The sequence below is a fragment of the Paenibacillus sp. FSL M7-0802 genome (genome assembly GCF_038004945.1).
GTDB classification, from domain to species: Bacteria; Bacillota; Bacilli; order Paenibacillales; family Paenibacillaceae; genus Paenibacillus; species Paenibacillus polymyxa_B.
The window spans coordinates 5,618,946-5,734,288 of the sequence record NZ_JBBOSD010000001.1 but is presented as its reverse complement, the minus strand read 5'-3'; the positions used below and the strand labels follow the sequence as shown (position 1 = coordinate 5,734,288).

The following is a 115,343-nucleotide window of genomic DNA, read 5'->3' as shown; positions in this document are numbered from 1 at the left end:
GCCGCGAATACTCCCGCATGTTCGGTGCTCCTCCGAGAGCGGACATCAAGCGATTGAAGGAAAAATATGACCAGGTCATGAATGACTAAGTATCTAGACTGATCGGCGAAGAAGCAAAAAGGACGACCTTAGGCCGTCTCTTTTTCGGTATGATACGTTTAACTTCCAGCGTCATTTCCTATAAAACGAGAACACCACCGACTTCCCCAACATCATTTAGGCGGTCTTCGGTCTTCAAGCCCAGTTCGGCAGTAGCGTCTCGCCCCGGTCTGTAGCAGGCGCGGGAGTCACCGAAAGTCTGGAAATCTCATCGCGCCACTCTGGAGTCATCTCTACATCGACAGCGCCCAGTGAGTCTTCCAGCTGCGCGAGGTTTCTTGCGCCAATAATTGGCGCCGTGATCATAGGATTGGACATCGCCCAAGCTACCGCAAGCGTCGAGGGCTTCACACCTCGTTCTGCTGCATGTGCAGTAAAGCGGTCGGCGACGGCAAAATTCATTTCATCCGCATAGCGGTCCGTATACCGCTGCTCTTCGACCAGCCGTCCTTGCTCCGGTCGTTTGTTCGTTCCGTATTTGCCCGTAAGAATCCCGGCTCCCAGAGGGCTGTACGAAATGACCCCAATCTGCTCGGAAGCGGCAAGAGGCAGGATTTCTACCTCAGCCTGACGTTTGACCAGGTTGTACATCGGCTGGATCAATTCAAAGCGCGCCAGCTCCTCCCTGGCAGAGATGCCGACCGCTTTGGCAATCTGCCAGGCCGACCAGTTGCTCACCGCTGGGTAAAGGATTTTGCCCTGCGCTTGAAGATCGTCGAGTGCACGAAGCGTCTCCTCCATTGGTGTATTTTCGTCGAACATATGCACGAAGTAGAAGTCGATGCGGTCCGTCTTCAGGCGTCGCAGACTGTTTTCCACTTCAAGCATGATATGACGACGGGAAAGCCCCCTAGCATTCACGTCCTGTCCCATCGGATAGAAAACTTTAGTGCTCAGTACAATCTCATTCCGACAGTCCTCGATGCACTCGCCTAGAATTTCTTCGGAGCGACCCTGGCTGTACACGTTTGCTGTATCGAAAAAGTTAATGCCAGCTTCGCGGGAGCGGTTGAACATTTTTTTGGATGTTTCTTCATCGGCATTTCCGCCGAAGGACATCGTGCCAAAACATAAATTTGAAACCTTGATTCCTGTTTTTCCTACTGTACGATAATTCATCGTCATTCCTCCTGCTGTTGACTTACGCCTGTTGTGTGGTTGGGCGAATAATCATTTCATTGATCGCAACGTCTCCTGGCTCTTCAATCGCAAAAGCAATCGCACGTGCGATACTTTCCGCTTTAATCGCTCCTTGATATAACTCATCGTAGGCTTGTTTTAACTCTGCATCCGTGATTCCCTCCGTCAATTCAGTGCTGACAGCTCCTGGAGAGATATTCGTTGTACGAATCTGGGTACCACTGATCGCCTCTTCTTGACGTAAACCTTCCGTAATCGCCCTTACGGCATGTTTGGTCGCGCAATATACAGTGCCGCCGGGATAGACATTATGTCCGGCAATAGAAGACAGATTAATGATATGGCCAGATTTCTGTTCCCGCATCGCAGGCAGAACAGCAGCAATCCCGTACAAAAGGCCCTTGATATTAATATCAATCATCATATCCCATTCATTAATTTTCTTCTTAAAGAGAAACGATTGCGGCATGACTCCGGCATTATTGATAAGTACGTCGATTTTCCCAAACTCTTGAAGTGCATACGAAGCCAACTCCTCCACTTGTTCATGCGATGTCACATCGGTTACTTTGTAGATGGCTGTACCCCCGCTTTGTTCAACTTCTTCTTGCAGCTTTTGTAAACGGTCTTCACGGCGAGCCGCCAGCACAAGCTTCGCACCTTTAGATGCCAGTTCTTTGGCCGCTGCCTCTCCGATTCCGCTGGAAGCACCTGTAATAATAACGACTTTATCTTGAATATTGGACATAGAGAATGAACATCCTTTCGAGACTTAGTTTTCTTTTGCGAATAGTTCTTTGGCCACTGTAATAGCGGACATCGCCTTCGGCCAGCCCGCATAAAAGGCAAGATGGGTAATGACTTCGATCAGTTCCTCTTCCGTCAGGCCGTTGTCTTTGGCTTTACCCAAATGAAAGCCCAGTTGTTCGGAATTCCCTCCGGTGATCAAGCTTGCTACGGTAATGAGGCTGCGGTCGCGTGGGGCCAGCTCTTTGCGTTCCCAAACGTCCCCAAAAAGCACCTTGTCGGTCAGCTCGACAATCTTTGGTGAGAAGTCCCCAATCGTTCGCTGTGCAGCCGTAAGTTTTTGAGTATCTGACATGTGATATCTCCTCTTTCTTTGCATTGATCCTTCATATAAATGCATCTATAATTGAAAAAGATACATTATTGAACTTGTGTCTATTATTATAAGCTGATACAGAATGCTTGCAATTGTTAAATACGCTTGATTTGTTCATTAATAGACATATAAGTTAAAACAGTCAATTATCATTTAGAAGTTTAGGGGTTGAACACAGTGAAAGTGGACAGGAGAATACTCAAAACACAGGAAGCCTTGAAAAAAGCATTAACGGAGTTGATGGCCGAAAAGAGTTTCGACCATATTACGATTCAGGATCTATCCGACAAAGCGAATGTAAGCCGGGGAACCATCTATCTTCATTACGTGGACAAATATGATTTGCTGGATAAGCTGATCGCCGCACACATCAATGAACTTCGAAGATTATGTATTGAATCGGCTCATTTGAGCTTTACAGAGGCCGAAATTGTTTGGTTTGAATATTTAGAGGCTAACTATTTATTTTTCTCCACGATGCTGGTGAGCAAAGGCGCCCCTTACTTCCGCACTCAGTTTCTTGAATTTATGATCGATGAACTTCGGGAAGAGGTCGACATGAATGAAGCAAGAAATCGGGGACTAAACGAAGAAGTGGTTGTCCGTTATGCAGCGTCCGCTGTGGTAGGGATTATGGAGTGGTGGTTTTTGAATGATAAACCTCTCTCTCCTGTCGAGATGGCAGAGCAAATAGGCATGCTGTTGGACCGGAAATTGTGAATCTGATAAAAAAGAGTAGCAGACATATGTCTGCTACTCTCAAAATGGTTTATCAGGGCCAAATACAAGATTGGCGGACTGCTTGGCTTTCTCAATGACATTCATGACCTTCTCGCTATGTTCAAGCATATTCGAGACTTTTCCAAAATCTTTTTCTTCGATGATACGATCAAACTCAACGAATTCGTCATACATTCGATGCGAATGATCTTTTAGATCCACACGAATTGGCGTTTCCTTATTCGCAGTGTAATCAAAGCAGTCGCATATATTAGCTGAACTTGCCATGTGTAAATAGCCCTTATTGCCTTGAATGTTCACGGCATTGGGGGCCGTACTATCTTTTGAACCTATGCAGACACACTTGAAATCACCGTAATCAAGCAGCAGCATACCTGAAGTATCAATTCCACGCTCCATGTTCGCCCAATACTCCACTTTCTTTGGGCTACCGAAGAATCCAACAACAAAATGAATATTATATAAATTAATATCCATCAAGGCTCCACCAGACATTTCCGGATTAAACGCAGGCTGGATTATTCCCGCTTTGAAAGCTTCATATCGAGATGAGTATTGAGAATAGTTGCATTCAACTATTTTGATCTCACCAAGTTTAGGTAGATACTCCTTCATTGACAAATAATTTTTCAAATATTGATTCGTTATGGCTTCCACCAATACCAGTTTTCTTTGCTGAGCAATTTCTTTTAGCTCTAGAAATTCTTGCAAATTGGAAGTAAACGGCTTCTCACAAATGACATGTTTACCACTCAATAATGCTTCTTTGGCATATGAATAATGAAGATGATTAGGCAACCCGATATAAACTGTATCCACATCACGGTTCATCAGCATCTCGCTGTAATCCGAATAAATCTGAGCTATTCCATATTTATTTTTCAAATCCAGTAATTTCTCCTGGTGGCTAGGTCTAGAACAAATGCCCTTTAATAAAATGGTCGGGATTTCCTGAATAAAGCTCAATAGATCCCCTACGATCATCCCTGCTCCGACAATTCCCAACTTCATTTTAGTTGCACTCCTCTATACCTTTTTCAAGTATTTCCATACAAATTATCGTTTCTTCGTCTTTAATCACTTTTTCTTTACCAAATACGATCGACTGATAAATATCGTCATACACTCGGGCATAGTCTCCCTTTTCAGAAACGACTTTTTCTTCATGATACTCGCCTTTATCATCCAAATATGTTAAGATGCCGTAATGCTCGGGCAGGTCGATGCCGAAATCGGCGTGTCCCTTAGGCAGATAGTATAATTTCAGATGCTCCTCCTGACGATCCTTCGTTTGCTTTATAAAAACGCCTTTTTTGCCGTATACAACAAAACTCGGCCGCTCTTTTAAGCGAAAAAAGCTGGATTTGATGGATACCTTGAGCGAGGGATAATAAAAATCCAGATCAAAGTAATCATTCATTCTCCCAGAACCCAGCAATTGACGAACATCGTAACGAATTGTGTCCGGCTTCCCAAAATAGGAAAGAACCTGGTCAATGGTATGAACGCCATGTCCGTATAGGTAACTGTTATACTTGGAAAAATGAGAAGTGGAGTTCGGGATCTCAGGGCGATAATAATCGTAATGCATCTCCACTTCCAGCAAATCTCCAAGTTTTCCTGATTCAATAATCTTCTGGGTAGTGAGGAAATCCGAGTCGTAACGTCTATTCTGATAGCATTGTACAACCAGATTTTTCTCTTTAGCATATTGGAAGATCGACATGGCTTCTTCTTTGGTTAACGTAAAAGGTTTCTCAACAAGTACATTTTTCCCGTGGTCAAGCGCCATTTTCGCATAGTCGTAGTGGGATTCTACAGGTGTACAGATAACAATCAACTGAATCTCCTTATCGTTCATTAGAGATTCAATATTATCTGTATACTGCACGTCAGGGACTTTTTTCCACTCCCCTTTATCTGGATTACGTGCGTATATCGTCTTCACTTTCAAATCAGCTCTGTTCAATGAAAAAGGAAGATGATAACGGTTCGTGCTTTTCCCATTTCCAATATAACCGATGGTAAGCATATTATTTCCCCCTTAGGCTCTTTTTCATTTATTATAGAAGAAGAATGTTGATCGTAAAGGATTTGCCGCCAAAATGGTACATTCAACCGATTATTTGTCAACATGGCGGGTTGTTTTTAAACAAAATGTTTATTTTATATCCTTTATCAAACGTTATTTCAATTGAACCGGAGTGAACCTGTTGAAAATATTGATGCAATTATCCGAAATGCAAAACTTTACACCAAACGAAAAAAGCATTGCATCCTATATTTTGCTTCATAAGGAAAGTATCCTGCACTTAAATATTCAGGAGCTTGCAAAGGCAACATATACTTCGCATTCCGCGATTAATCGATTAACACATAAACTTGGGCTATCTGGTTTCAAGGAGTTCATAATCAAACTTGCTCGGGAATTTCAGCAGAATACCCAGAACATTTCCAATGTAGACCCCAACTATCCTTTCGGTTTTGATGAATCCCCACTTCAAGTAGCGAAAGAAATTGCAGAATTAATGAAAGAAACGATTGAAAAAAACTTTACATTCATGGATGATGATTTATTGTCGCAAACAGCCCTACTGCTGGATCAAGCGAAAAGAATCTTTATATATGCGTTAGGTGATTCACAAATCCGTGCGAAAAGTTTCCAAAATAAATTGGTAAAAATAAACAAGTATGTGTTTATAGCCACGGAGCTGTCTGAGTGGGCTTACCATACGGCTAATCTTACGACACAGGATTGCGCTGTTTTTTTAACTTACCACGGAAAGTCGCCGATTTTTTTAAAAGCAGCACGGCATTTCGCACATGAAAATATCCCTTTTATCACAATTACAGCAACCAATCAAAGCGAATTGGCCAAACTCAGTAATATCTGTATCCAGGTGCCTAATGACGAAGTAAAACATGCCAAGATTGGTACATTTTCATCGCAGATTGCCTTTGACTATGTATTAAATGTGATCTATTCCTGTATCTATAAAATCGACTACTTGAAAAACATGCAAACCACAACACAATCGTTAAAAAATTCGCATCTCAATGACATGATGAATGACGTATAGAATGAATATAGCACTAAAACAAAAAGTCGCCAGTATGGCGACTTCATAAGCATATATATTGTTGTCTCCGGTCAAGGATCAACTTTCATCTATTGCTTTTCGAATATCATAATCATTGATATCGATATCTAAATTCATTCCAAGTGCCAACTTTGCCAGCTGATTTCCAATAAAGGGGCCCATGGTCAACCCGGATGCTCCAAGCCCATTTGCCGCTATAAGACCATCCCAGCCTGGAACAGCTCCGATCACTGGTAGAAACCCGGGTGTAAAAGGACGGAAACCAACTCTTACCTCCTGAAAAGTGCTGTTTGCTAAATCAGGGGCCAATTCTAAACCTTTATCCAGAATTTCCTGCATCCCACCTGCTGTTACTCTCGTATCGTAACCTTCGATTTCATTTTCGTGAGTCGCCCCTATTACGATCTTCTGTTTATCAAAAGCCAGCAGATATTGATCAGAAGGCGGTATGACTACAGGCCAAGTGCCTGTGTCTTGCCTATTAGAAACCTGCAAATGCATAATTTGTGCTTTTTGATAACTAACCTTAAAATGAATGCCCAAAGGCAACAGTAGTTGATTTGCCCATGCACCTGCACAAACAATGACCTTGTCAGACGAGAAGCTTTGTGCACCGACCACTACTCCCGTTACATGGTCGGACTCATATTGAAGCGTAGCATTTCCTTGTATAAGGACCGCCCCGTTTTTTTGTGCTGATCGGACCAACGCATCCCGCAGCGCACGCCCATCTATTCGGGCGGCACCGCTAATATGAACAGAATGATAACCTTCTACTAACAAAGGAAACCGTTCATGGGTTTCTTTTTCATTTAGCCGGGTAATTTCACCGATTTCCGGTGCATCCGCTTGTCGTAAGTGTGCCCGCTCCTCCATTTTTTTGATTTTCTCCAAATCATCATGAATACTGAGAGCCCCCACTTGAGCATAGCCAGTTTCTGTTTCTCCCTCGCTTTTGAGTTCTTCAATCAACCCAGGGTAAAAACGCGCTCCCGCTTTGGCTAGTTGGTACCAAGCCTGATTGCGTCGCTGTGATAGCCAGGGACAGATAATGCCAGCAGCGGCATCAGTAGCCTGTCCTTTATCTTTACGATCTACAATAATGACATTAGCACCCATTTTTGCTAGATGGTATGCTGTCGATGCCCCCAGAATTCCTGATCCGATTACGATGACCTTCTTCATGATTACATCCCTTTCCTAAATCACTGTATCCATTATAGCGAATAGTGCATGAATGCATAAAGTTTGAAATTAATATTTTAAATCCTTATAAAGTTCTTAGAATTGATCTTTAAAGTAGTTGTCAGAACAAATGAAAAGGATGAACTGATATGGATAACATTATTTTACAGACTAAAAATCTCTGCAAAACCTTCGGACGACAACAGGCGGTGAACAACGTCACACTGTCTATTCAGGAGAATTCCGTCTATGGACTACTTGGCCCAAATGGGGCTGGAAAATCAACCACCTTGAAAATGTTAACCGGTATGCTACGCCCGACATCCGGTGAGATTTTATTTCAAGGAAAACCCTGGTCCCGAAAAGATCTTGCTCAGATCGGCGCACTGATCGAATCCCCTCCACTCTATGAAAATTTGACAGCTAGAGAGAACCTCAAAGTTCGTACAACGTTGCTGGGATTGCCTGATTCGCAGATTGATGAAGTGCTGAACATTGTTGATTTGACCCATACCGGGAAAAAGCGCTCGGGCCAGTTCTCGATGGGTATGAAACAGCGGCTGGGCATTGCCATTGCTCTCCTCAATCATCCCAAGCTATTGATCTTAGATGAGCCAACCAACGGACTAGACCCCATTGGTATTCAGGAGCAACGCGAGTTGATTCGCTCCTTCCCAAAGCAAGGAATTACCGTAATTCTTTCCAGCCATATTTTATCCGAAGTCGAACAAATCGTTGACCATGTCGGTATCATTGCCGGCGGCGTATTAGCTTATCAAGAGGCGGTCACTCCAGGACAAAGCCTGGAATCGTTGTTCATGCAGATTGCACAGGAATACCGAAAAGGGGATGAGTAGGATGCAGCAATATATAGCCGCCGAACATCTAAAATTAAAGCGTACCTTCACAAAAAAGTTGGTCTGGCTTGCCCCCATCGCTACTCTTCTTCTGTGTACCGTACTCATGGGGGGACGTATGCTCCAAAGCGCCAGCTACAATTGGTGGTATTTCATGCTGCTGCCAGGTGCCCTCACCTTAATGTGCTCAGGAGTGATCCAAAAGGATTGCAAGAAGCTGAAATACCGTGCTGTCCTCGGCATGGCTGTAGATTTGGCTCAGGTATGGTACGGTAAAATCGGGGTTTGCGTAAGACTCTTAATGGTTTCCTTTATTGTCCTATTTATAGGGATAACTCTTGGCGGATTCGTATTCTCAACTTCTGTGACACTAGCAGGAAGCGTTGCTGCAACTCTAATCCTCTTCATCACCTTTTTGTGGCAAGTTCCACTTTGCCTGTTCCTGACGGACCGAATAGGCATGTTTGCCACTCTAATTATTAATATGCTGGGCAACGTATCCTGCACCATTTTGTTCGCTACGTCCTCTGTGTGGTGGGCGGTCCCTTATGCTATTCCAGCCCGATTAATGTGCGCCGTCATTAAAGTGCTACCTAATGGGCTTGCCGTTCCTTCAGGAGATCCGCTTTTGGATAAAGGCGTGATTGTGCCCGGCCTAGTGATCACAATCTGCCTGTTTATAATTCTGTCGATACTGACGGCGATGTCCTTCCGCAAGCGGGAGGCTAAATAAGATGATTTCTTTTTTCCGCTATCTGAAATCCGATGTGCTTAAACTTAGAAGGCAGCCCTTACTGCTTGTGCAGCTGTTTGTGCCGCTTTTAGGCATAGCAATCTTTCTAGCCTATTATTCCTTTACTCCGTATTCACCGATTTCAAAGGTGGACGGCTATTTGCAGGTCTTGGCCGTGGTTCTTCCTACCATGATTGGTATTGTCTGCTCCATTGCTGTTGAGCAGGAGGCAGTCGCTGGCAATTTCCAGCAGCTATTGATCTCGCCAGTGAAGCTACTACCTTTCCTGAGCAAGCTCAGCCTGCTCCTGATCTTGGGATTTGGCAGTGTGCTGCTTGCCTCCGGTGGCTTTGGGGCTGGCTATATATATCTTATGAGAGAGTCACCGTATGGCTTGAAGTTTTATGTGTTGGCTGCCTGCATTCTGTTTATGTCCAGTGTATTCCTCTATTTTCTGCATTTTTTCATTAGTTTGCGGTTCGGCAAGGGAGCTTCCATCGGTCTAGGCATTATGGAGAGTCTATTGTCCGCTTTGCTTCTTACAGGGCTGGGTGATCATAATTGGATATTCATCCCCTCTGCTTGGACTGCCCGGTTCATCACGATCTGGGTGCAATACGGTATAAACTCAGCAGTATCTATTCCTGAAGCTATACGGCTTGATTCGGGAGTCAGATATTGCGTAGTAGGGACCGTAGTCATCATGGTATTATTAGGATTATGGATTTGTCGTTGGGAAGGACACAATTCGTCGGAATAAAGACTAGAGTAAAGAAAGCAAGGGAAGTGAATTAAGCATGGCAAACTTGTTGGCCGTTGATGATGAACCCGCCGTTTTGGCACTCCTTCAAAATATTTTGCAGAAAGATGGCCATGTTGTCACGGTGGTCTCCGACTCCCCACAGGTTCTCACTATGCAGCTTGGAGCCTTTGACCTCATCCTGCTTGACGTGATGATGCCTACCATGGACGGGTTCACACTCTGTCGGGAAATTCGCAGCAAAATAGACTGCCCGATCCTGTTCCTCACCGCAAAATCCATGGAGAACGATGTGATGTTAGGGCTTGGGGAAGGGGCGGACGATTATATTGTCAAGCCGTTTGGTGCTGGAGAGTTGCGCGCAAGAATCAACGCCCATCTCAGACGGGAGAATCGTGAACGGCGTAATGTATTCTGCATCGGGGAAGTTCATTTCAATCTGTCCGGCAAGGAAATCACCGTTCAGAATGTTGTAGTCCCGTTTACCAAAAGCGAATATGAGATATGTAAGTTTCTAGCCCTGAACTGGGGACAGGTGTTCCCTAAAGAGCAGATTTACGAAGCTGTCTTCGGCTTGGATGGGGACAGCGATTCCGCCACCATCGTGGAGCATATTAAAAATATCCGAGCCAAGCTTGGCAAAGTAGAGGTTTCGCCAGTGGAGACGGTTTGGGGAATCGGGTACCGATGGAAGTAACCAAAGTACAGCAAGCATGCAAGACAACCAAACTACGAACCATTTTTCTGGGTTATTTAGTTATGTTCTGTATCGGGACGATTGCGCTCGCTCTGTTCCTGGTTCTCATCTTCTATGTCCTGATGTCTTGTGGGACCATTCTCCCCGCGAACTATGCTGAGAATCAGGTGCGGGCGGACAAGACAATCATTGAAGCTGGCAAGACCCTACAGCCGGATTCTCGGCAGAAACTGTACAAATACGCATCATTCACTTCGGAAGGCCGCCTCAATGAGGGAAACCTTTCTGAAAAGCAGGCTCAAACTGCTTGGAGTGTTACGCAGCAGAACGATACTGCTTATCAATTTCCCTATAACTATGTAAAAGTCTCACATCATGATAAAGTTACTGTGATGCGCTATTCTGTCTCGGCTCAGTTTGAACTTCCTATCCTGCGTCAATACCTGCCGAACGCGGAATTGTCCTTTTTTGCCGTGTTCTGTATCGCCTTTCTGGGGGGAGGTGCCTTGCTGGCTTCCTCCTTCGGACGAAAGCTGGCACGTAAGATGAGTGGGTTGCAGCAGGCCACCAAACAAATTCAAGCACAGGATCTGGACTTCTCAATCGAATTCAGTGGCGTGATGGAGATCGATCAGGTGCTGCATTCCATGGATAAAATGAAAGAAACTTTAAAGACTTCGCTTCACAAACAGTGGAATCTGGAAAGATCACGTCGCGAGCAAATATCCGCCCTGGCACACGATGTCAAAACACCACTCACTATCGTTCGTGGAAACGTAGAGCTGCTGTCCGAGACCGATCAGTCCGAAGAGCAAAAGAACTATACGGATTATATATCGGAAAGCACCAGGCAGATGGAGCAGTATATTAAGACTCTTATTGAAATTTCAAAAGCGGAAACGCTTGTCACCCTGCGGGCGGAAACGATGGATTCTGACTTCTATTTAACGAAAGTGAAAGATCAAATAATAGCCTTGGCTGCTGTCAAAAAAATATCTGTAGCATTCGCTGCATATAACCTCCCTAAGACGCTGTATGCAGACCCAGTTCTACTTGAGCGCGCCATTATGAATGTTGCTTCTAATGCGGTAGATCAGGCACCTGAGTATAGCGAGATCCAGGTGATCGTAGAATCTGTGGAAGACGGCATTCAGTTCAGCATCTTAGACGAAGGCTCGGGCTTCTCTACAGAAGGTCTCAAACAGGCCGCCGAGCAGTTTTATATGGGTGACTCGTCCAGAAGATTAAGCGGGCATTACGGGATGGGCCTGTATATAACAAAATCCATTGTCAACCTACATGGCGGAAAGCTGATTATTGCCAACTCCACCCAGACAGGCGGCGGACAGGTAAGTATTAAAATTCCACTCAGGTCATTACCGATATGATCGTCAAATTTTTAAAAAAAGATCATCTACTATCTAGGTTAGTTCGATTTCATCAGGCATACGCCTCTTCCTTGTTCTATGCTTAAACGATATAAAACGCTACTGACATTTATATATCAGTAGCGTTTTATCATTTTGCATCGGAATGAAGACACTCCTGACACAACCAATGTCGCTGCAGGAGTTAAGACCTATGATCCAGCTTCAATTAGATGAGAGCAACATATCAAATATTGAATGGTACGATAGGCTTTACGATTACCAAAAAAAGATAGATCAGCAGCTGCAAGAACTTCAAGAAATTAAGGATATGATTGAATTGAAATTGCAAACCGGACAAAAATTTGGCCATAACTTTTTGCCACTTGAGACCCAAACTTAATCTGTTTTCGATTCCTGATCGCTCTGCTTGACCTAGTGTTTACACCAGGTTGTAAGATGTGCATTAGAGTCCTTCCTAGGATTCCACATCATACAAAAGAGGAGCTTATAAACATGAACAATACAATAGCAATAGGAAAAACAGGATTAAAAGCATTTAAACTTGGTTTTGGGGCAGGTGTGGTAGGTAATTCAATGATGTATCCAAAAGTCGATGATACTCTAAGCCGACAATTAATTAGGACTGCCCTTGAAAAAGGGATCAATTTCATTGATACCGCATTTCTGTATGGAATGGGCCACTCTGAGGAGTTAATCGGTGAAGCCATCCGGGATTATGGTGGCCGTGAACATCTTGTAATCTCTACTAAAGCTTCTTCTAACCCCCAATTTAATCAAGGCCATCTGGAAGTCGACAATAGTCCTGTTGCATTACGTAAGGCTGTAGATAACAGCCTGATGAGATTACAGACAGACTATGTTGACATTTTCTTTCTTCATTTTCCCGATAGCCGGACCCCGCTGGCTGAAGCTGCTGACACACTTGCAGAGCTGAAGAAGTCAGGGAAAATCAAAGCCATTGGCGCTTCAAATTTAAGCTTTGAGCAGCTTCAGGCTTTTAATGCTAATAAGCACTTGGATGTTCTTCAAGCTGAATACTCACTACTGGTTCGTCATGCAGAAGCCGACGTTATTCCTTATTGTCTAGAGCACGAAATTTCACTGATTCCTTTTTTCCCGCTCGCATCAGGTCTGTTGGCCGGTAAATATAAGAAGGATGATGTTTTTAATGACACTTCACGAATGAATAATCCTTTATTTCAAAAAGAAGCATTTCTAGCAAACTTGGAACGCGTGGATCGCTTCAAAGCATTCGCGAAAGACAAGGGTGCAGATCCTGCACAGATTGCGCTAGCTTGGCTATTAACGCGTCCAGCCGTTGATCTAATTATTCCAGGTGCAACCAAGCCTGATCAAATCGAGTCCAATCTTCAAACTCTGGGTGTTCGACTAACAAGTGACGAGCTTAAGCAACTCGATATTCTTTTCAATCAAGATAACTTGTTTACAGAGTAACAGTTTGTCATTGTTCTACATACACTTCCTAATACACAAAAAGGGTTCTAAAGTGAATACTCTAGAACCCTTTTTTGCAGAAGCATTTATTTTGTAATCGTAATTTGTTTGGATGCAGTATTATAGTTCACCTGATACCCCGAAAGCTCGCTAATCACTCGTAGTGGAACCAGCGTGTAGCCGTTAACAATAACCGGAGCTGTGATGTTCGTCGAATAACTCCGGGAGTTGTTTAACTCATACACGGCAAGGGTCGAATTCTTGACTTGAAGCACTACTTGTTTGCCATCTGTAGGTCGAGTCAGAATGATCTTTTTGGTCGCCTTTTCATAATTTACCTCGTAACCTATCCGTTCACTGATAAAGCGCAGCGGGACCATCGTCGCCCCATTTATGATTCGCGGAGCCTGAGCCATCGTCGTAGCACGACCATCGACATAAGCTGATTTAGCTCCTGGTGTCAGGGTGAACGAAGTTGAATATGAGGAAACCGCATTGTTAGGGTATGAGGACGTTGTACCAGAAGTTGTTGTTGTAGAACTCGTCCCGGATGATGAACTACTGGTACCAATCGCTCTATTGCGAATAGCTTCTAACCGATCCAGCAAATCGCTTTTACGGGTTCCGCTCGGCAGATCACTGATTGCATCTCTGGCAGAACGCCAGTCCGAGGCATTCAGACTGTTTTCTGCAATTCGCATCAAATCTCTCGCTTTCTCATAATTCGATGAACTAGATGACGAAGAAGAATAGTAACCATCCGAATCCGTGCGTTCTGATATCTTTACACCGCTAGATTCTCTTCCATTACTATTGACAGTCACGACCTTAATCTCATACCAGCGTCCTTCTCGCAAATCCGTGATTTTATAGGACTCAGAGCTTGTAGTTCCCTCATAATCTCCATCAACATATATCTTCACCTTGTCGGCTTTACTCGGCATATCGTAGGTGATTTTGATCCAGGTGTCACTTTTGCTATCTACTTCAAGATTGGACACTTCTGACGAATTGGAGGACGTACTGTCCGTTGTGGCAGTCAGTCTCACACCGGAGGACAATGCACCTGTGCTTCGCTTGGACCTAATCGTGAACGAATAGGCCTGCCCTGAAGAAAGATTGTTGAATGTATAGGATGTTCCTGATGAATCGGTTACCAGTTGCCCGTCCTTATACAGACTGACTGTACTAATTCCGCTGGGTCTCGTCCAGGAAACAGTGACGCTATAGTTATTAACTGATGTCACTGAAGCTCCTGTCACTTCGGGCACGGTATCAACGCTGAGCGCTGAGGTCGTAACCGGAATACTGATTCCTCCAGAGATGTTGCCGGATTTGTCAATAGTCTTGACCAGAACTGTATAATTTGTGGAGGCAATCAATCCACTGAACGTATAGGACGTCCCTGTAGTTCGCTGCACTTCCTTACCATTTAAATAGATGATCGCTTGGCTCAGGTCAGCATCCTTAGGCAATATGTAATTTACGGTAAAAGCGTTATATCCGACATTTGTCGCTGTCAGCCCGCTTACCTCTCCTGGAGGTGTCTTATCTACAGGGACATCAATGGAAGCCGTTTTGGCCTGTACTGTCGTACCTTGTGATTCATCTCCGCTCTTATTCACCGTCTTCACTCGAAAGGTATAAGTCGTATTCGGCTGTAAACCGCTCAACATATAAGAGTTACTTCTAATATTATCTACATACACATCGTTAGTGACACCAACCACTTTTACATGGTCGAAATTAAGGTCCGACGGATTGGTCCAGGACAAATTTACTTTTGTTGTTTCTGTAGGAACCGCTGTCAGATTGCTTACCTCTGCCGGCGCGATATTCGCAGTAACCATTTGGCTCGACATTACTTTTAGCATTTGGTTAAGATAGGTGATCTGACCATAACCTTTTGTTAACGTAGTCACTTTCGTGCCTGAAGTAACCGGCACATGACGACCTTGAGCGGTTGCTAATTTGGTATGTAACTGTGCTGTATTCAGTCCTGTCAGATTTGAGTTATGCCTCTCAGTCGGCAACGCGCTAGCCACTGCATCGGGGGCCAAAATGCCATATCCCGTATTCAAAATCAGTGTAGCCGTTGCGAACGGAGCCATCCATTGACGCAAACGTTTTTTATTCATGATCTATGCTCTCCTTGATACCAGTATGGAAATTTTATTTGTCAAAAATAATAAGTTAAGCTTACAAACCCTTCTGCTGCCATCCAGCTTTTAAAATTCACACTATAATGTACACACGTTCATTTAACTGTTATCGGAATTTGCATACAAAATGTTTAGGCTTCACACTAGCATTTTTACTGATAGGGTCGCGCAAACAACTTGTGCTAAGCCTTCGAACTTGATCAGCTTAGTGTTTTTTCTTACTTCAAGCCATCTTTCTAAGCCCTATTGTTTGTTTCAACAATTTAAACGAAATTACGATCATCGTTTCCGGGCACGCTAAGCTGTGGTACGTTGGAATCAGCGAAATGAAGCATTGATGTGAGATACTTCAGTCATGTGAAAGCTCTGACATAACCTTGGGGTTCAGCTGTAAATATTCGATATATCGTAACTTTCTACCGTTTAATAACATTGCATTATAGGATATATTAAATTTTAAGCAATAGGAGAAGGAGGTGTATTATGTTCAAAAATGCCTTTAAGATGTTTGGTGTCATTGGTAATATTGAAGCGATTTCATATCTACTGCTTGTGTGTATCGCTATGCCGCTTAAATACGCAGCTGGAATGCCGCAAATGGTAAGCTGGGTGGGTATGATCCATGGGGTACTGTTCGTGGCTTATGTCATAGCTACTGTGGTCATGCTGATTCTGCGGAAAATAACGCTACTGCAAAGTCTTGCAGCCTTGATTGCATCGCTGTTGCCGTTTGGCCCCTTCATTTTTGATCGTAAGGTGCTTAAGAAAGCCGAAGCACGTGCCAGTCATACCAGCCCGATAAAAGCTACATAAGCATGTACAAGGGAAAGTGCCAACACAATAACGCGGCTTTCTCTTCCCACTCATGCAGCAGTATACAAAAACAACCGATGGCTCTAAACCACTCGGTTGTTTTTGTATACGCGAATTGTAAATTGTTACTTTCCCACAGCAGTAAGGGAGACCCTAACTTTGTCATTCTTTTCGTCCCTTTCTGCTATATTTATGTAATCACAACAACTAATCTCTCGGGTAATTTACACTCATAATATCCATAAAAGGAACTTTTTCTGTTTCTCCATTACTCTCCACATGAACCTTTCCCGTTCTCGGGTCCATTTTAACGATCTGTCCGCGGGTTGTTTCTTGGCGTCCCCATACGGTCAATACGATTTCGGATTGCTCACGTTGTGCTTCTACAAGCTGATTCCCGATTTCCTCCAGTACAAATTCATCCCGAGTAGGCCGTTTGGCTACCTTCGCTTTTGCCATTTGCTATCACCCTTCCTTTCGTGCAAAATCAAAATCAAATTCATTCCATTTTACCATACTTTTCATCATTTGGTGCTGGTAATGTGAGTAAAATTACGTCTCAGAACCACTAAAAAGCCAAGTTCTCAAAAACGAGAACATCGGCTTTTTAAAGTTGCTTGTTGGAGCTCATTAGGAGCGATTGAAAATCGAAGAGACAGGATTATTTGACCAACTGTGGAATGTAATCCACGATATTATAAATAGGAGCACTGCTCTGTTGCGTAACAGCCAAAATCAATGCACCTTCGAGCATCGAAATGATAAGTACCGCCAGACTGTGTGCCTTTTCCTCTGTCCAGCCCGATTTCTGAAGACATTCCATATAAATGCGCTGCCAATCTGCAAATGTATTCACACAAGCATGACGTAGCGATTCGCTAATACAGGAAGTTTCCGCAGCAGCCCAGAAGCCAATCGGCATGAAGTCGTTAAAGCCGGTACGGTCTGCCTCCTCAGCTGTATTACGAATAAAATTCTGAATGGCTAGTACAGGATTATCGTTTTCGTCCAGTGTCTGTTTTAATTTTTGCTTAATAAATTCATTCCCTCTTCTTATGCACTCCAAAGCTAATTCTTCTTTACCACGCGGAAAATAATAATAAAGTGAGCCCTTCGGTGATCCACTCTCCGCAAGAATCTGATTCAGTCCAGTTGCGTGATACCCCTGATGAAAAAAGAGCTTCGATGCGGTTTGTACGATATTCTCGTATGATTCAGGTTTAGCAGCCATATACAGCATCCTTCATTATATATTATTTATAATTTACTTTGACAAAAAAATAACAACATGTTTATTATATATAGACCGATCGTTATAATTCAATACCCATTAATTTATTGGAGGAACAAAAACAACATGAGTACAAAGAGTCAAACGAGTTCACCCTCTGAACCCAAAACGTTCAAGGTGCTACCTATTATGATTGCCCTGCTCCTTAGTGGCTTTATTGGAATGTTCAGTGAAACGGCACTTAACATTGCACTGAATGATTTGATGCAGATTTTGCATATTACAACTGCAACAGCCCAATGGCTGACGACCGCTTACCTGCTGACACTCGGTATTTTAGTACCTGTATCGGGATTGCTGATTCAAACCTTTACGACAAGACAGCTGTTTGTTACATCGTTGCTGTTCTCAATAGCTGGTTGCCTCGTTGCTGCACTTTCACCTACTTTTTCAGTGCTATTGATCGCTCGTATTCTTCAGGCCATTGGTACAGCGCTGTTATTGCCGTTGATGTTTAACACCATCTTGATCATTTTCCCGGCTGAAAAGAGAGGCGCGGCTATGGGGATCATCGGATTGGTAATTATGTTTGCACCTGCGGTGGGACCTACCATTGCAGGACTGGTACTGCAAAATCTGTCTTGGCACTGGATCTTCTGGATTTCTCTTCCGTTTTTGGTTCTCTCGCTGATTTGCGGTATTTTATTTATGCAAAACGTTTCAAAAACGACCAAGCCCAAAATTGATCTTTTATCTATCCTCCTGTCTTCCATTGGCTTCGGCGGTGTCGTGTTTGGTTTCAGTAAATCTGGAGAAGGTGGCGAAGGTTGGGCTAGCCCGATGGTTCTACTTCCTGTGATCGTCGGTCTGGTATCGTTGATACTGTTCTCTGTACGTCAATTGAAAATGAAGCAGCCAATGTTGAATTTGCGTGTGTTTAAATATCCAATGTTCGTTATCGGCGTTATTATGGTGTTCCTATGTATGATGACGATCCTTTCTACGATGCTGATTCTTCCACTCTTTTTGCAAAAAGGGCTGGCTCTGTCTGCTCTAGCAGCAGGTTTGGTACTTCTGCCTGGTGGGATTATCAACGGTCTCTTGTCTCCCATTATGGGCTCCCTATTCGATAAATTTGGTCCCAAATGGCTTGTTATTCCAGGCCTTGTGATTGTGGCCGCTGTTTTGTTTTTCCTGTCCGGCATTACAACAACTTCAACTCTCGTACTCATTATTGTGCTTCATAGTTGCTTGATGATCGGCATTTCCATGATTATGATGCCAGCTCAGACAAACGGCCTAAACCAGCTCCCTATGGATCTATACCCAGACGGAACGGCCATTATGAGCACGCTCCAACAAGTTGCTGGTGCTATCGGTACAGCCGTAGCGGTAAGCATTCTCTCGAAAGGCATGGACAGCTATTTGAGCCAATCCAGTATGCCTGAATCCGTAAATGAAATGGCTAATGCCATGGCAATCGGATCACAAAATTCATTTTTCTTTGCGATGATCATCAGTGTGATCGGGTTGATCCTTGCGTTTTTCATCCGTAGAGTTCATGTTGAACATGGCACTGCCAAAGCACCCATGCATTAATTCATAAATTTTTAGCCATTCCAAATTAAACATTTCTAAATACACTTAAAGGCTGCTAACCATCTCACTATTGGTTATGCAGCCTTTTTTAATATGAATTTAAATACACATTCATCAATTACATATTTACAAAGCTCCTTCATTTGGTTACGATATGATTTATGTATTAAAGCGTAAAAATTACGATTACTATTAAGGAGGACTCCCTGTTGTTTAAGCGTTCGTATTTTAAACTATTTATACCTGCGGTAATTGCGGTGATGATGGCAGCCTGCGCTTCATCTCCGTCAGCTTCACCCTCTCCATCTGCTGCACCACAAGATAAAAGTGTCACCTTATTGTTCAATGTGCAAAGCCCTTCTATAGATCCTCATGCAGATGTAAATTACACAGCTGTTCGTGCTGGAGTAAGTGAAACACTGATCAAAGTGAACAAGGATCTTAAGCTGGAAGCTTGGCTTGCAGACAAATGGGACAGCAAGGACGGACAGCACTGGACCTTCAACATCCGACCAGGTGTGAACTTCCACAGCGGTAAAGTCGTCAATGCCCCTGCTGTCAAAGCCTCCTTGGAAAGAGCGCTAAAGCTCAATCCATCGGTCAAAAATGCGCTACATATCCGTGATATTCATGCGGATGGACAGATTTTGACCATTACGACAGACAAGCCTTTCCCGGAATTTGTGTCCGAGCTGGTTCATCCGAATACGGCTATTATAGACACAACAGCTACAGGTGAACTCCCATCAGGAACGGGACCGTTCAAGGTTGCCAGTTTCCGTGCTGGAAGTGAACTGAATTTAGATCGCAATGAACAATATTGGAACGGTGAAGTAAAGTTGAAACATGCTAAATTCATGTTTAACGAAGACGCCAATGCACGTCAGCTTGCTTTTCAAGCCAAAACTGCTGATATTGTGTATCGCCCGCCAATTGAAAGCCTGGAGCTATTGAAAGCTGATTCTACCGTTAAGGTTGACTCACTTCCTAGTTTGCGAACGCATCAGCTTATTTACAATATGAACAATAACGATCTGAAAAAGACGGCTGTACGTAAAGCATTTGATAACCTGATTAACCGGGATGAGATCGCCCGTGGTATCATGTCTGGTCAGGGAACCCCTGCTCAAGGCCCGTTCTTGTCCGACTTTCCTTTTTCACCGGAATATATTACGAAACAGTTTGATTTGAATGCTGCCCGAGAAGGCTTCAAGCAAGCTGGATATACAGTACAGAACGGTAAAGTTGCGAACCCCGACGGCAAGCCGCTTCATCTTACATTGCTAACTTACCAGTCGAGAGCGGAGCTTCCACTCATCTCTCAGCTTATTCAGGCTAACGCTAAAGAACTTGGCATTACGATTGATATCCGTCAGGTTGATAATATTGACGAATATCTTGCCGCTCATCAGGATTGGGATTTAGCGACTTATAGTAGCATTACAGCCCCGCGCGGCGATGCAAGCTATTTTCTGAATGCGGCTTACATGCCTGAAGGAGCACTGAATTATGGGCGTGTGCATGTACCGGAACTCACTGGTATGATTTCACAGCTGAACACCACCGTGAATGAGGAAGAACGCAACAAGCTGGCGCTGAAGGCTGTCACGCTGATTGACCAAGAAAATCTGCAATCCTTTCTGGTCCATCCAAACAACGTAGTGGCCTATCGCGATTACGTACATAACTGGGTAACTAGCCAAAGTGAATACTACTTGCTGACCCAGGACCTGGATGTGAACTAGCATGTTTAAATCCATCGCCAAAAAGTTTCTTGAACTGGTCTTGTTCTTTCTTATTCTTTCCTTTGTGAGCTTCTGTCTGCTTAAGCTTGTTCCGGGCGATCCCGTCCGGAGCATTCTCCGAGTCGACGATGTAGCTGTGTCCAATCAGCAAATTATGGATATGCGCAGCCAACTGGGGCTGGATCAACCATTACCTGTGCAATATGGTAAGTGGTTGGTCCAGTTGCTTCAGTTTGATTTTGGACAATCTTATTTAACCCATCGTCCAGTATTCACAGAGTTTATGGAAAAACTGCCTTATACACTGCTACTTACCGGAGGGTCTCTGTTCATTATGCTGCTGATAGCTCTCCCGTTGGGAACGATGGCGGCGCTCTACCGTAACCGCTGGATTGACAGAGCCAGTCGTGTGTTTGCCTTAATCGGCTCCTCGATTCCCAGCTTTTGGCTGGGGCTTTTGTTTATCGAATGGTTTGCAGTTAAATTACGTATTTTGCCGTCTATGGGTGAAGGAACCGCTTTTCATTTGGTACTCCCTTCTCTTACCTTGGGATTGGCAATGGCGGCCGTTTATGTACGAATGATCCGCGCAAGTCTGATTGAAAGCTCGGGGCAAGACTTTATCAAAGCGGCGCAAGCGCGTGGAATCAGCCCCATCCGCATTTTTTTCAGACATATGCTCCGTCACAGTCTTGTTCCACTCATTACGGTATTCAGTGAGAGTATAGGCAGCCTACTGGGAGGCACAGTCGTGATTGAAGTGCTATTCGCCTATCCAGGGCTGGGCAAATGGATTGTGGATGCCATTGCTGCAAGGGATTACCCCATTATTCAGGGCTATACCGTATTTATGGCTGCATTCATTGTATGTATCAATATTTTGGTAGAGCTGTCCTACCGTTGGGTCAATCCTGAAATCGCTTTGAAGGAGAAACGTTTATCATGATAAAATCCGTACATGCGGAAAACAGGCAGCTCACCAGAACGCGATTGTCCAATACATGGATCGTGTCGCTCTCCATTCTGCTCATTCTTGCAGCAATTACAGTCGTTCCGTTTCTTGCTCCGCAAGATCCGTATCGTATCCAGATGGGGAATCGACTACAATCGATCAGCGCTACACACTGGCTGGGAACAGATCATTTGGGCAGAGATGTACTATCGAGAGTGATAGCTGGACTTCGGACGACTGTCGGAACCAGTTTATTGATTTTGGCCGTTTCGCTGGTTGTCGGGGTCCCTCTTGGTCTGCTTTCAGGGTTTATTGGAGGCTGGATGGATCGTGTATTCAAACGGGTGGTCGATGCCTTCATGACATTACCTGATTATATTTTTGCCATTGTACTGAGCGGTTTGCTCGGACCAGGCTTAGTAAATCTTATTTTCGCGGTGACTGCGGTAAAATGGGTTGGTTATGCGCGCCTGGTGCGTAGTACCGTTCTGGCTGAAAAGCAAAAGGATTACATTTCGTTATCCATACTGGCGGGTACCTCCTCCCTGCGGATTGTCATGCGGCATATTCTCCCCCATTCAATTGGGAATGTTCTTGTGCTGGCTACGCTGGATATCGGCAAAATCATTTTAATGATTGCCTCCCTATCTTTTTTGGGCTTAGGTCCACAGCCGCCAATTCCCGAATGGGGTACGATGTTGAATGAAGGACGAGCGTATTTTCAAATGGCTCCCCACCTGATGCTGGTTCCAGGGATAGCTGTCGTGCTAACAGTGCTACTGGCGAACGTATTGGGAGACAAACTGCGCGACCGTTATGATGTTAAAACCCGGACAGAGGAGTGAGCTGTACATGCTGACTATTGAAGGCTTAACGATTCGGACAAATGTAAAAACGATTGTAGAGCAACTGAAGCTTGCCGTTCGTCCGGGGGAATGGTGTGCTCTAGCCGGCGAAAGCGGTAGTGGCAAAAGCATGACGGCATTTGCTATCGGCGGCCTTCTCCCCTCTTCTGTTACAGCGGAAGGAATTATTGCGTGGAAGGACAATAATTTGCTGGATTTATCCGCTAAACAACGACGTTCTTTGCTTGGTAGTGAAATATCTTACATTTTTCAAGACTACCACGGGGCTTTCACCCCCTTTCTGCGTGTGGGCAGCCAACTGGACGAGCTGATGCGCGCCCATGGCAAACAAGATCGCAAGGCACGTAAGCAACGCTGTATCGAGGTGCTGGAGCGCGTACAGCTTCCCGCCGAGCGTGTGTACCGCAGCTATCCGTTTCAGCTCAGCGGCGGTCAATTGCAACGGGCAGCTATTGCGGCTGCACTACTACTGGAGCCGAAGCTGCTTATTGCCGACGAGCCTACAACTGCGCTGGATACGCTCACAGCTCATCGGGTGCTTCAGCTCATTGACCAAATCCGGACGGAGACGGGTATTTCCGTCTTGTGGATCACTCATGACCTGCGTCATGTACGCAAGTATGCAGATCGAATCGCAGTGATGCACGAAGGTTCACTGGTTGAAACTGGTGAAACGCAAGCGGTGCTGAACCATCCGGCCCACCCGTATACTCGTCGTCTACTGGCGGCTATTCCGCCGCTGTCTCCGGGCGCTCCAGTACGTTTGCCTTACAACAGCACTGAAGAACAGAACGCATTGGAAAGGAGCGCTTTACATGAATAATCAAGCCGCCTACGCTCAGCAGCAAGACACGTCTAATGCTGTCGTGACCGTCTCCGGTTTGACGAAGGCTTACGCTGGAGGTAAAACGGTGCTGCAAGATGTTGCTCTGTCGATCTCCCCCCGAGAATGTCTGGGTATCGTCGGGGAAAGCGGCAGTGGGAAAAGCACACTCGCTCGCTGTATTTTGACATTGGACCCGTTTGATCAAGGTGAGCTTAGACTGGATGGACAGTCTATCCGTGGGCTAAAGCGGAGCGAATTAAAACGGATTCGTAGCAGGCTGGGTGCAGTATTTCAACATCCATCCGCGGCTTTGAATCCCAGACTAACCATCCTGCAATCCCTGCTGGAGCCACTGGACCAGCTTAAGTACTATGTTCCTTCCTTTATGGCGGGTAAGTCCTCAGAACGTCGGGATACAGCAGAACATTTGCTTGAGATGGTAAAGCTTCCAGCCAGCTATCTGGACAAGTTTCCACATCAGCTCAGCGGTGGGGAAAAGCAGCGTGTAACCATCGCACGTGCCATCAGCACAGAGCCGGATTTTATCGTATTGGACGAGCCAACAGCAAGTCTGGATGTGACCACACAAGCCACCATTTTGAATCTGCTCAAAGATTTGCAGGATGAGCTAGGACTGGCTTATCTGTTTATCTCACATGATCTGGCGGCTGTGCACTTTATGAGTGATCGAATCATGGTCATGAAAGAAGGCAGTGTGCTTGAGCATTTTCCCAAAGAGGCATTATTTCATTCGGATCGCCATCCCTATACACAATCATTACTGGAGGTTTTTTCAACATGTTGCCTTCCCACCGAGCCTATCTTGCTTTAGCTATCCCTTTAATTATTTCGACGATTACAACCCCGCTGCTCGGTGCGGTGGATACAGCTGTAATCGGTCATTTAAGCCATTCCGCGTATTTAGGCGGTGTAGCGGTGGGCACTCTTATTTTTAATACTTTATATTGGTTGTTTGGCTTTCTGCGAGTCAGCACATCAGCTTTCACGGCACAAGCCGCAGGGGCACAAAATAACGACCAGGGCATAGCTGCTCTCATGCGCCCACTGGCCATTGCTTTACTCATTGGTGCGGTATTCATTGTGTTGCAAAAGCCAATTCTGCTGGCTTCTCTTCAGCTAATCCATCCGGCGCAGGATGTGGCGGCGCAGGCAGCGATTTATTTTAACATTCGTATTTGGGGAGCCCCTCTAACATTGGTGAACTATGTGCTGCTCGGCTGGCTGATGGGATTGTCCCGTGTGAAGGCTACATTGTTTTTGCAAATTTCAATGAACGTAATCAATATGGTATTAGCTATTGTATTTACACAGATGATGCATTGGAATGTCACGGGTGTGGCAAGCGCTACTCTGATTGCGGAAATTCTTGCATGTGTATTGGGTCTGGCGCTGGTGTTCCGCTCATCGATTTGGAGGGAATGGAAGCAAAGCGGACAGATGAATTGGCGAGGTTGGTTTGGAGCTTCAGAGTTGAAAAATGTCATGGCGACAAACCTTGATCTCATGATTCGCACAGCCTGTCTGCTGACAATGTTTAATCTGTTTACGGCACGCAGTGCGAGCTTTGGAACCGATCAGTTGGCGGCGAACGCTATTTTGTTGCAGATCCATTATATTATGGCTTACTTTTTTGATGGGTTCGCCAACGCCAGTAGCATTATGACGGGTCAGGCTAGGGGTGCCGGGGATCGTAAAATGCTGCAAAGGGTTATTCACTTGTCCTGGTTCTGGACACTGGTGACCAGCGTAGTGACGGGAGGATTGTATTTCGCACTGAAAGAGCCGCTTATCTCGCTATTTACGGATAATGCTACAGTGATTAACCTTACAGGCCCTTATAATGGATGGCTTGTGGTCTTTCCGCTGGCAGCCGGACTGGGACTGGTATTCTACGGTGTGTTTACGGGGATGACGGTAACGTATCCGATCCGTAATTCGATGCTGATCTCATTGCTCTGCTTTTTGATCGCTCTCTTCTGGTGCGTTCCCCATTATGGGAATCACGGACTTTGGCTGTCCTTTATTGTATTTGCCCTAGGACGGTCGCTGTTTCTTGTAATCTATTTACCTCGCTTGCAGAGGATATAGCAGCACCTGATTTACATCGCTCTCAAAACAAAGGATGTCCCATCCACCATGTACGTGGTGTTGGGACATCCTTTTATTATATATTCATACGGCTTTCAGGTTAGAGTTTGCAGATACCTCTACTCGCCTTGAGGAACGGTCAAGCCCAAACCTTCGGCTACACGACGTCCATATTCAGGATCAGCTTTATAAAAATGACCGATCTGACGCAGTTTGATTTCATCACTTTCTACGGGCTTCATCGCATTTACGATGTTTCGGACCAGACGTGCACGCTCTTCTTCACTGAGCAAGCGGTACAGGTCGCCTGGCTGTGTGTAGTGATCATGATGATCGTAGGCTACACTTTGAGCTTCGCCAGACACTTCAAAAGGAGCAATTTTGTGCGCAGGTGATTCTTTGGGTCCACCGAGACTATTAGGCTCGTAATAAACAGATCCTCCGCCATTGCTGTCACTGCGTAATGCACCATCGCGTTGGTAGTTGTGTACTTCTGCATGCGGACGGTTGATCGGCAACGAATTATGATTTGCACCTACACGGTAGCGATGTGCGTCGCCGTAGGCAAACAGGCGTCCTTGCAGCATTTTATCCGGGGATGCTTCAATTCCAGGAACAAATGAACCCGGAGAGAATGTCGCCTGCTCTACCTCAGCAAAGTAGTTCTCAGGATTGCGATTCAGCACCATGCGCCCAACCTCAATCAGCGGATAATCCTTTTGAGACCATACTTTTGTCACATCAAATGGATCAAAGCGGTACGTATCTGCATCTTCTACCGGCATAATCTGCACATGAAGTTTCCATGCAGGAAAATCACCTTTTTTGATGGCATTAAACAAGTCTTCTGTATGATAATCCGGATTTTCACCGGCAATTTTCGCAGCCAAATCCACATCAAGATTTTGCACACCTTGCTCCGTTTTAAAATGATATTTCACCCATACTGCCTGTCCTTCGGCGTTGACCCACTTGAACGTGTGACTACCGAAACCATGCATATGTCTAAGTGTAGCTGGAATACCGCGGTCAGACATAAGGATACTTACCTGATGCAGCGATTCAGGAGATAAGGACCAGAAATCCCAGACCGCATTCGGGTTTTTCAGATGAGTTTGGGGATGACGTTTTTGCGTATGAATAAAGTCAGGAAATTTAATGGCATCCCGAATAAAAAACACAGGTGTATTATTGCCCACGAGATCATAGTTGCCTTCTTCTGTATAAAACTTCACCGCAAAACCACGCGGGTCGCGTACAGTATCGGACGAGCCCAGCTCACCCGCCACAGTCGAAAAGCGAATAAACATCGGTGTACGCTTGCCCACCTCAGACAAGAAGCTTGCTTTTGTAAATGCAGACAAATCATTAGTGACTTCAAAATATCCGTGCGCCCCTGCACCTTTTGCATGAACGACACGTTCCGGCACACGCTCCCGGTTAAAATGCGCCAATTTCTCCAGCAGATGCACATCCTGAATTAGTGCGGGACCCCGTGAGCCTGCTGTGATCGAATTTTGATTATCTCCAACAGGAGCGCCCCAGCCTGTAGTCAGGTTCGTTGGTTGGTTACTCATGATTGACATCACCTCTTGAATGAATTGGTTGACTATGTGCCTTTCACTATAAATTGTGCACAAACAAAAATCAATACTTTTTTATAATTATTACAATTTAGGATTTAGAATTAGTTTAAAATCATAAACAAAAAAGCAAGCCCTATAAGGCTTGCCGTATATGCAGTATTGTATTTATTTACTAATAGGTATGCTTCAATTTTCACGTTCTGTAATGATTACTTTGATCACTTCTCGAAGTCTTGGCATGGAGGCTTTCAGACAATATTCATGTAGAATTCATCATAAAATCATAAAAGAAGCAGGCTTCCTATCGAGAAAATCCAAGATATCCTGAACCGACTGGATTACCTCCCGACCTTCAGTCGATACGATTAGATCCGGTTCCAGCGGTGCTTCATAGGGAGCATCAATCCCCGTAAAATGATGAATTTCTCCGGCACGTGCTTTCTTGTACATTCCTTTTGGATCGCGTCGCTCACATTCCTCCAAGCTGCACTGTATATAAATCTCATAGCAACCTTCCTGCTGTAAAATGTCCTTTACCATTTCACGATCTTCACGATAAGGGGAAATGGTGGCGCAAATCGTTAGAACACCCGCATGTGCCATTAGCTTTGCAACTTCAGCAATACGGCGGATATTTTCTTTACGGTCAGCGGGCAGGAAACCTAGATTCCGATTTAAACCGTGCCGAACATTATCCCCATCTAAAATAAACGTGTGTATGCCTCGTGCGTATAACGCTTTTTCAAGTGTGGAGGATACCGTTGATTTTCCCGAACCAGACAGGCCAGTAAACCAAAGCACCGGACTTTTATGTCCATTCAAAAGCTGACGCGCTTGCTTATCAACATCGGACACATGCCAGGTTATATTCGAAGATGGATTCATTCAGCACCTTCCTTTTTCATGAGATATTATAGTAAACAGTTTTTATGCACAGCTCAAGCTTCAGGATAGAGCATTTTTAAAGCTGTTTAAAGTACGCTGCTCTGCTTTATGATCCAACACTGCAAAAACAATCCGGTCAAACAACAAGCCATATCCTTCATCTACAAGTACTTGCTTGAACCAGAGGGCAACCTCTTCCGGCTTATTGCGGAATACTCCGCAACCATAGGCTCCCAGCACAAGATGTTCTACGCCGTTTTGCTTAGCCATTCCAAGAATGTAACGAATCCGCTCCAGCATCACTTCACCAATCCGATTCACCTGCTCTGGTTCCCGTTCTCGCACAACTCCAGCATTTACAGCAGGTGCGGTCAGGAAATCGACTTGATACGGCTTCTCCAACAATGTCCCCTGATCATCCCGAAATACCGGAACTTCAGGCGAATAAATCATATAATCTGAATAAAAACAGCTCCGCAGCTTCCGATTATGTCCATACATCTCTTCCATTTGTGAAATGCAAGGATACAATGCTGACGAACGAGCCAAGCTTTCTTCTTGAGCCTGGCTGCCTCCGAGAAATCCACCTCCCGGATTTTTGGCTGATGCAAAATTCAAACACGCCACGTGGGCCAGCTTCTCCTCTACCTGGAGTCTGTATGCCGCCTGTAACGTGCTTTCTCCCGTAATTTCCAATTTTGCAATGATCGTCTGTTCGTCTATACGGGAAAAAGGCCCCAATATACTTTTTATTCTTTGCTCTGCCTCTTGTTTTACAGCTACCAGCTGAGAAGGTGTATATAACTTCGAGTCTGTGACCGCATTTCCTATCTCTTTTGTCATATTTACTTGAACCAGTTTGATATTCGTATAATACCCAAGTTCCAAAATGGATAGTGTTTCCTGCGCCATATGCGATCGAGCATCCCGGTTGCTCCGGGAATTCATTGTATTTTTCATGATGACTATTCCTCCTTTTGCAATACATCCTCACGTAAATTTGTCAATATTTCTCCTAGCCAGTTCGTGCCACGCCATAGCTTGCGGTTCCGTATACGAGCATCGCTCTCAGCTAAGCCTACACCCCAAATGGTGTCGGTCGGACTAGCCTCAACCAGAGTGGTTCCTTTCGTTTTAAGCAGGTGCTTGAGCAAATTCGGATTTTGTGTAAACTTGGCGTAATTACCGTCATATACAAATTGCCGGCAATTGGCCTCCCACAAGGATTGGTCAAATCCGCGCACACTGCGGCCCCGGGCTTTTTGCTCCCTTGGGGTAGGGGCTTGCATAATTTTCAAGGCCGCCTCTTCATCCCCAAAAAGCTGTGCTTTTTTCAACATCATATATTGCTCGGCACAGTTAAACTCCAATCCATCCACGACAAAATCAGAAGGATACCATTGCGAAAATGGCGAATGACTGCGATAAAAAAATGTAAACTTTTCCATGAAGATTCCTCATTTCATATTCCTTATGCTACATAAAACGCGACCGAGGCTTAAATCGGTATAACTTGGACGGACGATGTCCAGCCGCCTTTCTATACTCATTGGTTTCTTCCACGAGATCAGCTATTTTGCGACGAAAAGCTGCGGCCAACAGCTCCTTACCTAGAATAATTTCATACACCTGCTGAAGCTCACTCAGTGTAAATAGAGCTGGCATCAGGTGAAACGCGATATCTGTGTATTCTATTTTGCTGCGCAGACGCTCTATACCGTACGCAATAATTTTGGCATGATCAAAAGCAATTCCTTGTGACTCCAGCACCTCTCGCTTGATTTCAATGGTTCTTCCCTTAAGAATTTCAGTTATTTTTACTTTGGCTGATAGATGGATGTCCCCATGCTTCAATGTGATATCAATGTCTTGTTCCCACGTGTAACCTTCCGGCTGCTTCGTCCGCGTCTCCTGAGCTACGCTGTAATCCAGCTCAAACCATTGGGCATCAGCGGCATCATCCCCCGCCTGTACCTCCAAGGAATCGTGGTCCACCAATGCCATGTAAGCGCAGCTAATTACCCGCATACGAGGATCACGTGCCACATCTCCCCAAGTATATAGCTGCTCCATATAAATCTGATCCACATTCGTTTCCGTTTTAAGCTCGCGTCGTGCAGCCTCTTCCAGACTTTCATCTATACCTACAAAACCACCCGGCAACGCCCATTGCCCTATATAGGGATGCTCCCCTCTTTGGATCAAAAGAAGCTGAAGGGTCTTCTCCGGCAGCTTCCGGTAATTTTGTTGGAGCTGATCCATTACCGTAAATAGCAGCATATCTACCGTTACGGATGGGCGCTCATATTCATTCGCATCATACAGGGCCAAGAACTCCTCTTCCGTCAAGCCACTGTGATTATGTTTCGATCCATCTGTCACTTGCGTCACCTACCTGTTCATATATGAGTCATTTGTCGCTTTTGATTCAAAAGTGACGAATGCTTTATGTAATTTTTAATTTGAATCAATTGATAAAAACAAAATGTTAATATCAATACAATAATATATAAAAAGTGCTTCGTCAATAGGGTGTATAGACCTATTTTCAATCGTTTGATAGTACTATTAGACTGTTTACTGAATTTTACTTGTTGCTTATTGTCATATCATGTATGATGTTTTGGTCAATATAGGAAATACAACATACTAAACACGTAGGGAGAAGATCTAATTGACTAACCAGTTTAACCCGCAAAACAATCAGCAAGGAGCACCATCCAGGCCAGCCCCTGTTTACCCGCCTCCTGTATCATTCAAGGAGTGGATGATCAGTTTACTTTTGATGGCTATACCGGTAGTTGGACTTATTATGCTGTTTGTGTGGGCATTTAGCGGCTCGACTAATCCGAGCAAAGCTAACTATGCTAAAGCAGGCCTTCTTTGGGCCGCTATTGTAATCGTGATCTATATCATTATGGCTGTTGCTCTGTTGCCTGCTATCATAAGTTCATTGAATTCAAGCAGCTACTATTGATTCCAAGTACATAGCAAAATAACCCTCTGATGAATCAACCTGATACATCAGAAGGTCTTTAAACTAAACTGCCGATCCCATCGGCAGTTTTTATTTGATCACTTTTTGCTTTACTCCTTTATTCTCACAGCATAACGATTCATCATTCCCGGCATCCCCTGAAAATCAAGTTTCCCATGGGCGATCAAATATTGAATCCGGTATTCCAAAAAAGTATCGCTTCTTGGCTGCGACCACTGCGTTAAAGCTTGACCTATTATTTTTCCGGTGTTCACAAATCCCAGATTATCCGCTAACTGTATCTTGCTAATCATATCCAGCAAGGCCTGATCCAAATAATCCTCCGGCACATGGACAATACGGTCATTGTCCCATAATCTCAGGACACTATCTTGCTCGCTAAGCTCCAACCACTCCCGTTCGTATCGACGTCGGTCTTCCATACACACCACATAAAGTTCATCTTCACTTCGCTTAATGAACCGTTCGATTTCTTTCGAATGCACCACGCCCATGGATAAAGGGAATGGACTCTCATTATATAAATGATCATCCGGCTCCCGCTCCAAGGTATCCGTGACATTAATGACCCGAATAGGTGTAGCTCTTTTGCGCAAGAGATATAATACAAAGCGTAATCCGACCTGCTCGTCAGCATTAGAGCCACACCAAATCGTGATCGACTTCTCATCTGGAATTTCACTTAGGGTAACCATCATCTGTTCAATACGGTGCTCCCAATTGGCGTAATGGAAAAACTCATAATGCATCATCCGTTCAGCCAACCAGCCGTGACGGTTTTCTTGTCCTTCTAATGTTTCCAGCCTCCACAATGGTCCTATGGAAAACTGATCATTAAAAGACAGCACGATACTCTCAAGCCGCAATCCTGCACCCGAAAGTCCTCCCTTCATCGAGCCTGCGGCAGACTGAGAAAACAATAGATGCACATGCCTCTCCCGGGTGCGCTCATGCTCCAGACGCTCATTTCGGCTCGTTTCCACATCATTTGCCCACTGCTCTAATATAGGATTAGCCCATTCAGGATTTTTGTCTGATAAGGCTGCAACCTGCTCCAGTACACTATGTACAAAACCTCTAAGTCTTCGACCCTTAATAACCTCATCGTAGTCTTCATCAAAATTCGGTTCATTATGCGATAACAACAAGTCACTGCCTCCTTTTATCTAATTCAATTCAAACTTGTCTTTCGACCAGAAATATCTTTAGAATAGGCGTATAGCTATCACTTCTTACTCTACAATAAAATACCACAGATTGCTTACTTGACTGGAGGAAAAGAAATGACATCGGAGTGGCAGAGATTACAGACCAAACTGCCGGAATGGGTAGAACAAAGCCGTCATGAGTATATTCATGGCAAGGTAGCAGCATATATTCCCGAACTGTCCAAAGCACCAGCCGACGCGCTGGGTGTTGTTGTAATAAACGGTGCGGGTGAAACCGTAGTGGCCGGGGATACGGAAATCCAATTTACGATGCAAAGTATCTCAAAGGTATTTACGCTCATTCTGGCCTTGATGGATAATGGAGAGGACGTTGTCTTCTCTAAGGTGGGTATGGAGCCTACCGGAGACCGTTTTAATTCCATGCTAAAGCTAGAACTGGTCGAGCCGGGTATTCCGTTTAACCCACTGATTAACGCCGGAGCGATCGCAGTCTCCTCTCTGATTCGCGGGAACAGCCCAGAAGAGAAGTTTGCCCGTGTTCTCCAATTTTTCCGCCTGCTTACCCACAATGACACATTGGAATATGATCAGGATGTCTACGATTCAGAATCAGCTACAGGCCATTTGAACCGTTCCCTTGCTTATTTTCTAATGGAAAAAGGAATTTTAAGAGGTCATGTGGAGGATGTGCTTGAAGTTTATTTCAGACATTGTGCTGTCAAATTGAACTGTACAGATTTAGCACGTATGGGACTTGTACTAGCTTACAACGGCCGTGATCCGGTGACAGGTATACCGCTGATTCCCCGCCGCTATGTACAGATCGCCAAAACATTTATGACGACATGCGGCATGTATGACGCTTCAGGGGAATTCGCCATTCAAGTCGGACTACCTGCCAAAAGCGGCGTATCAGGCAGTATTATGACGATGGTACCCGGACGATATGGCATTGGACTGGTTGGACCTTCTCTGAACCGTATGGGCAACAGTACAGCCGGTGTACACTTGCTGGAGAAGATGTCTCGGGATTTGGACTGGAGCTTGTTCTAAGTATACGAAAAAAAGGGTATTCCCAGCCTTTACGGCTCATAGGAATACCCTTTTTTGTTGCGTGTCTTCTATGTTACGAGATTTGACCGTTAATCAGTTTAATTTGAATGCGGAACGGATCAGCTACATACTTGGCGCCATCGCGTTCTTGCATTCCATAGCCTGCTGCCTCTAAACGAGCTACAATGGCATCCAATTCATTCTGATCCGGTACGATCAATTCAAAATAATCCAGTCCTGCAGCGTGCTCAGGAGCTGGTGGTGCTCCTTCACCTGCCCATATATTCAAGCCCATATGGTGGTGGTAACCACCTGCGGAAACGAACAAGGCTGAAGAGCCATACCGGCACGTAATGTCAAAGCCAAGCACATCGCAATAAAATTGCTGTGCTTTGAGCAAATTAGACACATGGAAGTGGACGTGCCCGATTACCGTTCCCTGCGGTAGTCCCTGCCAAGGTAGATTTTCGGAAATCGCAACCAAGTCTTCTGCATCCACGGGATCTGTTCCCATCATGTAAAATCCATTTGCATCCTTTTTCCACTGATCACGGGGACGATCTGCATAGATTTCGATTCCGTTATTATCAGGGTCATGGATATATAGAGCTTCACTTACATCATGGTCTCCCTGTCCGATTTCAATCTCATGAGCCAGCAGATTACGTAAAGACAGGCCCAGAGCTACACGGTTTGGGACAAGAATAGCAAAGTGATATAACCCGGCAGCAGATTGACGCGGCAGAATAACTGCATTTTCAATATAGTTAAGGATCAGTAGCGCATGCTTCCCATCGACAGTCAATTCAGCGGTATCCGCCGTTTGACGCAGCAACTGAAAACCAACGACCTCTGTATAAAATTGAATAGAACGTTCCAAGTTACTAACCTTTAATGAAACCTGCCCGATTTTGGTGTTGTCATGAATATGTGCTGTCATGAGATTTCCCTCTTTCTATATGGATTGGAGGACTAAAGCTAATCAAAAATTATTGTTTGGTTGACTCACGACGGCTGAACAAAGAATCCAGAGACAATCGAGTCGTTGGAGCAAATACCAGATGAAGAGCTACCAGAATAAAAGCAATATCCAGCTCATAGCCAGCGCCTTGACCATTCCCCATCAACCCGCCGGACAATTTTGCTGTAAAAATGGCGCCGATCAAAACAATAACCAAAAGCCCAGATACATAGCGAGTGAGCAATCCAAGAATCAATGCAATCCCACCGACCAACTCAATCACCGCAACGACATAACCTAAAAATCCTGGAACGCCAATGCTGGAAAACCAGCCTGCTACATTACCCAACCCCATTTGGAATTTAGCAATTCCGTGTGCCAAAAACAAAATTCCCAGCGCCATCCGCATAATTGTAGAAATGTTTTTGCTTGCTGAACTCATGTTTATCTCTCCATTCTGTTTGTTTATTACACTCATACAAGTGCATATGAATAATTAATTTATATTACTAATAATTTGGTTAAAAAAATAATACTGTCTGAATCTCTGCCGCACCACATTAGTGTGAATCAAACTCGAATTATTAGTAATAGAAATAATTATTTTGTAGTGTGAATTTATCATAAGAAACTGTAGTCTGTCAACAAATTATTTGGTATGATAAATAATAAATTAGTATACATTATATTCCCTTAAAGGAGGAACGCTCTATGGGTATAGGATGCAACATACGCGCCGCTCGTAAACGTAAAAATTTATCCATCCAGCAAATATGTGAACGAACCGGACTATCGCAAGGGTTTATGAGTCAAGTAGAAAATAATAAAACCTCCCCTTCCATCGCAACATTGGACAGTATCGCAAATGCGCTTAAGGTTCCCCTTGCTTTTCTGCTTCTTAAAGAAGAGGAACGGATGCAAGTGATTCGTAAGGACGAGCGTCGTAAAACGTTATATGGTAAAAACAACCTCCAGGTCGATCATTTGGGGGGGCAAGGAAACGTTAAAATGATGCTGGTGGACATGCCGCCAGGCTCATCTACAGAAGAGGAGCATGCTCATGCGGGGGATGAGATTCATTTTATCTTGGAGGGCACGGTATACGTGGAGCAAGGCGAGGATTCAGCTACTTTGGAAGCAGGAGATTCCTTTAGCTGGAGGGCAGCTATCCCCCATTATGCCAAAAACGTGGGTGAAAACAACGCCCGTATCCTGATTTCCGTATTTCTCGAAGCAGAAAATGACGCCTAATAGGCTTGATCACAGGGTTCTTGTCATAGACCGCAAAGTAGATATTAATATGTAAAATATATAGGCCGAATAAGGCTTTTTAATGTTTATTTTTACCTAAACTAACAGTATAGGTAAAAATATTACATATATAGGGAGAGACAGACATGAAGAGGAGTTGGACAGAAGACGAGCTGTTAGAACATTTTATTTTGGTTAACATCGAGCGTAAATTAATCGGTAACAAAACTGGTGCGAGCCGTCTTGGTTTTACGGTGTTATTAAAGTATTTTCAGCATGAGGCTAGATTCCTAACCAAAAGAAGTGACATACCAAGGCCTGTTGTTGAGTATATTGCAAAGCAACTCGAGCTGTCTCCTGATCTATTCGACCAATATCGTTGGGGAGCTGAAGAAAGGAATTACACCTACCATAGAAAGCAAATTCGAGACTTCTTCGGTTTTCAGGAACTTACCCGTAAAGATAATGAACGTTTAGAACAATGGTTAGTAGAACAGGTTCCATTTACACATGATACAGACTATTTAAAAAACCAAGCATATAGTCTTTTTCGCAAGTGGAAAGTTGAACCACCTTCTGCCGGGAGATTGAACCGAATAATTGATTCTGCTATTGATACCTTTGAAAAGGGTTTCTACCAAGAAACCTATCAGCAATTATCTTCTAAGACATGCGCTCGATTAGATTCTTTATTAGACTCCCATGATAAGGGGGAATCTGATGAAGAGGAAAGGGACATTTTAGCTTTTCGGCACCTACTTTCTTCCCCTCGTAAACCAAGTGTCAATACAATGGAGATGGAAGTTAAGAAATTATTGGCTATTCGACACCTTCAAATTCCAGATGGTTTATTTCATCATTTGACTCCAAAATTAATAAAGAAATATCGGCTTCGTGCAGCTACTGAGACAGTAACAGAATTGCGTGCACACCCAATGCCTATTCGCTACACCTTACTTGCTATTTTATTTTGGCATCGCCAAGCTGAAATCATCGATTATTTAGCTGATTTGTTAGATGAAATCACGCTTAAGTTTGGAAATAAAGCAAAGAATACAACCCGTAATGAAACAGTGGCAGAGTTAGAAAAAGTACAGGGGAAAAATAAACACATTCTCAACTTATTAAAAGCAACAGTTGATCATCCAGATGGAATCATTCAAGATACTTTATATCCAATCGTAAGCTCTTCCACCATTCGGGATATTATTAAAGACATGACAAGAAACAACCGAGAATACAAAGAAAAAATTTATATAAAGATGCACTCTTCCTATCGAGGGCACTATAGGAGAGCTCTCTGTGATATCCTAAAAAACCTTACGTTTAAGTCTAATAATCTATCCCATCAACCTATCATTGAAGCTCTTCAACTTATTCAAGAATACAGTGAAAGTGGTCAGCGTTTTTTTGCAGTTGGGGACGAAGTTCCTATTGAAGGAGTCATTCAGCCTAAGTGGAAGGATATCATTATTGAGGAAGATAGCAAGGGGATAGAGAGAGTTAACCGAATTAATTATGAGATTGCTGTTTTACAATCCCTTCGCACGCGACTTCGGTGTAAGGAAATCTGGATTGAGGGCGCTGACCGATATCGAAATCCTGATGAAGACCTGCCCCAAGATTTTGAAGAACACAAAGAAGAATATTTCCAAGCGCTAAAAGCGCCACTCGATGTAGAGCCTTTTATTTCGGACATTATACAACTGATGAAAGATAAGCTCTATTTACTGAACCAAGGCTTTGAAGATAAGAGCAACGATAAAGTTGCGATTACCAGCAGAAATAACAAGGGATGGATTCGTGTTACCCCGCTAGAAAAGCAGCCCGAACCTCCACATTTGTCTATGATTAAACAGGAGATCAGAAACCGTTGGTCCAATATCAACCTCTTAGATTTATTAAAAGAAACAGACTTTCATACTGGATTCACCAAGCACTTTAAAACTACAGCGGACCGGTCTATTTTAGATGAGGAAACGATTCAACGTCGGCTACTTCTCAGTCTATTTGGATTGGGAACAAATACAGGTTTAAAAGCTGTCTCTGCTGGAAATAACCAAGATAGCTATCGTGAACTTCAGTATATCCGTAATAAATTTATTCATAAAGATCACTTGCGAAAAGCCAATGCAGAGGTTACCAAGCAAATCATTTACCATCGAATAAAAGAGGTGTGGGGGGAAGCTACTACCGCCTGCGCTTCCGATTCAAAACATTTTGGATCGTGGGATCAAAACCTTCTTACTGAATGGCATCCTCGTTATAAAAGACATGGAGTCATGATATATTGGCATACAGATCGCAAGTCAGCATGTATCTATTCTCAGCTTAAAACTTGTCTTTCCTCCGAAGTTGCAGCCATGATGGAGGGTGTTCTTCGTCATTGTACAGACATGGAAATAGACCGAAATTATGTAGACACGCATGGACAAAGTGTCGTTGCTTTTGCCTTTTGTCATTTGCTTGATTTTAAGCTGATGCCACGCTTCAAAAATATTGGCTCTCAAAAATTATATCGTCCTGAAGCCGGAATGAATGAGGAATATCCTCACTTACAACCTGTATTAAGTAGGCCCATTAACTGGGATCTCATCCGTCAACAGTATGAGCAAATCATTAAGTTTGCGACTGCTTTACGGTTAGGAACTGCATCAGCAGAAGCTATTTTAAAGCGATTTACGAGAGATACGAAGCACCCGACTTACCAAGCTTTATGTGAGTTAGGGAAAGCGATAAAAACCATTTTCTTATGTGATTATCTGCATTTTGAGGAAGTTCGTAGAGAAATCCATGAAGGACTAAATACCGTTGAACATTGGAATTCTGTTAACAATTACATTTTTTATGGAAAGAATAGCGAAATTCGGTTCAATTCTCTAGAAGACCAAGAAGTATCTGCATTATCGCTCCAATTGCTTCAAAACTGCTTAGTTTATATCAATACTTTAATGGTTCAAGAGATTCTCTATAATAACAATCAGTATTGGTTAAAGAGGATGACTCCCGAAGACTTTAGAGGATTAACACCTTTATTTTATAACCATGTGAATCCATATGGGACATTTAAATTAAATATGAATAAGAGAATTCCAATCAATCTAAAAATTTCATAAAAGTGTTGCTTTGAAATAAAATTTGATCAAAAACACCTCACAAACTCGTATTTTTTACGGTAAATAATAAGAATCCACTTTGAAAAAAAGATTGATCAAAATGGATTCTTATTCTACAGATTTAAGTTTCGGTTTTATAAAAAAGTTTGATCATTTTCTACCTTTGATACTCCACAATCGCGCCCTATAATGGAATAACTAAGATGCTTATATTAGCTGGTATAGTTCTATAAGAACAGTAAAAATTTAAACCTGAAGAGCTTTTTGTAATGATTTTTTCATTGCTTCTACAAAATTCTGACGTGTCTCTTCAGATAATTCTAATAAGGAAAGATAGGGATTTAAATCTTCTAATTCGACTAATAAAAGCTCCCCTTGTTCGCTTCGACAGGCATCAACTCGTTGAATCCCCCAGTCAAGATTATTCCAGTCGATGAAACGTTTAGCAAAAGCTAAATCTTCTTCCGTAGGTACATACTCTTTCAATTCCCATCTTTTATCTTTATCCGGTGCATAAAGAGCATACTGAAATTCTTTGTTGATAAAATAAAATGAGACTTCATATTCAAAATTGATAAATGGTTGTACCAATGTATTTTTCGATTCTGAATTAACTTTTTCACTCAATTCATCTTTCGTAACAAATTCCATCCCGATAGAATCTGCTCCATCTTTCGGCTTTACGATATACGTGTCTACATTAGGGAGTTTATTTAGGGAATCAAGCGTATCAATCGTTGGAATAACAGGAAAATGAGCATTTGTTAGTTCTATTAAATATTCTTTTCCGTTCATATCAGCCTTCCCATCAAACGAATTATATGTGTTTAAATGTTTAGAAACAATTCGGTTGCGGAACGCTTCATATTTGTCTTTAAAATTTGCGACTGGACCTGCATTTCGGAAAACAATTAAATCAGCATGATCTTCAAATGCTTCGATATCTTCAGGATGACAGATGACCAAATTAAAGGCTTCTCTAAGTTTAGAAGTAAGAAATAAATCCTCTTCATAATAGTTTCTTCCTTTTGCTTCATAATATAAATCTGTTACAAATAGTAGCGTCTTCATTACGCCTTCACCTGCTTTTCTTAAATTCTTATTGTAAAAAAAACATCCTAAAAAAAAAATCCCGTCTCAGTAAGAGACGAGATTGAAACTCGCGGTACCACTCTTGTTTAATAAAATGTTTGAATAACACTTTATTACCCTTTACAAACGTACAATCATACGTTGTCCCTTGTAACGGTGGATACCGATAAAGCTTACTAAACATTCGGCTTTACTTCTCAGAGATGATTTTCGGTTATTATCTGAACACTGGTTTTCAGCAAAACACCAGCTCTCTTTGGAACAGAAACAATAACGTACTCTTTCTCTTCATAGAATTTAAATAAAATTAGATTAATTAGCATTATTATATATTAATTCGAAAATAAAACAAATGGTTATTTAAGGAAGTTAATTGGATTTCTTTATACAATTATTTGCTTCTACACTTTAATTTAAATATCCAATTCCCTTTAAAAGTTTTGCTCCACAATCTGGCCCTTTAACGGAACAACTATGTTGTCACTCAACAGTTCCTTAATTCACCTTTTAATTCAGATGTACTTTTCAATTCACTAAAAAACACCCCTTAGATAATCTTATCCAAAGGGGTAAAGCATCGTAACTTTTTTGCAAACGGTATAACTTTCATTAAAACGGTACATCTTTTTTATAAACGGTACTTTGTTTCAAATCTACACCTGTTTTTTAAATTATAAGATATTCTAAAACCTTTGAATACCGTAAATTTCCTTCTTTTAGTTCAATAAAAAGAAAAAAGAGGATTATCTCACCATCCCCTCTTGTATATCAGGCTTTTTTATTTCTGGACCCTTTATGAAAACTCTTACATTTATAAAGGCTAATAGACCGAAAGTTCCGAATGTTACCACGTTTAAAGTTACCCGTAATTTTTAGCTAACACTAACTAGACAAGCCAATAATCATCTAAATGGTGACATCAATAAAATTAAGCTTTGTACTGTCGTAGGAATAGTAGTTATACGTAATCTTCTTCTTGTCTAGGATTCGCATTACATTGGTTTTGTCCTGCTTTTTTACCCATAATTATCACCGATCTGACTGTTTAAAAGGTTTTAATTCCTGTCTCAAAAACAGTGGACAGTCCTCTATTTTTGAGACAGGCTTATGATTCTATTTGGAAATTACTTTTTACGAATGCAGATGGAATAACTTCGAAATAATGATCCATTCACCGTCTAGTTTAAGTAATTGCTGAAAATCAGTGTATGATTCGCCATATGCATCATTCTCTAAACTTATACGAACAGAAGCAATCGTTCCTTCAACATCTAGAATATCAACCCTTGATTTAAGATCCATTGCAGGACCAGCTTTATCCATAAAGTCCCATAAGTTTTGAATAGGTCCTCCTAGAAAGCCATCAGTTGTATTGTAACCGTACATAGTTGCATCTTTATGAAAAGCTTGCTTTGCTACTTCTTTGTTCCCTGAAATAAGACCTTCTATATACTTATTCACCACTTTAATAATCTCATCGTAATCTTTTATTGCTGTTTTGCTCATTTTTCCTAAATCCCCCTTAAGTTATAAATAGTCCGTTTAACGATAATAAAGTTTTCTAACCCAGGCTCGTTTTATTTAATTAGCACATATAAAAGCTATTCTTATAAATTCCGCAAAGCATCTGATATAGGAGTTTTACCATCGCTCATTGTGATGACTTTTTCGATGGTATTAGGGTCTTGCAAACTCTGAACTAACGTATCCACTACATTTTCTATAGAATTTTCACTAGGATAATCAATATTGACATCTATTTTTCCAGATCCAGGCTCCTCTTTTAAAACACCAGGCTGTAATATTGTATAGTCTAGCTTGGTATTATTAATTAGCCAATGATCAGCAAAATGTTTAGCAATATTATAATTTGTTAAATCTTTTAGAAAAGACTGATTCCACTTGTCTTGATTTAGGGCAAAAACTGAACTAAGCATGATAAATCTTTTTATTTTCTTGTGCTCAGCAGCGCGCATCACTTTAACAGCACCATTTAAGTCAATCTTCAATAAATCTTTTCCTTTAGAACCAGCTACAAAGAAAATAGCTTCTGCATCATACATATTCTCAGCTATTGCTTCAGGGCTCGCTAATAAATCTATATGAACATAGCGAACATTGTTCGAACTGCTTGTGAGGTTATCCCTTCTAGTTCCTGCGTAAACAAAATGTCCGTTCTCAACTAGTTTATCAACAAGATGTGAACCTACTCGACCATTAGCTCCTACTACTAATACCTTCATGAAAAAACCTCCCCAAAAATGAATTTAAATGAGTATTTATCTTATAGTGATAAAAATGATATTAACATGGTCTGACCATATTGATATTATTTTACTCTATTCAATTTAAAACAAACTATAAGTGTAAAAACTTATTGTCTAATTCTTATAGACAAAATCAAGTGGGGTAAATTACCTCTCTTTTCTTTCGTAATCAGAAGTCTTTCTTTCAAATTACCTCATTACCATTCCTGTGCTGTAGGTGTGACAATCACATCATTAATCATGACGTTCGCAGGCTTATTAACCACAAATCCAATTGTTTCAGCTACATAGTCTACGTCAATAGCTACCTTATTTAATTCTCCCAGTACAGATTTTACATCTTCATCTGTCACTGTATCCTGCCAATTAGTTGCAATGACACCTGGTGAGACTAAAACAGCTTGAATATTATGTTTGACCGATACCTCTTTACGTAGACTTTCGGTAATTGCTCTTACTGCATACTTCGTAGAACTATACACACCATGACCTTCACCAATCGCATGACCGGCAATAGAACCTACATTAATGATTTGTCCACTTCCTTGTTTCTTCATATGAGGTAGGACCGCAGCTACTCCATACAGCACACCTTTTACGTTAAGGTCAATCATCGTTTCCCATTCGTCTACATGAGCGTTATCCCACATGGAGAACAACATCATCCCTGCACTGTTAATTAACGTATCAACTCTTCCGAATTTATCTACTGTAAAGTCTACGAGAGATTGAACGTCTTCTTTGACGGTAACATCTGTCACCTTGTAAGAAGCCTTCCCCCCTTCTTTATTGATTCGCTCTGCTAGATTTTTTAGTTTCTCTTCATTTCTGGCAGCTAGAACGACAGAAGCTCCATTCTTCGCAAGATGAATCGCTGTTGCTTCTCCAATCCCACTTGAAGATCCTGTAATAATGACTACTTTGTCTTGAATATATGACATCTTTTATACTCCTCCTTTAGGTTTTTATCTTTTGTCATTTCAACTTATCTTCTAAAACCATCTGCGTACTGTGTAGGCACAGTCGTTTCTTTTTTTAATGTAGCTGCAGCTTCTAATGCCCAATGAGGATTTCGTAACATTCCTCGTCCAACAGCTACAAGGTCTGCCTCCTCATTTCCGATAACAGCGTTTGCCAATGCAGGGGCATCCAATCTTCCAACTGCAATGACCGGAACATTGAGAGCTTTTTTAATTTCTCGAGCTAGTGGTACTTGATAAGCAGCATGCGTACCAGGTTTTCCCCAAGCAGCAATAGGACCTTCACCACCTGAAGAGATGTCAAAGATATCTACTCCTGCTTTTTGATATTCTTTTGTAAACTCTATACTTTGGTTAATTCCATATCCACCTTCTACATATTCTTTAGCAGATATACGCATCATTAACGGCATATCTTCTGGTATCTCAGCTTTGGCTGCTTCAATAATTTCTCGGCCAAACTTAGTTAGATCCTTTCCATACTCATCATTTCTTTTATTTGTTAAAGGAGAGTGGAATTGATGAATTAAATATCCATGAGCACCATGGATTTCAATTGTGTCAAATCCTGCTTTTACTGCGCGCTGTACGGCCTTGCGAAACTTTTCTACCATTTCTTTCACTTCATCTGTTGAAAGAGCTCTAGGTGTTTTTGAATTTTCATCAAATGGAATAGCAGAAGGTGCAACTGGCACAGCAGCATCTTCTGCTTTACGTCCAGCGTGAGCGATTTGAATACCAACTTTTGCTCCATAACGGTGGCAAGCTTCTACAATTCTTGCTAAAGCAGGGATTTGCTCGTCTGACCATAATCCTAAGTCAAAGTCTGAAATACGGCCATCAGGCTCAACATCTGTCATTTCAATCATAATAAATCCAGCTCCACCGATCGCTCTATTTACATAGTGCAGGTAATGCCAATCCGTAGCGATCCCATCTTTATTTTCAACCGAATATTGACACATTGGAGACATCACAATACGGTTTTTTAACTCCAATCCTTTTATCTTATAAGGACTAAATAAATGTTCCATGATAAAAAACTCCTTTTTATTTAAATTAAATGCATGACACATGCATATAATTTAACGCTAAATTTTCTCCATGTCAAGTCAAAGTACTCCATCTGAAAAATGAGTACTTTGACTGATTAGGAATTTTTATAACTCTTCTATTAACTGTTTCATTAATCCTTCAACATTAACCGTAGAGAGATATGATTTTAGTATTTCTCGGAAAGAAACTAAACTTCTTTGTAGTTTCTTCTCACCTAAGTCAGTTAGGCGAGTATAGGAACCTCTACGGTCATCTGTACAAACATGCTTTTCTAATGCACCACAGCTGTTCGCTTCCATATTACCTACTAGCCTAGAAAGCGCACTCTGACTTAAACCGATCATCTCTTGCAATTGCTGTAATCTGAGCTTTTTGTCTGGTGCTTTGGAAAGGTAGTAGAGTACGTAGAATTCTTTTAAAGATAAGCTGTACTCCGCTTGCAGGACATTCTCCAATTCTTTCTTTATTTTATTTTGTATAGAGTCTATGGTTAACCAATGATCCATAAAATCATGATTAGTATTCATGATATTCCACCTATTCTACATTATATTATTGCGTTCTAATCAGAATATATGCACAAACTGGTACGATATCTAAACCATGTTACATAATAATTCTTTAACATATAATTTTACCAAAGTGAAGTGCAAACAGTCAAATTTCTACTACTGAATGTTAGGTACCTAAATGGGTATCCAAAAGAAAACAACCTATGTGTAAAATATCCAATTTAACCACCAAGTGTTATTCAATTATCTGGCCCTTTTCTTGAATAACTAACGTGTTTGAGAGGTCATTTAATCACCTTCAAGCACATACGACATCTCTTTTTTTACAACTACATTACCAAAAACCATGCCCGCGTTTCCACGATTGATCAGAACCTAGACAGACAACTTAGCATGCTAAAGGAATATGGCTGCGAAAAGATAATTGATGAAAAATTCACTGGTACAGTGAAAGACCGTCAAGGTCTGCAGAATTTAATGAATGTGATTAGGGCAAATGATATTGTTGTAGTAGAGAGTATTTCACGTCTGGGTCGTAAAACGCTCGATATTTTAAGTATCATTCAAGAATTTGAAGATATAGGAGTACAATTTGTCTCCTTAAAAGAGAATATGGACACACGAACATCAACAGGAAAGGCTATGTTTCAAATGATGTGTGTGATTGCTGAATTGGAACGGAATCTCATCGCTGAACGAGTAAAAGAAGGATTGGAAGCAAGTAAGAAGCGTGGGAAAAAGCTTGGAAGACCGAAAGTCGACAAGGATAAAATAGCCTTGGCCCTACGAATGTATGACAGTAAGGAATACTCTGTAAAAGAAATTATAGAAGGCACTGGTATTTCACAAGGTTCTTTATACAGAGCTATTCAGAAGCGGACCCTAGAAACAACATAAGGAGCATACACTTTGCTCCTGTTTTCTCATATCATCTCTCCACTTATCTGCTACTTTGCGGTCTATGACAGCAACCCTGTGACTAGGCCTAATAGATACTTAAGCAAGCATGAAGCAACAAAAGTACAAATTCCATCTAAAAAAGCGCGTACCGGGAAGTATCTTTACTTCAACGATACGCGCTTTTTAAATTTTCCTTACTATTGCTGCTCTTAACTTATTCCATCGCCTGCTGGGGCATCTGTACGCGATTCCCACGGCAGCTTGAAGGTTTTCATAATTTGTTTGGTATTAGCCGGGAGTCCAGTTACGGGATCACCCGTAGTACCCAGCAGTTCTTCTTTATTTAGCGTGGTAATCCGTCCATAATAAGTAGTGCTGCTGTCTCCCCATCCTGTAGTAAACTCGTAGATCAGCGGCTTATTTAGCTTCGGATAAGTTCCCCACTGATTTTTGGCTTTATTCACCATAAAACGCTCCAGCGGATCGTATTCCATTGTAAATGTTTTATCAAAGGGAGCACCCACATACCCTTGATAGGTGACAACTGGAAAACCGTTCTTCACTTCAACCAGATTCAGCACACCCCCACCTACTGTAAAATAGCGCGATGCTTCGCCTTGAGGGAACATATAGACACTGGATAGAAGCTCAGTGTTAGGATTATGTGCTTCTATATAAGGATGGACAGTGCTGCTGTCTAAACGGATTAGCGCTTCGCGTGCTGTCGCCAGATCTCCCTCGTATATTTCTTCTTTTAATTTACCATGAATCTCTGGCTGGTCATCAGTCTCCGTTCACTTAATGAACTTATTCATTCCTAATCTATCTCTTTTTGGCTGCGTCAATGTCTCCAGGATTCAGACCTTCCCATATGTTCGGGATACTAACGGTCTCTGGATGCTCAAATACGAGAAACGCAGTCGGCAAATACCGCTCTCCGTATTCAGAAGAAGGCTTGTTCACAATGGCATTATCCTTGACTAGCACCGTTGAAGAACCTCCATCCAGATTAGCACCGATAACCGCTCCGTGTTTAAGCAAAATATTTTGCATATCATACAAGTTGGCACCAATACTGTACCCAGGCTGACGACCGTCGATGGTCACGAATATAATGGCCCCGTCTGCTCTTTGCCCCATTGCGGTACGGGGAGCAATTCCCCACCCCTCGCTTGCATTGCGAATCAGACCTTTCCCATTCACGATTAGGCGTGGTTGAAAAGTAACCGCTTCTTGCACATTCATTTTGGACAACTCAGACAACGAATAGTGACCGGCTATCATTTTTCCCTGTTTATCAATACCTACGATTTGAACAGAGGCATTTTTGCCCATATCATTGTAGTATATCTCGCCCTGGGAAATGACAACGCCAATCGGTTTAAAACCATTCCCATTCCAGTTGGGATCGGCAAAGCCACCGCCATTTACGCCAGCAACAGCCCCTAAACGCTCGACCATACTAGATACCCTTTCTCCCCGGCCGACCTTGGAAGGAACCCCGAGCCGAATTTTAGTGGGGTCATGCACCGTCATAACATAGCCATGATAGTTACGGCCCGATACCTCTTCCACTTCAACCAGCGGCGTTTGTTGTACTTTGGTCGGTATCAGATCAGGTAGATTGATTGTATGTCTGTCCTTCTCTTCACCCATCGCTTCAAAACGGGCCGAATATTCAGCCACACGTTTTTTTGCCTCTGCTTCACCGATAAAGTACTTCGCCCAGTGACGATGTTGGGTTGTGATCAGCGTATCGGCAGCCAAATAGCGCATGTCCTTGCCAGATGACGTTAGGAACAACCACGCACCACCCCCTATTCCTGCTAACAGGAATACAATAAAAAGTCGCAGTATAAAGCGACCGAATTGTCCTTTTCGTTTCTTTTTTCTATTTTTCTGCCTGCGAGCTGCTGCACGCTGTGGCAAGACTTCCGGTTTCATTTATCATCTCTCCTGTTATTGGTGACTTCTATCTTATTCATCACTATTGCCCATCAAATGATCCGTAATGATAGGCAGCGACATCTAACGACAATATCATAAACTAATTTTGTAGAATGATAGTGTCAATTTTTTAACAGATTCATCCACTCTGAAAAAAACACAGGAAAAAGTCCTCCACATGAATGTGAAGGACTGTAATTAAGGGTACTCTACGCTTTTTACGGAGCAGCCTCTGGTTCGAGTAGCATGAACAGTTCTTTCATCTGCTGTCGCTTGAGTTTGGGACTAAGCACATACAATGTATCGCCCGGTTCAATTACAGTAGTGCCTCTAGGGGCAATAATTTGCTCGTTCCGAATTATGGCTGTGAATAAAATATCTTCAGGCAACTGTATATCCTGAATCGCTTTGCCCGCTATCGACATCCCCTTTTGTACCTGAATGTGGTTGATTTCCGAAGTGGTTTTCCCCAGAGAAACTAATTCCAGCAATGAAGGAGACGATGTTTCGTTAGGGTCCATCAAGCCAAGCTTCACCGCTAACCACGAAATAGTTGTACCTTGAATGATCGCAGAGGTGAGCACGACGAAAAATACAACATTAAAAAACAAGGGTCCTACATCCATCTCATCCAGTAAAGGATAGGTTGCTAGTACAATAGGTACCGCCCCCCGCAGTCCTGCCCAGGATAACAGTGTCTTCTCGCGCACAGAGTACCTGGAAAAAAGCAAGCTTAGGAACACGCCTATTGGACGAGCCACGAGCATGAGGATGAAGGAGAGCGCCAAGCTTTGCCACGCAATGCCCAGCAATTGATCAGGAAAGACCAATAGGCCGAGCAGGACAAACATCATAATCTGCACCATCCAGGCGAAACCATTGTTAAAATGAATAATGGATCGCTTGTAGGTCAAGTCGGAATTTCCCAAGACAATGGCCATGACATAAACCGCCAGCAATCCGCTTGCCTCCAGTAACGATGCCGCTGCATACGTCAAGACTGCAAATGCCAGCGCCATTACAGGATACAAACCGGATGAATCAAAATTCATTTTATTAATCGCATATACACCTATACGTCCAAGTACAAAACCAACGACTAAACCAAAACCCATTTCCCATAAAAACAACAAGATATGTATCCAAATGGATTGCTCAGGGTGATGTATCAGCTCAATCAATGTTACCGTGAGAAATACAGCCATCGGGTCATTACTGCCGGATTCCGCTTCGAGCGTCGAGGTAATTCGTTTTTTGATGTTTTTACCTCCTAGAACGGAAAACACGGCTGCCGCATCCGTCGATCCGACAATAGCGCCAAACAGCATGGATTCCATCCAGCTTACGCCTAAAATAAACTTGGCGCATACGCCAATGACTACGGTCGTAATGATGACCCCTAACGTTGATAATGATAACGCAGGTCGAATAACTGGCTTAACGTCTGCAAACTTTGTCTGCATCCCGCCTTCAAACAAGATTACAATGAGCGCGAGAATGCCCACCAGCTGTGTGATAAAGGCATTATCAAAATAAATAAACTGACTAAGCACCATACCTACGGCAATAAACAAAACAAGCGCAGGCATACCGAAACGGCTGGAAAATTTGGTAGTCAGCACACCGACCAGCAGCAAGCTGGACAGCAAAAGCACAATCAAATTTATAAGGGTTGTCTGTTCCATACGCTTCTCCTATCTTGAAAATGGATGTTCAATTTTTCGCCTTCTATCTATATACCCTCAAATCACACAGAATACTAATCTTAAGTAAAAAAATATATGAGAAAACAAAAAATCCAGCTCATGGTCTGTGCTAAATCGCACTCGATGAGCTGGTTTGTATATTTTTTATAAGGCTTAAGCAGAGACAATCGTCGTGCTTTAGGCTTTAGGATGAATCATATGCGCAGGTACAACATATTGATCGAACTGTTCTTCAGTCAACAGTCCGCTGCGGAGTGCCGCTTCTTTTAAAGACAGTCCTTCTGCATGTGCAAGTTTGGCGATTTTAGCGGCATTTTCATATCCGATATGTGGATTCAATGCCGTCACCAGCATCAGCGAATTATTCAAATTGTGCTCAATTTTAACGAGATCAGGCTCAATGCCGATCGCACAGTTGTCATTAAAAGCAATCATGGAATCGGCCAGCAGATGAACAGACTGCAAAAAATTGTAGATGATTACTGGCTTAAACACGTTCAGTTCAAAATTACCCTGACTCGCAGCAAAGCCGATAGCTGCATCATTACCCATTACTTGAGTAACGACCATCGTCAGTGCTTCGCTCTGGGTCGGATTCACCTTACCGGGCATGATAGAGCTACCTGGCTCGTTAGCAGGGATCGTAATTTCCCCCAAACCGCTACGCGGACCACTTGCCAGCCAGCGAACATCATTGGCGATTTTCATCAAATCGGCAGCGAGCGCTTTGACTGCTCCATGTACGGCCACCACTTCATCGTGGCTGGTCAATGCATGAAATTTATTGGGTGCGGAAGTGAACGTTTTGCCAGTGAAACTGGAAATTTCCGCAGAGGTTCGGGAGCCAAACTCTGGATGAGCATTAATTCCTGTCCCCACCGCTGTACCGCCAATCGCCAGCTCCTTCATGTATTGAACCGTGTCGATGATAATTCGCTTGCTCTTGTCCAGCATGGCATACCAGCCGCTTATTTCCTGGCCCAGCGTAAGCGGTGTCGCATCTTGTAAATGGGTTCGTCCAATTTTTATAATATCCTTGAATTGCTCTGACTTCTGTTGAAAAGTCTCTTTCAGCTTATCGATGGCAGGCAACAAACGATCCTCCACTGCAATGACACCCGCTACATGAAGCGCTGTAGGAAACGTATCGTTTGAGCTTTGCGACATGTTCACATCGTCATTGGGATGCAGCTTCGTATCTTTTCCCTGCTCTTGTAACCATTGGCTTCCCAGATGAGCAATCACTTCATTCACATTCATATTGGACTGCGTACCGCTCCCTGTCTGCCATACAACCAATGGGAAATGGTCATCAACTCGCCCTGCGAGAATTTCGTCTGCTGCATAAATAATGGCATCCTGCTTCTCCTGTGATAGCTTACCCAGCTTATAGTTACTGATCGCCGCGCTCTTTTTAAGCACCGCGAACGCCTGTATGACCTCTAATGGCATTTTCTCCGAACCAATCGGGAAATTTTCCTTACTGCGCTGTGTTTGCGCTCCCCACAGACGGTCTGCCGGTACTTTGATTTCGCCCAACGTATCCTTTTCGATGCGGTAGTTCAACTCATTTCCTCCTCTTGGCCTATGTAATTCAGACAAAATATGGTGATCTCTCTTGCCTATTATACATTAAATTTCAAATGTTATCATTTATTTTGCAAGCGCTTTTTTACGATAAGGCCAGAGGAGGCAAAAGGAGATTTCCGCTACTATCCTGGGTCACTAAGTTCAGCTAATGGTGATATTTCTTTTGCCATGGACTTCTTTTCTGCCCAGTAGCTTGTTCAGCGCATCGATGTAAGCTTTGGCGCTAGCTTCCAAAATATCAGTACTTGTGCCTCTTCCCAGTGCTGTGTACTCACCTTGCCTCAAAATGGCGTGTACTTCCCCCAATGCATCTTTGCCATATGTTACAGATTGGATCGAGTAATCCTCCAACTCCACCTCTTCACCACTGGCCTTGTCTATAGCATGGAAAATCGCATCTACAGAACCGTTACCCATTGCTACTTCATCAATTGCTGTCCCATCTTGTTTACTCAACCGAATGGATGCGACTGGAACCGACTGATTGCCATAGGACACCTGAATGGAATCCAGTGTGTAAATTTGAGGCGAGGCATTGCGGCTTTCATCCATCAGGACGAGCAAATCTTCATCCAACACCTGTTTTTTCTTATCCGTCAAGTCCTTGAATTTGCGGAACGCCTCTTGCAGCTGTTCCTCCGTCAAAGCTTCAAACCCCATGTCCGCCAGTTTTTCTTTAAATGCATGTCTACCCGAGTGCTTGCCCAATACAAGTTTACTTGTCTTCAGACCAATACGCTCAGGGGACACGATCTCATACGTTGTACGCTCTTTAAGCATTCCGTCCTGATGTATACCAGACTCGTGCGCAAACGCATTGGCTCCAACAATGGCCTTGTTTCCCGGTACCGACATCCCCGTACGTTTGCTCACCAGGCGACTGGTGGCATACAGCTCCTCCAAAACCAGACTCGTTTGTGCACCATAGAGCTCGGTTCTAGTGTCAAGGGCCAGTGCAACTTCCTCGATAGGTGTATTTCCGGCTCGCTCACCGATGCCATTGATGGTACCTTCAAATTGGTCTACACCATTACGGATAGCCGCCAGCGTGTTAGCTGTTGCCATACCAAGATCATCATGACAATGTGTGCTAAGTTGTATTTTTTCGATACCGGGCACTTGTTGTTTTACAATTCTAAACATTTCACCGAACTGGTCCGGCGAGGCATATCCCACCGTATCCGGTAAATTGACGACTGTCGCTCCAGCACGAATCGCCATATCCACGACCTCACAAATAAAGTCCAGCTCGGTACGACTGGCGTCCTCTGCTGAAAATTCTACCTTGCTGAAATACTTGCGTCCATAACGAATGGCAGCTGCAGCGGTCTCTAATACTTTCGCTTTATCCATTCGCAGCTTATGTTGGCGGTGAATGGGCGAGGTAGCCAGGAATAAATGAAGACAGGCATCCTCAGCTCCTTGTAGCGCCTCTCTGACTGCATCAATATCCTGTTCCTTCGAGCGTGCAAAACCAACCAGTGTTGCTTGGGTAACCTGTTTGGCAATCTCCTGCATGCTGATAATCTCACCAGGCGAGGTTGCTGGAAAGCCAGTCTCAATCCGATCTACGCCTAATTTTTGCAGCTGAAGAGCAATTTCCACCTTTTCTGTGCTGGTTAAGCTAACTCCTGGTGATTGTTCTCCATCTCTTAACGTTGTGTCCAACACCCATATTTTGCGCATACAGATACCACCTTTGGATTGATTTTAGGAGATGTTCGAGTAGAAGGCTGAAAATTCGTTTTATTATTCATCTGATCATCTGATGTTTAAAAGTAAAAAAATTTATGAACTTCCCATATGCTTTTGCAGCTCTAGCTTGGTGCCGTCCAAATGTTGAATGCTATACAGCTCGGCAGCCTTGCCATCCTGATCCCGGATTGCTTCATATATTTTTTCATGCTGCAAAGTAAAATGATTTTGCATCGCTGGATCGGTAATGAGATTGTTCAACGCCTTGCGAATGGCCTCTACAAAGCTGCCATATACGTCTGTAAGCACCTTATTGCGTGTAGCTCCGGCAACAACCAAGTGAAAAGTGATATCCGCATCTAAGTACCCAGACAAATCTCCAGCGACCAAAGTTGCAGCACGACGGTCCAGCGCCGCACGCATTAAGTGTAAATCCTCGTCATTACGACGTAATGCAGCCAATCTGGCAATCTCTAGTTCCAACACACTCCGCACTTCATAAACCTCAATAATTTCAGCACGGCTTAGACGGTAATCCAATGGCTCTTGAGAAGTTGTCGGTTGGCAGACAAAAGTTCCGTGTCCTTGCTTTTTCTCTAATAGACCGGCATGTACCAGAACGCTAACCGCTTCACGCACTGTAGACCGCCCGACTCCGAATAGCTTCATGAGCTCAGGCTCGGTTGGAATCTTTGTGCCCACATTCCATTCACCAGCAGCAATTTTTCGTTGCAGCTGTTCAGCTACTTCATCGGCGATTTGCTTGCGTTTGACGGCTTGAAAAGGAAAATTCATCTGATCATCTCCTGTTTCGTATCATACTATGACTGCTTGGCATTCTGCAACCTTTTTCGTCCTCCTTCCCCATTGTCCCTTACCTGTGCTTTACATACCCAAATAAAGCCTGCACCGTTGGACACGATACAGGCTTATAAGGATAAATTAAATGCTAGGATTTCGATTTATTAGGTGTTATACAATACAAACGGCTGGTTGCCTCAAAAATATGGCCTGGAGCCAGTGCAATCAATCCGATCTCCTCAGCTGGTAGGTCCGGACGATTCGGTGCATTGATCATGTTCATTTGCGGCTCAGGACAGATGAATTCCTTGTTCGCTTTGTTATTCCAGATCATCCAATGCTTATAAGCTGTGCCTACATCGTATACGAGGGTAGCACCTGTCTTACTGTGTGTCAGTTCCATGTAGTTGCGTCCATTTTGCGGAGCTGCCGTGTAATGATTATCCATAGAGGCAAAATAAGGACTAACTCCCGTCGTTTTCAGCAGTTCCTCTTCCGGAGATAAAGGCTGGAACTGACCTGTGGCCAACAACCGTTCCGTCAGCTCACGACGCTCACCGATTGTGACCTTAATCTTGTAATCCTCAGGCGAGCTATCGGGTACGAACGGAACGCGAATCGCTGTGTGAAAGGCAAATAAGTTGGGGATCGGTTGATCGCCCTCGTTATGGATCACATAACGCTGATGCAGGCCAAATTCGTCCAGGCTGTACGTTAACTTCATGGTAAAGGTGAAGGGTAAATAACGGAACATGGGATGTCCTTCCCTTACATGCTGATTCATTACCACATAGCTACCTTGCTCCCCGGAACCGTAGTCCTCAACCTCCCACCGAACAGTGTGTAAAAAGCCGTGCAGATGGTTGTGGGTCGCCTCTTCATTTATCGGCAGCTCATATGTAACACCATTCCACAGGAATTTTCCATCCTCATACCGATTCGGAGGGAACAGGAAAGGAATTCCGTAAACGGACGGGCTTTGCTTAAAAGCCTCTATGCTCTCAGCATCTGGCTCACGCAGAAAAGAATATCCCGTTTCATTGTCACGAAAAGAAATCAGATTTGCGCCGTTTCCCGGCAGGGCAACCGCTTCATATCGTCCAAATTTAAGACGAATCGCCGGTATTCCATAATAAAGATCACCAATTGCAGCATGTTGTTGTGTCATCAAAAAATCCTCCTTGATGAAATGACGATGTTTAATGAAAGCGTTTAGCTTTTGGCTTGACTATACCATGCTGAGCAAAAAAATTCCACGTCCACACAAAAAACGATGCCCCGCAAGGCATCGTCCTTCACACATCACTACACATAACGTCCCTGTTTGGGTACAGCCATGTGCTCAAAATCTCCCGCCAGTTGCTCCAGCTGATCTGTCAGCTCAGCACCACGCATGTAATGACCATGTCCTGTGACTGCAATCTCAGGCTTTAACTTGGCCAGCATTTCCACCGAACGCTGCGCAGCTTGCCAATCTGTTGTAAAATACGCAGGAGGTCCATGTATTTCTTTTTCCTGTAAAATAACGGCCAGTGCCGATTCCTGTTTCACCGTAATAAAAGCGTCACCGGCCACCATTAACCTTCTTCGCTCATGAAAAAGCGATACATGACCAGGTGTATGTCCTGGCGTATGCAGCCACTTCCAACCAGGGGCACCGGGGACACTGCCATCTTGGGGCAGGGATGTGATGCGATCATCGAGATCTATAGCATCATTGGGGTATAAGAAGGAAATGCCCGACATTAAACCTCCCCCTACACTAGGGTCAGGTTTTTGATAATCCTTCATTCCCGTCAAATAAGGTAATTCCAAAGGATGTGCATAAACAGGTGTACCCCAATGCTGTACCAACTCAATAACCGAACCTACATGATCAAAATGACCATGTGTAAGCACAATAGCGATTGGAGGGCCAGCGAACCGTTCCTCTGCCAGGCGTATAATCGAGTCTGTAAATCCTGTCATCCCCGTATCCACCAGCACCCAGGAGCGGCTTCCCGGCTCTCCAATAAAACACATATTTACAAACAGCGTCCGTAAGCTCAGGAGATCGGGAGCAGCCTCTTCATTTGCCGTCATTCCTTCGGTGAACAGATGATTTGCCAAAGCTTCACCCTCCTATTCACATGGAATTTCCTGTTAATATCGACCTTTAGGCTTCCCCCATGTCAGCAGATTATGCGGACACTGCTAAATATAATCCGCTTGTCACGAAAATAGACCATGTTTACATTACTCGGGTAATTTGCTCCATGCCGTATCTAGCAAATAATCGAACAAATCATCGTTCTCTTCAATCCAGCTATCCATTTGCAGCATCTCTTCCTCCACCCGTGGCTCTCCTGCAAAATGGAGACTGTAATCCCATTCCTTTCCCCTTTTACTGTGGAATGTGATTTCATATACAGAGCTCTGTCCCTCTACTTTAAATACCACTTGGCCCAGATAAGCACCATTCTCATCTTTTGTCATTTGTGCCTGTTGAATATGTACTTCTTTCACTTCCTGAGGTGAATTTTGCTCTGTCATTCATCTATCCGCCCTTTCATTTTCACTAAATAGTACCAAAACTGATTTGTGAACCTTTTCGTTACATTGTACAATATATAAGCTATGTGTGGAATTTGCAAAAAAACTGTGCAAGTTACCCAAGCCTTGTTTAAGGCTTTTCGTGAAATGGAGGAAAGTTACATGTCAGATTTTCAACAAAAATTGCAAAAATATGCCGAGTTAGCCGTTCGGGTCGGCGCCAATGTACATCCTGGGCAGACACTCATCGTTCATGCGCCAATCTTGTCCGCCGAACTCGTGAGACTTATCGTCAAATCAGCGTATACTGCCGGAGCCAAGCTGGTTACAGTAAAATGGAGTGATGAGACCATTACTCGATTACAGTATGAACTAGCTCCTGATGAAACTTTTAATATTGCTCCCAAATGGTACGCAGCCGAAATGACTGAAGAGGTCGAAAATGGCGCAGCTGTACTGCATGTCATTGCAGAAAATCCGGATTTGCTTAAAGGGATTCCGTCCAGCCGAATTACTGCTGCCCAGCGCGTGCGTTCACATGAATTACGTCAATACCGCGAATATCAAATGGCCGACAAATTCAGTTGGTCTCTGATTGCTTATCCTTCAGCAGAGTGGGCTGCCAAAGTATTCCCTGATCTGCCAGCTTCAGAGCAAATGGATAAACTGTGGGATGCCATTTTCAGCACCGTGCGTGTGGATCTGGATAACCCCGTGGAGGCGTGGAAAGAGCATTTGAAAACCCTTTCCAGCAAATCTGATATTTTAAATGCCAAACGCTATAAAAAGCTGCATTATCTGGCTCCAGGCACAGACCTCACCATCGAATTGGCAAAAGATCATCTGTGGGTAGCAGCCGAAAGCGTCAACCAACAGGGACATACTTTTGTAGCCAATATGCCTACCGAGGAAGTGTTTACAGCTCCGCTCAAAACGGGAGTGAACGGTAAGGTCAGCAGCACCAAGCCACTTAGCTACAGCGGAAATATCATCGACAACTTTTCACTGACTTTTGAAAATGGACGTATTGTCGATGTACAGGCAGAGACCGGTTTGGAAACTCTTCAGCATCTCGTAGAAATGGATGAAGGTTCACACTATCTGGGCGAGGTTGCTCTCGTACCTCATAAGTCACCTATCTCTGATAAAAATATTTTATTTTATAATACGTTGTTTGACGAAAATGCCTCTAACCATTTGGCCATCGGTAATGCCTATGCATTTAACCTTAAAGGCGGCAAGGATATGACTCAAGAGCAGTTGGCTGCCAACGGCCTGAATTCCAGCCTGACACACGTCGACTTTATGATCGGTTCAGGTGAAATGGACATCAACGGCGTTACCGAGGACGGTACTGAGGAACCTATCTTCCGTAAAGGAAATTGGGCGATCTAACACGGCAAAAAAGGCTCTCACCGCTTCATGCGTGAGAGCCTTCTTGCTTCATCCTATAGGCTATGTTAGATCTATTTTACAACGTGTTAATCCAAGAATTCGCTGCAATTCCAAAAACAATTTGTACCACGCTGATGATAAAAAAGACAATAAGACAATTTACAACTCTTCGATTGGTGGTTTGATGCATGGATAAAGATGATTTCACATAAAACATACTGCCTAATATCCCCAAACACAGACCAAAGATGCCAGCAAATAGCCATCCTATAACCAAACTGACCACGACAAAAGCCCAACTCCAGCCGGGAACTTTACTCACAGGAACATAAGGTTGATTGGACCCAAGATACACACCGTCCACGGCTAAATCTGCTTTGTTGCCAATGACAACAACATTTACAGCTTTTTCTTTCAATCTAATTGGAAAATCAATCAAGTTCAAAAATGCGTTCTGGCTTTTAACCTTCTGCTCGCTTCCATTTACAATAATTTTTCCGCCAGTTAAGCTACGCTTGTACTCAATACTATATTGAGTACCTTGATCTTCTACATTCCATTTTGCCATCGCTAAACCCCTCTCAAATTTTAGGGGAGCCATAAATATACTCCCGGCATTTCCTGATTATGTACCATAAAAATCATAACATAAGCTGCAAGTTAAATAATGGGAAAAAGGCCGCTGATCAGCGACCTTTGATTCTACTTTATTTCGTATGGGTTTAGTTTCTATATCCAATTTTAGCCTTGTAGGCAAGTGAATACTGGTCAGCCGCTAAAATCGCATCAAGCACATCATCCGCTGTGACAGCAAATGGTAGATTGTGAGCAGTTTCGCCTTCTTTGGTAGCAGCCTGAGCTACCCGGTACAAATCCTCTCGGGAAGCTTCCTGGAGCTTAATGTCTTCCAGCGTGACAGGCAGATCGAGTTTTAGATAAAAGTCAATATACCGCTCCACCTCGGACAAAGGTCTTTTTTCCAAGGCAAGCTGGACTAAGGTGCCAAAAGCTACCTTCTGACCATGTGTCAGGTGATGAATGTCTCCTTCCAGAACGGTAAAACCATTGTGAATCGCATGTGCGCCTGCCAAACCGCCGCTTTCAAAGCCCAAACCGCTTAGCAACGTATTGGCTTCCACTACCGCTTCAAGCGCAGGTGTGACGACTTTGCGTTTCACGGATTCGTAAGCCTGCAGTCCGTAATCGAAAAGAACTTCCTCACACTTGGACGCAATGGCTTCTGCCGCCAAGGTTGGCAAACCACCAGCCATTGTCGTTGCGCGAGCTTCAATGACCGCACGGGCTTCAATCCACGTCGCCATGGCATCTGCAATACCTGAGGAGAGAAACAAGGGCGGCGCTTGAGAAATGACTTTCGTGTCCACCAGGATCAGGCTCGGATTTTTACTGAAAAAGGTATACGTATCAAATGCACCCTCATCAGTGTACAAAACAGATAGTGCACTAGTAGGGGCATCTGTAGAAGCGGTTGTTGGAATAATCACAACCGAGGAACCGAGTAGTTCATTAACGGCTTTGGCAGTATCCAGCGTTTTACCACCACCTACACCAATGACAATGTCGACCTGGGCGCTTCGTCCCTGATCCGCAATACGGTTGACTTCATTTTTGGATGCTTCCCCTTGAAACTCAATTTTAACCGCCGCAATATCAGCCTGTTCCAGGCTTTTTACTACGCGGTCGGCTGCAATCTCCCAAACCAGCTTGTCTGCAATAACCAAGGCAGTATGACCTAATGGCTTAACATACTCACCTGTTTTATCAATCACATTTTTCCCTTGCACATATTTACCTGGACTAATAAATACTTTTTCGCTCATCGTTTAACTCTCCCTTCCAAGTTTGTACAATTTCTATTATACGGCTGAAAGGGCACACATCTCAATTTCGAAACCAAGATCTTCAATCATTTGATGATCAAATGTGACCTCTTGGCCTTCTGTCGTTAAATAATCTCCTACAAAAATTGAATTCGCTGCATACAGGCATAGCGGTTGTAACGAGCGTAAATTCAACTCTCGTCCACCTGCAACGCGTATTTCTTTGGATGGACAGATGAAGCGGAACAGTGCCAGCACCTTCAAAGCTTGGATAGGTGATATTCGCTTTGCTCCCTCCAACGGGGTTCCAGGGACTGGATTCAAGAAGTTAACCGGAATAGAGTCAGCATCTAACTCCCGTAAGGCATAAGCCATTTGAACGATTTCCTCATTCGTTTCCCCCATCCCGATAATAACGCCAGAGCATGGAGACATTCCGTGAGATTGAGCCATTTTCACAGTTTCGACGCGTTGATCGTATGTATGTGTGGTTGTAATCGAGGGATAGTTGGCCTTACTTGTATTTAAATTATGATTGTATCGATGTACCCCAGCCTCTGCCAACCGCCGTGCCTGATCTCCCTTGAGAATCCCTAAGCAGGCGCAAATTTTGAGCGGCATCGTGCGATTAATTTCTTGTACTGCCTCAATCACCTGATCCAGTTCTCGATCTGTTGGACCTTTGCCGGAAGCTACGATGCAATAGGTCCCTGCTCTCCGCGCTACTGCTTCCCTAGCTCCAGCCAACAGTGATTCCTTGTCCAACATACTGTACTTGCTCACAGGCGCCGTGGATACGATAGATTGTGAGCAATAACCGCAATCCTCCGGGCATAGGCCACTTTTGGCATTAATGATCATGTTGAGCTTTACTTTTTTTTCATAAAAATGATGCCGCACCCGAAATGAAGCTTGCATAATCGGTAATAATTCTTCATCGTCGGCTTCCAGTACCGCTATGCCTTCTTCCAGCGATACACAACTGCCGTGTATTGCTTTTTCAGCCAACGAGTCCCATTCTATAACCTTGTTTAGTAAATTCATACTTCTTGCCTCCCAAAATTTAATGATCATGTAAATGGATAAGATTTTCAGCGTAGAGAAGTTCTTTTTTTATTGTCAACCTAAATAATTATAATTAGGTTGACAATCACACGAACATCATATCAATTCATGTCCATTCTGTAAAGAAGACAAAATAAAAAGCGACCCCACATCGTTCAAGGTCGCTCTCTAGATTTATTCCGTTATGAGACTCCTGCTTCTTCCACGATGATAGGCTGTTTTATCAGCCGAATACGTGAAATCCGCTTGTTTTCAACTTCTTCTACCGTGAACATACATCCCTCAAACACTACAGACTGGCCAGGCAGTGGGGGAATAACCTCGACATGTGAGTATAGCCAGCCCCCTACCGTATCATAATCCTCATGATCAAGATCCAGTCCAAAGCGATCGTTCACTTCATCAATTAATAACATGCCGTCAATGGAAAATTCCTCGTCATTAATCTGCTCACAACTCGGACGTTCCTGATCGAACTCATCCTGAATTTCACCAACGATTTCTTCCATAATATCTTCCAGTGTTACCATACCCGATGTACCGCCATATTCATCAATCAAAATTGCGATTTGCGTCTTGCTACGCTGCATACGTTTGAGCAGATCACTAATTTGCGTAGATTCAGGGACAGCAAGAATCGGTCGAATCATCGTACGGGTATCCAGTGTGTTCGCCCGTAGAAGGTCCTTAATATGGATAAAGCCGATAATATGGTCCTTATCTTCGGCGCAGATTGGATAACGGGTTCTCATGCTTTCCGTCGCAATCGCGAGATTTTCTTCTGTGGACTCATTACTGTATAAGCAGATCATCTCAGTTCGCGGAATCATGATTTCCCTGGCGGTCGTGTCGGTAAAATCAAATATATTATCAACAAGCGCCAATTCCGTATTATCAATTAGTCCGCTCTTATTGCTTTCTTTCATCAGAATGCGTATTTCATCTCCGGTATGCGCGGAATCGTCATTCTCGGATACCGGCTCCAGACGGAATAAACGCAGCAGGCTGTTCGCCATTCCATTCAACGCCCATATGAATGGATACATCAACTTGTAAAACCAAGTCATCAGCATGGCTGAATACAGCGTAATGGTCTCAGATTTACGAATAGCTATCGTTTTGGGCGCCAATTCACCCAAGACAATATGCAGAATCGTAATGACAATAAATGCAATAACCACGGCAGTACCGTGCACATATACCGCTCCTAATCCGGCGGCTGTAAATACAGGTTCGATCAAATGTGCGATGGCCGGCTCTCCGATCCATCCTAGTCCCAACGATGCTAGTGTAATACCCAACTGGCAGGCAGACAAATAAGCGTCCAAGTTGTGTAACATATTGGCGGCGTACACGGCCTTTTTATTGCCCGCTTCCACCAATGTTTCAATACGGCTGCCTCTGACCTTCACCATGGCAAATTCCGCAGATACAAAAAAACCATTCAATAGTACTAATGCAAAAACAATAAATAAGTTAAACATACTCGGTAAAGGGTCACTCAATATGCTCCCCATCAGCCGTCATTACGGCAGACAGGCGCACCTCCTTCGGATAGTTTCATCATAGACAGAACGATAACACATCATAAGCAGCGTCAACTTCCCAACACATTCACTCCTTCCGGCTTCCAAAGCCATATTCCGCATAAATGATTAGATCATTCATCAGCTTATATTTAATTATATAACTATACTCTATACAGTCAAACCACAAGCAATGTCAGAAAAAACAGCTCCTCTATCATTTAGGTTGTAAAGCTCTCGTTTTCGCCGCTTACCATCAAGAAAGCTACTATATTTGAGAAAGATTATAAACAAAATACATCCCCTGCCGTCTGGCAGAGGATGTAGACTCATATATATGAAGGCATCAGCGAACCGGGGATGCACCCGGGTTCCCGATGACGCCGGGATATTGGTACAACAACGGCTCATCAAATGTTGCATAGTCCAGGTTTAGCATTAGTAGAATGGTCCGTTTGCCCGTCGCCGGATCACTAATAATAATGTGGTCCCGACCTGCTGCTTCCAGAATGCCTTTGAATATTTTCGCATTCCATTCCCGGTTATTTTCATAGGTCATATAAAAGGTTCCCGTTTTTCCTAAGTTCAAGCGTAAAATATTTTCGATGTATGATTGCTCGTATTGCGGAGTCTGAACCTGCACTACGGTACCCGTTGGTGTCATAGGGCTGCCACTACTTACTTGAGGTGGAAAGCCAGTCATAGGCTGCATGGTTCCGATTGGAGTCATCCCTCTTGGCCATTCGGGATACCCATTGCCAGAAGCATAAGATACGGGACGGTAAGCTTGCTGTGAAATCATGTAAATTCCTCCTAAAATAGTTTAAATTTAATTCTTAAAGCCATTCTGTAAATTGTCTAATATACATTAGGACAATCCTGTACAGTCGGGCTAAAAAAGCAGTGGGCTTTAAAACGTCCGGTATTGACCTGGCTATACCAGGTATCTGGGCAGTCTCCGGCAGGTCTGAAAAACCATAATGAATTGGATGCCGGACGTATTTTCTCTCCATTGATTACACGCTGGGCAAGTCGAATGTCCCGATCACGGGCTTTCTGATAAAAATACCCCTTCTGAGTAGCCTCAAACCCGCCGGGGCTTTGAAACACCATGTCATTCATCATACGTATGCCCTGGAAATCCAGGCAATTGGATAAAATCCGGTTCACCCCAACATTACCGACCATGAGCATTCCTTGCTCTCCTTCGCCTTCGGCCTCAGCCCGCATCAGTCGGGCGAGGGTCCTTACATCCTCTGAGTTGGTCTTGATTACAGCCACCGCGTCCCCTCCTCGCTTCTCCATCACATACCCTATCGTATGGTACAAATGCCCAATGGGTGACAGTCCAGAAAAACAAAAAAATAGCCCCAAGACTGGGACTACTCATTTAGGCTTTTATTATGGCTCATAAATCATTTTGCGCGTCATGCCACCATCTACTACCAGATTCGTGCCTGTTACAAAATCATTGCCAGGTTGTGTCAAATACAGACAGGCCCGTGCGATGTCTTTAGGGGTTCCTACTCGCCCAGACGGATGCTGTTGATGGTCTTCTGCACGCAGTTGCTCATAATCCCCGGTTTCAATCCACCCTGGACTGATGCAATTGACCTGAATCCCGTCCTTTCCTAGCGACATAGCCATCGCGTGTGTAAGGGCCGCAATGGCTCCTTTGGATGCCGCGTAGGCTTCTGTATCCGGCTCTGACATGAAAGCTCGTGTAGAGGTCATATTGACCACAGAGCCACCTTCTACGTTTCGTTTCATTACCTTAGCCGCTTCCCTAGTGGCAATAAAACAGCTGCGTACGTTTGTATTCAAAATGTCATCCCATTCTGCTATCGTTAACTCATATGGAGATTTCCATTTGGACACGCCAGCGTTGTTAATTAGCGTATGAATCGTACCGTATTCTTCTTCCGTGGCACGGATTAGCGCCACTATATCTTCTTCCTTCCGCACATCACAAGGAATAAAAATGGCCTGATAGCCTTCGTTCCGGGCCGCTGCAGCGGCTGCGGCACCCTCTTCCTCATTGTGGTCCGCAAATACAACATGGGCACCCTGAGCAGCGTAGGCAAAAGCGACCTCTTTCCCGATGCCATGCGCCGCTCCTGTTACAATGACAACTTGTCCCTCAAATGACACAAATCATTCCTCCTCTGAACTACTCTGTTCTAGTATATATGTACCAAAATGTGCTGTACAAGAAACATCTACAGCCCCCTATCCTGATTTCTCGCAGAAGGCTGTAAATGAATCCAAGAACATTAGACTGAATTCTACATTTTAACCTGTTCCAAGCTATAGCGATTAAGACGCTGAAACCCGATATACCTTGTACCCTGAAAAGTAAGCCGTCCCTCATCACCTTCAGCGCATTGACCATATTCTTCCCCAGATACCTTGAACTCCATCCGGTCGCCACTCTCCACCTCGAAGGTTACGTAATAGAAAGTATAGGTACGAGTCCCTTGTTCCTCCTGCCGCCTCTGTTGGAGATGTGTCCTTCTGGCTGTAATTCGGGAACCGACCGTCAATACAGGCTGTCTTTTATTCCGACTCCATTCCATGACTTCCCTGCCTGCAGACAACACGACAATTCCCAACACGACAACGAAAAATACGGGCAGTACCGTGCCCAGCCAATCGAACATCCATAATGACTCAAATCCCATGCACCGCACTCCTCTCCGCCAGGCATTCCACAGGGAAACTACCGGGCATCCTGACCTGACCTAAGCTTTCTATAACAGTATATGTATGTTCCTGCCCAAATTTGATAGCAACTCTCAAGAACGCCAAGAGCCCCCACGGAATAATCCGGGAGGCTCAAGATATGGCGATATCAGAATGATGCATCGATTTACACATGTACAAGCTGGAGATAACGTTGTGTTTCATTCAGAACTTCATGATCTTCGTCTTCAGCGTAACGCTCTGCACACTGCTTGCAGTCCTCTTCAGTCGTGCAACCATAGGCATCCTGGCAAGTATAACAAAATTGAAGGTAGTATTGGGTTAACATATGATCCTGATTCGCTGTCATGATTATCACTCCTATCGTTGTTTACAGGTTTAGTATAACAGCGGCTTATTCGTTGGTTTGTGATTTTTTTCACATATAGTCGTATAAAATTTAAATTTTTTAAAAATAAAACGCCCTGGGAAAAACACCCCAGGGCAATCAGCTTTATAGCGATTATAAAATTCTCCAGTTCGCACCGCCGTCCGTCGTCTTCAGCAGCAGTGACTTCTTATCATCAAGGCGTTCCAAAAGGAGCCAACCCACCGAAGAAGAAGCGAAACGGAGCTTGACCGATCGTGGGTAGTCTTTTAGCTTCAAAGGTAGCACTTTGTTGCCTGTGAGACTTGTCCACGTCTTCCCCCCATCCAATGTACGGCTCATTCCGGTTTCAGTTATGATCCACCCTTCCTTTTCGTTTAGAAACGTACGTCCAGGGATAATAGAATTAATGTTGCTACTCAGACCCAAAGGCACACCGCTCCATTGGGCCCCTGTATCATTTGTAAACAGTCCATTATATTTTGTGCCGTTAGCCCCATAGCAAAGAACCGGAATCCAATACGAGGAACTGCTCCCTTTCAGAGACTGCTGAGCTTCTGCTTTGGCCTGAGGGCAGCCCTGTATTCTGTTAGCTACCGGAGTCCAGGTTTTCCCTTGATTCGAAGTCTTGTATAACTTAACACTGCTATCCAGATTGATCGCTACAAATCCCTGATTGTTGGAAGAAAAGCTCATTCCTGCCAGACTGCCCCGATCGGGTAAACCTGAGCCTGTTTTGTTGGATGTCGTACCAGAACTTTGCGCAACTTTATTCCACGTGGCTCCCCCGTCAGTGGTGTGATACAACAGTTTTTGTTGATCCTGCTCATTCAGTTTTACATATGCCATGATCCAGCCAGTAGTTGGATTTACATATTGAATCGAGCTCACATGATCCCCGCTTGGAAGCGCTGAAACATCCCAGCTCTGTCCTCCATCTGCTGTTCTCAGAATGACGGTTGCTGTTTTGTCCAAATTTTGACGGACAACCCAACCGTGACGAGAATCAGTGAAACTGATGTCCTTTCCATATTCAAGTTTGTCTTGAAATTGGACATTTTCGGAGGGGGAAATATTATTCCATGTCTTTCCGCCATCATGAGTATCATAAAGCCGGAGCTCATTATGGGTAACTCCCCAAACTAACCCTTTATTGTTATCAATTAAATGAAAATCCGCTATTCGCGTCTGAACTACATATTTGGCGTTGGGATCGCCCACCTTTGGAGTCACTGGTGGATTAATAGTAATCGTCTGACCCTGGTCATCAGGTTCCTCAATCGGAGGTTTAGTTAACGTTTCTGGGGCTTCAGCAGAACAGGCAGTCAGTAGAATGCCCGTCAGTAGCAGTACTCCCCCTAAGAGCGCACGCCAGCGCAGTTTCATATAAAAATCCTCCCTCGATGGCATGCTGTAATCACGTGCCAAAAGCTTATCTGAAACAGAATTATACCATAAACGCCTCTATGTGACACTTTTCGCGTAATGTCAAAAAAAACCGGACCCTTCACAAAAGTGCAGGATGCCGGCTTTTTTTATACTAGAATTTATTAAGATTTACGGTTCAACAAACTTTTGTGGTATCCATAGAAGAAATAGATCAGCAATCCAAGCAGGAGCCACACAATAAATCCAATCCAGGTGCTAATATGAAGCTGAAGCATCAGACCGATGCAAACCAAAGCACTTAAAAGCGGGAGCAACGGCACCCACGGCACGGTAAAGCCTCTTTTCAAATCAGGGCGTTTCTTGCGCAGCACGATAACCCCTACCGATACCACAGCAAAAGCGAACAGGGTTCCAATACTCGTCAAATTGGTCAGTGCATGTAATGGAAACAATCCACTAGCCAATGCGATAATGCTGCCCACCAGCCAAGTGCTTCGTATCGGTGTTTGAGTTTTGGCATTAATTTTGGATAAAAAAACGGGTAAAAGGCCATCACGTGACATAGAGAAAATTAACCGCGTTTGACCAAACAACAGCACCAGTAAAACGGTGGTCATCCCCGCAATCGCACCGACTGAAATCAATCCGGCTACAAAATCCTGATGAATAAAGCGGAGAGCAAACGCAACAGGATCACTTACCCCCAACTGCGTATAAGGTACCATTCCTGTTAGTACAACTGAAACCGCAATATACAGTACCGTGCAGATCGCTAGAGAAGAAATAATGCCGATGGGCATATTCCGCTGCGGATTGCGAACCTCTTCGGCTGCAGTTGAGATGGCATCAAAACCCAGATAAGCAAAAAATACGATTGCCGCAGCACTCAAAACACCAGAAAAACCATAAGGCAAAAATGGTGTCCAGTTGTCAGGCTTAACATAAAAGATACCGATCCCAATAAATAGCAATACAACTCCGACTTTAACACAAACCATTATTAAATTGAATCGGACCGTCTCCTTGGCTCCGAGACTCAGTAACAGTGTAATGAGCATAATGATGCACACGGCTGGTAGATCAATAATGGTTTCCTTAGTTGAATCGAAGGCTGCGGTTAAAGCCAGCGGTAAATGTACATCAAATCCAGCCAGCAAGCCTTGAAAGTAAGCAGACCATCCACTACTCACAGAGGCGGCCGCCACTCCGTATTCCAGAATCAGGTCCCACCCCAGTACCCAGGCCAAAATTTCTCCAAATACAATATAACTATACGCATAAGCGCTCCCAGCTGCGGGAACTGTAGATGAAAGCTCCGCATAACACAAGGCTGCTAGTACGCAGGCAATACCTGCAATAACAAAGGAGAGCATCAATCCAGGACCTGCATTTTCTGCTGCTGCCTTGCCAGTAATAACAAAAATCCCAGTACCGATAATACATCCTACACCTAGCATGGTGAGATCAAAGGCACCCATTGTTCTCTTTAAGTGACCTGTAGATCCGCTTTCCTCATGCGGGAGCAGTCCTGTTTTTTTTCGAAATAAGTCCATATGCCGAATCCTCTTTCCATAATTTCATGCGTCAATATCGGTGCTGCAACGCTTTAGTGCGTGTTCTTATCATTCGATTAATTATTAGCGAGCTCGTCTTTGAAGTCAAGGAAAAATGTCATATTTCTTTGCGGTGGGTAAATATATACGGTACACTAAGTTGGAAAGATAAATTTTTAAGAAATACCCCAAAATGAAAAGGTATTCAACCCGAGAAGGAGATGAGGATTTTATGAGCTTAAAACCTTACAAACGAAGTAGAGTGGCCATTGTCGGCATGGGAGCGGTTGGTACAACAACCGGCTATACCCTACTGCTGCGCCAACGCATGTCAGAACTTGTCTTTATTGATGTCAACGTCAAAAAGGCGAAGGGGGAAATGCTCGATATGAATCATGGGCTTCCCTTTCTCGGTGGTGTCAAAGTGTGGGCAGGTGATTATGAAGACTGCCGTGATGCAGATATCATTATTGTTACAGCAGGTGCTTCACAAAAGCCGGGAGAAACGCGCATTGATTTGCTGAAGCGTAATGCCGAAATTTTTGAAAGTATTATTGATAATATCGTTAAGGTCAATACACACGGCATTTTGCTGATCGCTACCAATCCAGTGGACATTCTCTCCTACATCTCTTGGAAACGCAGTGGTTGGCCTTCAAGCAGAGTCATTGGGTCAGGTACGTTGCTGGACAGCGCACGCTTCCGTTATTTGATCGGGAAGCAAAAGGGCATCGATCCACGAAGCATCCACGCCCATATTATTGGAGAACACGGTGACTCCGAGTTACCTGTATGGAGCACAGCCAACGTAGCTGGAACTCCACTGGAACTGGGTGAAGAAACGAAAAATGAAATTTTTGAAAATACCAAGAATGCTGCCTATGAAATTATAGATGCTAAAGGCGCAACTTCTTATGCTATCGGGCTGGCTCTCGACCGAATCGTAGCCGCCATTCTCGGGGACGAGGGGTCGGTACTTAATGTGTCCACCTTGCTGGAAGATTATAACGGAGTATCTGACGTATATTTAGGTGTTCCAAGTATCGTAGATCACAATGGGGTACGTGAAATTTTGGATCTTCCGCTCAATGACGAGGAACGTGCAAGATTGCTTCAATCTGCGGACAAGCTGAAGGATCAAATTAGCAAAGTTCATATGTAGATCGCGAACATAAATACTAAACAAAACTGGCCTCCACAGCGGTAATATCCGTTGAGAGGCCAGTTTTTTAGTCATTATAATGTAAAAGTTCAGTTTGTCGTCCTGCTATGCATTCGAATTACCAAGGTGGCGTATCGCCATCCACGTCCTCATTTTCATGCTGGCGTTTCTCTTTTAGCCGCTCAGCCACCGTTTCAAACGATTCAGGTTGGAGTAACTCAATCGGTGAAAATCCCTTTTCAAACGTAAATGCATCACCTTCAATAATAAGTGCATATCTATCATGAAGTTTCGTGATATGCAGCTTGGCGCCAAAGTCGGACAGTAGCCCACGCACGGCCGTATCATCTAGTTTGAAACGAACTTCAATTTCTGGTTTCAGCTCGACAATATGCTGTGCAGCCTCTACGACCTGAAGGGGTTCCCATTTCCCTTGCAGATCCCGTTTTTCGCTAGCCGCCCACAATTCCAGATCGCGCTCTTCCTGCTGTCTTTCCTCATTAGATGCATCCGGCCATTTGGTTTCTACATAGTTCTGAACGAAGCCCATGACATGCTCATTGACGATTTCGGGCATGGATTGCTCATAGGTCACGAATTTCAAAAAATCTTCAAAATACCGGGCATGCGAAGACTGGTGAATTTTAAGCTCCCACTCATCGTTCATTCCTTCCTCAAGCATGTAAGGATACATGATGGATTTCATATTACGGGCAGAAATAGCCATTTCAACCTCACTCACCAGACTACTTTCAGTAATTCTGGCAATTTTAGGTTCGAAATCACATTTAAGCACAAAAATAAACGGATCATCCGAGTGTGTATTCAAGGTAGCCTGTACAATAATCAGCGCTCCGCCGCGTACTGCGCTCGTATCCAGATACATCCGCACCAAATCGTCACAAGCATTTTTAAAATCTTCCTTATCCTCTGCTGCCCGCAGTCGGGCGAACATATTAAAATTCGGATTACTGCTCAATTCATGCTCCGGTTCGACGATAAAGCGGCCGATTTTGGTCGGTGCCTGCTCTGTGCTGGGGTTTTTTTCAACCTTCCGCTTGCTAATACGAGCAAATTCCCCGTCCAGAAATTTTTTAACATCGCTTTCGTCATAATCGTAGTCGTCCATTGTAGCGTAATGCTTATAGGACTTACCACCCTGTCCTTCTTTTCCATCTACCTGAATTACAAAAAAAGATAAAAAATCTACTTGAAAGTTCATTTACGTTCCATTCGCTCCTTTTCAGGCATGTACGCGTAATTATATCACTATGAATTTAAAAGGTACATCGGATTCAGATCCCTATTACTAGATAAACATTTTAGTTAACATAATATTTATTATGTTGATCATTTTTTCGTTTAGTTATCATTCCCAATTCACAAGTTTAAAGTGAGTACTTTTACCACTATTCTAATTCACGTCCTTAAGGATCATTGACCTCTTTATTTTCCATGCTCTACTTTCTTCATGATTTCAAAAAACATTTGACTAATCAGTAGTCAATTTATTATATTATCTATTATTATATAGACAAAAATATATTTTGTTTATATAAAATGATATTTCAAGGGGGGGTTGCGCCCTGAAAACAGGAAAGGAGAGTTTGTTGTTGTTTAAAAATCCATATATAAGGACCATTATCGCCTCCAATGCGCTGCTAAATTTGGGCATTTGGGTGCGCAACTTTGCCATACTGTTGTATGTAACAGATTTGACTAATAATGATCCCGTATACGTATCGCTCATTTCGGTTGCTGAATTCATGCCTATTTTTCTGTTCGCTATCATTGGAGGAACATTCGCGGACCGTTGGCGGCCCAAACGGACCATGATTAGTTGCGATTTGCTATCCGCGGCCTCTATTTTTATTGTTTTGTTGGCATTATGGTACGGGTCATGGCAGGTGCTTTTGCTGTCCACTTTCTTTTCAGCCATTCTATCTCAATTTTCTCAGCCGTCTGCGATGAAGATATTTAAGCAGCATGTAGCACCAGAACAGCTACAGGGAGTGATGGCCCTTTTTCAATCTCTCATGGCATTATTTATGGTTATCGGCCCTGTTATCGGTACATTTATTTATCAACACTTTGGAATTTTCACTTCAATGTCTATAACCGGAATATTGTTTCTCATCTCGGCGCTTGTTCTGACTCGCATTCCACAAGATGAACAATCACTTGAGATAGATGATCAACCAACTCATTTCATTCAAGAGCTTAAAGAAGGAATACGTTATGTATGGAATAACCGAACACTTCGCACGCTTGGGGGAACATTTACCGTAATTGGGCTGGCGGTCGGACTTATTCAACCATTAATGGTTTTTGTCGCCATCGAGAACCTTGGACAAAACAAGGAATTCCTGCAATGGCCGTTAATGGCGAACGGAGCGGCTATGCTGGTGGGAGGCGGCCTGATTATGGGGGTTGCCAAAAAAGCACAGCCGCAATTGCTGCTGGTGGCCGGACTTTTGGTCAGCACACTGACAACCTTTGGTGTCGGATGGTCACACAATATTGTGCTGACAATGGCACTACAAGTTTTCAGCGGCCTATTTTATCCTTGCATTCATATCGGTATCAACACAATGATGATGAAAAACGCCGAAGCTGCTTTTATCGGCCGCGTCGGTGGTGCCCTCTCTCCCCTGTTCTCTGGGATGATGGTCGTCGGTATGAGTATCGGCGGAACACTCAAACACGAATCCTCCCTGAACACCGTATATACCGTGAGCGCCGGCTTGTTTTTGGTCGGAGCGATGCTATTGTTACCATTGCTTCGTTACAGGCAGCCCGTACAAGCTGTCATAGCCGATGATTCTAAATAACAGCACAAGAAACCGCCCCTGGAGATATGATATGGCATCCTCCGGGGGCGGTTTCTTAATGTTTGTATCATGAATTCATACAGATTATGACTCTCTTCCTTCATGCTGTCTTTTCCACAATCGTGCATACAGGCCGTACTTTTTCCGCTACCAGAAGGACCTCCAAGCGCTGTGAAAGAACGGAATGGCATAAGCCTGCTCACATCCCGCAGTACAGGCTGGTCACCATACCCAAAGCTTATGCGCCTCAGCTCAATGTCGTGTCTTTCCGAAGGCAGCTGGTCACCCAGCATCACTGGCTCGTTCAGCAATTGGACGATACGCTCACCTGCCTGTTGTTGTCTCTACTTTTATAACTACGAGTGATTTCAGTCTTAACCCAAACAGCGCGCACCGATTGAGTATCCGCACGCGCTGGCTGCATAGCTTTTTTCATCTGTCTACTTGACAGGGATATGACCAAAGGACGGTTTTTTATATCACTTATACATTTGTAGAAAATAGTGAAGGTGCCTTTTTCAGTGCACTTATTTTATTTCTTTCATAAAGCTCCTGAAGTTTTCAACGATTTCCTTTGATTTGGTATGGTGTAAATAATGTTCTCCTTCAAGTGTCATTACTTTTCCATGAACAGAATTTTTGACTTGCTCTTCATGTAGTGGTATCCATCTTTCCACATCTGTATTATTCGCTTGTATAAAGAAAATAAGGGGCAGATTTTTTGGGAATGTTAAATTTTTAGCTGCTTTAAAATTAGGATAAATATTTTCCATTTCGTTTGAGGTGCTGGAATTATACATGTTTTTGAGAGAAAGAATTCTCATTTGTTCTTTTGTTTCATCATCATAGGGTAGTCCAGCATATGGGTCACCAGTAAGTTTCATTACCAATCTGGCTAAACCTGATTTTTTGAGAAATTTAAACGTTTTTATTGGTAATTCAGCATCCACACCACCTTGCGTTGGAACACTGCTATCAATCCCGACAAAAGCACTCACTTCGTTTTCATATTTGTTCACATAATCCAGTCCGTAAATGCCTGCAATGGAATGACCCATTAGAATATATCGGTCAATTTTAAGACTCTGTAAAGCTTCATGAATTTCACTTACAATATTCTCTGTGTTTCGTTCCTTTTCGGTTAGATCACTTAATCCATAACCAAAAGGCTCAATAACGATGACTTTGTAAAATGGAGATAGCTCTTCTACTAGCGGTTTAAAATCAAGTGCTGGTGCTGCTGTTCCATAACCTGGTAGTAACACGACGGTCTCTTCGCCTTTTCCTTGAATCAAAACATTCATTTTTTTCCCATCTACAGGTACGAACTGACCATAGGATTGTATTTTTCCTTGCTCTGATTTGCTGCTGATAATATTAACTGTATAGACAACGGCTAGAAAAAGCACGATTGCTATAACTATTGTTCCTATTATTTTAAGCAAAATGCTTCGTACTTTATTTGTTCTCGTTCCATTCCTCATTTTCATTACCTCTCTTCGTTTCACGCTCAACTTCTCCTGTCCCATTCTGTTTGTTGGGCTACCTTAACGAACCGCTAATGAAAGCTTAACGAAAGAAGATGTACTCCCTATGACGACAATATGAACGGAGTATGAACAAGCAAAAAAATGCTACGTTGTCCAAGGAAACTGCACATTATGCTGTATCATGGAAAATGCGGTTTAGATAATCCGAATGATACCCTATGAATCTAACTAATCTGGTGGCGTTGTGATTGGCAAGGTGACAATGACGGTCGTTCCTTGGCCGGGTTCACTTTCCACTCGAATGTCGCCTTGATGAAGCGATACGATCTGTTTAACGATGGCGAGTCCCATACCGCTACCGCCATATTTACGACTGTGGGAACGATCAGCTTTAAAAAATCGCTCGAATATACGCTTCTGGTCCTCAAGGGAAATACCAATGCCCGTATCGGATATTCGGACTGTTACGCTTTTGATATCTTGCTTGATGCTGACGTTAATAACGCTGCCATTCTTGGAAAATTTGATGCTATTACCGAGTATGTTCGTCCATACCTGGTTTAATTGATCTTGATCCGCCAATAGGCGAACGGTCTTCAAATTGAGCTCGAAACGGATGTTGCGAGCCGACCATTGCGGCTGGATCGCGACGATGACTCGTCTGATCTGTTCATCAAGGCTGAACGTGACCAGCCGCATCTGCTGTGACTGCGATTCAAGCAAACTCAGCTTTAGCAGGCTATCGCTCATCTTGGACATCCGATCTGCTTCCGCGATGATGATATCGAGATAACGACTTCGCTCGTTATCTGCTATGTCTACTTGCTTGAGTGCTATAGCATAACCGGATATCGAGGTGAGCGGCGACTGAACTTCATGCGACACATTCGTGACGAACTCCCTACGCATCTGCTCAAGTTGCTGTAGATCATGCATCATTTCTTCAAAGCTGCGAGCCAAAGTACCTAGCTCACCCTTTTGCTTAATATTCAGCTTGACGTTGAAATCTCCAACTGCTATACGTCTGGTCGCTTTTGTCAGTTTTTTGATCGGTCTGACTAGGAATATAGAGGCAACCAAAATCAATAGACTTCCTGTTACCAACGAATAGGTCAAAAAAGTAAATAACCATTTTTGGGCAAAAGAGACGGAAGGATACATAAGCGGCTCCACAAACATCGCTTTCATTCCCATTTCCGTTTTCAACCTCAGTCCCAAGAGGTTCATTGAAACACTACTCGGATTAACTTGAACAACTTCTCCACCCAATACTTTCCTTACTTGATCCATCGTCACAGTAACAGGTTTTTGTCCGTTAAGCGTTCCGTAAGACTGGAACTGCCCCGTTTCATCAAAAATTCGAATATAATAGGAATCGAGTTGTTTCATTCCACTTACGAATAAGTCCGCTTCACGTAACGGAATGGTTTCGTAAACCCGGACAATGTCCTGACCAAAGTTAAATAAGGTGGTTTGCAAATTTTCGTTCAATTTCTCTTCAAACACCCAAAATGTTACAAAAAAAGCAATGATCGTGCCCGCGAGGACGGAGACCAGAAATGTCAGGACAACACGTGTATATAAGGATCTGATCATTCGTAAACCTCAAGCCGGTAGCCAAGTCCACGCACCGTCTCGATACGAAAATCGGGTGTTGTAGCGAACCGTTCGCGCAGGCGTTTAATATGTACGTCTATCGTTCGATCATCTCCAGTATAATCGATCCCCCAAATTTGATCGATCAACTGCTCGCGCGTATACACTTGTCCAGGTGTTCCAGCGAGCTTATACAGCAATTCGAACTCCTTGAGCGGCAACGTGAGCGACTCCGTCCCTCTCATCACCTTATAGGTCTGCCGATCAAGGATGACGTTGCCGAACTGGATCATCTGCGTGGTGCCAATCCGATAGCGTTTCAGCAGTGCTCTGACCCGAACTGTCAATTCCAGTGGATCAAACGGTTTCGTCAAATAATCATCTGTTCCAAGTTCGAAACCTTTCACTTTCTCCCATGTTTCGCCTCTCGCAGTCAGCATAAGTAAGGGAAGATCAGGATTGGCTCTTCTGAGCTCCTTGCATAACGTCCAACCATCCATTATCGGCATCATAATATCGAGCACGACAAGATCGACATGCGTTGTAGCGTAGACGGTCAGTGCTTCCTTGCCGTCTGCGGCTTCGGCTGTTGCGAATCCGTCGTTGCGTAGAAATAAACAGACGAGTTCGCGAATGTTCGCATCATCGTCAGCAACCAGTATAGTAGGCATTCGTTTCCTCTTTCCCTGTTTTCATCCCATATTGAAGTAACCATTATACTATAAATAAAATTGAATCGCTCCTATTCTTCCTATAATTTTACAGTGTTATTCCTCCCGGTTTCCGCAGGTCTCAGAGCCCTCATCATGGCCCTGTTGTCCTGATTTACCAATACCCAAAGGGCGGGCAATGCTGGACGTCTTAAATCCCTGCCTTGGTTATACTTTTTTTGCTTCTTGTAACCAGGAATGCTTATCATTTGTCATAAGGACACTCCTGTTAATTAAAAACACCCTACTAGCATTAATGGGGATGAGACTGACCCCATAACGTGAGACAAATCAAAACACCTTCAAGAGAATCGAACCATGTCGTAAGATATGGAGATAACCTTGAAGGTGTTTTTACGTTGGCAACGAGAGATAACCAAATGTTTTACTGAGTAGTGCGGCAAAATGACTAAAGTTGCTATAACCGACTATCGCTAACGCCTCACTGACGGAAATCTGCTCCTGTTCCAAAAGTTACTTGGCTTTTTCCAGTCTCTGCTGGCGCACAAAGCCAAATACCGTCGTGCCGAATAGCTCTTTAAAGCCATTTTTAAGCTTTTGTTCATTTATATGTACCATCTGTGCCAGCCGAATCAGGCTCGGAGGTTGAACCAGTGTACGCAGTAAAATATCTCGCGCCTCGTGAATGACTGTACATCATTGGGCTTAATCAACATCGTCGGTCTAGGGGAAGAGGTGCACATCTCTTGTACAAAAAAGCTATAAGCTCCAGTGCCTTACTCTCCAAAAAAAGCTGTCGGGTTATGCCCTGATAAGGATGAGATGACAATTCCTAAGCAATAGCTCGCATGTCAGGAGTAATTAGCGTCTCCATACAAGCAAAAGATTGCTCCAGACGAATATCCAGTTCTTGTAGCAATTCTCTCCTTAGCAAAGGGTTAAAACGCAGCTCCATGTGATTCATCGCCTTGCTTGCTGGCATCGCCGCATGGATCTTCACATCATTCATGTAAATGAGCTGTACATGCCTTCCATGCTCACGCTCTGAACGAAATTCATCCACGGACCAGGCGGCTGAATAGTCGATGTTCAGCGCTAGTTCTAAATAAGGCGTAACGAACCTTCTTGTAATCTGGACTGGATCATGAAATAGCATTTTACTGTGCGAAAGCTCGAAGCCTTTACGTAAAAAATGTGTACGATGCACACCGCTTCCCCACTATTCGGGTATATGATAAATATGTTCATGTTTCAATGCCGATTGAGTGAGATCATTTTCATCGTTTATAAGGTTTGAATCGGCTATATGGTTATATGGTTATAGTAATCATTAAATGTAGACGGAGAATTATGTATCTTCATCTTGTTATCGCTTCCTCCCTTATCTGGATTCGTAGTGCATACGAGTTCCATTCATGATTACAATTATAATGATTATCATTCTCATCCAAAAGATAATAACATCCATTCGCTACTAAGTTAACATAATATTTATTGCGAGATTAATTTTCTATTCTGTAGTTTTAACATATCAATATCTAATCTCTGTTGTTTAATTTATCGAATTTTCAAAATATGGATGCTTGAACATAACTTATGGATACAGAAATAAAAAACCTTTAAGACTGCTTATAAGTAGTCTTAAAGGTTTAAATGTGAGGAATGATAACGCTTTATAAAGTTGGCGATTTAAATCATATCCAGCGCTGTTTTCAGCACATTCGCTCCATTCATCATTCCATAATTCATCATATTGATTACAGTGACTGGAATCTCGTTGCCCACTTCTTTCTTCACGTCATCTTCCGCGTGTCCCATTTGGGGGCCCAGCATAACAATATTGACCGGCATATGCTCTCTTATGCTACTCTCACTACAAGCTTCGATTACAATTTCCACATTTTGTGCACGAGCCGCCTCTTTCATTCTCTCCACCAGCATACTTGTAGAAAATCCTCCTGCGCAAGCCAGCAATATCTTTTTCATTTATCAGGCGTTTGCTTCCTTCGAGGACAGGGCTCGAAACGTAGCTCTTAGCTCGGGACGGACTGTGATAGCTAAGTAATACCAAGTTTCTACAGTCAAGTATTTCCATTTCCGAAAAAGTCTATCGTAGCAAAATTGCGAAAAAATCTACCTCGACAGACAACATAAATTTTTTTCATTATTTTTGAACTCCTTAAACTGTTCATGCAGAATTCTCCCTTCGCCCTGGGTATATGAATTGTTATGTATTGGACTTACATAGTGCTTACTTGCTGAATATCCCCAGTACCCTCAAGGTTTAATGGCTCCTCTGCCCATCGTCCATTCTCACAAGATCAAGAAAGTGTTGCATTTTTGCCAACGCATAATAACTTCCCCAGACTTTCCCTTGGCTCCCCTTGATTCTTCTTATTGAAACAAGGCATCGTTCCTTTTATATCCCGTGTTCCAAGGCTCTATTATGCTCAGGCCCCTTGCCATAAACAATTTTTCTTCCTTATTTGCATGCTTTTCTAACCTTTCACCCCTCATCATATTCGCAATTTTGCTACACTTTCTCACCTCTATCCCGAGTCGTTGGCCCCCCGTTGACGAGAAAAAAAACACGCATTATGATTCAAGTGAAAATATTCACAATTCATTCCGGAGTGAAAGTGAATGTTTTCACACAATAAACAGAATATCCGCTTTTCTATTTTTCTACTTATTCCGTGATGACGGCAATTAGCTTGCACATGACACTCGGCAGCTTGCCCGCACGTAATGTGAACTTCTAATCTATGTACTTATATCCATATGATTTCAATCCATTTTATTGAAGGAGTGAGCACTCTATGTCCAAAATCATTTCAGCGAGTGAAGCAGCAGCACTTATCCCGGATGGAGTCACCATTGCCGCAAGCGGCTTTGGGCTCTCCTGTTGGGCCGAGGAGATGGGTATCGCCATCGAAGATCGATTCTTGGAATCTGGTCATCCTCGCAACCTAACAGTTGTTCATGCCAGTGCGGTTGGCGACCGCCGGACCAAGGGAATGAGCCATCTAGGCCATGAAGGTCTGATCAAACGCTGGATCGGCGGGATCGCCCTTGCTTCGCCTGCTATGGCTAAATTAATTGAAGACAATAAATGTGAAGCCTACAATTTGCCGCAAGGCGTAATCACACAGCTGTTCCGTGAAATTGCTGCCAAGCGCCCAGGTGTCATTACCAAGATAGGCATGGAGACCTTCGTCGACCCTCGTGTGGAAGGCGGCAAAATGTCAGCCTGCACAACGGAGGAGATCGTCAAGCTGATTGAACTGGAAGGCGAAGAATGGCTGTTCTATAAGAGCTTCCCGATTCAGGTCGCATTGATCCGCGGTACCATAGCTGACGAGAACGGGAATTTGACGCTGGAAAAGGAAGGTCTGCATATGGAGGTTCTACAGATTGCTCAGGCAGTGCGCAATTCTGGCGGTATCGTAATTGCTCAGGTAGAGACTGTGGCCAAGAACGGGACCCTGCATCCGAAGGATGTTAGAGTGCCAGGCATTCTGATCGATCATCTAATTATCTCCGAACCGAAAAATCATTTCCAGACTGAAAACACACAATACAGCCCTGCCTTCGCAGGACATGTGAAGGTACCGATGGACGCCATGGAAGTGATTCCGCTCGACGAGCGTAAAATTATCTCCCGTCGTTCCGCAGCTGAGCTAGTACCAAATACCGTTCTGAATCTTGGCGTGGGTATTCCGGTATGTGTGGCTACGGTTGCGGCAGAGGAAGGCGTCAGCGACCAATTGATTCTGACAACCGAAGCAGGCTCAGTCGGCGGCGTACCAGCAGGCATCAAGGATTTTGGGCATGCGTACAACTCTGAGGCCATCGTAGATCATGTGTCCCAGTTCGACTTTTACGACGGTGGTGGTATTGATCTATCCGTGCTAGGGCTGGCTCAGACCGACGAATCCGGGAATGTGAATGTCAGCAAGTTCGGTACCCGTGTTACGGGCTGTGGCGGCTTTATCAACATTTCCCAATCAGCCAAAAAGCTCGTCTTTGCCGGAACTTTCACAGCAGGAGGCCTGCAAATTGCTGTTGAGGACGGCAAGCTTCGGATTGTACAGGAGGGTAAAACTAAGAAATTCCTGAAGGAGGTCCAGCAAATTACCTTCAGTGGCTCTTATGCGACCAAGGTCAAGCAGCGGGTCGTCTATGTGACGGAACGTGCGGTATTCCAGCTGCAAGATGGAAAAATGACACTGACAGAGATCGCGCCTGGCATTGATTTGCAGACCCAGATTCTCGATCAGATGGACTTCATGCCTGTCATCTCACCAGAACTGAAGGAAATGGACGCCGGCATGTTCTGTGAACATTGGGGTAAGCTGCATGACGTGATTACGATCAAGGGTAGCGAGCAAGCGAAGCATGAGGATGTCGCTTTGACTACTGTATAGTACAGCTCAGGAGATACCGGTAGCTGTCAAACGGACTACCAGACACGAATTATGGAATTGCGGAGTAATGCTTCATCCCACGCGCACTGATCCTGCATCAGAAAGGACCAACACGAAATGGAAAATGTACAACTGAATCGCTGGCGCATTCTAATCGCCGCGACCCTGATCAATATTTGCGTCGGCTCTATTTACGCCTTCAGCATTTTTGCACTGCCACTGAGTAAAATGCTTGCAGTGAGCATGCCTGAAATTATGATGGCCTTTACGATTAACGGCGCAATTGCACCGATTCCGGCGATTCTTGGCGGAAAGCTCGTAGACCGGGGAGGTGCCAGAATTGCCATCTTCATTGGCGGTACCATGTTTGGACTTGGCTTCATCTTGACTGGCCTTGCGACTGCACCTTGGATGCTATATCTGACGTATGGCATCATTTCTGGTCTTGGACAAGGTGTCGTCTATGCGGCAACAATCGGTAACACCATCAAGTTCTTCCCAGACAAACGCGGACTCGCGGCTGGAATCGTGACCGCAGGTTATGGCGGTGGAACAGTAATCATTGCCCCACTTGCAAACGCGATGATTACCCACTCAGGAGTTCAGACCACTATGATGATCCTTGGCACCTCCTTTCTGATCGTCATTTTGGCAGGTGGGCTATTTACTCAAGCTTGTCCGGCAGGATATATCCCTGCTGGTTGGACACCACCGCAGACGTCAGGTTTACGTCCGGTTGCCGTGAACTTGAACTGGCGGCAGATGATCAAGCAACCCCTGTTCTACGTCATTGCTTGCCTGTTCCTGATCGGCGCTTTATCTGGCATGATGGTTACATCCAATGCTTCCGTCATTGGCCAGACGATGTTCGGTCTATCGGCCAGTATAGCAGCCTTGTTCGTGAGTCTTTATTCGCTTAGCAACTGTCTGGGACGCATTTTCTGGGGAGCCATATCAGACAAGATTGGCCATCTGCGTTGTCTGATGATGATCTATCTGGTCATTGCCACCATGATGCTGACACTTGCATTATCTGGCTCCATAGTTGGATTTGCTATTGCCATTATTGGCATCGGCCTGTGCTTTGGTGGTACGATGGGCGTCTTCCCTTCAATCGTCGGACAGAAATTTGGCATGAAATACTATGGTGTCAACTACGGAATAACCTTTATAGGCTATTCCGGTGCCGCATTCTTTGGACCGCGAATTGCGAACTCGGTAGCTGCCGCCAATAACGGCATATTCACCAACGCCTTTTACATTGCGCTCGTTATTGCCTTGGTCGGGTTCGCGCTGACATTCCTGTATAAGGCCTTGGAAAATGGTAAGAACCCTGCACCAGCTGCTGTTGAAACCGTTTGATCAATCCGTTGCTATATTAGCAAATCACTATTTTTAGTATTAAGTATAGTACAACCTATAAATTTATATTGGAGGAATTAACCATGAATATTACAGAACTGCTCGGTATCCAGTACCCTATTTTCCAAGGTGCTATGGCCCAAATTGCCCGTGAACCACTCGTAAGTGCTGTATCCAATGCTGGCGGGCTGGGCATTATTGGCTCTGGCGGCATGTCGGCTGAGGTACTTCGTGAAGAAATTCGCAGGGTTCGCGCAGCCACCAACAAGCCGTTTGCCGTAAATCTGATGCTGATGATGCATAATATTCCCGAATTGATCGAGGTTATCGTCGAGGAAAAAGTCAACATTGTTACGACGGGCGCGGGCACACCAGCTCCGTATATGCCAATCTTCAAGGAGCATGGCATTAAGGTGATCGCCGTCATCCCTTCCGTCAAGATTGCCAAAAAAATGGAGGCTATCGGCGTACATGCCCTCGTGGCCGAAGGTACAGAAGCAGGCGGCCATGTCGGTGAAACAACCACCATGGCACTCGTTCCACAGGTTGTTAGCAACGTATCCATCCCTGTCGTTGCCGCAGGCGGCATTGCCGATGGACGCGGAATTGCAGCAGCCTTTGCACTCGGCGCACAGGGAGTTCAGGTCGGAACGCGCTTCCTCACCACCGTCGAATGCCCGACGCATGACAATTTCAAGCAAGCCGTCATTGACGCCGACGATACCAGCACTACGGTTACTGGACGCAGCATCGGTGGACCCGTCCGCAGCATCAAGAACAGCATGATCGCCGAATACCTCAAGCTGGAGCAAGAGCATGCCTCCCGTGACGAATTGGAGAAGATCAGCCTTGGCTCCCTGCGCAAAGCCGTCTTCGAAGGTGATACAGATCGCGGTTCGGTCATGGCAGGACAAATATGCGGCCTGTGCGACGAGATTACGACAGTTGAGCAGATGATTACGACAATGTTCAGCGAAGCGCAGGCACTGCTAAATCGTCTTGGACAGACACAGATTACCGGTGAGCAGATAGCATCAGTATAATATAACTTGTAAACAAAGAAAAAAACGGACCATATCCATATTTAATAGGAAACGGTCCGTTTTTTGATTAGATTTGCGTGCTAATTTTTATCTGGGTAACCTCTGTTGTTCGTAGCGTAAAGCAGATATAATAAAAATGAAACAATCACTTCAGCATAGCCTCGATAATCCAAAAGTGAGTTGATCGATCATGACCCGACGTATAGATAAACGTTCCACCGATGAGAGCGATCAGTCCCCTGCCCCTCTGTTTGTCACGGATTCCAAAGGTAATATTTTAATCTCCAATGAATTCACTGCCTTGACTATCGGCATTCCGTTGGAGGAGCTGTTGCGCTACAATGTACAGGACCTGGTGAAAGCCGGCTACTACAAGGAATCAATAACAATGAAAGCAATACAGTCCAAACAAAAGGTAACTCAGTATATCAACACTGTACGTGGCTTTAAGCTCAAGTCCACTGCTCTTCCAATACTTGATAGTACAGATGAGGTGCAGCTCGTTGTTACCAGTACTAACAACTATAAAGGTGGATTATCCATCATAGCTGCCCCTACGCTGCCACATGCGTATGAGAACAGCAAACGTTCAGTCACTTCAGCCTCTGTACTTAAGAATAACGGGATCATTGCTGAGAGCCTGGCGATGAAGCAAATTATTCAGGTGTGTGACCAGATCGCTTCTTACGATAGCAAAGTACTGATTTTGGGCGAATCAGGGACAGGCAAATCAGTAATTGCCAAATACATTCACCGCCAGAGCGCGAAGTGGAACGGACCTTTCATTCCGATTAATAGTGCCGCTATTCCAGCCGCATTATTCGAATATGAGCTGTTCGGATATGTTCAGGGGGCTATGCCCGGCTTAATGGACGAGAAGCAAGGCTTGTTTGAGGTGGCCAGAGGAGGCGTTTTGTTCTTTGATGAGGTCGCCGAGCTTCCACTGGAAATACAGGCCAAACTGCTTGATGTGCTTGAGCGTGGTGAATTCCGGCGTGTGGGGAGCACCGAAGCCATTCTCATTCAATGCCGGATGATATTTGCTACCAATCGTGATCTATGGAGTATGGTGAAAAAAGGATTGTTTCGCGAGGACTTGTACTATCGAATCAATGTCATTCCGATCCATATCCCGCCGCTACGTAGTCGCAGACTGGATCTCGTCGGACTGATTTCCAGCTTTATTGCTCATTTCAATAAGGTATATGATAAAAAGTATGTATTGCCAGCGGACGAATTTCAAAGAATGCTAGCCGAGCCATGGCATGGGAATGCGCGTGAGCTTCGTAATTACATCGAACGATTGATCGTAACTGATCAGACCGTGCTGCGCCAGCAGCAGCCGGTCGAACAAGTTACAGACTGGTTCACATTGGACCATTTCATTCAGGCCAATCGCAGTCAACTGAGCGGGCTGAAGGAATATACGGCGTTAACCGAGGGACGATACATTCAGCAGATGCTGCAGGTCTGTGGTGGCAATAGTGCCGAAGCAGCCAGACAGCTAGGAATTGATCGCTCCGCTGTTTATCGTAAGCTGAAGAAGATGGAGGACATTCTTGCAAAGCTGAAGGTTTAACTACGAAGTACAGAGCACACAGGGCCTATCCTTCCCATTTTCATAGAAGTCACCTATACTAGTGGCTTTCATACAAAAAAGCGTGTCTCAGGTTAAAGGCACTCTTTTTTGTAACGGTTTATTTTTCTCAATTATGCACCCGTCAAAATAAAATGAATGTCATACTTCAAGATCATGTGTTTGCTTGTAGTTATATATAGCGCCTAGCAAATTGGCTTCATTGCCTAATTTACTTTGCTCAATATCTGCACGTACAAAATTTAAGATCGAATCTAGATATAGCTTCTCTAGCTCTTCTTTAATGGTAACAACGAGTAAAGGATTCGCAGATATGCCTCCCCCAATTACAAACTTTTCAGGGTAAGAATTGTTTGTAAATTAATAATCTGAGTTGCAATGTTTCTATAGTATTCTTGAAAAATCGTTGCTGCTCCCTCTGTAATTCTAAGCAAAAAACACCTGCTCTTCGGCAGATGTTCCTCGCCTTTCGTATTTCTTGAGACTATCCGATCCATTTGTCCGTTCTAATCGTTCAACCCTTTGCCCTCCAGAATGGGCTGTGTGTATTTTTCAACCCTTGAAACGCGCGTTTTGAACTGCTTCGGTTCTGAAAAATACAGCAGATACGCTCTCTGGCGTCCGAGCGTCAACGCTTCAAACGCCGTTTTTAGGACCGGTCGCTCCTCGAATTTAAGCCGCAGTTCTTCGGGAACCGTATACTCGGCATGTTTTTCAGTTCCACTGCAAGACCGGCTTCCTCCATCCAAACAGCGCCTCCTCCTAAACACTGTTGGACAAATAGCCGCGCTCAGGGTCAAAGATCATCTTTTGAACGGGTTCTATCCGCTCGTCTATAATTTCTATACGGTGATCTTCCATATTCAATTTGACAATACCGGGATAATTTAATGTAATGAAATGAAATAATGCGAGCCGTTGGATTCAATAATTCTCGAAAACTTGCTCTGATCGTTATATTTATGCCCTTTGTCACTGGCAGTTTTATAAAGTTTACGGCCGCTTTGATAGATATGGTGGTACACTCTCCAATCCAGCGCTTAGTTTATCGTCAAGCATGAACGTGCGAGCAGCGGAGAGATTGTTGTTCCTTTTCATAATTGATATATCTACAACTCAGTGCATGTAGCGCGTTTATTGCTGCTCGGCAAATCTCCACCAGGCAAATGTTCCGACTATTCCGGCTATTCCCGTAGACGCAAGAATGATTATACTACTCAACTTTAAAAACCCGGTGCTTTGAAATACCGACGGGATGGTCCACGGAAAATAGGGGGCGAATCCAAAAGAGGCCAAAACATTTGAGAGAATGACGATTATCAGGATGAGTCCTAATGGTGCCAAGTATCCCTTGCTCACATTGGCCAGAAGAGTGCCTGGTGTGGTAACAATAATAAACAATAGCGATGTTATAATGAATTTAAAGAAGATATTCCAAATAAAAGAAGCTGACCCGCCCACAACTCCTAGAATACCCCCCACGGCAAAACCTATGGCAAACATATACATGGAAAGTAATAGGCTCCATGCTAAAATTACAAGAAATTTGGACAGTACAATTTTCGATCTGGAAACGGGCTTTGCAAGCAAATCTTTAATTGTTTTATCCGAAAACTCTCGTCCAAATACCCATGCCGCGATAAAGGTGTACCCGATAAGTCCCAGCGGGGCAAGACTATCAAGCAATTCGGTTAAATACATTTTCCAATTGATGCCGCCGGCGTCACTGGATAAAATAATTCCGACACCCATCATGATTGGCCCAAATGCAAAAATAAGAAATACCAACCAAAACACATTGGCGCGGATAATCTTGCGAATCTCACAATGTAAGACAGAAAAAATATTCATTATATATTCCCCCTTGTCATACCAATTGTGCGGAGAAAATATCCTTCCAAATCCTCCGTAATCACTCGAAGCAATGTTGGCGGTTGATTGGATTTAACCAGCAGTTCGGCCAGTCGTTCAGGACTATCCGCTGCGTGGTCATCGGTTAGTTTAATATAGCCGTCTATTGTCTCCTCAAATTCATATCCATGCTCTTCAAGCACCTCCTTTAAGGCATGTTTGTCGCGGCCATTCACCACTAAGTTTTTCTGTAACGATTGCTCCAGCTTATCCATTGCGACTTCTTTAACAAGATGGCCATTGTGAATAATCCCAATGCGTGTGGAAACTTTCGAGAGCTCCTCTAACAGATGGCTGGATATAAAAACAGTTACGCCGAAATTTTTCGCTAGGCCATATAACATATTCCGTATCTCCGCCACGCCTGCGGGATCGAGGCCATTTATCGGCTCATCCAATATTAGAATTTCCGGATTGTGAATCATTGCTTTCGCAAGTCCCAGGCGCTGTTTGTTTCCTAAAGAAAGATTCTTTGCCTTTTTCTGTTTGTGCGGCTCAAGCCCCAACTTATAGATAACCCGATTTACGGAATCTTTGTCAGGCACCCCTTGCATGCGTCGTGCTATGTCAAGATTTTCAACTACAGTTAAATCGGGATAAAAAGTAGCCTCCTCCAAATATCCAACCTTGTCCCATAATTTATAGTTTCCGGCATCGACCTTTTCACCTAACATATAGAGCTTGCCGGAGGTTGGCTTGAGCATCGCCAAGAGCATCTTTATGGTCGTTGTCTTTCCAGCGCCATTCAGTCCCAAAAATCCAAATATCTCTCCTCGGCTCACCTCCAGCGAAAGATTGTTCAATGCGATATAGTCGCCAAATTTTTTGTGCACTCCCTCAATTTGTATGGCGGGCGTTCCTCCATTTTTTTCCTTTGATAAAATACTCATAGCCTTCAACTCCTCCATAAAGAGAGAGCTTATTCAGGATTCTAAGTACGACACTCCTGAACAAGCTCAATCAGAAATTTTTCAATAAATCTACTTTATGATGTCCTGGCAATCGCTTAAGCGAGGCGAGGCTGGCCCAAGCCCAATTGAGCAGAGCCAATTCAGCGCTACCTCATGCAGCACGTTGATGTTGTCTACCTGACAGTGTTCTAATCCGCCAAGTCGTCTATCCTCTATCGGGTAGAACGTCTTGTTTTTCGAACCCGCTTGCTCGTAATTCTTCAAGGCTTGTGTCAGCGGATTTGGCTGAACCAATATCTCTTCTGCTCCGTGCATTACAAGAAGCGGACATTCTATCTGGTGGAGCACGCCCTCAAGATCATAGGCAAAACGCGGATTCCCCGCAAAATCCTCCAAGCTTTTTGCCCCCAGAATTCTCATGCCGTGTGCGGCCAGACTCGGCGGCATCCATTTAAGCATGCCATCCCAGTCGAAGGCGTGCGTACCGCCGTCGGAGATGACGGCAGCAATCCTGTGATCGAACGAAGCGAATCGCAGCGAGTCGTAAGCCGCAAAACTCTCCCCGTGCACGATAATCTTATCGGGATCGACTTCCGGCCGCGTTAGAAGAAAGTCGATTGCTCGGGAATGGAAAGCCTCACTGTCCGCTCGTCTTCCTTTTCCCTTTTCGTACAGCGAGAGGCCGGTGCCAGGCTGGTCATAGACCAGAAAGTTATATCCACACGAAATAAAAGCGGGACCTAGCCAGAAATAGTTTTCAATTGACCACTCGTCGCCACCGTTAAGAGCAAAAAGGGTCGGCTTCGGACCTTTTATCCAGGAAGGGGAGAAGAAGTAACCATCCAACTTGACATCTTCGAAATCGACATGGATCTTCTCCGGTTGGACATCGAAGTACTTTCCGGCAGCTTCGAAGAGTTCATTTACTTTCTTAAATATACGGATTTTCTCGGTGTCATCATCCATCACCACATATTCCGCAATTCTGTAGTAATTGCAGGCACGAATGTAGCAGTTTCGTGCTGTATACCAGTTTCCAGCCGTTTCGGCCTCCTTGCCGTGTCTTTCCAATGCCTGAGCCGTTATGAGCCATTCCCTGTGCCACGTGTCCTTGTCATCGGGGTCGATTTTTTTGCAGGCCTCGTAGATCTCGGTGACGTCCGTAGCACCGAGGCTTGCCATACCTAAAGCTTTGGTGACTTGGTATGACATCATGTAGTTATTGGGCCAACGGCTGAACTCAATTGACATTGCAACATCCTCCTTTTCCAGTTCTAGTGATTGTAGTTTTTTTACTACAAGTAATTTTTACAACACAAAGATAAAGCTTCTTTAAAAGAAAAATAAATGTTTATAAAGAGAATATAAAAAACTATAAACCGCTGAAAAAACAAAAAAGGCTGCTGCCTGGGTGTTCACACCTGGCAGCAGCCTTTAACTCCTGTAGTAAAAGAAAATGTGCAAAAATAAAATCAGTGTTGTGCGGCCAAGGGAAGGCTGAATCTTATCCCCAAACCGCCATATTCGGAAGGGTAGGCGCAAATTTCGCCCCTATGATGTTCAATAATGGATTTACAGCTTGCAAGACCCAGACCCAGCCCGCCCTTTTGGATTTGCCGCGATTTATCCACAGTGAAAAATTTGAGGAACAGAGAAGATATATCCTTATCCGGCACTCCAATTCCATTATCTTCGATTTGAAAAAAGGCATACTGTCCTAGCGGGTATCCGGTCATATACACTTTCAGTTTATTTTTCCCTCCATATCTTACAGCATTGCTAAAGAGGTTGCCGAAAACCCGACGTATCATCGGTTCATTGACCATCAGCAATATATTTTCCGTGAATGAATGGCGGCAAGTAAGCTCGTTGTCAAGTCCCGCCAACTCATACTCATATTCAAGGGCAATGTTTTCAAATAATTTTGATGCTTTTACAGGTTTAGCTACCATAGATTCCAACTCCAGTTTTTCTTTGGTGAAACTGGAGAAATCATTGATGAGTTCGACCATATATCCTGACTTCCTTTGAATCAAATCATAATATTCCTGCTTTTCAGTTTCTGGTAAATCCTTGTGTGTAGCCAGCAGTTCAGTAAAACCATTAATAGATGTCAAGGGTGTTTTCAAGTCGTGGGCAATTGCCGCGATCATATCGATCTGCTCTTTGTGCGCGAGTTGAAGCCGATGCTCCATCTTATTGAAGTGCTTATAAAGTTCTCCGATCTCATCATTACTTCTCAGAGCTAGCGGAGGCAGTGGATGTACAATATTTACTTCTTCAAGCCTGGTATTCAGAAGCTGAATGGGTTTCTCTATGCAAAAATGAATATAGATAATCAGAATAATAAATATGAAACAGGCAATTGCAAATATGGGCAGGAGCAATGCTATATATCGCGAGTCCAGCAATGAACTGCGTATAGGGGAATATACTGCAAAGACAAGCTTCAGATACATTCCAATCGAAAACATGAATATTATAAACATCAGCAGGAACAAAAGAGGAAGCTTTATTTTCAGTTTCATACTATTGCTCTCTTTCCGTGTATTTATATCCTATGCCCCATATTGTTTTAATAAAGTCATATTCAGAACCAAGTTTCTTACGGATATTTTTTATATGAACCGTTACGGTATTTATTTCTCCGTATTCGTCTCCCCAGACGTTTTCATATATCTGCTCACGAGTCAATACATGATTGGGGTGGCGCATGAGGATAGACAGAATCTGAAATTCCTTCGTTGATAAGTCGAGCTTCCTGCTATTCAGAAATGCTTCAAACGTCTTATCGTTCAAAATGAGCGGAGCATCCGCCTTTTCGTTACTGGGACTAAGTTCATCCCACTCTTTAAAAAGCCTGTCCACTTTTCTGAAGTGAGCCTTTATCCTGGAGACAAGCTCCTGAATACTGAAAGGTTTGGTCATGTAATCGTCTGCTCCTATTTCGAGCCCGACGATTTTATCAATGTCCTTATCACGCGCACTTAAAAACAGAATTGGGACATTATAAGAATTTCGGATACTTCTGCAGACATCAAGTCCATCCATATCAGGCATCACTATATCAAGAACGATGAAATCAATGTGATTTTCTTCCAATGCAGATAAGGCTTCTTTCCCGGAACATGCCGAAATTATTGCAAATTGCTCGTACCTTAAACTCTTTGTGATGAGTTTTACGATTTCTTCATCGTCGTCTACAACTAATATCGTTTTTGGCATCTTTATACCTCCCAACCTCTTTAAATGGACTGCATTTATATAACACAAGAACCGCATGGACTCGAATTGACAAAAAAAGTCGCGCTCAAAGCGCCTCTCCAGTTCCGGATACGCTGGAATAAGAGCTTGAGCAACGCCTTGGGGAATTCTGGATTTAACAAGCTGGTATGCCCTTCAATAGCGGTCGAGTTATGGGCGTCAGTGTCAATTTAGAACAGATAAATATACGAACATTTATTCCTTTCGGATAAATAATATCAACAACCAGCGCAAAATCTTTCTTCTTATGCGGTGTTCATGAATTTCATGATTCAGGATTCTTTGGTACCGGCTATTGTAGGCTATTTTTAAACAATTGATGATCAGAATTACGCAAACGGATCTGATATAAATAATAATTCCTTAATCTTGTTGATGCAATTCTCCACTTCGTAAATAGAATCAAGGTATAAATATTGAATTGCATAGTCCGTAGAAGTACGTGCACCACCATGAACACAAAGCTTGATATTAACCTCTTCCAGCATTTTATTTACGAAGATTTTATTTCTCCTTGTTAATCTATCCAGAGTGTCTCTGTGCTCTGTATACACATACTCCACTAACGAGATCTCATTTTTGTGTTTACTTGTTACATACTCTCGTAGAGTCATGTCCCCCTGTCTCTTTAAAGCACCAATCAGCACAAAATCACTAGGGGAAATAAGCTTTGTTAATGCTCTTAATGAAATATCTTCGCTATCTTTAAATTTATTGAAGTTCTCTCTTTATCATAAGATCCGTCATCAAATGAACCTACTGAAGTTTGATAATAAGAAAATTCCCTATCACTATCCCCAATAATTACCTTTAAGCGATTCATAAACTTTTCTCCATAGATAGCGCTAGCAAAGCTAACCATTTCTTGCAGTTTTTTTAGAAAAAGTTCTTCCCGCTCTTGTAAACTTTTTTGTAAAAGAAGATTCAGGATATATCTCAATCGATCTTCCATGAATGGTTCTAAACTATCCGAAACCAAAACACAGTAATCGTATGTTTTGCATTTTCTTACTCTCACATTAGATATTGGAACCGAAATATCTTCAGGATTATGATAAGTAAAATATTGTTTTCTATCGTGGCCGTTTACATTGGTCGTTCTTGATGTTAAAGAGTAATTGAACTCAATGGTTAAGGTTGGCTTCTTCGACATCGAGAAAGTATACCAAACCTGTTTTTTTATAAATGTATTCATCGAAATCCACTCTTTTTCTAGCATCTGTATAGTCTCTAGCCGAAGAAAATTTCATGAATTTGGACTTATCAAAGATCCAGAAATCTTGAATACTAACGGACTCAAATAAATTATGACGTTCTTCCCATTGGGCAATGGTAAGAGGGGCTATGCTGAAATTCAAAAGCCCATTTCATTCCCTCATACTCCCCATCTTGATGCTCAACATAAATATCTGCTATTTGCCTTGTAGTGGGGATATACACTTCAAATTCCACAAATGCATTAGGAAATTTACCTTTTAACCAATTGTACATTATCCTGAAAGTAACCTTCTATAAAAAATAAAAAAAGGGCTCAAATCTTTGGTAGAATGGTGTTTGTCGAGAACAAAATCACCCAAAGAGAGGAGCACCTTTTAGGTGAAGTCTACCACACCCATCCATAAAATCAAGACCTAATTTTCCCTAAACCAGTCCACAAACATCGGAGGAAGCAAGATCTTCCTCGATTATCTCGAAAAAATTAAACTGAGCCTTGTGCTCCAAACCTTATCCGGAGGCAAAACTCACAATGCACTGTTCCCAGTGCACCGCATTCTGCTACACCTCATCGTCGGCTGGATACTGGGCTGTGAGCGTCTGTTTCACTTTCGTCGATAGCAAAAGGACTCCCTCCTTCAGCGGTTTCTCGGTGGACGCTGTCCACACCACTCGCTTCTGTACAAGGAACTGGATCGGCTGGGAAAAACGAATCCTAATGTACGAAGGGAACTCCGGCAAGTGAACCTCGAAGTGATCCGGCCTTGTCTGCCCTCCAAGCTCATTCTCGATTTGGATTCGATCGTGGAGACGGTCTACGGCAATCAGGCCCAAGCGGCGAAAGGCGTGAATGCCCATAAGCCGGGGCGCAAAAGCTATCATCCCTTGCTCGCTTTTGAAGGACAGTCCCGCCTTTGCCTGAATGCCGTGCTACGGGCAGGAAACGTTCACTCGTCCACCGAGGCCGCCCCTTTTCTGAAAGAGACCTTTGACCTCTTAGGTCAGCACCCGGTCCAATACGCCCGGTTTGACAAGGGCTTTGGCGGCGAAGACTTCTATTCGCTCTGGAAAGGACGGCAGATCGGCTATGTGGGCAAAATGAAATGGACCAAACGTTTGGCGGCTGAAGTGGCCGCTTGTCGGTATTGGAAACATTACGTGGACGAAGACTGGATCATTGAAGGCATCGCCCTTTGGTACCAAGCCACGTCTTGGAAGAAACCGCGGCGGGTCGCCGTCATCCGCAAGGCGAAAGTCGTTCAGGACGACCAAGCTTGTCTCCTGCTGGATACCGATTGGGAGTATGAAGCGATCGTCACGAGCCTGGAGTGGGAATCCATCGATTTGTGGCGCTTTTACAACCAGCGGTGTTGTATGGAAAACTACATCCAGGAAGCCAAGTGCGGATTTGCCATCGATAAAATCGCCACGGGCTCTTTTGAAGCCAATGAAATTGACCTGCTCGTCAAATTACTGGCCTATAACCTGTACGAGCGATTCAAACAAGATTGCTGCGAACCGGTTCATAGGGGCTACACGTTTGCAAGGTTTCGTCTGGAATTCTTCCGGAATCTACGTGCTGGTAAGCCGTTTTGGAATATTCCCCCTGTTAATACACCCTGATTCTTACAGGTTTTTTGAGCGGTGAGTCTCTGGCTTCTTTGATCTTACGGGCTTTCGAAATTCAGGATAATATATATTATGTTATTTTTATGATCACCATTGTATCGAATTAAAGAAGTCGACCTTGACTTCAACGCCTGTCCAATCGTATAGTATGGTTATATCTTCAATTAAGGGAGAGATTTTGATGTCGGTGAACGTTCTTAACTAAGCAATTGCATATTCAGGGAGTATCATCAGGCGCTTGTATCCTTCGGGGACAGGTTTGTTTGTTGCTTTGTTGTTACCCTGATATTAGTTAAGAACATGCGGATATCATAAATCGCCTTCGGGATTATCTTCATCCAGGCCCTATTCCGTGCTGTGTTCAGCGCGGTTTTTTTGTTTTCAGATTTTGTAACTTCCCTTTAAACGTCTTCCATTCGATCCAAATAGCTTAGAAAAGAGCTGTTGCGTGAATAAATTGGAAACACGGAACTCGGAACTACAAAAGCTGCATAACAGGCTTATTTGATGATAAATTCCCTCTTTCCTTAAGGGCGGAGAATGAACGTTTTGTTCATTCTCCGCCCTTTTTTATTTTAACAGCAAGGTTTCCAAAATCCTGACACTACACAACTAAAGGAGCGATTTATTCATGAACGAAACTACAATGCTGCGTTTGGAATATGATCAAATTAAAACAAGAGTTTCCGAATGTGCTTTTTCTTATCTGGGTAAGCGTCACGCTGCTTCTATGCGCCCAATTACTGATATCCGTACAATTAAGATTCGTCTTGACGAAACGAACGAAGCCTTACAGATCATTCGCCATGGAGCAAGCGTCCCTGTTCCTTCGTTGGAAGGAATGGAGCACATTCTTCATCTGCTTGGAACCGGGTATATGTTCAGCGAGCGCGATTTTTCTCATATGGCCCAATTCATTAGAAGCTGCATTCAACTAATAAAATATATGCATTCCAAGGCGGACGCTGCTCCAACCGTCAGCGCTTATGCATCTTCCATGTATAGCATGGAGCCACTTCTTTCCGAAATCGAAAGATGTATTCATTCGGGACGTGTGACGGATATCGCCAGTAAAGAACTAGCTAAAATTCGCAAAAAAATTGCGGTTACTGAAGAACGTATCAAGAGGAAACTTGACTCTCTCACCAGCCGTCACCGATCCATTATGCAGGAAAATATGATTAGTCAGCGCAATGGCCGTTACGTGCTTCCAATCAAAAAAGAATTCCGTAAACAAGTGAAAGGCAATGTACTGGATGAATCGGGAAGTGGTCAAACGGTTTACGTTGAACCTGCCGAGATCACGAATCTGCAATTCGATCAGAGCGCGAACATGGCAGAAGAATCAAAAGAAGAAATGAAAGTACTGGGAGACCTGACGGCAATGGCTGAGTTATACAATCGGGAACTAAGCATCAATACAGAGACGGTAGGTGTACTGGATTTTTTATTGGCAAAAGCCAAATACGCCATGACTCTGGATGCTGTCCCTGTCGAACTTAACCTTGACGGGATTATAGACATCCGAGGTGCACGTCACCCGTTGATGTCCAATACCATGGTGCCGCTTGATTTCTCAATTGGTGAAGGATATTCCTCACTCATCATCACCGGACCGAACACAGGCGGAAAAACGATGGCCCTCAAAAGCGTCGGTCTATTAACATTAATGGTGCAATCTGGGCTACTGGTACCTGTTTTGCATGGCAGCCGAATGGCTGTATTCGAGGAAATTGTGGTTGACATCGGGGATGGACAAAGCATTGAACATGCTTTGAGCACCTTTTCTGCACACATCCGCAACATGATTAGCATTTTAGAAACGACGGGCAACTCTACTCTGATCCTGATTGACGAGATGGCATCTGGTACCGATCCGGGAGAAGGAGTAGGCCTCTCTATCGCGTTGCTAGAAGAATTCCACCGTCGCCGGGCGACAGTAGTGGCTACAACCCACTTTAGCGAAATCAAGCATTTTGCTGAAAACACACCGGGATTTCAGAATGCTCGTATGGAGTTTGATACCGAAACGCTGCAACCATTGTACCGACTTCGCATTGGAGAGGCCGGAGAAAGCTATGCATATGCGATTGCCTTGAAGCTGGGCATGTGGACACGTATTATCGAGCGTTCTGAGGCCATTTCTGCAGGCAGAGTGTCTCGGAAAACACAGGAATCGTTTGTTATTCCCCCTTCTGTAGATGATGAAAAGTCTGATGATGCAAATAAGCCTCTCCCTAAAAAAGCAGCTTTAGACGGTACAGTCACAAAACGGGGGAAACAAGAAATTCCTCTCAAAACCAAGCCATTTGCCCTTGGTGATAGTGTTTATGTAGGCTACCTGGATCGAACTGGAATTGTATACAAAACCGAGGATGAACGGGGGAATGTCGGGATTTTAATCCAAGGACAGAAGCTAACCATAAACAAAAAGAGGCTCGCCCTTCACATCGCTGCTACTGAATTGTATCCTGACGACTATGATCTGGATATTGTTTTAGAAACCAAGGAAAACCGCAAAAAACGAAAACTGCTGGGACGCAAGCATGTCGAAGGAGTGATGATTGAATCTCCCCCGGAAAATGAAATATAGACGCATGCGTATATTCTCAATATAAAAAATAAGTTATTTTTATATTGTCAGTGAAACTTGAATCTGCAAGCGGACACTTGATAAGAGTGATCCACTTGCAGATTTTACCACACAAAAAACATAATATATATTATGTAAACTTAATGATTCCTTACTAGAGAGGGACAAGATAAATCAGACATCCAAAGTTCATGTAAAACTCGGCTTCTAACCTTCAATCCAGCTTCATTATATAAAGCTCCTATATCAAACGTCTGTAATGCAAAAAAAGCGTGTCCAAAGTTAAGGCACGCTCTTTTATTGTTATTTTATTTGTTTGTAATACTCAATCCCGCGCTCATCGAAATATAACTTTTGTTATCATTCAAGATGATAGGATTGTTTGTAGTTATATATAGCACCTTGCAAATTCGCTTCATTGCCTAATCTACTTTGTTCAATATCTGCACGCACAAAATTATAGAAAGAATCCTTATAAAGCTTTTCTAGCTCTTCCCTAATGGTAATAACCAGTAATGGATTTTCAGATATGCCTCCCCCAATTACAAACTTTTCAGGATCAAGTATGGATTGCAAATTAATGATTTGTGTTGCGATGTTCCTACAGTATTCTCGAAAAATCGTTTGGACCGTGCCATCACCTTCTTCAATGAACTTGAATATCTTTTCACCTGTCATAGAATCTGCAGGAAGGTCTTTGGCTTTCGCAACGGTTTTAGTTAAAACAAAACTACTCCCTTGCATACCAAGCAAGTAATCATCATTGTCTGCATTTTCGTTGTTCGTTCTAATGAAGGAGAACTCCCCAGCTGATAAATGATGGCCCTTCAACAATTTCCCTTGAGAGATGATTCCACCGCCCATCCCTGTTCCAACGACCAGAACGACACCATCGGTAATCCCTTGTAATGAACCACGCCATGCTTCTCCAAGAGCAGCACACTTTCCATCATTTTCAATCGCTACAGGCTTGTGAAACGCTTTCTTAAAAACGTCAAGCATATTTATATCATTTATATATCTTAATGAACCGCCATGCACCATGTGACCGCTTTCAGAATTCACAATACCTGGCATACTGACGGCTATACCTTCACATTCATCCATAAACTGATTATGAATTTGCTTCAAAGCTACAAGCAGATTCTCAAGTGAGTCCAATGGAGTTTTAACTTTCCCCTTGCACATAAATTCACCTTGAAAATACAAACTAAATTTAATAAAAGAGCCACCAATATCAAAAACCAGTATTTTATTTTTCATGCTACGTATAGTCCTTTCATGAGGCAATTTGGGGTCTTCTCTCCATAACGATAATTAATATTATTGTTTTTGTAAATCCATCATTTTTTTTATCGTTAATAAGACACCGTTTTCTTCGTTGGATTTAGTGATAAAACTGGCAGCATTTTTAGTATTCTCACATGCGTTTTTCATAGCAAAACTATATTTTGCTATACTCATAAGTTCCACATCATTTTCACCATCTCCAAAAGACAGGGTCTCATCCTCAGTAACCCCCAATATCTCTTGGAGTTTTCTTACCGTCTCCCCTTTATGGGTATGAAGTGCTGTAATATCCAGCCAATTTGCTTCAGAATCAACGATATAAATTTGATCCATTAGAGTCTTTTCAACATGTTTTCTTAATAAGGAACTTTTTCCAGATGGATCATATACAGTTATTTTAAGAAAGCTACTGTTGATTTGATCAAATGAATCAATCTTAATCACTTCTTTGTACGAGCCTTTCACAATTTTATAGTATTCGTCTTGAATATATGAATGAACAAATGCTGCTTCCGTTGTACATGCTATGATAATGAAGTCATTGGAAAAACTTTCGATATCTCTTATCGCTTGTAATGCTAAATTGCGTTCAATCGTAAACTCTTTGACGACGACTCCATCCTTTTTAATCCGCGTAGCACTGTCCCCTAAGATCCAGATCCCTTTTCCGTGCTCGCCAAATAATTCTTCTACTCTTTCACACTGCTTGCCTGTACAGGCTACAAAGGAAATATTACTTTCTTGCATTTCTCCATACACCTGATTAAATAAATCGACATCGAAAGTGCCACTATTATTCAGAAAAGTACCATCCAGATCACTTACTACCAGTTTAAACATATATAAATCCTCCCTTAATATATAAAGATCTTTATTAGCCAAGTTTAATTTACGGCTTTTCATTTTCTTTCCATGGATCAACATCAAAATCTCTATTAAAATCTTCAAACATTCATTTAATAGGTGCATTACATACCCTGTACACTTATTAAACCATTTAATTAAACATATTAATAAAGCGAGTAAAAAAAGCCTCTTTATTAAGTGTACATACAAAGTTATTCAAAAAAATCATCGATGGAGCGGTAAGGTTTTACTTCCTTAGGCTGCCCGGATAATGCTAAGCACCAATAAGTACCAACCCATATAACTGAGCAAAGTAAAATCAGTGAGATCATAGAGTGCCCTCGCTTTCTCTTTTAGGTTACACGTTTACTTTAGCTGATGAAACGCGTTTCAGGTCAAGTGATAATTTATAGAAAAGCACGTTATTGTCATGGGTGTTTATGATTTAAGATATAATCTTGGGTTAACCGTTCGAAGTTCTCTTTTTCAATGTACGATTCACTTGTTCTGAACTGAACAGCATAAAAAGGAAGCAACAAAATGAGTCCTCCTGTAATTGCAGTAAGTTGGCCAGCCAGAATTAACATACGATTATTTATTTTTAAAGTTACGAACCCCGTAATAAGCCTGCCTATCGTAATTCCACCGTAGTATAAGGATATCCAGCCAGCTGCAGTTTCGGCTGTAATGTTTCTGGCCCCTACCAAATAGCTGGCTCCCCATAAGCCCACCATGGCTTCCACACCACAATAAAACAAAAAAGCAATAAGCGTGTCCTTAACTCCTTTCATTCGAATTAGCTTTTGTTTGGGGATGTTCTTAACTTGTACAGTATTGTGATCTCTCTGTGAGTAGTCTGATTGGATTTCGGTTATGGGATTTTGTATCGCGGCAACACGTTGCCATCATTTCTCTCCCTCTCTTCACTACACATATATACATTATTTAAAGACAATGATTGGACGTTCCAATTCTTTTAGAGTTAACCCTCTCAACCCTGTTTTAAAATCTTCATAAAATAAATCTGAGAAAATAACCTCAGGGTACAAAGGCATCTTATGTTTAGATTTGTAGGATTCTAAAAAATGAAAGAAAGACACTTCTTCTATATTCTCTCTATAGATCACAATTCGATCAGGATCAAATACAGATTGTAATATTTGAATAATTTCACATATACTATTGAAGAAAACTTCCGTTCCCTTGCTCTCATCCCAAACTATCGACGGAAGGAATTTGATTTCACCAGCTAATCCATGTTTGCCTTTTAAAACCCCATTTCGCAAATAAATCCCCATTCCTGGTGGAGAATTCTCAGGAAAATAAATAGCCAGTACACATTGATCTTCATCTATTTGTTCTCTATAGACGTAACCACATACAGCGGCATTTACGTCATTCTCCACAATAACCGGCAAACCAAATTTGCTTTGCACATCCTCTGCCAACCGAATTCCATTTAATCTTTCATGACTGCTGACTGTAATTTCTCCATTTACAGATTGTCCCGGGATTCCTATTCCAATAACTTTAATGGAAGGATAGAGGGAAATGATGTCTTGAATCGTGGAATAAAATTGTGTAGCATTAAAAATTTGAAAGGGATGCTCTTCTTTCATCAGAGCATCCTCATTTAAATTCACTACCGTAGTACACACTACATCTGTCCCTTGTTTTTCGTTAATATGTATAATCAGTGCTAGACTATACTCATAATTAAAACGATAGGTTAACGCATGCCTGCCTCCGTTTGAAGGGACGATTTCATCTTCAAAGATCTCTCCATTATTAAGCAATTCCTGCATAAGGGTATTGATAGTTACCACACTTAAATCAGTCAATGCGGCTAGTTGGGGTTTTGTTGTCTTACTGATCTGTTTCAATACTTTGCGAACCAGGTTCAGATTTATTTCTTTAATTAAATTTGTATTAGCTTTTTCCATACATAGCACCTTCTTTTTATAACATCATAAAACAACTTTATAAACCATATTTATAAATTTGTTTCACTAATTTTGCAGTAAAATATTACCTTTGTCAAGGTAATATCGTACTAACCTTTAATTCACTATTGCTTTCCAGCTTATTCTGAATTATTCTCATGCTTAACATAAGATGATCGCTAAAATAAGGAGGCTAATCTATTGAAGAATGCTGTTGAAGAACCAAAATTGAATCGTATGCGCAAAATGATTGGGTGGCAGCTAATCAGTATCAGGTTGGAGCAAATCAATCAAAAACAAAACTAACGCTATGAAAAAGAATACTACGTTCATGATCATAATGACCTAAAGCCGTTGATGTGATTTTCAAGTCAGGATGTAATTTCCTCTGACGAGTTTACATAATGATTATTATGTAAACTATTTTTCATTTAATCTCAACTTTCATGCTATACTTACAATCCTGATATCGGTATCTGAATATCCAGCTTATCCATTGCTTTTTCTTTTTCCCGATCAGTGACATGTGTATATACTGTGGTTGTCTGAATGGATGAATGCCCCAGTAGCTCCTGTACGGTACGCAGATCTGCTCCCTTACGTAATAGCATTGTCGCAAATGTATGTCTCAGCTTATGGCTGGAATAAGCCTCCCGGCGATCTATACTCTTATCTTGCTGGAATCGTTCGAACGTTTCTGTAGCGATCTGTTGAATGGTGCGCACTGCCAGACGGCGGCCTTTTTGGGATATGAACATCGCATCCTCTTTACCTCTCCACGGCGTCAATCTTTCCTCCAACGCATGCTCTACAAAATCACATACGGCTTCCGGTACCGGGAGAGTACGCCACTTACGTCCTTTACCGAACACATCTAAGGTACGTCTTTCTCGGCTGTAATCCGAGACATTCAATGAATGAACCTCCCCCACCCGCAATCCCATGTAGACCATCAGCAGAAAAATAGCCATATTACGATTTGCATATTTCCCCTCCACCGCGAGCAAAAACGGATGAATATCCTTTTCATCCAGATAGACGGGCATACGATTCTTTTCAGTTTTTGCTTTTTTAATTCCCGCTGCCGGATTTGTGCTGCATAACTCAAATTCCTGTAGCGCTTTAAAAAAACTGTTCACCGCTGCATGCTTCCGGTTCCGCGTACTATCTCCGGCGCCTCCCTCCCGCGCTTTAGACAAATACGACATAACATGAATCTTCTTCACCTGATCGAGTGGTTTTTCACGCAACGTGCGTAAAAATTGCTTTACATCCCCCATATAATTTTTTTGCGTATGTATCGTATATCCCGCATCCTTCATCCAGATCAAAAAAGCTTCCAGCTCCTCAGTATATATTTCATCAGTTTCTTCAGTTGTATCGAGCCCCACATGTCGTAACTCTTTTTTCATCCCGTTCGCCTCCAATTCAGTTCATATTCCGAAATATACTGTAAAACGATCATTTTCGTCTGATTTTTATCGACAATCCAATCGACATCTTATGCAGGAGGGATTCTAAAAGTCGTTTTAAACCTAAACAGCGTATAATTTATATTATACGCTGTTTTTTAAGCGCTTTTTAAGTATAAATAAAGCGCTCCCCTCTTGTCCAGCCTGGTATCGCCTTCAAGCAGACATTTCAAAGCACTTAACGGGGTGGCATAGGGTCAGAGGGGGTCGATCCCACAATGTAGACAAATTAAAACACGCTCAAGAAAAGTTCTCCGAATGTAATTCATTCATATCCAAAACAAAACTAAATAGCCAATAGTCTTGCATGCAGCACCACTTCTCTACTTCATCAGCAAGCTGGGGCGCTGCTCTCGATCGGTAGCAGTCAAAATCGCCATAGCGGCCAAAACATGAATATCATATGCAGTTTCCAGCTCGCTATCCGGATCATCTTCCGGCGCGTGCACCATCTCCATATGATAGCCTGGTAATTTTCACCCAATAGCAGCAGTGGATCACCAAGAATTTCACCGATTTTCGAGATGATGACCGTGTGATCCAGCTTCTGGGCAAATTTCTGCTGGACGCCTACATGCCTTATCATTTAAACTATTAAAAATTAATTTTCGAAAGAGTGAGATTACAACGACAGCATGAGGCTCCAGCACCCGGATCTTACAAACGAAAATACAAACATCACTTTCTGTCAGCCGAAACCCTGATTCATAACTACATAATAATTATTATGTAAACTAAGATTGGAGGATGATTGTATGATTAACAAATTGTACTGGTTACCGATCGGTCAGCTTGATATTGATCGCTCCTCACTCAACCATCATGCACAGCCCGGTGAACTGGTGCGCCTGCAAATCTGGTCGTATCTGCTGGAGACAGATCACGGTCCGATTCTCATTGATACCGGTATGCCGGATTCGTTTATCAACAATCCAAATTATTTTAAAAGTACACCGTTTGAAGGGCGCTTCATTCCCCATATGTCAGCCGATGATAGTATCGTGGCTGTACTGGATCGGATCGGCTATCAACCGGACGATATCCATGCCATCGTAATCTCTCATATGCATATGGATCATGCTGGAGGCAATCCGCATTTTCCGAATACACCGATTTATGTGCAGCAGACCGAAGCAGACGCTGCGATCGGTAATCTGGAGTATGCGCCACCGGAATGCGTGCAGGCGGACTTGAATTACCGACTGCTTCAAGGGGATCATGAGCTGGTTCCAGGTTTGCAACTGTTCTATACTCCGGGTCATTCGCCGGGTCATCAGTCCGCGCTGGTCACAACAAAGGAATCGGGTCCGGTCATGCTGACGATTGATGTTGCCTACACGCAGGAGAATTACGCAAACGACGTGCCGTTTGACGGCTTTGACCGTGAACAGGCACGCCAGTCAATCGCCCGCATTCAGCAGATTGTGCAGGAGGTTAAGCCGAATCTGTTGTTCTTCGGTCATGATCCTGAGCAGGTAGCCGTTCAGCCGGTATATCCACAATACAAATAATGATAATAAAGCAGCTATTTCTCCACCATTCCGGATCTTTTCGGTCCGGGGTATAAAGAAATTGGTATTATGAATGCACACAAAATAGACGTATCCGGAGCCGTGCTTCATTCGGATCATGGCTTCCAGTATACGTCTACGGCGTACACACAGGACTTGAAAAGTTCGGCCTCAAAGGCAAGTGGTGCGGACGTAGAATAGTCGTAATTCGGCCAGCTCCCCTCATGATCTCAATTTCTTCATTTGATTTTTAAATAATCATTATTGTATCTCCTCACTTCCAAAATGTTATAGCCTCTTATTCTTTTCTTTTCATTAGGTAGTTGTAATGACTCCGACATTTAGAACTGCAAAATTTGGTTAACTGAGCTCGCTGATATGGAATAAACCAATGATTGCATTGAATACACCTTTGCAGTTCTAGTTGCTCCCCTCCATAGCTTTCAGCAAAATTTTAAATGGATTAATACACTAAATCCGTTTATATCAAAAAACATGAGCTAGTCAAATTATATACATGAAGTTAATTACGTCTAATCTCCTGTTATCGCCAGCATCAGGAAGTATATCTAAGAACTCATGGGGTGAGTCGCTGTCGACACAGCATGGATGATGAGAAAAAGTAATTTGCAGTCTCGCTCCGTTTTCCCTTGATCATCTAGCACGATATACTTAAAGAAGTCGAAAGGCAAACTTATATTCAGCCTATGCTCATTTCAAAAATGTAGGTTTATTCATGACAAAGGGAGTGTTCATTTATTTATGAGTACCGAAATGCTGGAACGTCGAAGTGAAATTCTAAAACGAAACATCCATCAGTTGCTGGTTCAGGAAAATCAACACGGCGTGACACGTCAGGAAAATTACACGTTGCATAAAATGATCAGAGAGCTGCATCAAACCTCTCATGCCTTGAATACTTCCCGTTGAGATGAAAGGCTGCTAAATCAAATGAAAAAAATAACCTTCAGCCCCACTTCCTTAGTGGTGTTGAAGGTTATATTAATTGACAGGTGGTATCCTTTCGTGATGTTACCCTTTGGAGCGACTCAGCAGATATAAAAAGTATGGCGCACCAATGATGGCTACAATCAAACCTGTCGGTATTTCTTTCTGTAAAGGTAAGGATCGTGTGATCGTATCCGCTACAAGTACCAGGAGTGCTCCGACTAAAGCACAGGTTACCAGCAGCATTTTATGCTTCGGACCCACCAGCTTTCTCGCCAAATGTGGAGCCACCAAACCGACAAAGCCGATACCGCCGCTAACCGAAACACTAGAACTAGCCAATCCAACCGCAGCAGCGAGAAGGAGAATACGTTCCTTTTCGATAGGTGTACCCAACCCCGATGCCGTCTGATCTCCCAGATTAAGCACATTCATCACATTTGCTTTGTAGTATGCGAAAGGAAGCAATACAATCAGCCAAGGCAACAGAGCCATTACGAATTTCCAGTTTGAGCCCCAGATGCTTCCTGCTAACCAATTAGCTACAAACGTGTAACTTTCAGGTGTCAGCTTAAGAGTCATAATGATCATCGCAGCACTGATACCCGCCGCTACGCCAATTCCGCTCAGCAGTAGCCTTGTCGGGGAAATTCCTTCGCCTTTCTTGTAAGAAAGCGCGTAGATGAGAATAGCAGCTGCTCCTGATCCAATCAGCGCAAGAGCGGGAAGTAAAAACAATGAATTCGTAGTTTGCATAGATGGAAAAAGCAATACAAACAGCATGACCATCAGCCCGGCGCCCGCATTAATCCCCAGAATACCAGGGTCCGCTAAGCCGTTACGTGAGACCCCTTGCATGATGCAGCCAGAAACAGCGAGACCTGCACCGATTAGAAGAGAAATAACCATTCGCGGCAATCGGAATTCAAAGAGGATTAATTCCTGCTGTGGAGTCCCTTGTCCAAACAAGGTTCTAAATAGCTCCATTGGCGAAAGCCGGATGGTTCCCGTATTCGCGCTTATGGTGAACGCAGCAATGAGCAATACGAGCAGAATAATTACAACCATCCAATCATGGATTTTTTTACGATGACTAGCTTTGGCAATAGCCCCATTCGTAACGTTATTCATCTTACAGCGCCCTCCTTTCTTTACGTGCCAGATAAAGGAAGAATGGAACCCCAATTAAGGCAATAAGTACGCCCACCGGTGTTTCCTCAGGTGCGTTAATCATACGGGCTGCCAGATCGGCAAACACAATGAGTAAAGCTCCCATAATGGCCGAGCATGGAATAATCCAGCGATAATCGACGCCAACCAGCTTGCGGGTTATATGGGGAATAATTAATCCCACGAAACCTATAGAACCAACCAACGACACCGCTGCACCCGCCAGAATCAGAACAAGAATCATCCCGACTACCTTTACCACCCCAGTTCGCTGACCAAGACTTAACGCAATTTCGTCTCCCAAACTAAGCAGCGTAATGGAGCGCGACAACATGAGAGCGCCGATAAAAGCTGCCACAACCCAAGGCAAAACTATACCGAGCTGAACCCACTTGGTTCCACTAAGCCCTCCGGCATACCAAAAGGCTAAATCCTGTCCAACATTAAAGTACAAACTGATCGCATCTCCTAAGGCAGACAGCAATGCCGTGACAGCTGCACCCGCCAATACAAGACGAACTGGCGTAAGACCTGATTTGGATATGGAGCTTGTACCATATACCATCACAACAGCCAGAGCTGCACCAACAAAGGAATACAACATTAACTGTAAAAAGGAAGATCCGGGAAAAAGGGCAAAGCAAATCGCCATCGCCAAGCTGGCTCCCGAGTTCAGTCCAAGCAAGCCCGAGTCAGCAAGCGGATTTCGGGTCATTCCTTGCATAATTGCACCTGCTACGGCAAAGCAAACTCCGATTAGAACCCCACCCAGAATCCGAGGTAGACGGATTTCCCAAATAATTTGATGGTTTTGTAACTCGGGTTTAAAATGAAAAACGGCGTTCCATACCTCTTCTAGCCTAATAGAGGCTGCACCAAAAGATAGGGATAGCGCGATACCGAACGCTAAAAGTCCAAGCCCAGCTGTCAGGATAAGCGAAGCCGCCCAAGGTCGCGAGTGGAATTGAGTCGGCGACTGGTTATGATTACTTTGAGCGGGGCTATCCGATGATTCTGATAATTTCATAACTATTGTTCACCCTTACTGTTGAATAGTATGTAGCTATCACGAACTGTGTTGAAGATGATGTTGATAATGAGAATTATTATCATGCAATCTTTACTATTGTAAATTAATGTGGCAACGGCTTCAATAGCAAATTTCGAGGAATGCCTAATGATCTGCCCTATTGTGAAAAAATAAAGCCCTTCGGCATAAATACCAAAGGGCTGCCAACAACACCGAAGCGACTACTTCTGTGCGGCGTTCTCTTTATTCCGCTGGACGATCATATCTGCGATTTCTTCAGCTTGCCCTACAATAGCGATGGGATCGAAGTACCAATATCGATCCTCCTGGAGCTCAAAAACCTTACCTTGCCGGACCGCATTCAGTGTTTTCCATATGCTGTCTCCTTCGTAACCACTCAAATCCTTGTTAACCGTCAGAAAGATATAAGAGCCGGCATATTGATTAATGACTTCTTTTGACACCGATTTCCATTGAGTCTCACCTAATAATTCTTTTTGGACAAGCGGCGGAGGTGTCAAATTCAGTCCTCTGTATACCGCCTGTCCTCCTCTGCCAAAATTATCACCATAGACATAGTATTCTTTATCCGAAGCTTCCATTACGGTGAAAGTATCCCCAGGCTGAACAATTCCCTTTAGCTTGTCACGTGCAGTCTGCATCCGCTGATCGTATTGGGCAAGCCATGTTTTGGCTTCCTGCTCTTTTCCAAGCAGATCACCAAAAGCTGTCAGTTCCTCATGCACATTCTTGTACGTTCCATAAGGAATCACGATGGTCGGAGCAATTTTACTGTATTTTTCATATTCAGAAGCATCTTTGGAACCAATCAGAATCAAATCTGGCTGCAGAGTCAATACTTTCTCAATGGATACACTGCCGCGGTCTCCAATGCTTGTAATTCCCTGTACAAGATCCTTCGAAAACGGATTATCCAGATAATATTTAACACTTCCCACAGGTTTAATTCCTAGTGCTAATAAATCATTCAGGTACAAATCCACTACAACCCGCTGAGGGTGAACCGGAATCTTAATATCTCCATGAATCGTTTTGACTGTTTTCGTTTCCTCTGACTTTTGTTCACTAGAAGTTTGATTCTGCTTTTCATCCGGCTGCTTTACGTTTCCACCACAGGCGGTAAGAACTAAAATGACTGACAGAAGCATCATCACAATCCACATTTTCTTTGTCAAACTCGTTCATTCCTCTCTCTATTTACGGCGTCATATCGACCTATTTACGTTCCATATTGAGCTTGGTGCAGGCGGCTATATGCCCCTTTTACTGCTAATAACTCTTCATGTCTGCCTTGCTCTGCAATCCCTTGATCTGCAACTACGATAATGCGGTCAGCATTTTTGATCGTTGCCAAACGATGCGCAATAACGAGTGTCGTACGGCCTTGGGATAGCTCTGTCAGCGCCTGCTGAATCGCGGCTTCTGTCTCTGTATCCAATGCTGATGTCGCTTCATCTAAAATGAGAATTGGCGGATTTTTAAGGAACATCCGGGCAATAGACAAACGTTGCTTTTGACCACCGGAGAGCTTCACACCTCGCTCACCGATCATTGTATCCAGACCATCCGGATATGAGCGAACAAGGTCTTCAATCTGAGCTCGACGAGCAGCATCCCAGATTTCTTCTTCCGAAGCATCCAGCTTACCATAAGCGATATTTTCACGAATCGTTCCATCAAAGAGGAATACATCCTGCTGTACGATACCAATCATGGATCGCAGCGATTCCAGCTTCATTTCACGGATATCCATCCCATCAATGGTAATGCTGCCTTCCTCGACATCGTAGAAGCGAGGCAACAAACTGCAAAGTGTCGTTTTACCTGCTCCTGAAGGACCCACAAGTGCTACGGTTTCACCCGCATGGATAGATAGGTCCACTTTGCGTAATACCTTATCTTTGTTCTCGTAACCAAACGTTACACCTGCAAATTGAATATCTCCGTTAAGATGGCCAACCGCCTTGGCCCCAGGCAGATCTTCTACATCCGATTCACTTTCCAGCAAATCCAGATACCGTCGGAAGCCGGCAATCCCTTTCGGATACGTTTCGATGACAGAATTAATTTGTTTAATCGGCCCCAGGAATACATTAGACAGCATCACAAATGCGATAAATTCCCCGTAGGTCATCTGTCCTTTGATAACAAACCATGTTCCACACACAAGCACAAACAATGAAACCAGCTTCATTAGTATAAAACTAATTGAGGAATTCCAGGCCATAATCCGGTACGCGATCAGCTTCGTTTTACGGAAACGTCCATTATTTTCAGCAAAACGTTCCATTTCATGTGCTTCGTTGGAGAACGCTTGAACAACGCGAATCCCGCTGACGTTATTTTCAATACGAGCGTTGTAATCCGCAATATCAGAAAACATACGATGGAAAGCAGCAGACATTTTTCGGCTGAAATAAAGAGACAAGTAAATCATGAGGGGTACAATAATGAAAGTCAGTACAGCCAGCTTCCAGTTAATACCGAGCATGATACCAAAGGCCCCCCCCAGTGTCATCAATGCGATAAACAAATCTTCGGGGCCGTGGTGAGCAATTTCCCCAATATCCATCAGATCGTTGGTCATACGTGAAACGAGATGCCCTGTTTTGTTATTGTCAAAAAAGCGAAAAGATTGCTTTTGTACTCGATCAAACAGCTTTTTACGCATGTCCGATTCGATGTTGATGCCCAGCTTGTGCCCCCAATAGGTAACCACGTAATTCAGCGCAGCACTTATGACATAAATACCGAGTAGAGCTAGACAGGCATATAAAATCCATTTCCAGTTTCCGCTAGGCAGCAAATCATCGACCACCCGGTTGACTGCAAGCGGAAAAGCCAACTCCAGCAGTGCAGCCAGCAAGGCACAAGAGAAATCAATGATGAACAAAGTCCGGTAAGGACGGTAGTATTCAAAAAAACGTTTAAGCATAGTCATTGCTTCTCCTTTCTAATTTCGAGCGATTATTTAGGATCGATGGAAAGCATGTTAACGGCTTCATCCAGCGATTTGTCAATAGCAAGCGGTGAGTAGGTAAACCACGGGTCGGCTTTGATGAAATACACTTTGTGGTTCTTGACAGCCGGGAGATTTCTCCACAGTGCACTTTGCTCAATTTGCTTAAGCATTCCGTCCTTAGTCGCTTCATCATAAACCAGCATAATAATACGGTCTCCTGACAGTTCGGGTAACTTTTCCATTGAAATGCTATCGTATACAAAGTTAAACTTCCGGTCATTTTCCAGCTTCTGTCGTATGTACTCAGGAGGATTCAATTCCAGTGAACGGTAAATGACATGTCCTACATTTCGCGCTCCATATACTCTTAGCACATCCTTACCGTAGGTCATATAAATGGTAACCGTTTCATCTTTTTTGAATTTTCCAGCCAGCTTCTTTCGACCTTCTTCAGCCTTTTTGTCGAAACTAGCGATCCACTGCTCGGCTTCCTTGTCCTTACCCAGCACGGCTGCGATATCCCGCAGTTGCTTAAATACATCCCCATCTCCAAACAAAACGACTACGGTTGGAGCAATTTTATCCAGCTGCTCTTTCACTTCTGGCGTGGTATCTTCTGTTGTGATGATCAGGTCCGGTTGTAGCTCCAGCACCTTTTCTACATTTGTCGGGTTCCCAATATCCGCAACTCCGTCAATCTTACCTTTTAAATATTCTCCTTCTAACAAATGGGAAGCAGCACCTGCAGGCTTAACTCCCAAGGCCAGCATAGCATCCAAATATTGTGTTGTGACGACTCGCTGTGGATTTGCAGGGATACTGATCTTATTGCCAGTAGCATCAGTATATTCGCGCATGACAACCGTTTTGGATTGCCCGGAAGGATCATTAGTGCTGGTCTTATCGTTTGTCTGGTTGTTGCTAGCTGCGTTTCCACATGCACTCAATACAACCATCAAAAGAACCACAAGACAAAGCGTGGATTCCCATTTTAATCTGTACCTTTGTTGCACAATATACGTCCTCCTTAGATATATACAATTCATAATATGATAGTGATTCTCATTATCATATAATTGTTATTCTATCTTTTACCGTCTCTTCTTACAATACAAAAATTAAAAACTTCCATTTATGTGGTATGTATCATCATCGTAGATTAGTCAAAAAAAGGACTGATGCGTATGTTTTGCATCAGTCCGAAGACTTAATATGTCGGGTCAAGTACCCATTTTATTTCGATTGGTCCACCAACTCCAGCTTAGCAGGAATTGATGTTTTCACGGTTTTACCTTGAAGTACATCCTTGGCTGCCTGCACCGCCAATTGTCCAATAAGCTCGGGTTGCTGAGCTACAGTGGCTGTCAGTTTCCCTTCCTTAATTGATTTAAGCGCATCCTCGTTACCGTCAAAACCAATGACTGGAATGTTCTTACCTGAGCTTTGGATTGCTTCGATCGCACCCAACGCCATTTCATCATTGTGGGCAAATACAGCCTGTACGTCCGGGTTTCCTTGCAGCAGATTTTCCATCACGTTCAAACCTTTGGTCCGATCAAAATCGGCCGATTGTTTTGCTATGACTTTCAGATCCTTATCTGCTACTTCATGGAAGCCTTTCCCACGTTCACGGGTAGCGGATGCTCCTGGAACACCTTCCAGCTCAATCACTTTGGCACCTTTTCCAACTTGATCAATCACATATCTGGCAGCCATTCGTCCTCCCTCTACGTTGTCTGAAGCGACGAGTGCTTTTACGTCTCCTTTGTCAGCAGAACGATCCAGTGTAATAACCGGGATGTTCAATGCATTCGCTGATTGTACCACAGTGGAGATGGCCGACGAATCTGTCGGATTAATGAGTAACGCGTTTACTCCCTGTTGAATCAGATCATCCACGTCATTACTTTGTTTCGCCGAATCATTTTGTGCATCCACAACAATGACCTGCATTCCTTGTTTTTTGGCCTCTGCCACAACTCCGTCTTTGAGAGAGACGAAGAATGGATTGTTCAGCGTTGAGATCGACAAGCCGATTTTAATGTCCTTCAGGTTCGCGGCCGCTTTAGGTTTGGCCCATTCGGGCGGTTCCAAGGAACACCCTGTCATGAGCAGGAGCAGCAAGGCAGTCATGATTAATATAAGCTTTTTCATATTTATGTGTCTCCTTCTACGCAGATTAGGTGTATTATGCGGATTTTTTACGGTCAATCAATACAGCAATAGCGATGACTATCCCTTTTACGACCATTTGATAAAAAGAGTTAACCCCCAGCAAGTTCAAGCCATTGTTTAGTGTACCGATGATAAGCACACCAATTAACGTACCTACGATTCGTCCGCGTCCTCCCGAGAGGCTTGTTCCACCTAATACGACAGCCGCAATGGCATCCAGTTCATAAGAAGTACCCGCTGTCGGTTGTGCCGAGTTCAAACGTGAGGTCAAGATAGCACCCGCCAACGCGGAAAGCATTCCAGCCAGAGAGTAAATCCAAATTTTCACACGCGGTACTTTAATACCGGATACAATCGAAGCCTTCTCGTTACCACCGATGGCATACGTTTTGCGTCCGAATGGTGTTTTATGCAAAATGATCCATAGGACAGCAAAGGTAATGAGCATCGTAATCGCTGGAACCGGAATACCGAACTGATAGCCACGACCGAACAATTGAAATACCAGACTGTCGCCGAGTCCTGTAATAGGGTTACCGTTGGTATAAACGAGTGTTAATCCTCTGAAAATGGTCATGGTTGCTAGTGTAGCGATGAACGGAGCCATTTTACCTTTCGTAATCATCAAGCCGTTGACCATGCCCATCACGCCACCCAATGTACAACCGATGATAATCGCCAAAATAGGATCGAACCCGGCCAGCATCATATTTGCGACAAACGCACTGGATAGTGCTAATATGGAGCCGACTGACAAATCAATTCCGCCTGTGAGAATAACGAAGGTCATACCGAACGCAATTAACGCATTAATGGATACCTGGCGCAATAAATTCAAAATATTAAGCGGTTCCAAAAAGCTGGGATTTAAGACCGATACGATAATTACCAAAATAATGAGTCCCAACAACGGGCCAAGCTTCTGTGTGATTTGTGACATTTGAAAGCCTTTGCTGCTTTTTGATTCATTCATAGTTGTCATATTACTGTCCTCCTGTAGCTAGCGTCATAATATTTTCTTGTGTGGCTTCTTCCCTGCTCAGCTCTCCGCTGATCTTTCCCTCGTGCACCACGACAATACGATCGCTCATGCCGAGTACCTCAGGGAGTTCCGAGGATACCATGATAATCGCGACTCCACGTTCGGTCAGCTCGTTCATCAACTGGTAGATTTCCCGCTTGGCTCCCACATCCACACCTCTCGTCGGTTCGTCAAGAATGAGCACATTTGGACCAATACCTACCCATTTGGCAATAACCACCTTTTGCTGATTACCACCTGACAAACTGCGAACCGTTGTTTCGCCCGATTGGGTTTTAATTTGTAAGCGCTTAATTAAAGTGTTAACAAAATCTAGCTCTTTTTTACCTGAAATAAATCCTTTTGAAGTAAAGCTGAACAGATTTGGCAGCACCATATTTTCCCGGATGGAAAAGTCCAGCACCAAGCCCTCATCTTTTCGGTCTTCTGTAATGAAGCCAATCCCAAGTTTCACCGCATCATCCGGCTTACGAATAGACACTTTTTTTCCACGCACATGAATCTCACCACGATCCAAAGCATCCAGTCCAAATAACGCCCGCATGATCTCGGTCCGTCCCGAGCCCATTAAGCCTGAAAAACCTACAATTTCCCCAGATCGTACAGTGAAATTCACATTTTCAAATAACCCTTTATGCGAAGCATTTTTGACCTCCAGCACCACTTCTCCCAAAGCAGGCGTTCTTACCGGGTAGCGTTCAGTCAGCTCTCTACCCACCATTTTCCGTACAACTTCATCAAAATGCGTATCGGGAATCGCCTGAGTATCCACCGTTTTCCCGTCACGCATGATGGTAATCCGATCACAGATCGCGAATATCTCCTCCATCCGATGTGAAATATACACAATCGAAACACCATCTTTTTTCAAGGAAGTAATAACCTCGAACAGCTTCTGAATTTCTCGTTCGGTTAAGGCGGCTGTCGGCTCATCCATCACGATAACTTTAGCATCCGTCATGAGTGCTTTGGCAATTTCAATCATCTGCTGTTGACCCACTGAACAATCGCCTGCTTCACCGTTCAATGGAAGATTTACCGAAAGCTTGCTGAATTGTTCATTTGCTAGCGCTTTCATTTTAGAACTGTCTAGCAAGCCCCACTTGGATGTCATTTCCTTGCCGATAAATAGATTTTCCAGCACGGTCATCTCCGGCCACACATTCAGTTCTTGGTGAATAAAAGCAATTCCTTTTTGCTCCGCTTCTTTGGGGTCGGCAAAATAGGTTTCCTGACCGTCAATGATGATCGTTCCCTCATCTCGCCGATGCAGTCCGATTAAAATATTCATCAGCGTTGATTTGCCTGCACCATTTTCACCCATGAGGGCATGTACTTCTCCTTCACGAAGATCAAAGTCAACACCACTCAGTACCTGATTGGTTCCAAAGGCTTTGTGAATTCCTTTCATTTGAATCTGCATGCTGTACCCTCCTTTTTATTCAACATTGATTTATCCAAAATGAACTCCTGCCTGCAAAATACAATTGGCAAACGGCTTAGCCTCTCCTGTACGAATGACCGCCTTCGCATACCGGGTCAGCTCCTTGAATTGTTCATGAGGGCAAAACTCAATGACGGCTGCCTGCTTATTAAGCTGTGGCTGTTCTAATTGCTCCCCTGCAAAGGTGCGCATAATATACTGTAATGCTTGTTCATTTTCTTGTTTAATTTCTTCGGCCAGCATTACTTTTTCGATCACCATATCTGCTGCAATGACATCAACGACGTCCTGAAAGGATGGAACCCCCAATTTAAGGGCCAAATCAATTTTGGTAACGCCTTCAGGAACAGGTAAGCCGGCATCAGCCACGACAATATAGTCTGTGTGGCCGAGATCCGACAGTATTCTGGATATATGACTGTTTAGGATTCCATGTTTCTTCATATTATATTTGCTCCTCCACTTCACGTCGGGTTGGCATTCCACCTTGGGCTCCAAATTTGGTTACGGACAATGACGCAGCACGATTAGCAAATTTCACACTGTCTGCCAGCGAATTTCCTTCAGCCAATGCCACTGCAAAAGCAGCGTTAAACGTATCTCCTGCACCTGTTGTATCAACGGCTTCTACTTTATAAGTAGGAACTACGACTTCCTGTTCTCCGTCGAAGAACCGTACACCGTTGCTGCCCTCAGTCACAAACAGCTTGTTGGGATATTTGCGCAGCGCTTCTTGAAGGCTCATATCCTTAAACATAATGGCAGCTTCATGCTCATTAGGCGTAATGTAGGTCGCATTCGCAATTACGCTGTCATCCACCTCGCGAGCCGGAGCTGGATTCAGCAACAAGGGTACCTGGTACTTCGCACAAATTTCACTTACATAAACAACCGTTTCCGACGGTATTTCCTGTTGAATTAACACAATATCCGAACTTCGGATGACGTCAAGCGCTTCTTCCACATAGGCAGGTGTCACTTCATTATTTGCTGCTTTTACCACGACAATACTGTTATCACCTTCAGCGAGTACAATATGCGCTGTACCGCTTTCCATATGTGTAACCGGTTTCACATAGCCAGTATAAACATGATTTTCTTCAAAATTACGTAAAATCTGTTCTCCAAAATGGTCATCCCCTACACGTCCAATCATCGTAACGTCCGCTCCGAGTCGTGCTGCGGCTACTGCCTGATTGGCTCCTTTACCTCCAGGTACGGTTGTAAAGCTTTCACCCAATACCGTTTCACCAGCACCGGGACGTTTGGACGAAGTAACTACGAGATCCATAGAACTGCTTCCGATAATCGAAATTTTAGCCATCATGATCCACCTTTCTCGTCGTTTCCCGTTCTATAAATTTTACGGGCAATTGTATGCTTGAATAGGTAAGTACTTTCGAATGAAGATTAGGTACGCTTGACTTCGTTACTTGCGACTGCTCAATCAACTGAATGAGTAGCCCTGCTGCTTCCCAGCCCATTTCATAAGCAGGTTGTCGGATCGTTGACAAAGGCGGGAATAACAAACTACTTAATGGTATATCATCAAACCCGATAATTTGAACATCATCCGGGATTTTCTTTCCTAATCTATGTGCCTCATGCATCACCGCTGTAGCCACGATATCGTTACTTGCGATAACTCCGTCCGTATCCGGGTACTTGCTAAACAGCTCTTTGGCCCACGACTCGGCCTCCTTGAACGAAAAGGAAGTTGTCTCGACCACATGGTAAGCAATTCCGGATTGCTGAAGCTCTTCAACCGCCCCGCGAAAACGGTCTTGTGCTGGACGAATATGTGCAGGGCCCTGCATGACTGTAATTTGTTTGCTGCCGCGGGCAACCATTTCTTGAGCAGCCAAGCAACCGCCATGGACTCCATCTGCATATACGGAGAGACTGTCACTGGAAGTTCGATCGAGAAAAACGACCGGGATCTTCAGTTTGGCATAACAATCGGCATCGGGATCATTGGTAGAAGAAATAACACCAACGACATTATTTTGAACAAAAGTATCCATGTAATCCAATTCTTTTTGGCGATCTTCATCACTATTACCGAAAATAATCCGAAAATCATTTTCCTGCATTCGATCCTCCACCCCACGAGCTAACAAGGGAAAGTAAGGATTCGTAATATCCGGCAGCAGCAGGCCGATTAATCTGGATTTCTTTTTATACAAAGAACGTGCAACTTCATTAGGCTTGTAATTTAACTGCTTCACAGCAGCCTCTACCTTTCGCCGTGTATCCTCATGTACAT

The 115,343-nt window shown here is 43.5% G+C and carries 107 protein-coding genes, 4 pseudogenes and 1 other annotated feature (2 of these 112 cut by a window edge); of the genes and pseudogenes, 35 read left to right on the top strand and 76 right to left on the bottom strand.

Annotated elements, in window-relative coordinates:
• On the top strand, positions 1 to 89 hold the 3' portion of the coding sequence (locus MHB54_RS26280) for an AraC family transcriptional regulator (protein WP_264453733.1). 829 nt of this gene lie to the left of the window's left edge; the window shows 89 of its 918 coding nt (coding positions 830–918); its start codon lies off the left edge, out of view; its stop codon occupies positions 87 to 89.
• 145 nt (positions 90 to 234) lie between these two features.
• Here the strand turns inward: MHB54_RS26280 and MHB54_RS26275 are convergent, their stop codons facing one another.
• Genes MHB54_RS26275 through MHB54_RS26265 form a run of 3 tightly spaced genes read right to left on the bottom strand, consistent with a single transcriptional unit; the run spans position 235 to position 2,341 of the window.
• Positions 235 to 1,218 carry an aldo/keto reductase gene (locus MHB54_RS26275; RefSeq protein ID WP_068938809.1) on the bottom strand — a complete coding sequence of 328 codons (984 nt, stop codon included), beginning with the start codon at positions 1,216 to 1,218 and terminating at the stop codon, positions 235 to 237.
• 22 nt (positions 1,219 to 1,240) lie between these two features.
• A complete protein-coding gene (locus MHB54_RS26270; RefSeq protein WP_025722787.1) occupies positions 1,241 to 1,987 on the bottom strand; it encodes an SDR family oxidoreductase in 747 nt (248 codons plus the stop codon).
• Positions 1,988 to 2,011: 24 nt separating this feature from the next.
• Positions 2,012 to 2,341 carry a carboxymuconolactone decarboxylase family protein gene (locus MHB54_RS26265; protein ID WP_023988831.1) on the bottom strand — a complete coding sequence of 110 codons (330 nt, stop codon included), beginning with the start codon at positions 2,339 to 2,341 and terminating at the stop codon, positions 2,012 to 2,014.
• A gap of 198 nt (positions 2,342 to 2,539) precedes the next feature.
• Here MHB54_RS26265 and MHB54_RS26260 point away from each other — a divergent pair, with 198 nt between their 5' ends.
• On the top strand, positions 2,540 to 3,082 hold the full coding sequence (locus MHB54_RS26260; protein ID WP_233903720.1) for a TetR/AcrR family transcriptional regulator: 543 nt from the start codon (positions 2,540 to 2,542) through the stop codon (positions 3,080 to 3,082).
• Between the two features lie 39 nt (positions 3,083 to 3,121).
• On the opposite strand, the gene MHB54_RS26255 is transcribed toward MHB54_RS26260, so the two are convergent.
• Both MHB54_RS26255 and MHB54_RS26250 read right to left on the bottom strand, forming a co-directional pair.
• Positions 3,122 to 4,114, bottom strand: a complete 993-nt coding sequence (locus MHB54_RS26255; protein WP_068938806.1) for a Gfo/Idh/MocA family protein — start codon at positions 4,112 to 4,114, stop codon at positions 3,122 to 3,124.
• A gap of 1 nt (position 4,115) precedes the next feature.
• Positions 4,116 to 5,135 (bottom strand): Gfo/Idh/MocA family oxidoreductase, encoded by a 1,020-nt coding sequence (locus MHB54_RS26250; RefSeq protein WP_023988834.1) that lies wholly within the window; start codon positions 5,133 to 5,135, stop codon positions 4,116 to 4,118.
• A gap of 181 nt (positions 5,136 to 5,316) precedes the next feature.
• On the opposite strand from MHB54_RS26250, the gene MHB54_RS26245 reads away from it, so the two are divergent.
• A complete protein-coding gene (locus MHB54_RS26245; protein WP_023988835.1) occupies positions 5,317 to 6,183 on the top strand; it encodes a MurR/RpiR family transcriptional regulator in 867 nt (288 codons plus the stop codon).
• A 78-nt stretch (positions 6,184 to 6,261) separates the two neighbouring features.
• Here the strand turns inward: MHB54_RS26245 and MHB54_RS26240 are convergent, their stop codons facing one another.
• Positions 6,262 to 7,389 (bottom strand): NAD(P)/FAD-dependent oxidoreductase, encoded by a 1,128-nt coding sequence (locus MHB54_RS26240; RefSeq protein ID WP_068938801.1) that lies wholly within the window; start codon positions 7,387 to 7,389, stop codon positions 6,262 to 6,264.
• A gap of 149 nt (positions 7,390 to 7,538) precedes the next feature.
• On the opposite strand from MHB54_RS26240, the gene MHB54_RS26235 reads away from it, so the two are divergent.
• The 7 genes from MHB54_RS26235 (at position 7,539) to MHB54_RS26205 (ending at position 13,282) form a co-directional block, all read left to right on the top strand.
• Entirely contained in the window at positions 7,539 to 8,246 is a 708-nt protein-coding gene (locus MHB54_RS26235) for a lantibiotic protection ABC transporter ATP-binding protein (protein WP_068938799.1), read from the top strand.
• Between the two features lies 1 nt (position 8,247).
• Entirely contained in the window at positions 8,248 to 8,979 is a 732-nt protein-coding gene (locus tag MHB54_RS26230) for a lantibiotic immunity ABC transporter MutE/EpiE family permease subunit (protein ID WP_068938793.1), read from the top strand.
• Between the two features lies 1 nt (position 8,980).
• On the top strand, positions 8,981 to 9,739 hold the full coding sequence (locus tag MHB54_RS26225) for a lantibiotic immunity ABC transporter MutG family permease subunit (RefSeq protein ID WP_068938791.1): 759 nt from the start codon (positions 8,981 to 8,983) through the stop codon (positions 9,737 to 9,739).
• 37 nt (positions 9,740 to 9,776) lie between these two features.
• A complete protein-coding gene (locus MHB54_RS26220) occupies positions 9,777 to 10,436 on the top strand; it encodes a response regulator transcription factor (RefSeq protein ID WP_068938789.1) in 660 nt (219 codons plus the stop codon).
• Positions 10,427 to 11,824 (top strand): HAMP domain-containing sensor histidine kinase, encoded by a 1,398-nt coding sequence (locus tag MHB54_RS26215; RefSeq protein WP_069080638.1) that lies wholly within the window; start codon positions 10,427 to 10,429, stop codon positions 11,822 to 11,824. Before MHB54_RS26220 ends, MHB54_RS26215 begins: the two co-directional genes overlap by 10 nt.
• Positions 11,825 to 12,017: 193 nt before the next feature.
• Positions 12,018 to 12,206, top strand: coding sequence for a hypothetical protein (locus MHB54_RS26210; protein WP_264453730.1), 189 nt, complete (start codon positions 12,018 to 12,020; stop codon positions 12,204 to 12,206).
• A gap of 113 nt (positions 12,207 to 12,319) precedes the next feature.
• Positions 12,320 to 13,282, top strand: a complete 963-nt coding sequence (locus MHB54_RS26205) for an aldo/keto reductase (RefSeq protein ID WP_264453729.1) — start codon at positions 12,320 to 12,322, stop codon at positions 13,280 to 13,282.
• An 86-nt stretch (positions 13,283 to 13,368) separates the two neighbouring features.
• On the opposite strand, the gene MHB54_RS26200 is transcribed toward MHB54_RS26205, so the two are convergent.
• Positions 13,369 to 15,420, bottom strand: coding sequence for a stalk domain-containing protein (locus MHB54_RS26200; RefSeq protein ID WP_264453728.1), 2,052 nt, complete (start codon positions 15,418 to 15,420; stop codon positions 13,369 to 13,371).
• A gap of 507 nt (positions 15,421 to 15,927) precedes the next feature.
• Here MHB54_RS26200 and MHB54_RS26195 point away from each other — a divergent pair.
• A complete protein-coding gene (locus tag MHB54_RS26195; RefSeq protein WP_023988844.1) occupies positions 15,928 to 16,257 on the top strand; it encodes a DUF3817 domain-containing protein in 330 nt (109 codons plus the stop codon).
• A 207-nt stretch (positions 16,258 to 16,464) separates the two neighbouring features.
• On the opposite strand, the gene MHB54_RS26190 is transcribed toward MHB54_RS26195, so the two are convergent.
• Entirely contained in the window at positions 16,465 to 16,716 is a 252-nt protein-coding gene (locus tag MHB54_RS26190; protein ID WP_023988845.1) for a YolD-like family protein, read from the bottom strand.
• 202 nt (positions 16,717 to 16,918) lie between these two features.
• A complete protein-coding gene (locus MHB54_RS26185; protein ID WP_264453727.1) occupies positions 16,919 to 17,488 on the bottom strand; it encodes a TetR/AcrR family transcriptional regulator in 570 nt (189 codons plus the stop codon).
• A gap of 126 nt (positions 17,489 to 17,614) precedes the next feature.
• Here MHB54_RS26185 and MHB54_RS26180 point away from each other — a divergent pair, with 126 nt between their 5' ends.
• The 7 genes from MHB54_RS26180 to MHB54_RS26150 all read left to right on the top strand — a co-directional run bounded on the left by MHB54_RS26180 (position 17,615) and on the right by MHB54_RS26150 (position 25,585).
• Positions 17,615 to 19,087 carry a DHA2 family efflux MFS transporter permease subunit gene (locus MHB54_RS26180; protein ID WP_023988847.1) on the top strand — a complete coding sequence of 491 codons (1,473 nt, stop codon included), beginning with the start codon at positions 17,615 to 17,617 and terminating at the stop codon, positions 19,085 to 19,087.
• 209 nt (positions 19,088 to 19,296) lie between these two features.
• On the top strand, positions 19,297 to 20,832 hold the full coding sequence (gene nikA, locus MHB54_RS26175) for a nickel ABC transporter substrate-binding protein (protein WP_264453726.1): 1,536 nt from the start codon (positions 19,297 to 19,299) through the stop codon (positions 20,830 to 20,832).
• 1 nt (position 20,833) lies between these two features.
• Positions 20,834 to 21,778: a nickel ABC transporter permease gene (gene nikB / locus MHB54_RS26170; protein WP_023988849.1), complete on the top strand. Its 945-nt coding sequence runs from the start codon at positions 20,834 to 20,836 to the stop codon at positions 21,776 to 21,778.
• Positions 21,775 to 22,629 (top strand): nickel transporter permease, encoded by an 855-nt coding sequence (nikC, locus tag MHB54_RS26165; protein WP_068938780.1) that lies wholly within the window; start codon positions 21,775 to 21,777, stop codon positions 22,627 to 22,629. Before nikB ends, nikC begins: the two co-directional genes overlap by 4 nt.
• Before the next feature lie 7 nt (positions 22,630 to 22,636).
• On the top strand, positions 22,637 to 23,473 hold the full coding sequence (locus MHB54_RS26160) for an ABC transporter ATP-binding protein (protein WP_068938779.1): 837 nt from the start codon (positions 22,637 to 22,639) through the stop codon (positions 23,471 to 23,473).
• Positions 23,466 to 24,308, top strand: coding sequence for an ABC transporter ATP-binding protein (locus MHB54_RS26155; RefSeq protein WP_068938778.1), 843 nt, complete (start codon positions 23,466 to 23,468; stop codon positions 24,306 to 24,308). Before MHB54_RS26160 ends, MHB54_RS26155 begins: the two co-directional genes overlap by 8 nt.
• Complete coding sequence (locus MHB54_RS26150; RefSeq protein ID WP_023988853.1) at positions 24,275 to 25,585, top strand: MATE family efflux transporter; 1,311 nt, start codon at positions 24,275 to 24,277, stop codon at positions 25,583 to 25,585. Before MHB54_RS26155 ends, MHB54_RS26150 begins: the two co-directional genes overlap by 34 nt.
• A gap of 119 nt (positions 25,586 to 25,704) precedes the next feature.
• Here the strand turns inward: MHB54_RS26150 and katA are convergent, their stop codons facing one another.
• The 5 genes from katA to MHB54_RS26125 all read right to left on the bottom strand — a co-directional run bounded on the left by katA (position 25,705) and on the right by MHB54_RS26125 (position 30,438).
• Positions 25,705 to 27,162, bottom strand: coding sequence for a catalase KatA (gene katA / locus MHB54_RS26145; protein WP_264453725.1), 1,458 nt, complete (start codon positions 27,160 to 27,162; stop codon positions 25,705 to 25,707).
• 282 nt (positions 27,163 to 27,444) lie between these two features.
• The gene (gene cysC, locus MHB54_RS26140) at positions 27,445 to 28,056 is read right to left on the bottom strand and encodes an adenylyl-sulfate kinase (RefSeq protein WP_264453724.1); all 612 of its coding nucleotides are present in this window, start codon (positions 28,054 to 28,056) and stop codon (positions 27,445 to 27,447) included.
• Positions 28,057 to 28,116: 60 nt separating this feature from the next.
• Positions 28,117 to 29,016 carry a TIGR02452 family protein gene (locus MHB54_RS26135; RefSeq protein ID WP_068938776.1) on the bottom strand — a complete coding sequence of 300 codons (900 nt, stop codon included), beginning with the start codon at positions 29,014 to 29,016 and terminating at the stop codon, positions 28,117 to 28,119.
• A 5-nt stretch (positions 29,017 to 29,021) separates the two neighbouring features.
• Positions 29,022 to 29,504 carry an NADAR family protein gene (locus MHB54_RS26130; protein ID WP_023988856.1) on the bottom strand — a complete coding sequence of 161 codons (483 nt, stop codon included), beginning with the start codon at positions 29,502 to 29,504 and terminating at the stop codon, positions 29,022 to 29,024.
• 28 nt (positions 29,505 to 29,532) lie between these two features.
• On the bottom strand, positions 29,533 to 30,438 hold the full coding sequence (locus MHB54_RS26125) for an NUDIX hydrolase (RefSeq protein ID WP_053325541.1): 906 nt from the start codon (positions 30,436 to 30,438) through the stop codon (positions 29,533 to 29,535).
• Between the two features lie 292 nt (positions 30,439 to 30,730).
• Here MHB54_RS26125 and MHB54_RS26120 point away from each other — a divergent pair, with 292 nt between their 5' ends.
• Positions 30,731 to 31,033 carry a hypothetical protein gene (locus MHB54_RS26120; protein WP_023988858.1) on the top strand — a complete coding sequence of 101 codons (303 nt, stop codon included), beginning with the start codon at positions 30,731 to 30,733 and terminating at the stop codon, positions 31,031 to 31,033.
• Between the two features lie 110 nt (positions 31,034 to 31,143).
• On the opposite strand, the gene MHB54_RS26115 is transcribed toward MHB54_RS26120, so the two are convergent.
• Positions 31,144 to 32,202 carry a DUF1835 domain-containing protein gene (locus tag MHB54_RS26115; protein WP_028541639.1) on the bottom strand — a complete coding sequence of 353 codons (1,059 nt, stop codon included), beginning with the start codon at positions 32,200 to 32,202 and terminating at the stop codon, positions 31,144 to 31,146.
• A gap of 135 nt (positions 32,203 to 32,337) precedes the next feature.
• Here MHB54_RS26115 and glsA point away from each other — a divergent pair, with 135 nt between their 5' ends.
• On the top strand, positions 32,338 to 33,276 hold the full coding sequence (gene glsA / locus MHB54_RS26110) for a glutaminase A (protein ID WP_264453722.1): 939 nt from the start codon (positions 32,338 to 32,340) through the stop codon (positions 33,274 to 33,276).
• Between the two features lie 73 nt (positions 33,277 to 33,349).
• Here glsA and MHB54_RS26105 read toward each other — a convergent pair whose 3' ends face one another.
• Both MHB54_RS26105 and MHB54_RS26100 read right to left on the bottom strand, forming a co-directional pair.
• Complete coding sequence (locus MHB54_RS26105) at positions 33,350 to 34,216, bottom strand: VOC family protein (protein ID WP_264453721.1); 867 nt, start codon at positions 34,214 to 34,216, stop codon at positions 33,350 to 33,352.
• 49 nt (positions 34,217 to 34,265) lie between these two features.
• The gene (locus MHB54_RS26100; protein WP_028541642.1) at positions 34,266 to 34,679 is read right to left on the bottom strand and encodes a DoxX family protein; all 414 of its coding nucleotides are present in this window, start codon (positions 34,677 to 34,679) and stop codon (positions 34,266 to 34,268) included.
• A 269-nt stretch (positions 34,680 to 34,948) separates the two neighbouring features.
• On the opposite strand from MHB54_RS26100, the gene MHB54_RS26095 reads away from it, so the two are divergent.
• Positions 34,949 to 35,488 (top strand): helix-turn-helix domain-containing protein, encoded by a 540-nt coding sequence (locus MHB54_RS26095; protein WP_023988862.1) that lies wholly within the window; start codon positions 34,949 to 34,951, stop codon positions 35,486 to 35,488.
• Positions 35,489 to 35,634: 146 nt separating this feature from the next.
• Entirely contained in the window at positions 35,635 to 38,604 is a 2,970-nt protein-coding gene (locus tag MHB54_RS26090; protein ID WP_068938774.1) for a Tn3 family transposase, read from the top strand.
• A 246-nt stretch (positions 38,605 to 38,850) separates the two neighbouring features.
• Here MHB54_RS26090 and MHB54_RS26085 read toward each other — a convergent pair whose 3' ends face one another.
• From MHB54_RS26085 to MHB54_RS26060, 6 genes are all read right to left on the bottom strand, one after another.
• Positions 38,851 to 39,675, bottom strand: a complete 825-nt coding sequence (locus MHB54_RS26085; protein WP_023988864.1) for a hypothetical protein — start codon at positions 39,673 to 39,675, stop codon at positions 38,851 to 38,853.
• 69 nt (positions 39,676 to 39,744) lie between these two features.
• Positions 39,745 to 39,997 (bottom strand) — a binding site (T-box leader).
• Positions 39,998 to 40,827: 830 nt separating this feature from the next.
• Positions 40,828 to 41,202: a nuclear transport factor 2 family protein gene (locus MHB54_RS26080; protein WP_023988865.1), complete on the bottom strand. Its 375-nt coding sequence runs from the start codon at positions 41,200 to 41,202 to the stop codon at positions 40,828 to 40,830.
• 101 nt (positions 41,203 to 41,303) lie between these two features.
• Complete coding sequence (locus MHB54_RS26075) at positions 41,304 to 41,939, bottom strand: NAD(P)H-binding protein (protein ID WP_023988866.1); 636 nt, start codon at positions 41,937 to 41,939, stop codon at positions 41,304 to 41,306.
• 221 nt (positions 41,940 to 42,160) lie between these two features.
• Positions 42,161 to 42,904, bottom strand: a complete 744-nt coding sequence (locus MHB54_RS26070) for an SDR family oxidoreductase (RefSeq protein ID WP_023988867.1) — start codon at positions 42,902 to 42,904, stop codon at positions 42,161 to 42,163.
• A 44-nt stretch (positions 42,905 to 42,948) separates the two neighbouring features.
• The gene (locus MHB54_RS26065) at positions 42,949 to 43,977 is read right to left on the bottom strand and encodes an NADH:flavin oxidoreductase/NADH oxidase (RefSeq protein ID WP_023988868.1); all 1,029 of its coding nucleotides are present in this window, start codon (positions 43,975 to 43,977) and stop codon (positions 42,949 to 42,951) included.
• Between the two features lie 126 nt (positions 43,978 to 44,103).
• Entirely contained in the window at positions 44,104 to 44,526 is a 423-nt protein-coding gene (locus MHB54_RS26060; RefSeq protein WP_023988869.1) for a MarR family winged helix-turn-helix transcriptional regulator, read from the bottom strand.
• Positions 44,527 to 44,844: 318 nt separating this feature from the next.
• On the opposite strand from MHB54_RS26060, the gene MHB54_RS26055 reads away from it, so the two are divergent.
• Positions 44,845 to 45,408: a recombinase family protein gene (locus MHB54_RS26055; protein WP_034095184.1), complete on the top strand. Its 564-nt coding sequence runs from the start codon at positions 44,845 to 44,847 to the stop codon at positions 45,406 to 45,408.
• A 212-nt stretch (positions 45,409 to 45,620) separates the two neighbouring features.
• On the opposite strand, the gene MHB54_RS26050 is transcribed toward MHB54_RS26055, so the two are convergent.
• The 9 genes from MHB54_RS26050 to MHB54_RS26010 all read right to left on the bottom strand — a co-directional run bounded on the left by MHB54_RS26050 (position 45,621) and on the right by MHB54_RS26010 (position 55,682).
• Positions 45,621 to 45,992, bottom strand: coding sequence for a hypothetical protein (locus tag MHB54_RS26050; RefSeq protein WP_023988871.1), 372 nt, complete (start codon positions 45,990 to 45,992; stop codon positions 45,621 to 45,623).
• Positions 45,993 to 46,233: 241 nt separating this feature from the next.
• Positions 46,234 to 47,355: a phosphodiester glycosidase family protein gene (locus MHB54_RS26045; RefSeq protein ID WP_068942549.1), complete on the bottom strand. Its 1,122-nt coding sequence runs from the start codon at positions 47,353 to 47,355 to the stop codon at positions 46,234 to 46,236.
• 221 nt (positions 47,356 to 47,576) lie between these two features.
• The gene (locus MHB54_RS26040; protein WP_023988873.1) at positions 47,577 to 49,043 is read right to left on the bottom strand and encodes a potassium/proton antiporter; all 1,467 of its coding nucleotides are present in this window, start codon (positions 49,041 to 49,043) and stop codon (positions 47,577 to 47,579) included.
• A 198-nt stretch (positions 49,044 to 49,241) separates the two neighbouring features.
• Positions 49,242 to 50,630: a class II fumarate hydratase gene (fumC, locus tag MHB54_RS26035; protein WP_023988874.1), complete on the bottom strand. Its 1,389-nt coding sequence runs from the start codon at positions 50,628 to 50,630 to the stop codon at positions 49,242 to 49,244.
• Positions 50,631 to 50,795: 165 nt separating this feature from the next.
• Positions 50,796 to 52,340 (bottom strand): 2-isopropylmalate synthase, encoded by a 1,545-nt coding sequence (locus MHB54_RS26030; RefSeq protein WP_023988875.1) that lies wholly within the window; start codon positions 52,338 to 52,340, stop codon positions 50,796 to 50,798.
• Positions 52,341 to 52,442: 102 nt separating this feature from the next.
• The gene (locus tag MHB54_RS26025; RefSeq protein WP_068942551.1) at positions 52,443 to 53,144 is read right to left on the bottom strand and encodes a FadR/GntR family transcriptional regulator; all 702 of its coding nucleotides are present in this window, start codon (positions 53,142 to 53,144) and stop codon (positions 52,443 to 52,445) included.
• Positions 53,145 to 53,298: 154 nt separating this feature from the next.
• Positions 53,299 to 54,318 (bottom strand): aldose 1-epimerase, encoded by a 1,020-nt coding sequence (locus MHB54_RS26020; protein WP_013310435.1) that lies wholly within the window; start codon positions 54,316 to 54,318, stop codon positions 53,299 to 53,301.
• Positions 54,319 to 54,455: 137 nt separating this feature from the next.
• A complete protein-coding gene (locus MHB54_RS26015) occupies positions 54,456 to 55,259 on the bottom strand; it encodes an MBL fold metallo-hydrolase (RefSeq protein WP_023988877.1) in 804 nt (267 codons plus the stop codon).
• A 126-nt stretch (positions 55,260 to 55,385) separates the two neighbouring features.
• A complete protein-coding gene (locus MHB54_RS26010) occupies positions 55,386 to 55,682 on the bottom strand; it encodes a hypothetical protein (RefSeq protein ID WP_061828288.1) in 297 nt (98 codons plus the stop codon).
• A 162-nt stretch (positions 55,683 to 55,844) separates the two neighbouring features.
• Here MHB54_RS26010 and MHB54_RS26005 point away from each other — a divergent pair, with 162 nt between their 5' ends.
• Complete coding sequence (locus tag MHB54_RS26005) at positions 55,845 to 57,077, top strand: aminopeptidase (protein ID WP_025722749.1); 1,233 nt, start codon at positions 55,845 to 55,847, stop codon at positions 57,075 to 57,077.
• A gap of 76 nt (positions 57,078 to 57,153) precedes the next feature.
• Here the strand turns inward: MHB54_RS26005 and MHB54_RS26000 are convergent, their stop codons facing one another.
• The 11 genes from MHB54_RS26000 to MHB54_RS25950 all read right to left on the bottom strand — a co-directional run bounded on the left by MHB54_RS26000 (position 57,154) and on the right by MHB54_RS25950 (position 67,521).
• The gene (locus MHB54_RS26000; protein ID WP_028541648.1) at positions 57,154 to 57,645 is read right to left on the bottom strand and encodes a hypothetical protein; all 492 of its coding nucleotides are present in this window, start codon (positions 57,643 to 57,645) and stop codon (positions 57,154 to 57,156) included.
• Positions 57,646 to 57,799: 154 nt separating this feature from the next.
• Positions 57,800 to 58,918, bottom strand: coding sequence for a glycerol dehydrogenase (locus MHB54_RS25995; protein ID WP_264453719.1), 1,119 nt, complete (start codon positions 58,916 to 58,918; stop codon positions 57,800 to 57,802).
• A 36-nt stretch (positions 58,919 to 58,954) separates the two neighbouring features.
• The gene (gene bioB / locus MHB54_RS25990; protein WP_028541650.1) at positions 58,955 to 59,962 is read right to left on the bottom strand and encodes a biotin synthase BioB; all 1,008 of its coding nucleotides are present in this window, start codon (positions 59,960 to 59,962) and stop codon (positions 58,955 to 58,957) included.
• A gap of 203 nt (positions 59,963 to 60,165) precedes the next feature.
• Positions 60,166 to 61,467 carry a hemolysin family protein gene (locus MHB54_RS25985; protein ID WP_175405309.1) on the bottom strand — a complete coding sequence of 434 codons (1,302 nt, stop codon included), beginning with the start codon at positions 61,465 to 61,467 and terminating at the stop codon, positions 60,166 to 60,168.
• Positions 61,468 to 61,855: 388 nt separating this feature from the next.
• Positions 61,856 to 62,311, bottom strand: a complete 456-nt coding sequence (gene gerQ / locus MHB54_RS25980) for a spore coat protein GerQ (protein WP_023988884.1) — start codon at positions 62,309 to 62,311, stop codon at positions 61,856 to 61,858.
• A gap of 56 nt (positions 62,312 to 62,367) precedes the next feature.
• Complete coding sequence (locus MHB54_RS25975; RefSeq protein WP_023988885.1) at positions 62,368 to 62,790, bottom strand: cell wall hydrolase; 423 nt, start codon at positions 62,788 to 62,790, stop codon at positions 62,368 to 62,370.
• A gap of 120 nt (positions 62,791 to 62,910) precedes the next feature.
• Positions 62,911 to 63,660 (bottom strand): SDR family NAD(P)-dependent oxidoreductase, encoded by a 750-nt coding sequence (locus MHB54_RS25970; protein ID WP_023988886.1) that lies wholly within the window; start codon positions 63,658 to 63,660, stop codon positions 62,911 to 62,913.
• A 134-nt stretch (positions 63,661 to 63,794) separates the two neighbouring features.
• Positions 63,795 to 64,190: a DUF2500 domain-containing protein gene (locus MHB54_RS25965; RefSeq protein ID WP_013371386.1), complete on the bottom strand. Its 396-nt coding sequence runs from the start codon at positions 64,188 to 64,190 to the stop codon at positions 63,795 to 63,797.
• Positions 64,191 to 64,378: 188 nt separating this feature from the next.
• Positions 64,379 to 64,561: a hypothetical protein gene (locus tag MHB54_RS25960; protein WP_264453717.1), complete on the bottom strand. Its 183-nt coding sequence runs from the start codon at positions 64,559 to 64,561 to the stop codon at positions 64,379 to 64,381.
• Between the two features lie 153 nt (positions 64,562 to 64,714).
• A complete protein-coding gene (locus MHB54_RS25955) occupies positions 64,715 to 65,965 on the bottom strand; it encodes a WD40/YVTN/BNR-like repeat-containing protein (RefSeq protein WP_023988888.1) in 1,251 nt (416 codons plus the stop codon).
• A 164-nt stretch (positions 65,966 to 66,129) separates the two neighbouring features.
• Complete coding sequence (locus tag MHB54_RS25950; protein ID WP_264453716.1) at positions 66,130 to 67,521, bottom strand: amino acid permease; 1,392 nt, start codon at positions 67,519 to 67,521, stop codon at positions 66,130 to 66,132.
• 232 nt (positions 67,522 to 67,753) lie between these two features.
• Here MHB54_RS25950 and MHB54_RS25945 point away from each other — a divergent pair, with 232 nt between their 5' ends.
• Positions 67,754 to 68,683: an L-lactate dehydrogenase gene (locus MHB54_RS25945; protein ID WP_013310450.1), complete on the top strand. Its 930-nt coding sequence runs from the start codon at positions 67,754 to 67,756 to the stop codon at positions 68,681 to 68,683.
• Positions 68,684 to 68,801: 118 nt separating this feature from the next.
• On the opposite strand, the gene MHB54_RS25940 is transcribed toward MHB54_RS25945, so the two are convergent.
• On the bottom strand, positions 68,802 to 69,905 hold the full coding sequence (locus MHB54_RS25940) for a DUF3900 domain-containing protein (RefSeq protein WP_028541652.1): 1,104 nt from the start codon (positions 69,903 to 69,905) through the stop codon (positions 68,802 to 68,804).
• A gap of 391 nt (positions 69,906 to 70,296) precedes the next feature.
• Between MHB54_RS25940 and MHB54_RS25935 the strand changes: the two genes are divergently transcribed.
• Positions 70,297 to 71,514 (top strand): MFS transporter, encoded by a 1,218-nt coding sequence (locus MHB54_RS25935; RefSeq protein ID WP_264453715.1) that lies wholly within the window; start codon positions 70,297 to 70,299, stop codon positions 71,512 to 71,514.
• Between the two features lie 134 nt (positions 71,515 to 71,648).
• On the opposite strand, the pseudogene MHB54_RS25930 reads toward MHB54_RS25935, so the two are convergent.
• The 6 genes and pseudogenes from MHB54_RS25930 to MHB54_RS25905 form a co-directional block, all read right to left on the bottom strand.
• Positions 71,649 to 71,852, bottom strand: a pseudogene (locus MHB54_RS25930) (ABC transporter ATP-binding protein); the annotation flags it as partial.
• Between the two features lie 189 nt (positions 71,853 to 72,041).
• A complete protein-coding gene (locus tag MHB54_RS25925) occupies positions 72,042 to 73,004 on the bottom strand; it encodes an alpha/beta fold hydrolase (protein WP_413630617.1) in 963 nt (320 codons plus the stop codon).
• A 228-nt stretch (positions 73,005 to 73,232) separates the two neighbouring features.
• A complete protein-coding gene (locus MHB54_RS25920; RefSeq protein WP_023988894.1) occupies positions 73,233 to 74,600 on the bottom strand; it encodes a sensor histidine kinase in 1,368 nt (455 codons plus the stop codon).
• Positions 74,597 to 75,271, bottom strand: a complete 675-nt coding sequence (locus MHB54_RS25915) for a response regulator transcription factor (RefSeq protein ID WP_023988895.1) — start codon at positions 75,269 to 75,271, stop codon at positions 74,597 to 74,599. The genes MHB54_RS25920 and MHB54_RS25915 overlap by 4 nt, the downstream gene beginning before the upstream one ends.
• Before the next feature lie 832 nt (positions 75,272 to 76,103).
• A complete protein-coding gene (locus MHB54_RS25910) occupies positions 76,104 to 76,478 on the bottom strand; it encodes a hypothetical protein (protein WP_023988897.1) in 375 nt (124 codons plus the stop codon).
• A 482-nt stretch (positions 76,479 to 76,960) separates the two neighbouring features.
• On the bottom strand, positions 76,961 to 77,257 hold the full coding sequence (locus MHB54_RS25905) for a PTS sugar transporter subunit IIB (RefSeq protein WP_023988898.1): 297 nt from the start codon (positions 77,255 to 77,257) through the stop codon (positions 76,961 to 76,963).
• Positions 77,258 to 78,090: 833 nt separating this feature from the next.
• On the opposite strand from MHB54_RS25905, the gene MHB54_RS25900 reads away from it, so the two are divergent.
• The 4 genes from MHB54_RS25900 (at position 78,091) to MHB54_RS25885 (ending at position 83,682) form a co-directional block, all read left to right on the top strand.
• Positions 78,091 to 79,698: an acyl CoA:acetate/3-ketoacid CoA transferase gene (locus tag MHB54_RS25900; RefSeq protein ID WP_340982055.1), complete on the top strand. Its 1,608-nt coding sequence runs from the start codon at positions 78,091 to 78,093 to the stop codon at positions 79,696 to 79,698.
• 117 nt (positions 79,699 to 79,815) lie between these two features.
• Entirely contained in the window at positions 79,816 to 81,060 is a 1,245-nt protein-coding gene (locus MHB54_RS25895; RefSeq protein WP_023988900.1) for an L-lactate MFS transporter, read from the top strand.
• Between the two features lie 83 nt (positions 81,061 to 81,143).
• Positions 81,144 to 82,103, top strand: a complete 960-nt coding sequence (locus MHB54_RS25890; protein WP_264453713.1) for a DUF561 domain-containing protein — start codon at positions 81,144 to 81,146, stop codon at positions 82,101 to 82,103.
• Between the two features lie 190 nt (positions 82,104 to 82,293).
• Positions 82,294 to 83,682 (top strand): sigma-54 interaction domain-containing protein, encoded by a 1,389-nt coding sequence (locus MHB54_RS25885; RefSeq protein WP_028541659.1) that lies wholly within the window; start codon positions 82,294 to 82,296, stop codon positions 83,680 to 83,682.
• Positions 83,683 to 83,841: 159 nt separating this feature from the next.
• On the opposite strand, the gene MHB54_RS25880 is transcribed toward MHB54_RS25885, so the two are convergent.
• The 9 genes and pseudogenes from MHB54_RS25880 to MHB54_RS28795 all read right to left on the bottom strand — a co-directional run bounded on the left by MHB54_RS25880 (position 83,842) and on the right by MHB54_RS28795 (position 91,277).
• Positions 83,842 to 83,985, bottom strand: a complete 144-nt coding sequence (locus tag MHB54_RS25880) for a hypothetical protein (RefSeq protein WP_264454832.1) — start codon at positions 83,983 to 83,985, stop codon at positions 83,842 to 83,844.
• Positions 83,986 to 84,206: 221 nt separating this feature from the next.
• A pseudogene (locus tag MHB54_RS25875) lies at positions 84,207 to 84,454 on the bottom strand (YdeI/OmpD-associated family protein); the annotation flags it as partial.
• Between the two features lie 380 nt (positions 84,455 to 84,834).
• The gene (locus tag MHB54_RS25870) at positions 84,835 to 85,551 is read right to left on the bottom strand and encodes an ABC transporter permease (protein WP_069080623.1); all 717 of its coding nucleotides are present in this window, start codon (positions 85,549 to 85,551) and stop codon (positions 84,835 to 84,837) included.
• Positions 85,551 to 86,501, bottom strand: coding sequence for an ABC transporter ATP-binding protein (locus tag MHB54_RS25865; RefSeq protein WP_264453712.1), 951 nt, complete (start codon positions 86,499 to 86,501; stop codon positions 85,551 to 85,553). The genes MHB54_RS25870 and MHB54_RS25865 overlap by 1 nt, the downstream gene beginning before the upstream one ends.
• Before the next feature lie 90 nt (positions 86,502 to 86,591).
• Positions 86,592 to 87,773, bottom strand: a complete 1,182-nt coding sequence (locus MHB54_RS25860) for an alpha/beta hydrolase family protein (RefSeq protein ID WP_264453711.1) — start codon at positions 87,771 to 87,773, stop codon at positions 86,592 to 86,594.
• Between the two features lie 221 nt (positions 87,774 to 87,994).
• Positions 87,995 to 89,050, bottom strand: a complete 1,056-nt coding sequence (locus tag MHB54_RS25855) for a HAMP domain-containing sensor histidine kinase (RefSeq protein WP_028541664.1) — start codon at positions 89,048 to 89,050, stop codon at positions 87,995 to 87,997.
• A 1-nt stretch (position 89,051) separates the two neighbouring features.
• The gene (locus MHB54_RS25850) at positions 89,052 to 89,747 is read right to left on the bottom strand and encodes a response regulator transcription factor (protein ID WP_013310135.1); all 696 of its coding nucleotides are present in this window, start codon (positions 89,745 to 89,747) and stop codon (positions 89,052 to 89,054) included.
• A 721-nt stretch (positions 89,748 to 90,468) separates the two neighbouring features.
• A complete protein-coding gene (locus tag MHB54_RS25845) occupies positions 90,469 to 91,005 on the bottom strand; it encodes a hypothetical protein (RefSeq protein ID WP_053325564.1) in 537 nt (178 codons plus the stop codon).
• An 86-nt stretch (positions 91,006 to 91,091) separates the two neighbouring features.
• Positions 91,092 to 91,277, bottom strand: coding sequence for a competence protein CoiA family protein (locus tag MHB54_RS28795; RefSeq protein ID WP_028541667.1), 186 nt, complete (start codon positions 91,275 to 91,277; stop codon positions 91,092 to 91,094).
• A gap of 105 nt (positions 91,278 to 91,382) precedes the next feature.
• On the opposite strand from MHB54_RS28795, the pseudogene MHB54_RS25840 reads away from it, so the two are divergent.
• Positions 91,383 to 92,567, top strand: a pseudogene (locus MHB54_RS25840) (IS1380 family transposase); the annotation flags it as partial.
• 694 nt (positions 92,568 to 93,261) lie between these two features.
• Entirely contained in the window at positions 93,262 to 95,223 is a 1,962-nt protein-coding gene (locus tag MHB54_RS25835) for an endonuclease MutS2 (protein ID WP_023988911.1), read from the top strand.
• A gap of 360 nt (positions 95,224 to 95,583) precedes the next feature.
• On the opposite strand, the gene MHB54_RS25825 is transcribed toward MHB54_RS25835, so the two are convergent.
• The 6 genes and pseudogenes from MHB54_RS25825 to MHB54_RS25800 form a co-directional block, all read right to left on the bottom strand.
• Positions 95,584 to 96,486: an ROK family protein gene (locus tag MHB54_RS25825; RefSeq protein WP_023988912.1), complete on the bottom strand. Its 903-nt coding sequence runs from the start codon at positions 96,484 to 96,486 to the stop codon at positions 95,584 to 95,586.
• A 60-nt stretch (positions 96,487 to 96,546) separates the two neighbouring features.
• Entirely contained in the window at positions 96,547 to 97,353 is an 807-nt protein-coding gene (locus MHB54_RS25820; protein WP_264453710.1) for an HAD family hydrolase, read from the bottom strand.
• Between the two features lie 533 nt (positions 97,354 to 97,886).
• A pseudogene (locus MHB54_RS25815) lies at positions 97,887 to 98,264 on the bottom strand (MFS transporter); the annotation flags it as partial.
• Between the two features lie 36 nt (positions 98,265 to 98,300).
• Entirely contained in the window at positions 98,301 to 99,302 is a 1,002-nt protein-coding gene (locus tag MHB54_RS25810) for an ROK family protein (protein ID WP_028541673.1), read from the bottom strand.
• Positions 99,303 to 99,757: 455 nt separating this feature from the next.
• Entirely contained in the window at positions 99,758 to 100,714 is a 957-nt protein-coding gene (locus MHB54_RS25805) for a tyrosine-type recombinase/integrase (RefSeq protein ID WP_264453709.1), read from the bottom strand.
• Between the two features lie 383 nt (positions 100,715 to 101,097).
• A complete protein-coding gene (locus MHB54_RS25800) occupies positions 101,098 to 101,232 on the bottom strand; it encodes a hypothetical protein (RefSeq protein ID WP_023988918.1) in 135 nt (44 codons plus the stop codon).
• A 297-nt stretch (positions 101,233 to 101,529) separates the two neighbouring features.
• Here MHB54_RS25800 and aiiA point away from each other — a divergent pair, with 297 nt between their 5' ends.
• From aiiA to MHB54_RS25785, 3 genes are all read left to right on the top strand, one after another.
• Complete coding sequence (aiiA, locus tag MHB54_RS25795) at positions 101,530 to 102,285, top strand: quorum-quenching N-acyl homoserine lactonase AiiA (RefSeq protein ID WP_071558670.1); 756 nt, start codon at positions 101,530 to 101,532, stop codon at positions 102,283 to 102,285.
• A 69-nt stretch (positions 102,286 to 102,354) separates the two neighbouring features.
• Positions 102,355 to 102,486, top strand: a complete 132-nt coding sequence (locus tag MHB54_RS25790) for a hypothetical protein (RefSeq protein ID WP_256703484.1) — start codon at positions 102,355 to 102,357, stop codon at positions 102,484 to 102,486.
• 561 nt (positions 102,487 to 103,047) lie between these two features.
• Positions 103,048 to 103,215, top strand: a complete 168-nt coding sequence (locus MHB54_RS25785; protein WP_007432475.1) for a hypothetical protein — start codon at positions 103,048 to 103,050, stop codon at positions 103,213 to 103,215.
• Between the two features lie 102 nt (positions 103,216 to 103,317).
• Here the strand turns inward: MHB54_RS25785 and MHB54_RS25780 are convergent, their stop codons facing one another.
• The 11 genes from MHB54_RS25780 to MHB54_RS25730 all read right to left on the bottom strand — a co-directional run.
• Positions 103,318 to 104,364, bottom strand: a complete 1,047-nt coding sequence (locus MHB54_RS25780) for a FecCD family ABC transporter permease (RefSeq protein ID WP_053325571.1) — start codon at positions 104,362 to 104,364, stop codon at positions 103,318 to 103,320.
• Between the two features lies 1 nt (position 104,365).
• Entirely contained in the window at positions 104,366 to 105,430 is a 1,065-nt protein-coding gene (locus tag MHB54_RS25775; RefSeq protein ID WP_025720646.1) for a FecCD family ABC transporter permease, read from the bottom strand.
• Between the two features lie 224 nt (positions 105,431 to 105,654).
• Entirely contained in the window at positions 105,655 to 106,605 is a 951-nt protein-coding gene (locus MHB54_RS25770; protein ID WP_413630616.1) for an ABC transporter substrate-binding protein, read from the bottom strand.
• 68 nt (positions 106,606 to 106,673) lie between these two features.
• The gene (locus tag MHB54_RS25765) at positions 106,674 to 108,389 is read right to left on the bottom strand and encodes an ABC transporter ATP-binding protein (protein ID WP_028541679.1); all 1,716 of its coding nucleotides are present in this window, start codon (positions 108,387 to 108,389) and stop codon (positions 106,674 to 106,676) included.
• Positions 108,390 to 108,421: 32 nt separating this feature from the next.
• Positions 108,422 to 109,429, bottom strand: a complete 1,008-nt coding sequence (locus MHB54_RS25760; RefSeq protein WP_028541680.1) for an ABC transporter substrate-binding protein — start codon at positions 109,427 to 109,429, stop codon at positions 108,422 to 108,424.
• A gap of 220 nt (positions 109,430 to 109,649) precedes the next feature.
• Complete coding sequence (gene rbsB / locus MHB54_RS25755; protein WP_023988925.1) at positions 109,650 to 110,570, bottom strand: ribose ABC transporter substrate-binding protein RbsB; 921 nt, start codon at positions 110,568 to 110,570, stop codon at positions 109,650 to 109,652.
• Positions 110,571 to 110,604: 34 nt separating this feature from the next.
• A complete protein-coding gene (locus MHB54_RS25750) occupies positions 110,605 to 111,573 on the bottom strand; it encodes an ABC transporter permease subunit (RefSeq protein ID WP_053325574.1) in 969 nt (322 codons plus the stop codon).
• 1 nt (position 111,574) lies between these two features.
• Entirely contained in the window at positions 111,575 to 113,056 is a 1,482-nt protein-coding gene (locus tag MHB54_RS25745; protein ID WP_023988927.1) for a sugar ABC transporter ATP-binding protein, read from the bottom strand.
• Positions 113,057 to 113,086: 30 nt separating this feature from the next.
• On the bottom strand, positions 113,087 to 113,521 hold the full coding sequence (gene rbsD, locus MHB54_RS25740; protein WP_023988928.1) for a D-ribose pyranase: 435 nt from the start codon (positions 113,519 to 113,521) through the stop codon (positions 113,087 to 113,089).
• A gap of 1 nt (position 113,522) precedes the next feature.
• Complete coding sequence (gene rbsK, locus MHB54_RS25735; RefSeq protein ID WP_023988929.1) at positions 113,523 to 114,401, bottom strand: ribokinase; 879 nt, start codon at positions 114,399 to 114,401, stop codon at positions 113,523 to 113,525.
• Positions 114,394 to 115,343, bottom strand: the 3' portion of a protein-coding gene (locus tag MHB54_RS25730; RefSeq protein ID WP_264453708.1) for a LacI family DNA-binding transcriptional regulator. It continues 79 nt past the right edge of the window; the window shows 950 of its 1,029 coding nt (coding positions 80–1,029); its start codon lies off the right edge, out of view — the gene reads right to left on this strand; its stop codon occupies positions 114,394 to 114,396. Before MHB54_RS25730 ends, rbsK begins: the two co-directional genes overlap by 8 nt.

What these genes read in the sequence shown, in the direction of transcription:
- MHB54_RS26275 (WP_068938809.1), bottom strand. Translation starts at nt 1,218, where the DNA reads ATGAATTATCGTACAGTAGGAAAAACAGGAATCAAGGTTTCAAATTTA.
- MHB54_RS26270 (WP_025722787.1), bottom strand. Translation starts at nt 1,987, where the DNA reads ATGTCCAATATTCAAGATAAAGTCGTTATTATTACAGGTGCTTCCAGC.
- MHB54_RS26265 (WP_023988831.1), bottom strand. Translation starts at nt 2,341, where the DNA reads ATGTCAGATACTCAAAAACTTACGGCTGCACAGCGAACGATTGGGGAC.
- MHB54_RS26255 (WP_068938806.1), bottom strand. Translation starts at nt 4,114, where the DNA reads ATGAAGTTGGGAATTGTCGGAGCAGGGATGATCGTAGGGGATCTATTG.
- MHB54_RS26250 (WP_023988834.1), bottom strand. Translation starts at nt 5,135, where the DNA reads ATGCTTACCATCGGTTATATTGGAAATGGGAAAAGCACGAACCGTTAT.
- MHB54_RS26240 (WP_068938801.1), bottom strand. Translation starts at nt 7,389, where the DNA reads ATGAAGAAGGTCATCGTAATCGGATCAGGAATTCTGGGGGCATCGACA.
- MHB54_RS26235 (WP_068938799.1), top strand. Translation starts at nt 7,539, where the DNA reads ATGGATAACATTATTTTACAGACTAAAAATCTCTGCAAAACCTTCGGA.
- MHB54_RS26230 (WP_068938793.1), top strand. Translation starts at nt 8,248, where the DNA reads ATGCAGCAATATATAGCCGCCGAACATCTAAAATTAAAGCGTACCTTC.
- MHB54_RS26225 (WP_068938791.1), top strand. Translation starts at nt 8,981, where the DNA reads ATGATTTCTTTTTTCCGCTATCTGAAATCCGATGTGCTTAAACTTAGA.
- MHB54_RS26220 (WP_068938789.1), top strand. Translation starts at nt 9,777, where the DNA reads ATGGCAAACTTGTTGGCCGTTGATGATGAACCCGCCGTTTTGGCACTC.
- MHB54_RS26215 (WP_069080638.1), top strand. Translation starts at nt 10,427, where the DNA reads ATGGAAGTAACCAAAGTACAGCAAGCATGCAAGACAACCAAACTACGA.
- MHB54_RS26210 (WP_264453730.1), top strand. Translation starts at nt 12,018, where the DNA reads ATGATCCAGCTTCAATTAGATGAGAGCAACATATCAAATATTGAATGG.
- MHB54_RS26205 (WP_264453729.1), top strand. Translation starts at nt 12,320, where the DNA reads ATGAACAATACAATAGCAATAGGAAAAACAGGATTAAAAGCATTTAAA.
- MHB54_RS26200 (WP_264453728.1), bottom strand. Translation starts at nt 15,420, where the DNA reads ATGAATAAAAAACGTTTGCGTCAATGGATGGCTCCGTTCGCAACGGCT.
- MHB54_RS26195 (WP_023988844.1), top strand. Translation starts at nt 15,928, where the DNA reads ATGTTCAAAAATGCCTTTAAGATGTTTGGTGTCATTGGTAATATTGAA.
- MHB54_RS26190 (WP_023988845.1), bottom strand. Translation starts at nt 16,716, where the DNA reads ATGGCAAAAGCGAAGGTAGCCAAACGGCCTACTCGGGATGAATTTGTA.
- MHB54_RS26185 (WP_264453727.1), bottom strand. Translation starts at nt 17,488, where the DNA reads ATGGCTGCTAAACCTGAATCATACGAGAATATCGTACAAACCGCATCG.
- MHB54_RS26180 (WP_023988847.1), top strand. Translation starts at nt 17,615, where the DNA reads ATGAGTACAAAGAGTCAAACGAGTTCACCCTCTGAACCCAAAACGTTC.
- nikB (WP_023988849.1), top strand. Translation starts at nt 20,834, where the DNA reads ATGTTTAAATCCATCGCCAAAAAGTTTCTTGAACTGGTCTTGTTCTTT.
- nikC (WP_068938780.1), top strand. Translation starts at nt 21,775, where the DNA reads ATGATAAAATCCGTACATGCGGAAAACAGGCAGCTCACCAGAACGCGA.
- MHB54_RS26160 (WP_068938779.1), top strand. Translation starts at nt 22,637, where the DNA reads ATGCTGACTATTGAAGGCTTAACGATTCGGACAAATGTAAAAACGATT.
- MHB54_RS26155 (WP_068938778.1), top strand. Translation starts at nt 23,466, where the DNA reads ATGAATAATCAAGCCGCCTACGCTCAGCAGCAAGACACGTCTAATGCT.
- MHB54_RS26150 (WP_023988853.1), top strand. Translation starts at nt 24,275, where the DNA reads ATGTTGCCTTCCCACCGAGCCTATCTTGCTTTAGCTATCCCTTTAATT.
- katA (WP_264453725.1), bottom strand. Translation starts at nt 27,162, where the DNA reads ATGAGTAACCAACCAACGAACCTGACTACAGGCTGGGGCGCTCCTGTT.
- cysC (WP_264453724.1), bottom strand. Translation starts at nt 28,056, where the DNA reads ATGAATCCATCTTCGAATATAACCTGGCATGTGTCCGATGTTGATAAG.
- MHB54_RS26135 (WP_068938776.1), bottom strand. Translation starts at nt 29,016, where the DNA reads ATGAAAAATACAATGAATTCCCGGAGCAACCGGGATGCTCGATCGCAT.
- MHB54_RS26130 (WP_023988856.1), bottom strand. Translation starts at nt 29,504, where the DNA reads ATGGAAAAGTTTACATTTTTTTATCGCAGTCATTCGCCATTTTCGCAA.
- glsA (WP_264453722.1), top strand. Translation starts at nt 32,338, where the DNA reads ATGACATCGGAGTGGCAGAGATTACAGACCAAACTGCCGGAATGGGTA.
- MHB54_RS26105 (WP_264453721.1), bottom strand. Translation starts at nt 34,216, where the DNA reads ATGACAGCACATATTCATGACAACACCAAAATCGGGCAGGTTTCATTA.
- MHB54_RS26100 (WP_028541642.1), bottom strand. Translation starts at nt 34,679, where the DNA reads ATGAGTTCAGCAAGCAAAAACATTTCTACAATTATGCGGATGGCGCTG.
- MHB54_RS26095 (WP_023988862.1), top strand. Translation starts at nt 34,949, where the DNA reads ATGGGTATAGGATGCAACATACGCGCCGCTCGTAAACGTAAAAATTTA.
- MHB54_RS26090 (WP_068938774.1), top strand. Translation starts at nt 35,635, where the DNA reads ATGAAGAGGAGTTGGACAGAAGACGAGCTGTTAGAACATTTTATTTTG.
- MHB54_RS26085 (WP_023988864.1), bottom strand. Translation starts at nt 39,675, where the DNA reads ATGAAGACGCTACTATTTGTAACAGATTTATATTATGAAGCAAAAGGA.
- MHB54_RS26080 (WP_023988865.1), bottom strand. Translation starts at nt 41,202, where the DNA reads ATGAGCAAAACAGCAATAAAAGATTACGATGAGATTATTAAAGTGGTG.
- MHB54_RS26075 (WP_023988866.1), bottom strand. Translation starts at nt 41,939, where the DNA reads ATGAAGGTATTAGTAGTAGGAGCTAATGGTCGAGTAGGTTCACATCTT.
- MHB54_RS26070 (WP_023988867.1), bottom strand. Translation starts at nt 42,904, where the DNA reads ATGTCATATATTCAAGACAAAGTAGTCATTATTACAGGATCTTCAAGT.
- MHB54_RS26065 (WP_023988868.1), bottom strand. Translation starts at nt 43,977, where the DNA reads ATGGAACATTTATTTAGTCCTTATAAGATAAAAGGATTGGAGTTAAAA.
- MHB54_RS26060 (WP_023988869.1), bottom strand. Translation starts at nt 44,526, where the DNA reads ATGAATACTAATCATGATTTTATGGATCATTGGTTAACCATAGACTCT.
- MHB54_RS26045 (WP_068942549.1), bottom strand. Translation starts at nt 47,355, where the DNA reads ATGAAACCGGAAGTCTTGCCACAGCGTGCAGCAGCTCGCAGGCAGAAA.
- MHB54_RS26040 (WP_023988873.1), bottom strand. Translation starts at nt 49,043, where the DNA reads ATGGAACAGACAACCCTTATAAATTTGATTGTGCTTTTGCTGTCCAGC.
- MHB54_RS26030 (WP_023988875.1), bottom strand. Translation starts at nt 52,340, where the DNA reads ATGCGCAAAATATGGGTGTTGGACACAACGTTAAGAGATGGAGAACAA.
- MHB54_RS26025 (WP_068942551.1), bottom strand. Translation starts at nt 53,144, where the DNA reads ATGAATTTTCCTTTTCAAGCCGTCAAACGCAAGCAAATCGCCGATGAA.
- MHB54_RS26020 (WP_013310435.1), bottom strand. Translation starts at nt 54,318, where the DNA reads ATGACACAACAACATGCTGCAATTGGTGATCTTTATTATGGAATACCG.
- MHB54_RS26010 (WP_061828288.1), bottom strand. Translation starts at nt 55,682, where the DNA reads ATGACAGAGCAAAATTCACCTCAGGAAGTGAAAGAAGTACATATTCAA.
- MHB54_RS26005 (WP_025722749.1), top strand. Translation starts at nt 55,845, where the DNA reads ATGTCAGATTTTCAACAAAAATTGCAAAAATATGCCGAGTTAGCCGTT.
- MHB54_RS26000 (WP_028541648.1), bottom strand. Translation starts at nt 57,645, where the DNA reads ATGGCAAAATGGAATGTAGAAGATCAAGGTACTCAATATAGTATTGAG.
- MHB54_RS25995 (WP_264453719.1), bottom strand. Translation starts at nt 58,918, where the DNA reads ATGAGCGAAAAAGTATTTATTAGTCCAGGTAAATATGTGCAAGGGAAA.
- bioB (WP_028541650.1), bottom strand. Translation starts at nt 59,962, where the DNA reads ATGAATTTACTAAACAAGGTTATAGAATGGGACTCGTTGGCTGAAAAA.
- MHB54_RS25985 (WP_175405309.1), bottom strand. Translation starts at nt 61,467, where the DNA reads ATGTTTAACTTATTTATTGTTTTTGCATTAGTACTATTGAATGGTTTT.
- gerQ (WP_023988884.1), bottom strand. Translation starts at nt 62,311, where the DNA reads ATGATTTCACAGCAAGCTTACCGTCCCGTATCTTATGCTTCTGGCAAT.
- MHB54_RS25965 (WP_013371386.1), bottom strand. Translation starts at nt 64,190, where the DNA reads ATGGGATTTGAGTCATTATGGATGTTCGATTGGCTGGGCACGGTACTG.
- MHB54_RS25960 (WP_264453717.1), bottom strand. Translation starts at nt 64,561, where the DNA reads ATGACAGCGAATCAGGATCATATGTTAACCCAATACTACCTTCAATTT.
- MHB54_RS25955 (WP_023988888.1), bottom strand. Translation starts at nt 65,965, where the DNA reads ATGAAACTGCGCTGGCGTGCGCTCTTAGGGGGAGTACTGCTACTGACG.
- MHB54_RS25950 (WP_264453716.1), bottom strand. Translation starts at nt 67,521, where the DNA reads ATGGACTTATTTCGAAAAAAAACAGGACTGCTCCCGCATGAGGAAAGC.
- MHB54_RS25945 (WP_013310450.1), top strand. Translation starts at nt 67,754, where the DNA reads ATGAGCTTAAAACCTTACAAACGAAGTAGAGTGGCCATTGTCGGCATG.
- MHB54_RS25940 (WP_028541652.1), bottom strand. Translation starts at nt 69,905, where the DNA reads ATGAACTTTCAAGTAGATTTTTTATCTTTTTTTGTAATTCAGGTAGAT.
- MHB54_RS25925 (WP_413630617.1), bottom strand. Translation starts at nt 73,004, where the DNA reads ATGAAAATGAGGAATGGAACGAGAACAAATAAAGTACGAAGCATTTTG.
- MHB54_RS25920 (WP_023988894.1), bottom strand. Translation starts at nt 74,600, where the DNA reads ATGATCAGATCCTTATATACACGTGTTGTCCTGACATTTCTGGTCTCC.
- MHB54_RS25915 (WP_023988895.1), bottom strand. Translation starts at nt 75,271, where the DNA reads ATGCCTACTATACTGGTTGCTGACGATGATGCGAACATTCGCGAACTC.
- MHB54_RS25905 (WP_023988898.1), bottom strand. Translation starts at nt 77,257, where the DNA reads ATGAAAAAGATATTGCTGGCTTGCGCAGGAGGATTTTCTACAAGTATG.
- MHB54_RS25900 (WP_340982055.1), top strand. Translation starts at nt 78,091, where the DNA reads ATGTCCAAAATCATTTCAGCGAGTGAAGCAGCAGCACTTATCCCGGAT.
- MHB54_RS25895 (WP_023988900.1), top strand. Translation starts at nt 79,816, where the DNA reads ATGGAAAATGTACAACTGAATCGCTGGCGCATTCTAATCGCCGCGACC.
- MHB54_RS25890 (WP_264453713.1), top strand. Translation starts at nt 81,144, where the DNA reads ATGAATATTACAGAACTGCTCGGTATCCAGTACCCTATTTTCCAAGGT.
- MHB54_RS25885 (WP_028541659.1), top strand. Translation starts at nt 82,294, where the DNA reads ATGACCCGACGTATAGATAAACGTTCCACCGATGAGAGCGATCAGTCC.
- MHB54_RS25870 (WP_069080623.1), bottom strand. Translation starts at nt 85,551, where the DNA reads ATGAATATTTTTTCTGTCTTACATTGTGAGATTCGCAAGATTATCCGC.
- MHB54_RS25865 (WP_264453712.1), bottom strand. Translation starts at nt 86,501, where the DNA reads ATGAGTATTTTATCAAAGGAAAAAAATGGAGGAACGCCCGCCATACAA.
- MHB54_RS25860 (WP_264453711.1), bottom strand. Translation starts at nt 87,773, where the DNA reads ATGTCAATTGAGTTCAGCCGTTGGCCCAATAACTACATGATGTCATAC.
- MHB54_RS25855 (WP_028541664.1), bottom strand. Translation starts at nt 89,050, where the DNA reads ATGAAACTGAAAATAAAGCTTCCTCTTTTGTTCCTGCTGATGTTTATA.
- MHB54_RS25850 (WP_013310135.1), bottom strand. Translation starts at nt 89,747, where the DNA reads ATGCCAAAAACGATATTAGTTGTAGACGACGATGAAGAAATCGTAAAA.
- MHB54_RS25845 (WP_053325564.1), bottom strand. Translation starts at nt 91,005, where the DNA reads ATGCTAGAAAAAGAGTGGATTTCGATGAATACATTTATAAAAAAACAG.
- MHB54_RS28795 (WP_028541667.1), bottom strand. Translation starts at nt 91,277, where the DNA reads ATGTACAATTGGTTAAAAGGTAAATTTCCTAATGCATTTGTGGAATTT.
- MHB54_RS25835 (WP_023988911.1), top strand. Translation starts at nt 93,262, where the DNA reads ATGAACGAAACTACAATGCTGCGTTTGGAATATGATCAAATTAAAACA.
- MHB54_RS25825 (WP_023988912.1), bottom strand. Translation starts at nt 96,486, where the DNA reads ATGAAAAATAAAATACTGGTTTTTGATATTGGTGGCTCTTTTATTAAA.
- MHB54_RS25820 (WP_264453710.1), bottom strand. Translation starts at nt 97,353, where the DNA reads ATGTTTAAACTGGTAGTAAGTGATCTGGATGGTACTTTTCTGAATAAT.
- MHB54_RS25810 (WP_028541673.1), bottom strand. Translation starts at nt 99,302, where the DNA reads ATGGAAAAAGCTAATACAAATTTAATTAAAGAAATAAATCTGAACCTG.
- MHB54_RS25805 (WP_264453709.1), bottom strand. Translation starts at nt 100,714, where the DNA reads ATGAAAAAAGAGTTACGACATGTGGGGCTCGATACAACTGAAGAAACT.
- MHB54_RS25800 (WP_023988918.1), bottom strand. Translation starts at nt 101,232, where the DNA reads ATGGAGATGGTGCACGCGCCGGAAGATGATCCGGATAGCGAGCTGGAA.
- aiiA (WP_071558670.1), top strand. Translation starts at nt 101,530, where the DNA reads ATGATTAACAAATTGTACTGGTTACCGATCGGTCAGCTTGATATTGAT.
- MHB54_RS25790 (WP_256703484.1), top strand. Translation starts at nt 102,355, where the DNA reads ATGAATGCACACAAAATAGACGTATCCGGAGCCGTGCTTCATTCGGAT.
- MHB54_RS25785 (WP_007432475.1), top strand. Translation starts at nt 103,048, where the DNA reads ATGAGTACCGAAATGCTGGAACGTCGAAGTGAAATTCTAAAACGAAAC.
- MHB54_RS25780 (WP_053325571.1), bottom strand. Translation starts at nt 104,364, where the DNA reads ATGAATAACGTTACGAATGGGGCTATTGCCAAAGCTAGTCATCGTAAA.
- MHB54_RS25775 (WP_025720646.1), bottom strand. Translation starts at nt 105,430, where the DNA reads ATGAAATTATCAGAATCATCGGATAGCCCCGCTCAAAGTAATCATAAC.
- MHB54_RS25770 (WP_413630616.1), bottom strand. Translation starts at nt 106,605, where the DNA reads ATGATGCTTCTGTCAGTCATTTTAGTTCTTACCGCCTGTGGTGGAAAC.
- MHB54_RS25765 (WP_028541679.1), bottom strand. Translation starts at nt 108,389, where the DNA reads ATGCTTAAACGTTTTTTTGAATACTACCGTCCTTACCGGACTTTGTTC.
- rbsB (WP_023988925.1), bottom strand. Translation starts at nt 110,570, where the DNA reads ATGAAAAAGCTTATATTAATCATGACTGCCTTGCTGCTCCTGCTCATG.
- MHB54_RS25750 (WP_053325574.1), bottom strand. Translation starts at nt 111,573, where the DNA reads ATGACAACTATGAATGAATCAAAAAGCAGCAAAGGCTTTCAAATGTCA.
- MHB54_RS25745 (WP_023988927.1), bottom strand. Translation starts at nt 113,056, where the DNA reads ATGCAGATTCAAATGAAAGGAATTCACAAAGCCTTTGGAACCAATCAG.
- rbsD (WP_023988928.1), bottom strand. Translation starts at nt 113,521, where the DNA reads ATGAAGAAACATGGAATCCTAAACAGTCATATATCCAGAATACTGTCG.
- rbsK (WP_023988929.1), bottom strand. Translation starts at nt 114,401, where the DNA reads ATGGCTAAAATTTCGATTATCGGAAGCAGTTCTATGGATCTCGTAGTT.